This is a genomic window from Clostridium merdae, assembly GCF_900176635.1.
Taxonomy (GTDB): domain Bacteria; phylum Bacillota; class Clostridia; order Oscillospirales; family Acutalibacteraceae; genus Faecalispora; species Faecalispora merdae.
In genome coordinates this window covers 286,999-402,341 of the sequence record NZ_FXLN01000004.1, presented here as the reverse complement: position 1 = coordinate 402,341, position 115,343 = coordinate 286,999, and the positions used below count along the sequence as shown (strand labels likewise).

The window sequence follows — 115,343 nt, the reverse complement described above, 5'->3', positions numbered from 1 at the left end:
ACGAAATCACAGGCAAGTACTTTCCCTCTTACAACTGTGATTTGATTGACGAAAAAGCACTGGCTCAGGTTTTTCAGGAAGAGAAGATTGATGCGGTTATTCATTTTGCCGGCCTGAAAGCCGTTGGCGAAAGCGTGCAAAAGCCCACTTTATATTACCGGAATAATGTTACCGGTACTTTAAACCTATTAGAACAAATGGAGCAAAACGGTGTACGCAGGCTAGTCTTTAGCTCTTCAGCCACGGTTTACGGAGAGAATAATCCCATTCCTTATAAAGAGGACATGCCCACTGGGCAAACAACCAACCCCTACGGAACTACCAAAGCGATGATTGAACAGATTCTGAGAGACCTTTGCCAAAGCGATTCTCGCTGGAGCACCATGCTGCTGCGTTATTTTAATCCGATCGGGGCTCACCCAAGCGGCTTAATTGGCGAAGACCCAAATGGTATCCCCAATAATTTAATGCCTTATATTATGCGTGTAGCCCAAGGCACACTGCCTTATTTGAATATATTCGGTAATGACTACCCTACCAAAGATGGTACTGGTGTTCGTGATTACATTCATGTTTGCGATCTTGCAGTTGGTCATGTAAAAGCACTAAACGCATTATTCGCACAAGAAGGTGCGAGTGTTTATAATCTTGGCACGGGTCAGGGAAGTTCAGTATTAGAGGTTGTAAAAACATTTGAACAGGAATCTGGCGTGCCGGTTCCCTACCAGTTCGCCCCCCGCCGGGCTGGCGATTTACCGGAGTACTTTGCGGATGCAAGCAAGGCTATGCAAGAATTGGGCTGGCAGGCTCAGTTCACACTAGCTGATATGTGCCGCGATTCCTGGAATTTTATTAAAATGAAAAGCCCTTCAGAAAGAGAGCTGGTAGCGAAATGAATTTAATCATAGAAAAAGATTGTCAGAATATCGACTGGGAAGAGCTCGCAGAGGTTATTGAGGTCGCCGGCCTATCCCCTCACCCAGCTGAAAAGTTCCAAATTGCATTCAAAAACAGCTTTGCCGTTGTTTTTCTGCGGGATGGTCAACGCTTGATTGGCTGCGGACGTGCACTTTCTGACGCCGCTTTTCAGTCTGCCCTATACGACATTGCCCTGCTACCGGAATACCAAGGAAATGGCCTAGGCAAGCTTTTGCTGGAAGAGATTTCAAAGCAATTGCCAGAAAGCAATGTAATTTTATATGCCTCACCTGGAAAAGAAGCATTCTATGAGCGATTTGGCTTTGCTCGCCTAAAAACGGGTATGGGCAAATTTTTAAACCCAGAACGAATGCGTGAAAAAGCTATGTTAGAATAAAAAAGGCTCTGGTCTATAAACTACACCCCATTTGTTTTCAGTATCATACTGTCTAACAAATGGGGTGCAATTTTTATTTTAAACTTCTTCTTTATTTTTTTTAGCAATTCTTGTCTTATAAAACACAATTGCTCCAATTACAAATACGATAATTAATACGATAAGGGTTGCATGTGCGTATACATCTACATAATCTGCAATGCGCTCCCAAGACTCGCCAGCGAAAACTCCCAAATGTACCAAAACAGTATTCCAAAGAAATGTTCCTGCTGTAGTATACAGCAAAAAGACACCCATAGACATTTTGGTCATTCCAGCAGGGATGGAAATCAAACTACGAATGATAGGAACAAAACGGCATACAAAAACGGTTATTTTCCCCTTATTTGTAAACCACTGAGCAGCTCTCTCCACATCTTCCCGTTTAAAGTGCAAAATTTGCCCCAAACGACCGTCCAGCCAGCCTTCGATACGCTCTGGCGGAAAAAATCGGCCAACGCCATACAAAACCAAAGCGCCAATTACAGCGCCGATGGTGGCAGCAATGATAACTCCCCACACCTTCATTTCTGTATACGTGGTTAAAAACCCGCCGAAGGTGAGTATCACCTCTGATGGTATTGGAGGAAAAATGTTTTCTATTGCAATCAGCAGCATAATCCCAATATAGCCAAACTGATTCATCGTTTGAATAATCCACTCTTGCATTTACAAACTTGCCCCTTTCCCGTGCTCTTTATTTACACGCCTCCGATGATAGCAGAAATAAAAGAGGCAGACGTGACCAAACTGTAAATTTTTAGTCAATTTTGGTTTCTTCTGCGGATTCTTTGTCGGATTCCACCAGCTTGTCTGCTTTGGTTTCAGGCACTACGACAGGAGGCTTCCCCATAACCTCTTCCTCAGTAATTTCTCTTTCTTTTAGCTTTAGCTCGGTTTCTTGACGAAGCAGTGCGTAAAACACGGAGAATAACGGTACGCCAAGCAAAATGCCAATAATGCCAAACAGGTTACCGCAGAGTAAAATAGCAATCATTACCCAAAGGCCGGGTAACCCAATGGAATTGCCAACAACGCGTGGGTAAATAACGTTACCCTCAAATTGCTGGAGAAGCACTAAGAAAATGAGGAACCACAAGCTATAAATTGGGTTAATCATCAACAGGACAAAGGCGCCAATGGCACCGCCTAAATAAGCGCCTAAAATGGGAACCAGGCTTGTCATAGAAATGATTACACTAATCATAATGGCGTAGGGTAAACTCATTACCGTCATACCAAGGTAACATAAAGAACCAATTATAACCGCCTCTGTCATCTGCCCAGTAACAAAACCAGAAAAAGTACGGTTTGTAAGCACGCCTATCGCTACCAAGCGCTGTGCTTTCTCTTTGGGGAAAAACGCGTACAAAACTCTCCGAATATTTCGAATTAAGCGCTCTTTGCTAAATAAAATATAGATTGAGAAAATCACACTGAGTACAAACGAAATGATTCCAGATGCAATACTAATCGTAGCTGACACCAATGAGGTAGCTAAATCACTTACGGTTTGGGTTACCTTCTCCAGCGGTTTCGTCCAATCCACTTTTAAAAGGCTTTGGGTCTCTTTACTCCAATCGAATTCATTTGCCAATCCCGTCAACCATTGCGAAAACTGGTTGATATATGCGGGAAGATTCTCCGAAAAGAAGCTAAGAGAACTAATAAACTCTGGAACAATATAAATGATGAATAGCCAAACAACCAACGATAAAAAGGCAAACGCAAGTAAAATGCTTATGCCGCGGCGCATTTTAAGCCACTGCTTCCATCCCTTTTTATTGAGTGGTGCGAATAGTTTATTTTCTATAAAGCGAACCAGAACATTTACCACATAAGCAACGCCTATACCTACCAGTAATGGACCAAATAATGATAGAATGTAAGAAATGACGTTTGATACATTTTCAATATGGAATAGAACAAAAATCAGACCAACCGTAAATGAAATAAAAAAGATCAGCTTGCCGCGGATCATCTTCCACAGTTTATGGTCCGACAGGATTTCTTCCCAATTCATCCCTGCCGCACAACCTTTCCAAAATAAAGTAATTTTATTTCCATGCTAACGTAATTATAAGTAAAAGTCAACGAAAAGCATTTTATAAGATTCTTAATATTTAATCTGTTTTATAGCATAGCCCATTTCGTTCTAGTTATTTCTTCTTAATTACAGTAAAAGGTAAATTCGAGGGCACAAAAACAAGTAATACTCCGAAAACAGGAGTTTCAAAGGCATTTTTAAAGACCTCTATAAATTGGTTCAAAATAAATTAAGAGGTGCTTTTTAGATAAAAATCGCCCTGCCAAATTGGTAGGGCGATTTGCATATAGCCTTGAAAAGATTATTCCTGTCTAATTGCAGTAAGAGCGCTAATTTTCACCGCACGATTCGCTGGTGAAAAGCCTGAAATTAGACCAACCATTGTAGAGAACACAAGTGCCCCCAACGCCAGCCAAACCGGTATAATAGAAATTTGCGCTCCTGCGCCACCGATACCTAAAATCCCTTCGCCGTTTGACGCAAACGAATTGAGCAGAAAGGATAGTAGGTAGCTAATCCCTATTCCGGCAACGCCTCCAATAAATCCAATCATACCCGCTTCAATAAGGAACATGGTGCGAATGTTCCCAATCACGCAGCCAAGCACCTTCATTACTCCAATCTCGCGTGTACGCTCGTAGATAGACATGATCATGGTATTGGTGATACCCAACGCCGCAACTAAAAGTGAAATTGCACCCAAGCCACCCAAAATCATTTGAATGGTTCTGGTTTGCTTTTCAATGGATTCACGCATACTGTCCATACTATGCGGCTCAAACCCTAGCTCTTTAATGGCATTTTGTACTGTTTCAACCGATTTAATGTCCACAGCCTTTACCATTGCAGAGTTATACTGAAATTTTTTCGTTTTATCTACTTTAATATTATTAAGCTTATTGTACTGCTCCACCAAAGAGCGAGCAAACTTTACATCCATAAACACGTTATAGCTCGGGGAAGGGTCTTTGCTCCAATCCTGTGCCATTATGCCTATGCCTTTGAGCTTTATTGGCTTTACAGTCTTCTTGTTGTTTTCATCACTCTTCTGTAAAACCAGTTCGAGTTTATCCTCTAAGGGATTGACAAAAGGGTCTGGAATTTTACCATTGGAATCGGGTTCCGGGTAAATCATATTATTGCTTCTTTTTTTACTATTATAGAAATTATACAGAGCGTCTTTACCAAATAAAACGGTACCTTCCGCTACTGTGCCTTCCGGTAGTTTTCCTGCCTCCAATTCATAATTGTTCTCCGTAATATAATCCATATAAACACCAAGAACAGAACCACCGTAAATATATTTGCCGCTTTTAATTTGAAAGGCAGAGGAATCAACATCATAGATTGGTGTTAGTGTTTGCACTCCTGGTATTTTACGCATTTTATCCATCATTGCGTCATCCAAAGGCTCTCCATCGGGTTGTGGGTTATAATTTTCAACCTGAATTACCGTTAAATCTCCCATGCTCTGCATCATATCATCGGTTGTCTTTTTAATCCCTATACCAAAAGAAAGCATCACCACAATGGCGCAGGTGCCAATTACCACACCCGCAACGGTGAGCAGTGTCCGCACCTTACGCTTGAACAGGCTGCTCATGCTCATTGAAATCATATCTTTCCATTTCATGATGGATCCTCATTTTCGTTCTCATCCGAAAGCTCAGGGGTGTTCGGATGTACTTCGTCATAATCATCTTCCAAATCCAATAAAGACTGCTTCTTTGCAGCATTTTTGCGGCGAATGAGAATAAATGCCGCGGCTCCGCCGGCAAGCACTGCTGCAACAATCAGCCATCCCCAAATTGGCATGCCAGAGTGTTCTCCGTCCTCAGGCATACTGCTTTCTTCTTCCATTCCTCCGGGGCCAGCCGGTTTCCCCTGAATTACCTCGCAAGAAAACTCTTTTACAATTTCTCTGGTTTGCCCATTGGGGTCTTCATACGTTATTTTTGCCTTCCCCTCCAGCATGCCTTCTTCCAGTGGGGTTAACGCGGTATCATAATTATCAGAGGCGCCTGATTCCACATTTCCAATGTAAATATTTTTTTCCGGTGCCGTAAAGTTACCTTCCAAAACGACGGATAAATTATAAACCGTACTTTTTCCTTTATTTACATAGCTAATGGCAAGCTGCCCTTCTGCACCCAATTCAATCGGCCCTTGTATGTCCGTATTGGTAATTTCAAAGCGGTCCGGCTGGGTAAGCGGAATGGAAATGGTTTCCGTCGAAGTGATTTTTTCGTGCTTGGAGTCATTCGCAGACTCATATTCAAATTTCACATCGATACCATAGGATTTCGGCTTTGCATCCGCTTTGGGGTACAGTTCGATTGATTTATCAATGGCAGCGCCAGCACCTAGCTTTGAAATAAAAAACGTATTAGAGGAATTTGCCGGGGTAAAAATTCCCCCGGTATCTTCATCTGCGGTTGAAGTAACACTTATTTTTAAATTTTGAATCGCAGTGCTGGTGTTTGCATTTCGGAATCTCAGGGCAAGAGGAAAGGTCTTTCCTCCTGTAATGGAGGTACCGCCGAAACTGTAGTTTTCAATAATGATAATTGGCTTTCCACCATCTGAATCGCCGGTGCCGGTAACAGATACAAATACTTTTGTTGCTACAGCATCCTTTACTTCATCCGAGGTTAGGTTAACACCAACCGCATAGTTACCGGTTTCCATTTTAGAAGCAGCCTGCATTTGAAAAGACAAGGTTGCGCTTTCTCCGGGTGCCAAACTGGAAACGGATTTTCTGTCGAGCGAGCCAACTACTGTAAAGCTCTCTGTGGCAAGGCCGTCAAGAGCCGCATTAATGTTATGGTACGTTTGGCTACCGGTATTCTTAAGGACAAGGTCCATACGGAAGGAGCTGCCGGAGTACACCTTGGAGCGGTCTACCTTATAAGAATCGATTCGCACGCCGCCTTTGCCCTGTGCACTGTCTAACACCTGTATATAAGCAGTTACTTTATTGCCGTTAATATTAAGTGTAATGGGGTAAATACCTGCTGCAACAGACGAGTCTACCTTTAAAGGAAGATTCAGGTACTTTTTTTCACCTGATACAAAATTCATCGTGTAAACAGCACCGGCGGATGTAAGCATGATTTTTGCATCAGTCGGTACTGCTACCTCAATTTGTGCATCTTCCAGCGTATTACCGCTTATCAGCGGAATTCCAACGGTTGCGCCGCTTCCGGACACGATGGTCGGCGTAGAGCTATTTTCGTCTACACGCACGGTATTATCTGCAGAGCCTTCGCCTGCAATTAGTGTTTTACGAATACTGATTTTATTCTTGGTAGAAATTTCAGTTCCTTTAGAAGCATCGGTGCTTGTGTAATATGTAATCGAAAATTGAAGAACACCTGGACCCGGACCGGAATATGTTAGGTAGTTTTCGGGGATATAAAGTGAATAGTAACGTCCTTTATCATCTTCATCATCTTTGAAAGTAAAATCAGATATGACGTATTCATTTTTCTTTACACGAATGGCTCCGTTTGGGCTGGTTACCTTAATTTTTACGCTATTAATCGTTTTTGGAAAATCAGAATCATCTTGCCGAAAAACGACTTTAGTTTCAAAAGAATTCCCCTTTTGTACGGTAATCGGTAATATGCTAGCTGATGATATTTCAGGTTCCTTCACAGTAGGTTCTTCAGCAGATACCATGACAGGAAACATCTGTAACAGCAAAATCGCTGTAAGTACAAACGCCGCCAAAGAGCGCATTTTATGTAATCTCATTCCGTTTTTCCTCCTGTTACGGTTGTAAGCTCCTGTGTTTTATTGGAATCGTGGGCGGGAAAAACAGAGTCATTCATACAATCCGACAGCACATTTCCGTCCACAATTGTAATAATACGATCTGCATAGCGGGCAATATCTTGATCATGGGTTACTAAAATAAGAGTTTCTTCATATTCCCTTGCCATCCCCACCATTATCTCCATTACTTCCTTGGTTGTTTTGGTATCCAGGTTACCCGTTGGTTCATCCGCAAACACAATTTTAGGGTGAGCCACAAAGGCGCGTGCAATACCCACACGCTGCTGCTGGCCACCACTCATCTGTGTAGGCCGGTGCATGAGCCGGTTCCCTAAATGAACAGCATGCAGCATTTTTATTGCCTCTTTATTCCGCTGTATTTTTCCTTGGCCACGGAACATAAGCGGCATTGCCACATTTTCTATTGCGCTGAGTGTTGGCATCAAATTATAAGACTGAAAAACAAAACCGACATTTTTCTGCCGAAACAGTGCCAAATCTCTTTCATTTAGAGCTGTTACTTCTACGTCATCTATCACAACCCGGCCTTTGGATGGTTTTTCAAGCCCCGCCATAATGTTGAGCAAGGTAGATTTTCCAGAACCGGAGGTTCCCAGTATGCAGCATATTTCTCCAGATTCAACCGCTAAATTGATGCGGTTTAATGCAACAATTTTCTCTTGGTCAACCCGGTATACCTTGCGCAGGTCCTCCACACGAATCAGACCCATGTTAACCTCCTTTAACCGTATTCTTTAGAGATATTATACCAATATACTCCAAATATTATTTTCTATAAAAGAATTAAAACTTTACAGTTGAGATGACAAAATAAATACAATTTTGAAATAAATCCTAGAAAAAAGACACTATATTTTCCAAACCATCTTTAATTTTATCATAAAAACAAAAGCACCATTTCTATGCGCAATCGTTTAAGAATTTCTTAAATTGTTCTTTATAACCAAAAATTATCTTGTTTTTTTCAACAAGAAAATATATACTTGTAAAAATTAATCATTTCAGAACTTAAATAAAAAACAAGAAACAAAACACATAGTATCATAACAAAGGAGAGAAGAAAATGGCTTTAAGATTTGCTACACCAGAAGATGCTCCACGCATACTTGCGATTTATGCACCTTACATTTTAAATACCTGCATTACCTATGAATACACCGTTCCTACCTTAGAAGAATTTGAGGAGCGGATTCGTAACATCAGTAAAAAAATGCCGTACCTCGTTTACGAACAGGAGGACGGAACTATTTTAGGGTACGCATATGCCGCACCCCACATGACGCGAGCCGCCTACCAATGGGACGCTGAGCTTTCTATTTATATGAATGAGCAGAATCACCGCAGTGGAGTAGGTACCATTTTGTATAAAGCGTTAATTGCTCTGCTCAAGGAGCAAGGCTATATCAACCTTTATGCTCTCATATCTGTTCCAAACGAACCCAGTGTTGGCTTTCACCGTTCCCTTGGCTTTGAGCAAGTAGGCATCTACCCCCATACGGGATATAAATTGGGCAGGTGGAACGATATTGCGATACTGGAATACTGCACGCAGCCTGAGCTGGGCCATCCCGTTCCTACAAAATCCATTCACGACCTGCCCCAAAAACGGATTAATGAAATATTTACAGCTACGCAGCGAGTGCCGCAGACTGTACGGTAACGGGAACGGTTTGAATCCCGCCGTCACTCGTAGTTAGTAAAAGGGTTACATTACCCACCCCGTGATAGACCACGCGGTACTTTATACCGCGCGGGTCTTTTGCGTTAATTACCTGTACCGAAGCTACCGCTGGGTTTGAGCTAGTAAGCGTTACTTGTGTGCCAGACTGATATGGGCTAGCGATGAATTCTGAATAAGTGCCTGCCTTACCGGTTAAGGCAGAAACATCCATTTTAGCGCCCCTTGCAACAGCAATTTTAAGCGTACGATACTCTGACCAATCAGTCATGGAATCAAACTGGCTGTTTACAGCCACATATCCAGCAGAATCCCACGAGTGGTGCTGGTTCACCCCCCCAGAAATGGCTGTGTCGCTCTTGAGCAGCGCGTAGGTTTGCACAACTCCCGGCTGGTCAGGAACAGGGTCATCCCAGGTAGCATCAATATGGTACCATTCTCCCTCGTACCGCACCATGTTCCAAGCATGGTTCATGGCTGTGCTTTGAACTACAATTCCGGGGATTTGCAGCTTTTGCATAAGTAGCTGAAAAGCAGCGGAATACCCCTGGCAAACAGCCTTTTTACTTATCAACGCTCCGTATGCCGTAAAGGAATCATGCGGGGCGTTATTTGTTTCTACACGGGTGTCGTAAGAGCAGTTTAGCACCAGATAATCGTGTATTGCGACTATTTTCTGTAACTGTGTCATTTCAGGCGTGATGGTGGAAGAAATCACGGCCTGGGCAGCTTGTTCAATCTGAGCCGTTTTCGCCGCTACTTCTTTTTGAGTAACATTGTATTTGGGCCAAAGGCCATACACTATATCTTGCTCATCCACAGTGTATTCGTAAGAAATAACACTTGAGATTTGGGGGTAGTTTGTAAAAGTAGTGTAATTCAAAATTCTTAATAATTGGTCTTTGGTAATTCGGTACTTTCTCAAATCGAGCACACTTGTTCCATTCATAAGTGCATTCGAAATGACTGCCTCTGCCTCTTTCGCATTGGGCTCCATTGCTAAAAGCGACATGGTAGCAGTAGCTGGCTGATTTTGCTGCGCTGTAGTCTCTAAATATTGGGAAACCATCACTGTTTCGGTATGTAAAGCTGCAGCCTCCTGCGCCCCTGCAACAACAGCGGCCATACTTCCCATCATAGAAAGAGAAAGTAGCAGGCTAAAAACTCTCTTTTTCCAGTTTGCCTTAAAAAATGCATTCATTCGATAAAACACGCCCTTCCATGATTAATATCCATATTTTAACAGAGATTCAATTTATGTAAAGTCCTAATTTATGAATTTTCTGATATTCCATATACTTTCTTTCATATGGTTCTTTCATCAAATTAAAATGACTCTTTCTTGCAGAATTTACCTAATAGATGTTATAATGACTTCACCTCTTAAATAAAGAGCTATTTTCGTTATATATCTATTTGCAGAAAGGGTGCCTTACATGCTCGGTACTATTGTTAACACGGTCGCAATCCTAGTAGGTGGGGCCCTTGGTCTGTTGTTTCAAAAACGTCTCAATTCTAACTTGGAGGAAAGCCTTTACAAGGTATTGGGTGTTGCTATTTTTATTTTAGGGCTCAATGGCGTAATTCACTCAATGTTCACGGTGCAAAATGACCGTATTACAAGTGGCGGTGAGCTGCTTCTTGTCATCAGTTTGGTTGTGGGAACTGTGGTTGGTGAGCTACTGCGTATTGAAAACCGACTGGAAAAATTAAGCCAGAAGGTGGAGCAAAAAATGCAGCTTTCCGGTTTTTCCAGCGGATTTGTTGCCGCTTCCATCCTATATTGTGTTGGTGCAATGGCAATTGTTGGTGCTATTAATGACGGTCTGCGTGGTGACAGCAGCACCTTGCTGGTAAAAAGCATTCTAGATGGAGTCAGTGCCGTTGTCATGGCTTCCACCCTAGGGGTAGGCGTCATTTTTAGTGCAGTTCCCGTTTTGTTATATCAAGGTTCACTCTCCCTCTTATCTGGCTGGATAGGACCCGCTATGACCGACGAGCTTTTAAACCAAATATGTATGGTCGGCTACGCGATTGTAATGTGCATTGGCATAAACTTTTGGGGAATTACAAAAATCAAAACAGCGAACCTTCTTCCTTCCATTTTGGTTCCAGTTTTTTATTATGGCGTTACCCATTTTTCTTTCTAATTATCATTTAAGCTTTGCTTGCTCATAAATAAGCACCTTTGATTTTGATGTGCTTATTATTACAATCTACCTCGACCGCTCTTTTGTACATCATATAGAAAAACCGGCGCTACACAGCGCCGGTTTCTTTTCTTTTATTATACTCTAGACGGTACCGCTGATTCACCCTGCAATTGAGCCGTTACTGTTTGGTTCTTTCCTTTCCGCTTTGCTTCATAAAGTGCTGCATCCGCACGATTAAAAAGCGTACTGCTCTCTTCCCCAGGGTTGTACTGCGCTATGCCACCACTAAAGGTAACATGAATCATCCCTACGCAAGAAAGTCGGCTATCCGAAAAATGGCGCCGAAGCTGCTCGATTCGTTCAAAGGCTTGCTCACAAGTCATCCCTTTAAATATAATACCGAATTCCTCACCGCCATAGCGTGCTACAAACTCTGTTTTTGGGGAAAAGACCATTCCCATTAAATCGGAAAGGCCTTCTAGTACCTGATTACCAGCGGAATGGCCGTAGGTATCGTTAATGGCTTTAAAATTATCAATATCTAAAATAGCCATTGAGAACACTTCATTTTGGTGTACCGAAAACTCAACGCTTTCTTTGAGCTTATTAAAAAACGTATGCTGATTATATAAATTAGTAAGCGGGTCCATTTTTACTTTTCGGTTCAATACCAATTGCGCCTGATAGCTGGAGATAAGGTCCGCTTTTCTCTCTTCTATATAAGTAATAATAATGCTTGACAGCATACAGGCAACCAAAACCATAAAAAAAACTACTACAATATTCCGAATTATAAAAGAATTGCCCTTTAATAAGGAATAGGTATGCACCGCACAAACACCCATAATGGCAATACTAATTGCACAAATTACATACATTTTTTTTCTGTCTACAAATATTGCAGATAATACAATTGGCATAACAAAAACAGCCAATGCGCTAATTAACGTATAATGAACCCAAACGGTTACAGTACATAGTAGTATTGTTGTAGCAATCATGCAATCGTTTTTATATGTATCTGGCACTGTGCTTTTGGTCTGAAACAGAAAATTAAGTAGAAGGCAACTATAATTGATTAGGGATGGATAAAAAATGCGTGTGCGAACATAGGCACCACTCTCTTTAGAAGTTAAATCTCCCGAATTCATTAAATAAAAATAATAAGAAACTTCTAATAAAGTGACAGCGATGGCCATAAATAAAAGAACACAGTTGATTTGTTTTCTCCATTTTGCGAGGTTCATGTCCGGCATTTTAATCCGCAACGTCAATCACTTCTCAGTCAATTTTTCAAACATTATATCATATGAACTGCAATAAGAATAGGTATTTATGTCATTTTTTGTATTTACTTTAACATTTATTGTCTAACAAAAATTTCTAAATTAGACATTTTATGGTTTATATTTCTTTTAATTATTATTTTTTCGCTCTATAAACACGATTTGCTTACAGCTAATTCGACAAAACATTCTGCAAATTATTGACGTTTCATTAAAAGATTATAGTTAGAGTATAAATGTTGCTGCTTTTAACTAAAAATAGAATGAATTCTGCAAAATGGAATTGCGAGCAATAGAATCATTCAAAATTGCTGTAAAAATAGGACACCCGTCATTTTTGAATCATTATGGATTATTTAACCATCCCTTGCGGCAAACAGATCATTGTGCTATACTATTTGTGTTTTGAGGAAGGGAGGAAACGGTTATTTTATTAACGGTTGACATTGGCAATTCGCACATTACGCTTGGTGGTTTTGAGCAGGAATCTCTTGTTTTTGTAGCGAATTTATTAACCTCCCCTTACCGAACGGAAGACCAATATGCTGTTGAGCTGCTGCAAATTATGAATTTGTACCATGCAGAGCCAAAAGAAATCAACGGGATTATTATTTCCTCTGTTGTACCGGAGGTATCTGCCCCTATTCAGCGAGCCTTTCAGCATATTTGTGAGGTTCCACCTTTGGTATTGGGGCCGGGCGTTAAAACAGGGCTGAATATTTTAATTGAAAATCCGGCGCAGCTTGGTTCCGACATGGTGGCCAATGCAGTGGCGGCTGTTTCAAAGCACCCTCTGCCCTGTGTTATATTTGATATGGGCACTGCTATTACCGTTAGCTTTTTAGATAAGAAGGGGAACTTTTTAGGCGGTATGATTTGTGCGGGTGTGAATATTATGCTGCATGCACTTACAACCCAAACTGCACTTCTTCCTCATATCAGCTTAGAAAATCCGGAGCACTTTATTGGCAAAAACACAGTGCAGTCTATGCAATCCGGCATGCTTTATGGCACAGCCGCGATGCTCGACGGCCTTGCTTCCCGCTTTGCAACGGAGCTGCATGAGCCACCAACCTTAATTGCTACCGGCGGCATGGCGCAACTGGTTACTCAAAACTGTGTGCACCCTTTTATAGTGGACGAGCACCTTATGCTGGAAGGGCTTCGACTCATTTATGAAAAGAACCGTAAAACGCCCAAACCACCTCGGTCAAAACAGGGGTAACCCTGTACTTGATAAATCTTAGTGTTGCGCTGCATCCATGTATTGGAGCAGCAGCAAGGAGGAAAACATGAAAGCGAACAAACGAATTTTATTTTTAGCGCAATTCTCTATGCTTCTCGCAATCCAGATGATTGTATGCTTTACCCCTCTCGGTTCCATTCCTATCGGCCCTATGGTAGCCACTTTAGCAGGTGTACCGGTTATTATTACCGCCATCATGCTCGGCACTAAGGCTGGTGCGCTGATGGGCTTTTTCACTGGTCTGTTCAGCTTTTTAGTAATGACATTTACGCCGCCGTCCCCTGTTGCATTCGTATTTACACCCTTTTACAGCATTGGCGAAGCCAAAGGCAACCTATGGAGCCTTGTCATTTGCTTTGTACCTCGCATCTTAATTGGTGTAGTTGCCGGTGTTGTGTTCCAGTCTTTGAGCAAAGCGCTCAAAGGTAAGAAAAGCGCCAAGGTGATTCCCTATGCAATTAGCGGTATATTAGGAAGCATGACAGCTACTATTTTAGTGTTAGGCGGTATCTATGTTTTCTTTGGACAAGCGTATGCTGCGACTCTTGGGATGAGCTACGAGCTATTGCTGGGAGCACTCGGTATTACCATTGCCACGAACGGCCTTTTGGAAGCCGCCATTTGCGCCATAGCAGCTACCGCGGTATGCTACCCCTTGCGCAGATACAGCACAGCTGTACTGGCTGCTGAACCAACATAACTTAAAATAATAACAGCCCCGTTCGGTTAACCGAACGGGGCTTCTTGTATTTAGGACTGATGAAAAGTTAAACAGCTCGTTTCTCCCTTTTCTTCCGCACCGCTACCACTGATACAAACATTGCTTGCCGCACAGCTTCCGCCCGCATTATACGTACAATTCTCAGCGGAACAGTCGATTGGCAGGGTTTCATTCGGAATCGAGCTGCCAACTGCATTCGAGAACGCTGCCGTCTGCTGTGAAACATAGGAAGAACAGCAGGTTTGCTCGCTGTGAAAAGCCATCGCTCCCGATACCTGAATATTGGGAAGGCAGCAAAAGTTTGCTGAATAATTTGCACAGGAATTAACGTGACATTCCAATTTCGCCATAGCGCAACACCTCATTTAAATTGATGCTGCTAGTATTTGCTGGAATAAAGAGGTTATTCGCCACAGTAAAATAGAAAGCCATTTTGTATTATTAAGAAACCGAGTCTCTTCCTGTTAAAAATTGATTTTCAAGCACACTGAAAATGCCGGTGTCCGTCAGGCGAATCTCAGGTATCACACATAAGGATAAAAACGAAAGATTTTGAAATGGGTCAATATTCCCGGGAACGCCCATATTCCGGCAAAGCTGAACCATTTCTTCCTGCACCTGCGCCACATTTACTTCGGCCTGCTCCGTAAATAGACCTGCCACCGTAAGCGGCAGTGTTTGCAGCACGTTGCCGCCAGAGCAAACGGAATAACCACCTTGGCAATCACGAAGAGCGGCAATTGCGCAAAGAATATCTTCATCATTGTCGCCAATTACAATTAGATTATGTGAATCGTGAGCAATGGTGGATGCAATCGCCCCGTTTTTAAGGCCAAAGCCTTTTACAACTCCTAGTCCTAGCTGACCCGAGCCACTGTGGCGCTGAACCACTACTGCCTTAAGCAAATCCTCTTGCGGCTCAAATAATCCATTTTGGCCGGGTATATCAAGGTATTCAAGGCGCGTTAAAATCTCACCCGGTACGAGCGAAATCACCGGATAATGATTTTGAACCGGAATTGCAAGCTGTTCTTTTGCGATTACAGGAACATGCACACTGTGTGTAAGCTCCTGCTCTGCCATCGGCAGCGGGATTTCCGCAATCTTTTCAGCGGCGGGAACACCATCCTTATACACCTCAACAATTCGGAATTCCTCTAAATTGTCCAACACAATTAAATCTGCTCGGTATCCTGCACCAATTGCACCTATATCATGCAAGCCATAAAGGCGGGCAGGCTGTATGGTTGCGCAGCAGATTGCGGTAATAGAGTCGAGCCCCAGGCCGATTGACTTACGTATATTATTATCAATGTGTCCTTGTCGTTCCACATCATCTAAATGAAGGTCATCCGCGCAGAATAGAAAGCGGTCAAACGGAAGGCCATCCTTTAATGCGCCTCCCACAATTGCTTCTAGATTCCGCGCGGCGGAGCCTTCTCGTACCTGAACGAAAAAGCCTGCCTGCACCCGCTCCAATGCTTCTTCGTACGTTGCGCACTCATGGTCCGTTTGAACACCAGCCAACCGGTAAGCCTGAAGTCGTTTGCCGGAAACCAAAGGAGCATGTCCATCAATTACACCGTGCCGCATCAGCTTTATTTTCTCAAATAAGTCTTCTTTTCCATTTAGAACACCGGGGCAGTCCATGACTTCACCCAGCCCAAGCACACGAGGGTGACGGCTAAGGCGCTCCATTTGAGCGGCATCGTAAACAGCGCCGTTATGCTCTAGGCTGTTAATAGGAACGCAGGAGGGCAACATAAAGTAAATATTAATTGGTGCATTTTCACTGGCACGGAGCATATATTCCATGCCACGCTCACCCGCCACATTTACAATTTCGTGCGGGTCTGCAAAAACAGTGGTTGTGCCGTGCGGCAATACCTGCCGGGAGAACAACGCAGGAGAAGTCATGGAAGACTCGATATGTACATGTGAATCAATAAAACCTGGGCAAACATAGCGCCCTGTAAGATTTATTTCTCGCTTTCCTTGGTACTCCCCTACTCCTACAATGATACCATCCTGAATTGCAATATCGGCGGTTCGAATGCGCCTTGAAAACACATCCACCACATTTGCATTTTTGAGTACTAGCTCGGGCAATTCATCACCTAAAGCATAAAAAATCCACTCTTTCTTCCATTCCATACCAGCCTGCCTCCTCCATATACTCCTTGCTATGCCCGATTGGACTCTCGCATTTAAAATATTCCTTCCCCTGCATCAGCAAGGGAAGGAATTTATAATTTATAATAATATCACTTTTTAGATTATACTACCGCTTTAGCACATGATAGCATAGACAAACAGCTTTGACAAGCTGATTTTTCACACGAGGACTTTCCGTTATTCACTCATGAGCTCACAAATTTGGTTGGAGAACGCTACGGGGTCTTCTATGCCAATGCCTTCAATCAGCAATGCCTGTGTATACAGAAGCTGGGCATACTGGGTGAGCTTTTCTTGATTGCTGCGAAATAGCTTTTGCAACACAGTAAACACCGGGTGCGTTGCATTTAGTTCTAGCACACGCTGTGCCTGTACCTTTTCGGCATTTGGCATCGCGTTGAGAACCTTTTCCATTTCGAGTGAAATAGCGCCCTCGCTGGAGAGGCAAACCGGATGAGACTTCAGCCGCTGCGAAACAACAACCGACTTTACCTTGCCATCCAGTGCTTTTTGTAGAAATTCGAGCAAGTCTTTATATTCTTCTTTCTTTTGCTCGGCTTCCTTTTTTTCTTCTTCCGATTCAAGACCTAAATCATCAGAAGAAATATTTTTAAATTCATGGCCGTCATATCCATTTAAAATACGAAGCGCAAACTCATCCACTTGATCTGTCAAATACAGCATTTCAAGGCCTTTTTCACGCAGCAGTTCTGTTTGCGGGAGCTGTTCAATGCGAGCAACGCTTTCGCCACTGACGAAATAAATATCCTTTTGGTCTTCCTTCATCCGGCTAACATACTCTTTCAGCGTTACCAGCTTTTTCTCACTCGAGGAGTAGAAGAGTAATAAATCCTGCAATAGCTCTTTATGCTGACCATAATCGGAATAAACACCATACTTTAACTGCAAACCAAAGCTTGCGAAGAAAGCTTCATATTCCTCACGGCGATTATTAAGCATCAATTCCAGTTCAGATTTAATCTTCTTTTCAAGGCGAGACTCAATCAACTTAAGCTGGCGGTCATGCTGAAGCATTTCACGGGAAATGTTGAGTGATAAATCCTGTGAATCGACAAGGCCACGTACAAAACTGAAATAATCCGGCAGTAAGTCTGCGCACTTTTCCATAATCATAACGCCATTGGAATACAATTGAAGACCCTTTTCAAACTCTTTGGTGTAGTAATCGTAAGGAGCCTTGGCGGGAATATATAAAAGCGCATTGTACGTTGCGCTTCCCTCTGCGCTGGTGTGAATAATGTGAAGCGGAGCTTCATAATCGAAGAACTTATCACGGTAAAACTGCTCATATTCTTCTTTGGTAATCTCATTTTTATTCTTACGCCAAAGAGGAACCATGCTATTTAATGTTTCGTCCTCAAGGTAGGTCTCCGTCTCGTTTTCAGAGCCTTCCTTTGGGCGGTGCTTTTCAACTTGCATGTGAATGGGGTAGCGAATATAATCGGAGTATTTTTTTACAATAGCACGAATGCGGTACTGCTCCAAATACTCGTCAAAGCTTTCTTCCTCAGAAGATGGCTTTATATTTAAAACTATTTTCGTGCCATGCTCTTCTTTATCGCAAGGCTCTACGGTGTAACCCTCTACGCCCTTCGACTGCCAGCGCCAAGCCTCTTCACTGCCATAGGCACGGCTGTATACGGTTACGCAGTCACTTACCATAAACGCAGAATAAAAGCCCACACCGAACTGGCCAATAATCTCTACGTCATCCTTTTGCTCCATTGTTTGCTTAAAGTTAAGAGAGCCGCTTTTCGCAATGACGCCCAGGTTATTTTCCAGCTCTTCCTTTGTCATACCGCAGCCATTATCCTCAATGGTAAGGGTACGCGCAGCCTTATCTGGCGTAATCCGAATGCTAAAATCATCCCTGTTAAGCCCTGTATCACCATCCTGCAAAGTTCTGTAATACAGCTTGTCCATTGCATCACTGGAGTTTGACAAAAGCTCACGCAAAAAGATTTCGTGGTGGGTATAAATGGAATGAATCATCAATTCCAGCAATCGTTTCGATTCTGCTTTAAATTGCTTCATATCGATTATCCTTTCGTACGAAAATAAGTATTGTAAACTGAGTGAACACAATAACGGAAAGTCAGTTATTCCCCTCAAGAAAAGGGAAATAACTGCTATCATTCTGTTCATTCAATTAAATTAGCACTCTAACACTTAAAGTGCTAAAAATATAGTAATACATATTCCATTAAAATGCAAGTATAAAATACAAATTTTACTTATCTCGAATAGGCGGCAAATCGTTATGGTCTACGGTGATAATCGCCTCACACTGCGGTTCCTGCGAATTGATTTTTTCTGATAAAAATACTTTTAGCTTTTCATCACTCCATGAAAAACGGTAAGGCACAACAATGTCGAAAATCACGCGAGATTCCTCGGGCTTCCACACCGCTTGAAAATCGTGCATGGTTATTTCGTCTGAAATAGTTCTTAGCGTCTCTTCCACATATATTTTCAATCGGTTTGCTCTCTCATCTCCTGTTACTACGGGGTCAAGGTGTATTACTAAGTGAATATTGCCGTCGGTAAGAAAGTCACGTTCAATTTTATCAATAATCTCATGGCTTTCCACAATATTGTGCTCTGCATCCATTTCACAATGAACCGAGGCAAAGCAGCGATCCGGCCCGTAGTTATGAATGTTCAAATCGTGCAGGCCAATGATACCCGGGTAAGCTAAAATTCTGTGGTAAAATTCCTCCACCATCTCTTTACTGGGCGCAAGACCTAGAAGAGGATTCGCGGTTTCCATCACCAAGCGGAACCCGGCGATTAAAATAAACACCGCAACACCAAGACCCAGCCAGCCATCCAGCTGCCATCCAGTATAGTAAGCAATAAATAAGCCAATTAAAACCGCACTGGTAGAAAGCGCATCGTTTCGGCTGTCTTGCGAGCTTGCAAGCAATGCAGTGGACTCTATGGTTGCACTGATTTTACGGTAAAACAGGCATTGCCACAGCTTTAGCAGTACGGATGCAATCAACGCAATGAGCATTGCCACGCCAAATTCGGTAGGCTGCGGGTCTATAATCTTCCCAATTGACGTTTGTGCAAGCTGGAAGCCAACCATAACGACCAAAAAAGAAACAACCATACCCGCTATATATTCAATTCTGGCATGGCCATAGGGATGCTCTGCATCCGCCGGTTTGGCAGAAAGGTGAAACCCGAACAGTGTTACCAGTGAAGAAGCTGAATCCGATAAGTTATTAAATGCATCTGCCATGATGGCGATGCTGTGAAAAAACAATCCTGTAAAAAGCTTAATCAAAAACAGAATCAAATTGGTTGCCACACCAACCCAACCGGCCAGCTTGCCATATCGTTCCCGATCATGGGGGTGATTCTCATTTTCTGATGGACGAACAAACAAACGGATTAGCAATTGTGTCATCCAAATGCTCCTTTCCGATTCCCTTATTCCGAAAATAAGCTATTCCCTTGGGAATCAATCGCTACAACGAGCGGCAAATCACAAAGCTCAAGCCGCTTAACCGATTCACAGCCTAAGTCTTCAAATGCAATTACCTCCAATGAGCGAACACATTGTGCGGCAAGTGCCCCGGCTCCGCCTATCGCACACAAATACACTGCCCCATTACGGCGAATTGCATTCACAACCTCTTGCGAGCGGTTGCCTTTACCAACCATTGCGGCGAGGCCGTTGTCGAGCAGGCGTGGTGCAAAGGGATCCATTCTTCCCGAGGTAGTAGGCCCACACGATCCAATCGCCATCCCTTCTGGTGTCGGTGTGGGGCCAGCATAATAAATAACTGCACCCTCTAACTCAAAAGGCAATGCTTTTCCCTCATCCATCAGTGCGAAAATGCGCTTGTGAGCAGCGTCCCTAGCGGTATAAACCGTGCCGGAAAGCAGAACTTGGTCACCTGCATGTAATGTTTTTGCTTGCTCTTTTAGTTTACTTGTAGTAAGCTTTCTCTTCTCCAAAACAACTCTCTCCTTTGATTTACCTATAAGCTTTATGATACAAAAAGACTGTCTGTATCTGATTTGGCAGCTTCGTTTTTCAGCAACTTTGTTGATTTTGGTGGTTTGCTTCTAAATATGAAATACGTTATAATAATTCCAGTACGGTTCAAAGATGCACTTTTTAAAATTATAGCAATTGAGCCGTCATGCAATTAAGCCTGTGTATATGACATGTGCAACCGGGCTCTCTATTGCGGATTAATTTCCCGTGTGGCACGGGTAAACAGAAAGGACTGCAAGCATGGCAACACCAGAAAAGCTGATTGTTTTTGATTTAGATGGCACTCTGCATCGTACCGAAGTTTTTGCCGTAAAGATTCACCAATTGGTACAGGAAGAATTCGGATACCCCGTACAATCGTCAGAATTTATTCAGAGCACATTTGGAATGCCCTCCCAAGAATACCTGCCAGCCCTTTTGCCCGGCTCAAATGAAGAAATTCAAAGAAACTACGTGCAAAGAGTTGTTGAGCTGGAAAACGACTACTTATATTTGGCAGAGGCGTATTCCGGCAGTGCAGAAATGCTTGAGCGGCTTCGTGCAGATGGTTGGGTTACGGCAGTATGCTCCAATTCTTCCACAAGATATATCAGTTCTGTACTCAAAGCCATAGGGCTAGATGAGCTCATTGATGAAATACAGCCTTTGGAGGCCGATTTGCATTCCAAAGACGAAAGCCTTGCCCGCCTACTTGCCAGATTGCAGCCGAAGAAGGCACTGATGGTTGGCGATACAATTTTCGATTTGGATGCTGCTCGCAAAAACAACCTACCATTCATTGGCTGCCTGTATGGCTTTCGCCCAGCAGAAATGGCAACAGCAGACCGTAAAGTTGAAAACGCAGGCGAAATTTTCGCCGCAGCGCAGGAGCTTTTATTCTCTTAACTCACCACAAAACACAACATACGTCCTATATCAGACTATGCAAATGGGAGCCGTTTCCGGCTCCCTTGTTTTTTGCTTGTGCGGCAACTAAAGCATATTCTTTTTCCGCAGAAAATATGCTGCGGCTAGCATGCATACAGTTGCCATTCCAACCGGAAACCAGAACTCTGGTATCGGCAAACCGCTTACGTTCATACCGTACATACTGGAGATAACGGTAGGGATGGAAATAATCAGCGTAATAGAAGCCAGCACCTTCATCACAATGTTCAAATTATTTGAGATAATCGACGCAAACGCATCCATTGTGCCAGACAAAATATTCAGGTGAATGTTCGACATTTCAATCGCCTGCTTGACCTCGATGAGAACATCTTCCAACAAATCTTGGTCTTCCTCATATAAACGCACGGCACGACCACGCATAATTTTTTCAATAGTAATCTCATTGGCCTTTAACGAAGAGGAAAAGTAAACCAACGATTTTTGAATGCTCAGTAAATGAAACAGCTCTGAATTCTTCATCGATTTACGAAGCTCCGCTTCCACCTGCATGCTGATTTTATCAATTTGCTTTAGGTACTGCAAATATCGCGTCGCAACCCGCAGCATAATGTTCAAAATAAAGCGGGTTTTCAGATTTGTTTGTACTCCCTTAACGACACCTTCGGTAAATTCATTGAGAAGAGGGTTCTCTCGTGTCATCACAGTAATCACAGTTTTCTCTGTAAGGATAATACCAAGTGGCATCGTGGTGTACACTAGGCCATCTTCGTTTTTCTCCACACACGGAATATCGATGATAATTAAGGTGTTGCCATCCTCAGAATCAATATGAGAAGATTCCTCTTCATCCGTTGCAGCACGAAAGAAATCTGGCTCAATTGAAAAATCCTGAATCAACCCGTTAATCTCTTCCTCTTTTGGGGCTATACAATGAATCCAACAACCCGGCTCGTACTCCGGAATCAGCTGAATTTTGCCATCAATGGTTTTATAATAGGTTAGCATTAGCACTCAACTCCTTACTGCGCGCAAATGCTCCCCTGCATAAAAAAGCAAAGGCCGCACCGCACACCATTTTTTCGTATGGGATAATCGCCCAAAGGGTCCGCTTTCACGATGCCGCCTCCTTATAATTGAAATTTTAATTTGACCCACAAGTAATTATAGCACAAAAAACCGAGATTGCAAGAGAAATCGGGGCTTTTCGGAGCGTCTTGCTTCAAATTCCGTCTATTCGGCGTTTTTAGAGCTTTTTTGCCCGAATTTGATTAAATTTAAGTAAATTGCACCGAATTATAAATTGGTAGTAAAACTATACCCATGTCGTTCAAAATTTAGGGATTCATAAAAATGGTGTGCCCGTTCGCGCTTAACATTGCTGGAAAGAGCTACTTTATAGCACCCTGCTTTTTTGCCCTCCTCTAGTGCAAAACGAATCATTTGCTCACCTACACCTTGCCCGCGGCACTCCTCTAATACAACTACATCTTCAATTACACCAGCAAAATCCCCGCACAGCCCTTTTAAGATTGCCAACGAGAAAGTTCCTACAACGCGTTCATCATCCAAGGCTATAAAAACCTTGTAATAGGGGTAACGAGCCATCTCCTCCAGAATGCGTTCCGATTCCTCCAGAGAAACAGATTCTTCGGTATGAAAATCCGGCTGATGATATAGTTCCCGGATAACGGGCAAATCTTCATGATTTGCCTGCCGTACCACAACTTTTATCATAATTTTTCTCCTAAAATAATGTTAATAAGAGTTTTAATATAATTAACTTGATAAAAACAGGACAGAGAAGCACCCTGTCCTGTCCATTTTTCGTGATATTATTGTTAGACGAATGGTTATACACTCGAATAAACGATATGTAAACCCAAAGCTATACTATGTCAATTAGCGATTAAAAATTGACATAATGTCGGTAAAGGTATCGTCTTCATCGAGTCCGGTCGCTTTGTCTCCCTGACCCTGCTGTGGTTTTACCACACTGCCGGAAGAAGAAACCGGAGTGCTGTTATTTCGAACCGACGGGTTTACCTGCTGAGGGGAACCGTCATGCGTTGCAAAGCCGGTTGCGATTACTGTAACGCTCATTTCATCCTCCATGGATTCATCGAATGCAGTACCCCATATGATATTGGCTTCTTCATGAGCCTGCTCCTGAATCATGCTGGCAGCTGTTTCAATTTCGTCCAGCCCAATGTCAGGGGAAGATGTAATGTTGATGATAACACCCTTAGCGCCGCTGATGGAAGTTTCCAGAAGCGGGCTAGAAATAGCCATGCTGGCCGCAAGCTGTGCTTTCTCTTTGCCAGAAGCACGCCCAACGCCCATATGCGCATAACCTGCGTCCTTCATAACCGCACAGATGTCGGCAAAATCCAGATTAACAAGGCCGGGTAATTTAATCAAATCTGAAATACTCTGCACACCCTGGCGCAGAACATCATCCGCAATGGTAAACGCATTCAGTAAGGTGATACGCTGCTCGCTAACAAGCTTTAAGCGCTCATTGGGAATCACAACAAGAGAATCTACATGCTCGCGCAACGCAGATATACCGCTTTCTGCTTGCTCCATGCGGCGCCTTCCTTCAAAAGTAAAGGGTTTTGTAACAATACCAATTGTGAGAATACCCATATCGCGTGCAATTTCTGCAACAATAGGAGCTGCTCCCGTACCGGTTCCACCACCCATACCGGCGGTTATAAATACCATATCGCTTCCGCGCAGAACGGCAGCAATTGCCTCGCGGCTTTCTTCTCCGGCCTTCTGCCCTATTTCAGGCTTGGAGCCGGCGCCTTTTCCGTGGGTGATTTTATCGCCGATCTGAATCTTCTGCATCGCTTTCGAACGGAACAGCGCCTGCTTGTCCGTATTGACCGTGATAAATTCAACCCCCTGAACTCCCGAGACCACCATGCGATCTACTGCGTTGTTTCCACCGCCGCCAACACCAATTACTTTTATCTGCACGATGTTGTCTTCATTATCGATTTCAAAAGGCATCTGCTGCATCCTCCTGTCGTTTTATATAAAAAAAATTGTAATCATTTGAAAAGCAAAAAGCTAAATGAGATAAAGTGATAATCGCTTTCACATTTCTGTTCGTTTCTCCATTTGCTATCTTATTTAATTTAACACTTTTCTGGCAAAAATTCAATAACTTGTCCATGTATTCACAGAAAATTAAGGGGTTTTTCCCTTAAATGGGATATATTACTAAAAACTAAGCGGTAGATGACATAACAGTGGACGAGGATGAAGTGGCCGGTGCAGATTTTGCGGGAGAACTAGGCACTACACCGTTGGGGTCAAAATAAGCGCGGTCATCCTCTTTTGCACTGCTCAGGTTTAGAACCCCCTTTTCCTCTTTCCTTATATTATCCTCTCCCTGAGCATTTTTGCCGTCTAGAATTGTTTTTCCAAATCGAATTTTATAATCCAAATCTGCAGAAGAACCAAGGTTCATTGTAATTCGCCCATCGTACACCATGAGAATTCGGTAAGGGTCACTAATATCTATCTTAGTAACAGAGGTAAATGCATTGTTTTTAATCGATTGAGTAAGCTGCTCATACAATACTCTTGAGCTAGCATCTTTATAAACTGCAAGCTTACCCGGTACGGAGGAGGAAAGAGCTAGTCCCACAATTAAGGTGCATTTTTCTGGCAGCTTTTTTGTTTGCTCCAGCACCTTGCCGGAGGACGTAAGAAGTGTGTAGCTTCCACCGGCTTCTACTGCTCCTGCCACTTGAGCCGACTCCACCTGAATGGATATTTCAGCCGGAAGCTTACGAGAAACCTTTACGGTTCCTATGTAAGGCAGCTTTTGCTCTATTTGTTCCTGCGCATGCTTTGTTTTAGCTAAAAAAAGGTTTTCTCCCTTTTGAATTCCACATGCAGCAATAATTTGTTCCTGTGAGTAGCGGGAGGTTCCCGTAACCTGTATGGAATGAATCTGAAACAGCACGGTAAGCGAAAGAGTGACAGCCGCCCCCAGTACAACTAGGAACATAAGGGCATAAAATATCCGCAATCGTCTCTTTCTCTTTTTATGCCGTACCCGTGGGGCGCGACTGCTCTCTGCATGGCGCGCCCGTTCCGTTTCGGGCCGGGTACCCGGTTTTGTACGTCTATTTTGATCCATTGTTTTAAAACCTCCGGAAACCGGGGATTTTAGTTACCCCGCTTTATTCAATCCTTTGAATGGAGGCGCCTACCGCGGCAAGGCTTAGCTCCATTTGTTCGTAGCCTCTATCAATGTGGCGAAGACCTTCCACCTGCGTAATACCTTCTGCCGCGAGGCCTGCAATCACAAGCGCGGCACCACCCCGTAAATCCGGAGACTCAACAGAGGCACCCGAAAGCCTTGGAACACCTTGCACTACAGCCACACGACCCTCCACCTTTATGTTGGCACCCAAACGCAGTAATTCGCCAACATGCTTAAAACGACTTTCAAATATGTTTTCAACAAACACACTTGTTCCGTTTGCCAGTGCTGTCATTGCCATAACGGGCGCCTGCGCATCGGTTGGAAAACCCGGGTAAGGCATGGTACGAACACTTTTTACAGGTAAGAGCCGCTGAGGAGCCGTTATTTTGAGCTCATCGTCACAGAACATGAGGTTACAGCCACTTTCTTCAAACACCGGTATCATCGGCTCTAAGTGCCGAGAATCAATCCTGCGTATTAAAAGTGAGCTTCCCGTAGCAGCTGCCGCTGCCATATAAGTTGCTGCCGCAATACGGTCTGGAATTACACTGTGCTCACAGCCGTAAAGCTTTGGTACACCCTCAATTACAATCGTGCTTTCTCCTGCACCGCGTATTTTACCCCCGCAGGCATTGAGAAAATTGGCCAAATCACAAATCTCTGGTTCACGTGCTGCATTCGTGATTACGGTAGTACCTTTGGCGCATACGGCTGCAATCATTACGTTTTCCGTAGCACCTACACTGGGGAAGGAGAAACCAATTTTCGCTCCTTTTAACCCATCAGGAGCACTGCAATCCAGGCACCCATGGTCTTCCTCAATTTCCACTCCCATACGGCGAAGCGCAGCTAAATGCAAATCGATTGGTCGTGGCCCCAGCTCACAGCCGCCGGGGAAAGAAAGCTTGGCGCGCCCGGTTCGAGCTACAATAGCCCCTAAAAATACGATGGAGGACCGCATCTCTCTCATCAGATAATCTGGAATATCGCTGTGGCTGATTCCCGAAGAATCAATAGTTACGTCACCGCCGCTGCGGTTGACCCGGCAGCCTAAATACCGGAGAATCTTCGCACAGGTTTCCACATCTGACAAAACAGGGCAGTTATGTAACACTGTCTCTGTGTTACAGAGCATAGACGCCGCCAATATGGGCAGAGTGCTGTTTTTTGCTCCATGGACAAGGATTTCCCCCTGTAACGTTTTGTGTCCTTCTATCAAAAATTTTGCCACTTCAAACACCCTTTCTTGCCTATTGTGCTTTGCTATATTATGCAAAAGCAAGTCGGGTGTGTGACTGTGAACTATTCTGTCGTATGCAGCGTTTCGAGCATAATTTTATAAATTCTTTCGCTAGCGTCTAAAAAGGCCATTTTTTTTGCATTCTTACCTAATTCTGTTACACCGCCAGCGGATGAAAAAGCCGTTTCAACCTTACTGAGAAGTGCTTCGCCAGATAAGTCTTTTTCTTCTAAAAGCATAGCGGCCTTGCGGCGAACCAAAGCCATTGCATTGTGGTACTGGTGATTTTCTGCAACGTTTGGCGAGGGTATTAAAATGGACGCTTTCCCCTGTGCCTGCAGCTCACTGAGTGTGATGGCTCCTGCACGGCATATGACAAGATCTGCAGCTGCCATACAATCCGGCATATTGCGTATGTACTCTTTGAGCTGTATATTTTTTGCTTTCTTTTCATCCAAACCTTTTTCCCGCAATAGTGTAGGCAGCCAGCCGCCATTTTGACCATAGCCATGAATATGCTGGTATTTTTGAGTTTTGGAGCTTGAGAGCAAAGGCTCTACCATTGCTTCATTAATGCTTCTAGCTCCCAGACTGCCGCCAAAGGATAAAATAACCGGACGTTCGTCCAGCCCAAGAGCGCGGCGAGCACGTTCACGGTCAGCCCGCAAAATCTCTTGCCGTACCGGGTTACCGGTTACCGTACACCTTGCGCCGGAGGCCATATATTTTTTTGCATCCTCCACCGCAAGCATTACGTGGTTTACTTTACCGGAAAGCACCTTATTTGTTACACCTGGATAAGCATTTTGCTCATGGATTAAAGTGGGAATCCCCATTTTAACCGCCTCACGAATGACCGGGCCGCTTACATAGCCTCCCGTACCAATGCAAAGGTCTGGAGCAAACTCTCGTAATATTCGTTTCGATTCCACACTGGAGGTAACAATGCGCACCAGTGTTTTAACGTTTCTTGCCATAGCTTTTAGTGTTAACCTGCGCTGAAAGCCTGAGATGGTGATACTTTGGAACGAAAAGCCCGCTTCCGGTACCAAGCGTTCCTCCATCCCGCCTTTGGCACCCACATATAAAATCTGGGCGTCGAGCTGCTGCTCCCGCAGATACCCCGCAATTGCGAGAGCGGGATTAATATGCCCGGCGGTGCCACCGCCGGCAAATAAAACCTTCATTTTGGAAAAGCCCCCTACGTTTTTTCAATCGCGGATGTTCGTGAAATGGAAAGAACCACGCCCATCTGCGCCAAAAGCAGCACCAGCGACGTACCCCCATAACTAAAGAACGGCAAGCTAATGCCGGTATTGGGAATCGTGTTGGTGATAACCGCAATATTTAAGACCACCTGTAAACCAACCTGCAAGGTAAGCCCAATGCCGAGCAACATGCCGAATTTATCCTTTGCTTTGAGCGATATGGTGACTCCCCGCCAAACCAGAAGCGCAAAGAGAATCACAATAATCAACGCACCAATAAACCCCAGCTCCTCACAAACGATTGCAAAGATGAAATCGTTCTGCGGCTCAGGCAAATACAGGTATTTTTGACGTGACTGACCAAGACCAAGGCCTAAAAGCCCGCCAGAACCAATCGCATACAGAGACTGGCGTGTTTGCCATGTATCTGCAAGCAGGTTTTTCTCTGTGGTAAAGGGATCCAGCCACGCAACAACACGATCGTTCGCATAGCTGAACTCCGATGTAAACAAAACCAAATAGGCAAGACCTGCTAAAGCCATGCCGAAGGCAGCACCAAACCAGCGCAGCGGCACGCCTCCAATAAAGAGCATCATGCCCGCCAACGCAATGATAATAACCGCAGCGGAAACGTGAGGTTCACGAATCAGCAGTATGACCGTGATAGCCAATAAAATGACATATGGAAGAACACCGTAGCGAGCGGTATCCATACGCTTAAAATTGATCGAAATAAGATGCGCAAAGCACAAAGTCATCGCGAACTTTGCAATTTCAGACGGCTGAAAACCAAATAAGCCGAGGTTAATCCAGCGATGAACGCCTTTAACCGCTGGCAAAAACAGCACAATTACCAGCAGCGCATAGCTTACCAGAAGCAACGGCAGCGCGAACCGGTGTAGATGATGATAGTCAAAATAAGAAATGAACAGCATTAATATGATTCCCAGTACAGCGAACGATACCTGGCGAACAATGAAGTAATAGCTGTTCCCATAATTATAATACGCATAGGCATAGCTGGCAGAAAACAACATGACAAGGCCAATTACCACCAGCACCATAACCAAAAATAGAAATGGCATATCAAGACCCGAGCGCACGGAAAACACCCGGAACTTCTTTTTCACCCGTTTTGTTAAGGGCATCGTTCTTGTTGCCGCAGCCTGTTTCGGCTCCGATGAGTTCCGTTCCGCTATTGGCTTTCTCGCTCCGCGTGTCTGCGGCGGAATCGGCTTTCTTTTGCTTTCACCGGACATCGACACCCCTCCTTTTACACGAAATATATCTTAACACATTCTAACGCCGCAATCTGTCAAAGCTTGCCGACTCCGTGGTGCGGCAAGCACAGCGCTTATAAACCTTTTATAATACTGAACAATGCCAAGGCACCACCGGCAAGGGTCACCAGTGAAAACACCAGGCAGATTTTAATCTCACTCCAACCGCACATTTCAAAATGATGGTGAATCGGGCTCATTTTAAATAAGCGTTTTCCGTGGGTTGCTTTGAAATAGCTCACTTGCAGAACCACAGACAACATTTCACATAGATAAACAATGCCAATGGGAAGCAAAAGAATGGGTAGGTTCATCCCAAAAGCAAGTGCGCATACCATACCACCCAGAAATAGTGAACCGGTGTCCCCCATAAAAACCTTTGCGGGATTAAAGTTCCAAATTAGAAAGCCTAGGCAGGCACCTGCGAGTGCACCTGCAACAATTCCAATTCCGTTCATTGCCAGCACACCAGAGATTACTAGAAAAGACAGTGCGGCAAAAAAGGTAACTGACCCATTTAGGCCGTCAATTCCATCTGTAAAATTAACAGCATTTACTACACCCACAATAATAATCATTGCTAATACCCAGTACAGCATACCAAAGTTAACGCTGCCCACAAAAGGAATTAACGTTGAGGAGCCCATTCCAGAAAGATACAAGGTTGCAAGGTAGGCACCTGCCGCCAAGAACTGCAACACCAGCTTTTGGCGAGCGGTAAGGCCAAGGTTACGCTTCTTAACTACCTTAATATAATCGTCAAAAAAACCAATTGCTCCAAATGCCAAAGCCATGCCAAGGCCGCCAAAGATACGTGTTCTCATATTTAAGGGTTCTAATAGTGTATTACCAGAAGCACTGCCAAAGTAATAGACGGGAATAAAAATCACGATAGATGCTGTAATCCCCAAAATAAACATGATTCCTCCCATTGTGGGAGTACCTTGCTTTTTCTTATGCCATTTAGGGCCGTCTTCCAAAATCGTTTGCCCAAAATGCACCTTGCGTAAAAATGGAATTAACCATTTACCTGATATTCCGGTAATAAGAAATGCAGTAACTGCAGCTGCTCCTATTTCAAACCCTGTCATTTGCTGTTCCACCTTTTATGTTCTGTTATTTTCTCCTGTACTTCAGCCAAAATTCCGGCTTAAACGCGGAATTTCATTGAGCGCATCCGTAACCCGTGCAAACGGAATACCACAACGGGTTGCAGCGAGCGCCGCCACCAAAGCCGGGCGAATTTCCTGCTCCTCTGCCATTGCAACACGGCCTACAATTCCTCCGCACTCCAACTCAAACACAACCCCATAGCTATTGGGGCGTATATTGCGGGCAAAAACGTCTGCTTCCGGTCTATGCACGGAATAGCTCACCCGCTGCGCGCCTGGAAGAACCGGGAGAGCCGTTTCATATTCTACCGCGTGGTAGCGGAAAGGGCAAGAGATACTTTGCGAGAATATTTCTGAACTTTCCAGTAATGTATAGTCTAATCCTTCTAACCGAACCGGCGTGCTGTCTGGGGAAACCAGCAGGAAATCGGTTGCAGGCATTTGTGATAGATCGCAAGTTACCCGGTGACCGCTGCTCTCCAGTAAATAGTATAGTAGCCTTGCCGCTTCAGGATTTTCAATTGCCAATAGCTTTACTTGGGGCTTGGTTTGCTCCGAATACCACGGTTTCATATTCCATCCTCCGTAAAGTTCTGTGGTTTTATACACAGAAGCTTTCTAAAAGCGATTGTTTTCTCAACCCCGCCCTGTGACGGGGTTGAGAAAAGCGTTTGTTCCAACACATTATTGCACTTGGTCAAACTCAATAAAACCAACATTTACAACTGTACCGGGAGACACCTTTGTACCCGCAGTGATGCTCTGCGAATGTGACTGTGCCTTACCGCCGGTTAACGCTGCGCCAGACACCGTAATATTAATGCCTGCCTCTGCCGCCGCACTATTTGCCTGCGATAAGCTAAGGCCTACCAAATTAGGAACAGTAACCTGGCGGTTGCCGCTGTCTGCATCGGTCATCAGCACTACCGTACCATTTTGCGGTACGCTCTTACCGGGCTCCGGAATTTGTTTTACAACCGTATCGCCGTTTCCATACACCTTTTGCTTTAGGCTTACTTTTTGAATTGCAGCTTTTGCAACATCCAGCTTCTTACCTGTTACGTCCGGTGTGGCTACATCCAGTTTTTCCATTTCGGCATCCGTATATTTCCGTTCAACTCCCAAATACGGTAAAATTTCTTCCATCATCTTTGCAAACACCGGACCTGCGACCGCACCACCGTAGTAGCTGTCTCCCTGCGGTTCGTCAAAGAATACAAGCAAGGCAATCTGTGGGTCATCTGCGGGTGCAAAGCCGCAATAAGAGGCAATGTACTCCATCTTTTTCTTACCACCGGCAATATACTCTGCCACTTTTTCAGAGGTACCAGTTTTACCTGCCACGCGATAGCCGGGGATATAACCGTTCTTTGCGGTACCTGTAGTCGCATTCATCTGTAAAATCTTGCTCATTCGGCGCGAAACATCTTCTGAAATTACCTGACGTTTTACCTTTGCGTCAACAGACTGTACAATATTGCCGTCACTGTCAAGCACCTGGCTCACCACATGAGGCTGAACTAAATTGCCGCCGTTTGCCACTGCTGCGGCTGCGGTTATCATTTGAATGGGAGTAATACTAAAATTCTGGCCAAAAGACTCGGTTGCCAGCTCTACGGGGTTTAGCTGGCTGGCAGTATAATAAAGGCTCCCCGCTTCGCCGGGCAGGTCAACACCTGTTTTTTCGGTGAGACCAAAGGCGGCAAAGTATTTAAAGAAGCGTTCTGCACCCAGCATCTCACCTACTCGGATGAACACCGGGTTACAGGAGTTCATAAGTCCCTGCACAAAGGTTTCGCCGCCGTGTCCGCCGTGCTTCCAGCATCGAATCGTCGTGCCAGATACAACTGCAGCACCATTGCAGGAGAACTGTGTGTTTTCATTAACCACACCCTCCTCCATTCCCATGGAGCCGGTGACCATCTTAAATACAGAACCAGGGTAGTATGTATCACTAACTGCTTTGTTTCTCCACTGCGCCTGCTGGGCAACCATTTTAGCCTGTGATTTCGCTTGCTTAATTTTTTTGCCTTCTTCCGTGTTACTATCACCATCCGGCATATTTGCAACACGAGCTGCTTCAGTGGGGTCTGATATAATCAGGGGGAAGTTCGGGTCAAAATCTCCCTTTACTGCAAGGCCAAGAATCGCACCGGTCTTTACATCCATAGCAACGGCGGTTGCGCGGTTCTTCACCTTGTTGTTTACTACGCCTTCTTCCAAATACTTCTCCAGAAAATGCTGCACAATTTCATCAATGGTAAGCACCATGCTGTAACCATCCTGGGCTTCCACCTTTTGTTCATATTGGAAGGGCATATCGGTTCCAATTGCATTTTTGGCTGTAACAAGTCGCCCGGCGGTGCCGGTAAGCTGCTTGTCATAGTACGCTTCCAAACCGGAAAGGCCTTGGTTATCGGTTCCTGTAAACCCTAATATAGAAGCGGCAAAGCTGCCAAAGGGATAATAGCGTTTATAATCTTCAATTAAACGTATGCCGTTGCCAATCTTTTTTTCTTCTTTAAATTTTAAGATTTGGTCTTTTACTTCGGTATCTACCTTACGTTTCAGTACATCATAATAGCTTTTTTTCTTGGCGTGCTCCATTACTTCATTTTTATCCATCCCAAGAATACTGGACAAGCCCGTGGCGATATTCTCGCGCTGTTCATCGGTTGTAAGGTAGGCAGGCTCGAGCACCACCGTCCACACGGTTGCACTCTGTGCAAGCGGACGCATATTGCGGTCGTATATTGTTCCACGCATTGCTGGAATCGTTGTATCTTTCATTTGCTGCTCGACGGCGCGCTCCTGAAGACTTTGCCCCTCCACAATTTGCAGCTTAATTAAACTGAAAATGATGGCTCCAAACCCGATCACCATAAATACAGCCAACAGAAAGAGTGTTCTGCGCCACATTCTTATGGTTGTTCCTTTTGCCATAACACAATCCCCCGCACTTTCCGGCATACATGCTTTTGTATAATGAGTATTCAACTTCCAGCTCTTAATTGACTGGTATCGGTCAAAAACTTCATTATTCGAAGTTCTGGATTTATCTACGAAATTGGTAAAACATTGTTACAAAAACGAGAGTTAAGATTATCTCTCAACTCTCGGCTATCCATTCCCGGCTCACACAGCTCCGGTATTCATACTTATTTGTAAGCCGCCATAATTATGACAGCAGGTTTTGAAGCGAATTCCATGCGGAGGTCCACCAGTTACCTGCCGCATTGGGGTCAAGAACATGCCCTTTGTCGCCGGGAGATAATTTAATGCACTCTACTTGATTATATGTAATCTTACGCATGCCCAGTTGATCCTTTGCGTACACCTCGGCGGCCTGGAGGGTCATGCGGGAATCAGATTTCACTTTCAGCTGTGTATGTACGCTTTTTTGCTCATCCATTCTTTTGGTGGCAACATTTATCTGCTCAGTAAGCTCAGTAAGCTGAACCTGACCATACACCAAAGTACCCAGAATAGAAACCATAATAGCCATAAAAAAGAAGGTAGCGACCAGTCTGAATGATTTTCGCTTAGGGCGTCGATTTTCCTCTAACTGCCTGGAAGGCAGCTCAATGACATTACTCGGCTTTCTAGGAAGCTCTTTTTGCTGGGGCTCAAACAGAGAAAAATCGTATGCCGTATTTTGCTTGCTCATTGACTGGTGACACTCCTTCCTAATGTTCGTACTCTAAATTACAGCTTTGTGCAGACTCTCAACCGCGAGCTGCGACTGCGTGGATTTTCAACTAGTTCTTCTTCAGAAGGCGAAAGCCCTCTTTTATAAAGAAGCTCTGCCTGCGGGGTTTTTCCGCACACGCATACCGGGAAATCCGGCGGGCAAACACACCCTTGGCACCACTGCGCCATTCTTTTTTTCACAATGCGGTCTTCTAATGAATGAAAGGTGATTATCGCGAGACGCCCACCTGTATTTAATAATGAAAAAGCAGCGTTAAGCCCTTCAGAAAGACGGTCAAGCTCACCGTTCACTTGAATTCGAAGCGCCTGAAAGGTTTTGCGTGCCGGGTGCCCCGGTTCTCTGCGCACTGCCGCTGGAACAGACTGCCGAACAACCTCAGCTAGCTGTAAAGTGGTGGTAATGGGGCTTTCTAATCTGGCTGCAACTATCCCCTTGGCAATACGAACGGCGCTTTTCTCTTCACCGTATTGGCTTAGTATTCTGGCAAGCTCTTGCCAAGTAAGCGTATTTACAAGGTCTGCCGCGCTTGTCCCCTTTTGGCTCATGCGCATATCAAGAGGTGCATCCTGATGATACGAAAAACCGCGTTCTGCTGTGTCTAACTGGTGGGAGGAAACGCCAATATCCATCAATATACCGTCTACCCCATGAAAGCCACATTCCTCCGCAAGGGTTGCCATTTGAGAAAAGTTCCCCTGACGAACCAGCACATTGGGGAAATTCCCCAATCTTTTTTTTACCGCCTGAATCGCATCCGGGTCTTGGTCAATTGCCAAAAGGGTTCCCTCTGAGCCAAGGCGCTTAGCAATTGCCTCAGAGTGGCCACCGCCGCCTGCGGTTCCATCAATATAAATTCCATTCGGCTTTATATTTAAAGATTCAATTGTTTCTTGAAACAATACCGGTACATGCTCAAAGCTCACAGTCATTCACCCCGCTCTATAACGAAAATTAGATACCCGCTCACCAGCGAGAATTCCAATGGTTCATCCTCAAGCGGCGGTCATTCTCCCGCTTCGAGTTCTAAGGCCATTTTGCTTAAAAATCCTATTACAGCTCCAGAAGATCCATCGCTTCTGCAATGCTGTCTTCCGTTAGGCCAGAGTTAAACTCTGCCCAGCGTGCTGCATCCCAGATTTCAGCCCTGCTAGAAGCACCAATTACTGCTACATCTTTTTGAATTTGTGCGTAATCCCGTAGCTGCTGTGGAATTAATACACGACCCTGCTTGTCCGGCTCAACCTCAGCCGCACCGGAAAAGAAAAAGCGTTGAAGGCCTCTGGCTTTCGAGATTGGCATTTGCCGAATTTTCTCCTGCAAACGCTCCCACTCAATTCCAGAAAGCACAAAAAGGCACCCATCTAAGCCTTTTGTGATGTAAAACCGCTCACCCAAATCTTCGCGGAATCGGGCGGGAATAATCACTCGGCCTTTTGGATCAATATTATGTTGGTATTCACCAATCAACATAACAGTTTGTCCGGGCAGCAAATGCAAACCACTTTGCTCTACTTCCCTCCACCTTTCACCACTTTTGTATAAATTATAAAGGATTGAGGGGAAAAAAGCAATCTTTTTTTTCGCCCTGTATACGACACAAACCAAGTAAATTCGGGGGTTAAAAGCAGTATTCGTTCTGATTATTGGAAAGTATTTCCTCAAAAATTTTTACTTATTATTATTTATAATCTGGGTGACTTTCCCTTAACAAGCAAAATCTTATATCATTTCTGTTGTTTATCCTCCACTTAACCCTTAAAACAGCACTAAAACCAGATTATATATCCAAACCCAAACTAATTGGAAATGTCTCAGCCAAAGGTTTAAATCTCTCTAAAAGGAGTGAAAACAGGACAAGAATCTTAAAAACTTACTTTATGTTTTTCCTTTTCATTACTGTCCTGCAATTAAAACAGTTTTAAATCTGTTGCTTTTTGCATGAATACTGTTTGCTTTAAAGAGAAAACCAAAAATTGTGAAGACAAAATCGCCAATGACATCTCTCCTGCAACAGTTAACTAGATACTATGCCTTTTAAGTCCATAAAATTAGAAAGAGAAGCCGGTGTCTTTTAAACACCGGCTTCTCTTTGTTCAGGCTTCAATGGTAACAGTATCTTCTATTGTGATTCCTCTGCTTTTATCAAGATAGTAGTTACTTTGTCTGATTCCTCTTTGGCCGTTTCAGCATTTGATTTATTTGTTCTTCCGTCAACCCAAGCTCTTTGAGCTGACTTTTCTGCTCATCGGTAAACGCACCATTTGAGGCAGATCCCAATATCTCCATTGCCTTTTTCATGGTTTCAAAATCCATTCCATCGGGAGCGCCGCCTTCCATTCCACCTTTTTTCGAATCGCCTAGTACGGTCAAATTTACGGAAGAGGAATCAATTAATGAACTTGAATCCGCTTTTTGACCATCCGTAGTAGATGGAATGGTGCCGCTCAGCTGACCTTCGATGCTTTCTCCACGTAACGCACCTAATTTCTTTAGCTCACGAACTGCAGTCTCGTATTCTTCGAAGCTGAAAAATGCGGAGGGGTCCTCTTTCACATAGCTAGAAATTAACGTATTGATTTCATTCACTTTCTCTTCAAACTTTTCGTTTGTAAAATAATTGTCTGCAATTTGCTGTAAATATTCATGGTATTTGCTCAGGTATTCCGGTACCTCTAAAAGCTTCGAAATCATGGGGCGTTCTTCCATAGTGACTCCGGAAACAGGGGTATCAATTGGGAAATTGACAACCGAGCTTGCATCCCTTGATTGGAATCCCCCGAACGCCATATTGTAATCCCACGGCAGCATACTGATTTTCCCGTTGTTTTCATACAGATAATAGTTGTGCCCCATATTACTCGAATAGCTATCTAAATTCACTACTGCTGTATGTGCCGCCAGGTAGCGCAGTGTCGCATCTACATCCACATACTTTTCTAAATCGGTTCCACTATTTAAATTTTTAATTGCTTCAAGCACGCGCTTGTGATCCGATTCATCGGTTTTTGTTTCTGCATTATCAAATATGGAGGAATAACTAGATTCTTTCTCATCTGTATAAATCAGCGCCGTGGCATCATCAGCCTGCATTCCGCCACCACCGCCTTGCTTTTGATTTCCTCCAAAATTGGGTGGTGCCTGCATGTCTTTTTCACTCTTCTGCTCGTTTGCACTGGAAGAATTGCTGGATGCCTGTTTTTCAGAAGAGGAGGAGGATGTGCTGCTTTCTGCTTTTACAGGATCGCTGGGCCGTTCGCCCTGCACATTCCCCATTTTGGCTCCATCCATCTTTTCGCTATCCGGTTTATATAGTTCACCCTCGCCGTTCTTCGTGCGTTCTAGGTAACTAGCGTCCAGCACTTCAACCGCAAGGTAGAAGCCCCAGGATTTATCATTTACACTGATATTGGCATAAGAAACCAATGGCGCAGCAACCCCAATGTAATTCATAATATCGTAACTTAAATATTCCTTCATAGAAGTCGCATCTGAATAATTGTTATTCAGGGCCAGTTTATCTAAGCCCATCCACGTTTGCCCCTCCACATATTCGTCAAACTTTATTTTGAAGCTGTAACGATCACTGTCGTCATTTTCGGTAACCGCTTTTAGGCTGGAATTCCCCTTTGGTTTAATTCCAACATTCTTAATGATAGTTCCATTAATGGTAATATCCGCAGATATGTACTCTTTTTGTGATGCATTGTCTAGCATTGCCTGCCAGGCATCTGGATCGGCCGTAATTGCGACTGTCATCACAGTATTTTTATTCATTTGTGAAGCATAAGCCACATTTGATTTTAATGAAGATGTTTGCCCTGTACACGCTGATAATAATAAGACCATTATTAGTAGTAAAGATATAACCGGGATGAATTTTCTATTGCGTGTCATATAATATCTCCTCACAAAATATTCGTTATATTCAATATGATTATATCAACCAACTCTGAAAACAGTCTGAAATAAAAAATCAACGCCAGCAAAAGCTAACGTTGATTTATGGAATATTTAAATATAATAAAATATTTAATCTGTTAGAAGCTTAATCCAGCTAATTTCATCTCTCATTGTTTGAGATTGAGATGCCAATTCTTCGCTGGAAGCGGAGCTTTCTTCTGCTGTCGCCGCATTTGTCTGCACAACCGCAGAAACCTGTGCTAAGCCCGTATTAATTTGCTCAATTGCTTCTACCTGTTCGGTGGAGGCTTTCTCAATCTTACGCATAGATTCTTCCACAACAGCTGCCTTTTCTGCTACTTCAACCAGAACAGCAGCCGTTTCTACCGACATTTTTTCGCCATCCGCAACCACTTCGGTAGAATGCTCAATTAACGCGGTGGTCTGTTTGGCGGCATCTGCCACTTTACCCGCTAGTTCTCGTACTTCTTCGGCAACCACAGCAAAGCCTTTTCCGGCAGCTCCGGCACTCGCTGCTTCAATTGCGGCGTTAAGCGCAAGAATGTTGGTCTGGAAAGCAATGTCTTGTATCACCTTGGTGATATTTGAGATTCTCTCAGATGCATCTGCTATTTCGCCCATTGCCTCGCCCAGCTTCTGCATGTGCTGGTTGCCTCTATTCAGCCCTTCACTTGCAATTACCATATACTCTCCAGCAATACGAACTGTTTCGGCATTCTCCTCCGCTTGCTGAGCCACACCAGTAACGGAAGCATTCAGCTCTTCAATGCTCGCTGCCTGTTCCGTAGCACCGGAGGCCAATAGCTGAGCACCAGAAGATACCTGGTCGGCTCCTGCAGCTACCTGATTAATGGAGTCTCTAAAATTCCCAAAGATGGTATTCAAATTCGCAATTACTCCGTTAAGCGCTGTTTTCAGAGGGATAAAATCGCCTTTTAGTTCTAATTGGGCACTTACGGTACAGTCGCCTTTTTCCAGACTCCCTAGCACAGAAGAAGTTTCTTCAATAACAGCCTTAAGTGCCGCCACCATATAAGTGAGCGACTCGGACAGTGTACCGATTTCATCTTTGGTGCGGAACTGCGGTACCTCCGTATGTAGGTCACCCTCATCCGCAAGGAGTGTTAAGCGCCGTACCACACTGATAATTGGGTTTACAATGGGGTTTGCGATTCTTGCCGCCATAAAGAAGGATGCAAGAATAAACAAAACCAACAAGATAATCATGATACGAATGGAGGTATAAAGACTGCCCATCATCTCTGAGGTTTTTGCAGATACACCAATCGACCAACCGTCTGTATCCGCAATCTTGGTGTAGCCTACTGTTAACTCACTTCCTTGGAATTGCACCGTCTGCACATTGGTGTTCCCAGCAATCATATTGGTGATGATTGAAGCAACTTGTGTATAACTATCATCTTTTTTCGCCAGTTCTATATAATTGGTCTGCTCAGAAACCGTATCCTGATTTTTATGAGCGACAATGGTTCCAGCTTTGTCCACAATAAAACCATAACCGGACGTACCAATTGAGATATTATGAATCATTTGACTGAATAAGTCGCTAGAAAGTCTCGCATAAACCACTTCATTTCCACCATTGAGCTGCGTAGAAATAATTAAAACCATTTTACCCGTAGCCTTGCTTAATAAGGGAGAGGAAAGGTAGGTTTGCCCTGCAAGTGATTTTTGAAAATACTCGCGATCCTTTACATTAACACCATCCGAAGTATCGCCGTTTGAATCTGCAATAATTATGGACTCAAAGCCATATTTTTTCGCAGCTGCCGCCAGTGCCGCATTCCTCTGCTCTACACTCAATGTTGGGTCTGTAATGGTAGCATCCTGTGCAACCGATTCAATCTTTGTTTTATATATATTAATCGCATTCTCAACGGACTGGCTATACGCCTCCGCACCCTCTTCAATTCTTACGGTCATATTTTCTTTAGCATCCTGCATTAACAGAACAGAGCTTACTATGCTCAAAACAGAAGAAACCGCTACTACCAAGACCACAATGCTAACTTGTAATTTCTTTTTAATGGATCTCCCACCGAAAATTTGTTTTAAAGCTATTCCGCGCCTTGGTACACTCCCTTTTTCCCGCGCCATATACTCTCCTCCTAAAAACATATTTTGTAAGGATATAGTATACATATTATATTCTATTTATTATACTATTTCAAGATTCCCTGCGAAAAAGTGCGAAAAAAAGAAGAATCTGTCAAAGACTCTTCTTTTTTGTAGGGCTTTACTTATTCATTTATAATTGCTTTTATAATACGCTCCACCATTTGAAGCTGCTCTGGAGTAAGATTCTTGCATTTTTCGGCAATACCCGAAAGAATGGTAAGTTCATTCCACTCCACACTGTCCTGTACAAAATAATCCAGCGATCGATGCAGTACATTACTGAATTTGATTAACGTTGAAATGCTGGGTTGATATTTTCCAGATTCAATTTGCCTGACGTACACAGCACTGATATTACATTCTATGGCTAATCGCTCAGAAGTATAACCATTTTCCTTGCGCGCAACCGACAATCGTATCCCAAGAGCTTTTCGATCCAGTAAACCCACCTCCAACCGTAGATAATACGATACAAAAATCTTACTATTAGTTTACTTTCTTTCGCTTCATTTTAATAGCAGGATATAAAATACAACAATGTATTTTATATCCTGCTATTTAAATATTTATACAATTTTTTAGTTATTCTAACAATTTTTCTCGCAGTCCTCGTAAAATCACCTTTTCTCTGCGAGAAACCTGCACCTGAGTCATTCCCAAGGCTTCGGCTGTTTGCGCCTGCGTTTGGCTTTTAAAGTAACGGTAGACAATAATACTTCGATCCTTGGGCTCCAGTTCTCCAATTACCTGCTGCAAAGACAACAGCTCTGAGATACGTTCATCCGGCGCTTCTACCGGCACATCGATTTGCCCGCCGCCTTCATCGTCTCCCGCTGTAAGCGAAAGCGGTTGTTGACCAGCATTTACCGCCTGCGCTGCTTCAGTAATTTCCACCCCAAGCACCGCTGCCAATTCCCCAATGGTTGGGGTTCTACCATGAATACGATTAAACTCTGCCGTCGCTCTTGTTGCTTTTAGGGATAGCTCTTTGAGCGAGCGCCCTACCTTAATACTGCCGCCGTCTCGAAACAGACGGCGCATTTCGCCGAGAATAACCGGCACAGCATAGGTAGAAAAACGCAGCCCACGTTCTTCTTCAAAATGATCGACCGCCTTGACCAGCCCCATACATCCCGCCTGAAATAAATCTTCATACTCTACACCGCGCGCCTTAAAGCGTTTGGCACACGCGTGCACCAGCCCAATGTTTTCGCTGATCATGCGGTCACGGTCAATCATTCAAAGCCCGCCTGCGGGCCAGCTTCTTCTTTAACGTAACCGTAGTGCCCTTTTGCACGCGCGACGTAACGCCGACGGCATCCATAAAGCTCTCCATCACAGCAAAGCCCAGCCCGGCACGCTCTTCACCGCCCGTAGTAAACAGCGGCTCTCTCGCCTTAGTTACGTCTTCAATACCACAGCCCTTATCACGAATACGAATTTGCACTGCACCGTCTTCAAACAGCTTAGCAGATATGTAAATCATGCCCAGTGTATCTTTGTACGCATGTACAATGCAATTGGTTACTGCTTCCGAAACAGCCGTTTTAATGTCTGAAATCTCATCAATGGTTGGGTCCATTTGCGCCACAAAGGCAGAAACAACCGCCCGCGCAAAGCTTTCATTTGCAGAACAGCTTAAAAAGGACACGTTCATTTCATTCATCGGTTTCACGGTATACCACTCCTTTTTCAAATTTCACCAGCTTGTCCAACCCCGCCATAGATACCACCTTTTCCACTTTCTGCGGCAGGTTTGCAATGGTGACGGCCCCCCCTAGCACTTGCATAAGCCGGTAACGACCCATAATGAGCCCTACTCCTGAGCTGTCCATAAACTGGACTCTGGAGAAATCCAAAATTAGCTCCTTCGGTTTTGTTTTTCCAGCCGTTTCATCAATGGCTTCCCGAATACCCCGGGCATTATGATGGTCGATTTCACCACTGAGAAGGGCTGTGAGTGTGCCTTCCTTTAAAATCAGCCTGACATCATTCATGTTTCTTCCTCCCGGATTTACCCGCATTGTTTTCTTCTTTATTCTTTCCAGAATATTCTAAATATTCATGCTTTATAAAATAAATCTCGACAAATTTAGAGCTTATTCTGGATTATTACTGATAGGGAAACAGCATGTCCCATTCCCGGAAAACTACTGCGGGAAATAAAAAAACCTCTACCCATAAGGATAGAGGTTAACTGGTAAAATTTTACTCGAATTATGCGGATGGAGACTTCTCTTTTAAAATTTCAATTGCAATTGGCCGAATTTCTGCTGCAAGGTAAAGTGAACCGCACACAACAATCGCACCGTCATTGCCCGCATGCTCTAGAGCTAGCTCCACAGCACGCCTGGGGGATTCTGCTGCTTTGGCAGAAACACCCATGTCCTGCCAGAGTGAGGCAAACTCCTCCGCCTGCATTGCACGGGGATTGTCGGGAGTAAGCGTATACACCTGGTCAAGCAGGCCGTTTAAATAGCCAATTGAAGCGTGGCTGTCTTTGTCTGCCAGCATTCCCATAATCGCTGTAATTCTGTGGCCAGAGAGATACTGCCGCAAGGCAGCTGCCAGCGCCTGCACTCCATTGGGGTTATGAGCACCATCCAGTAAAAAGATAGGATTTTTCGAGAGCAGCTCCAAACGTGCGGGGAACGCAACCTGCGCAAATCCCTTTGCCACCATGGGCAAGGGTAGCTGAAATCCTTTTCGGCGCAATACACCTAAAACGGCCAAAACGGTTGCCGCGTTGAGCACTTGGTGCTCGCCAATGAGCGGCATTTGCATGGATTCACCACGGTAAACAAAACGCGTACCAAACAGGTCGCTTTCGATATTCTCCATTTCCTCCGGCTCTGCTACGCAGAAACCATTGTTATGCTGGCGAGCCACTTCACGGATAACCTCCATGGCACCGTACTCCTGCCGTGGAAAAACAACGGTATCGCCATCTTCTTTGATGATCCCAGCCTTTTGAAATGCAATTTTTTCGACCGTATCGCCAAGAACGCCGGTATGATCAAGCGAAATAGACATAATTACCGACACAAGAGGTGTTTTAATCAAATTAGTTGCGTCAAAAAGACCACCAAGGCCAACCTCCAGAACAACGATATCGCAATTACTGCGGGCAAACCATTCCATGGCCATTGCCGTAATAAACTCAAATTCCGTCAGGGAATCGCCCTCTTGCTCCATCTCATGAATCAGTGGGAGAAGCTCTTCCGTTAGCGAAGCAAGCTCTTCCTCCGGAATCATCTGCCCGCAAATCTGCATACGCTCGCGGAATTCAATAATATAGGGGGAAATATACAAACCTGTTTTATAGCCCGCCGCAGTCAACACAGAAGAAAGCAGCGCGCAGGTGGAGCCCTTGCCATTGGTGCCCGCTACATGCACAAACTTAAGGCGATCCTGCGGATTGCCCATTTTACCCAGCAACTTGACCATACGCTCAAGTCCCGGCTTAATGCCAAATTTAGCTTGTGAGGATATTTGTTCCAGCGCTTCTTGATATGTCATGATGCGTCCCCTTTTCGACCATTCGCCATTAAGGTGCAGCCACCCAAAATGGCGGCTGCACCCGAATGAATCGGTTCGTTTTTATTTGCTTAGATTTTGGATTGCCAAACGGATACCAGCGGCTTTCTCTGCCAGCTTTTCCGCATTTTTACGAACACCATCCACTACATTGTCTGGTGCCTTAGACATAAAAGTGTCATTTTTCAGCTTCGCTTCGGCGGAATCCAGCTGTTTTTGTACAGACTCCAATTCTTTTTCAAGCCTTGCAAGTTCTGCCTTTTTATCTACAAGCTCATCGGTGGGGATATAAAGAGTTGCGGCATCCGTAACAATGGTAACGGCATCCGGCAAATTCCAAGCATCTGCAATTTCAATCTGGCTCGCATATGCAAGGCGTGAAATCACATCAACATTCGCACGGAACGTATCTGCCGCAGTACCGGTTACCGCAACGGAGAGGTGCGCCTTGCGTGACGGCGGCACGTTCATTTCCGCACGGCGGTTACGAACAGCACGAATGGCATCCATAACGCGCTGCATCTCTATTCGATCCTGCTCAAAGCTCAGCTCCGGCTTATATTCCGGCCACTTAGAAACCATGATGGAGTCGCCCTCATGGGGCAGTGACTGCCAGATTTCTTCCGTAATAAACGGCATGAACGGGTGCATGAGCTTGAGTGTATTCGACATTACCCATACCAAAACCTGGCGAGCACTTTGAGCGGTTTGCTCGTCCTCACCCTGCATACGGATTTTAGCAATTTCAATATACCAGTCACAGAAATCATCCCATAAGAAATCGTAGAGCTTCTGCACAGCGATGCCAAGCTCAAATTTCTCAAGATTCTCGGTGATTTCTTTGGCAACCTCATGGAAGGTACCGATAATCCAGCGGTCTGCCTGTGTGAGGTGTTCCGGCAGGCGGTTTTCCACCTCATGATCTTCAATATTCATGCGGATAAAGCGAGCAGCATTCCAAATTTTATTGGCAAAGTTGCGGCTTGCGCCAACCTTATCATCTGAAAAACGCATGTCGTTGCCCGGGCTGTTGCCGGTTGCGAGCGTAAAGCGCAGGGCGTCTGCGCCAAAGTCTGCAATAACCTCCAGAGGGTCAATACCGTTACCAAGGGATTTCGACATTTTGCGTCCCTGTGCGTCACGCACCAAACCGTGAATAAGAACCGTATTAAACGGGACTTGATCGGTTTGCTCAATTGCAGAGAAAATCATGCGAGCTACCCAGAAGAAGATAATATCGTAACCCGTTACCAAGGTGTTGGTTGGGTAGAAATATTTCAAGTCTTCGGTGTTATTCGGCCAGCCAAGAGTAGAGAAAGGCCACAAAGCAGAAGAAAACCAGGTGTCGAGCGTATCGGGGTCTTGGTGCAGGTGGTGGCTGCCGCACTTAGAGCAAGTGCCAGGTGCTTCCTTGGCAACAATCATCTCTCCGCAACCGGCACAATACCAAGCCGGAATACGATGACCCCACCAAAGCTGGCGAGAAATACACCAATCACGGATGTTCTCCATCCAATGGTAGTAAATCTTTTCAAAACGCTCGGGAACGAATTTAACTTCTCCATCCCGTACACGGTCAATTGCCGGCTTTGCCATAGGCTGCATTTTCACAAACCACTGCTTTGAAACACGCGGCTCAACTACGGTAGAGCAGCGGTAGCAAGAACCAACATTATGCTTAATGGGCTCCACTTTCAGCAGGAAGCCCTGCTCGTCCAACTCTTTGACAATTTGCTTTCTGGCCTCCAGGCGGTCTAACCCTTGGTATTTTCCGCCGTTTTCATTGATGATACCCGCTTCATCCATCACGTTGATTACAGGCAGATTATGGCGCAGACCAACCTCAAAGTCGTTCGGGTCATGCGCGGGTGTAATTTTTACTACACCGGTTCCAAATTCGGGTTCAACATAAGTATCTGCAATAATCGGAATCTCTTTGCCAACCAGCGGAAGAATCACGGTCTTACCAATCATGTGCTGGTAACGCTCGTCATCCGGGTGAACGGCAATAGCAGTATCACCTAGCATTGTCTCTGGGCGTGTCGTGGCAAGATGAATGTCGCCGGAGCCATCACTAAGCGGGTAGCGAAGGTGCCAGAAGTTACCCTCATGCTCGCTGAACTCTACCTCTGCGTCAGAAATAGAAGTACGGCAATGTGGGCACCAGTTGATAATACGCTCGCCGCGGTAAATCAAGCCTTTTTCGTACAGGTGTAAAAAGACTTCACTTACTGCTTCGGAGCAGCCATCATCTAATGTAAAGCGCTCACGCTCCCAATCGCAGGAGCAACCCAATTTTTTAAGCTGACCTATAATGGTACCGCCGTACTTATCTTTCCATTCCCAAGCACGCTTTAAGAATTCTTCACGACCGATTTCTTCCTTCGTGATTCCTTCTTTGCGCATAGCCTCTACAATTTTTGCTTCCGTTGCAATGGAAGCATGGTCGGTACCCGGCAGCCAAAGTGCAGAGTAGCCCTGCATTCTACGCCAACGAATTAAAATATCCTGCAAGGTTTCATCCAGTGCATGCCCCATATGAAGCTGGCCGGTAATATTCGGCGGTGGAATGACAATGGTATACGGGTCTTTCTTCGGGTCCACCTCCGCGTGAAAATAGCCGCCAGAAAGCCAGAATTGATAAATTCTGTCCTCTACCTCCTGCGGCTCGTACGTTTTCGCAAGCTCCTTGCTCATTGTGTTTCCTCCTAAAATCGATCCAAATAAAGGCGGCACCATAAAACGCCAAACGGGCAAAATGCCCGGTATAATGGGTGCAAATTATGATACAATTACCGCTTGAAAAACACAAAGCGCGGGGATTCCCACGCCCTGTTTTCCACAAAATCCAATTTAAAATAAGACATTTCGCGGCTGTTCGCATCTTTCTCATATTATCCCATCGCACTGGGGCTTTGTCAATGCTTAATTGGCAGGCACTGCACACCCCGGACCGCACAAAGCGGCATTGTCGACAATAACGGCAAGGCACAGTGCAAGCGGTACATCCGCCTGTTGTTCCACCTGTATTCCGTAGCCGTCCCCGTTGGGGGTCCAGCATGGCGCATGGGTCATACGCACAACTCCTTTGCCGTCAACCGCATCAAAGCAGCGGGTCAATAAATCACCGCGAAGACTCCAATCGGTTTTACTCAGCTTTAAGCTGCTGCTCGATGACGCTAAATTATACGTAACACGGAGCTGCTCCTGCTCTCCAATTTGCACACTGTATTTACATAGGCCATGAATACCTACACAGCTTATTTTGGCAATTTCGGCTCCAAAGGTGTCTTTTAGAAACATTTTGCCCCCAAACGAACCCCATTCGCCTTCTACCGCATAAAGACAGGCACCGGCTGTGTCATATACATCAAACAGAATGGCACCTGCTTCGGTATGTCTGTTCAGATAATAATCCATCGGTTGTCCCCTTCGATCGTTCCTCGATTTCCGTTGGCTTGTAAATGGAATATAAAATATTCCAAACTGCCCCTATCCTTATTTTCTGGTAAATTGGTAAGAATATTCCGTTTCTTTCATAACTACTGAGCCACCCAGCATTTGCTCAGCCATGCGTTGCGTTACCGGCTGTGTTCCATTATTCACACCGTAGGGCGCCTTTACCACATATAAAAGTGCTGGGCGATTCTGCGGGTTCTTCTGGAAGAATACCTCTGTTCGTTTTGACGGCAGCTCCACGCGCCATAGCGATGGCGGTGCGGGTCGTTGCTGGCTGCACATATAACCAAAAGGCAATAGCTCATTAAACATAACGCGCCCATCGCCTGACGGCACGGCATTTTGAATATCTTCCACAAGGCCGGTATAGCGAGCCGCTGCCGCCGGAGTGGTGTATAGACCTTTTGCTGGGCCTGTGGTGAGCTGTGTACGCAGATACACAATGGGTTCATCTCGGTACACAGCCTGAGCACGCATTACCGTATTACACAGCACCAAAAGCACGAGCGAACTTGCAAATGCCGCCCAAAGGGTTTTCAGCATTCGGCGGCGTGCAGCGGGCGCTTCCCTCTCCGCTGTATAGAAATCGTAAGCAATTAGAATCAAAGCCAAAGAGGAAAGGTTTAAAATATACGATGCACCTGTCATACCATTATTGCTGGCAGTATAAACAGCCCAGCTAAGAACCAGTGACGGCAAATATAAAATCCAAATAACAATCCGACTGCGGCGCTGTGGACGGTACGCGGTAAGTATGAGCGGCCAAAGCCCTGCGCAGGCCTGAATGTAATTTACCTTTGAGGTAAAAACCAAATCCGTTTGTATGAGCACCATACCAACATTTACAATTAGGCTAAGGGGCATACAAATCCAAATCATTACTTCCAGCACCGGTGCCAAATCCAGCTCAGTTTTTAATTGGCGGGACAATAAAATAAGAATTAACAATGTAATTTCTAATAAAGAAAGGATGGTCAGCATCTGGTAATCCTGCAAAAACAGTGAGGTTTTCACAAACAGGTTCTGGTAAGTATGCTCCGGGTCTTCAAAAAGGAATTTAACATTATCATGTATTCCCCAAATACCGCCGCCTACTACCAAAAGATACGCACCTGCCACGAACAATAGAAAAGCGCCTCCACAAAGCATGCCAAACAGCGGAGCAAGTGATTCCGGCTCGAGTCCATTCTTTCGCACGCGAGGGCGAATTCGATAAAGTGCTAATAAAAAAATCGGCACCGCCATGATAAAAAACGGATAGGAAATGCAGGCAAGCGCCATTAGAATTCCAGAGAGAGAGCCAATCACAAAAGCCCCATGAATAGAAAATGAATCGCCATACAAAATAAATACCAACATGGCGGCGGAAACTGTAAACAGATATCCCATGCTGTTATAAGAAAAATTATTAATTCCAAATGGGGTAAATGAAAAAAACAAACCGGCGCAAAGCAATGCCGGCATTCTGCGGCGAAACAAGCGGAATACAGCGCGGTATACTAATAGAGCAACAAGGGCATCCACACAAATATAGAATATCCGCATGAATAAAATGACCCCGGTCATATCCCCTACCACCAGACGATACAACCATAAAATGGGTGCAATCAGCAAAGCCCCGGTTTGGTGAATATCCCAAGAATCCAAAAACGGACGGTCACCCAATGCAAAACGATAAGGCAGCGCCAAATAGTAGGTTTCGTCGGACCAATCGAATCCAAAAACGGAACGGACCAAAAATAAAACCGTCATCCCTACGATGACGACATAAGGCAAACTGTGAAGTAATTTTGTACGAGACTGCGTAAAAGATTTTAACATGGCCTGCTCCCGTAATGATGTTTATAGCGTTACCTCTAATACTTAGTCTAGAAACATGCAGCTATTTCTCTTCCTTTTGGAGGCGAACGCAACGCTATTTTTTTTTATTTTTCACTACCAAACTCAGTAACAATATTTTGATTAATTTACGAATTTTATTGTATCACAATTAACCAGCTTTTGCCAAGCGTATAGTAAGCAGATTCACCGAGAAAAGAGAACTTACTTTTTTAGTAAAATATTAATCTAAACGGAAAATAGACTATTTTCTTTTACTTGCAACAATCTGTAATGTATAATAGAAATGCCGCTATCCATTTTTAGATATTTACACTTTTTATAATTAGTCAAGCACTGCATTAGTGGGATTGATAGGCAACGATCAAAGGAGAAGAAACGAATTGAAAAAGTTCATATCATACAAACGAAGCTGGTTTTTCCTAATGCTACCAATTTCTCTGGTAGCATTATATCTCTTTTCATTACACCCAGACTGGTCTGAATGGTACAGTGTGACTCTCTACCCACTATTCTCACTAACAATTAACCGAATCAGCTCCATCTTCCCGTTTTCACTTATGGAATGCATTTTGGCAATTTTAATTGTATTTCTTCCTGTCTTATTGATACGCCTAATTGTACAGTTGATTCGCAATAAGCAGGAGCGCAAGGAGCGGCTGCGGCGCGCAATGGCAACTCTATTTTGTGCGTTGGGTATTGTCTCTCTTTGTTTCACCTTAAATTGCGGATTAAACTACTCCCGATATCCATTTGCGCAAGTTACAGGACTGGCGGTACGCCCATCCTCTACGGATGAATTAAAAGCGCTTTGTACAGAGCTAGCTCAACGAGCAAATCAAGAACGGGTAGGCATAGAAACCGATAATCAAGGCGTAACCATTCTTTCCGATCGAAATAAAGCGGCAGAAACTGCCCGCATCACTATGAATTCTATGGAGAAAACATACCCTACTTTAAAAAGCGGCTATGGTAAACCAAAACTCGTAATGGCATCGCGTGTGATGTCATACCTAAATATTACAGGCATCTATTTTCCTTTTACAGTGGAATCCAATGTGAATATAGATGCACCCGCATACAACATTCCCGTTACCATGCTGCATGAGCTAAGCCATGTGCGAGGCTATATGCGTGAGGATGAAGCCAATTTTATTGCTTACCTAGCATGCCAAAACAGTAATAGCCAAGTATTCGCTTATTCCGGTACTATGCTTGCATTTCTATACGCAAACAATTCTCTTTATTCTGTAGATGAATCTGCTGGGAAAGAGACTTATGCACTTTTAAATGATGGAGCCCGAAAAGACCTGGCTGCCAACCAAGCATACTGGAAGCGCTTTGAAGGCCCCGTAGCGGAGGTAGCAAGCAAAGCCAATGACACATATTTAAAAGCAAATCGCCAGGAAGATGGAGTAAAAAGCTATGGTCGTATGGTAGACCTTCTTCTGGCAGATTACCGATTGCGCCACGGATTACAATAAAAAACATTTTCCAATAGACATCATGAATCCACTTTACGGATTACAAGTTTATTGATAATAGAAGTACAAACGAAAGAATTTTAGAAAGAAGAGGATAGAGCAAATCGCTCTATCCTCTTCTTTCTAGCAATAATAGCCTATTGAGTAAACGAAATAATTTAAATTATGAAGGAAGCCGGAAGATAACAGGCTTTACTGTGGGGTCAAGCTTTTCAAAACGGTAGCCGTTCTTCTTCAGTGTTTCAATAATCTTGGGCAGCTCTTTTACCGTATTCTGCTTCGTAGAAGCATCGTGGAAGAGCACTATCGCTTTTTCATACCCAAGCGCTCCATTAATGGTATTCTGGTAAATGGATTGTGCCGTTGCTCCCTTTTCCGCGTCGCCGGCGCTTACATTCCAATCGTAGTAAGTGTAGCCTCTGCGCGTCAGTTCATCCGCAACGGGGCGTGCAATGGTTTTGTTGTAGCTGTTTACGCTGCCGCCTGCAAAACGCATCACCTGCGGTTTTACGCCAGTTGCATCAACAATCAAATCACTGAGCCTCGACATATCGGTAAAAAACGCGGTGGGAGAAGCATAAATCTGCTTGTAGTTGTGTGAGTAGGTATGCATACCAATGGTGTGACCTTGATCCACAATATCCTTCATCCATTGTTTCGACTGTGCATCGGTACGACCAATCACAAAGAAGGTTGCTTTGGCGTTGTTATCTGCCAAAATCTTTAATACCTCTGGAGTTAAATTGGAGGGACCATCGTCAAAGGTAAGGTAAGCAACCTTATCCCCTTTCTGGTGAGGGATGATTCCAGGATGCTCCACATAAAAATTGGGGAACAACGTCTGAATTGTTTGCATCTCTTTCGAAATAGCCCCTGAATTCACAGGCGCCTGAGATGCAGATGAGGAGGACGGTACTTTAGAAGGTGTGGAAGAAACCGGCTTAGAGGACGGTGCTTGTGAGCTTTGAACCACAGATGATTCCGGTTGCTCTGAAATTGGTATGGATGTTACCAGCTGTGCAGGCACATCTTCACTTGATACAACGACAGAGGACGAATTTGGCTTTGATGATTTTGTAATATAACCAGCAACGGAACCAATAATAACCCCCACGCTAATAGCTGCCACAAGCATTGAGGCAGCTATAATAACTTTTTTGTTCCCGAAAGACACCTTCAGCACTTCCCTTTTCTTAGGATTAATAGTATTTATGTATCATGCTTTACCAGTTATTTTAAAGTACATATTGCAACAAATAAAGAATGATATTTAGTAATTTTCATGGAGGCATTTGCACACTCTCATCATTTACTAATGTGTTGCTTATTATAGCACAAGCCGTTCAAAAAAGAATGCAATTTAACAGGATTGTAACCTTTATTTTGTTTCCATTATACACCATCTCCACAACATCATGAACACAACTACTATTTTTAAGGATTGCATCTAGAATAACAAAGTTCTAGTTATAGTTTTATAACTCTACATTTATACACTTTATTCTCACGATAGAAAGGCGGGGTAATTGTTTGATTTACTCCGCAAACACAGAGACATAAAAACTCGAACTCTTCACCGTTTCATAATACGGTAATAGAGTTCGAGTCTTTAAATCTTCTTAATATGAAATCTTCTCAATTCTCGGGGTAATGCCGTAATGATTATTCCGTAAATAGCGGAGTGGAAAGATAACGCTCACCAGTGTCAGGCATAAGAACGACAATCACTTTACCTGCATTTTCGGGTCGTTTTGCCAATTGCTCCCCTGCCCAAAGGGCAGCGCCGGAAGAAATGCCCACCAGCAGCCCATCGGTTTTTGCAACCTCTTTGCTCTTTAAAAAAGCATCTTCATTTTCCACCAAAATGATTTCATCATAAATAGTGGTATCCAACACCTCCGGTACAAAGCCTGCACCTAATCCCTGAATCTGGTTTGGCCCTGGAGTTCCTTTTGATAACACCGGCGAATTTGACGGTTCTACCGCGATAATCTTCACATTCGGATTCTGGCTCTTTAAATAATCACCCACACCAGTAATAGTTCCTCCGGTACCAACTCCAGCTACAAAAAAATCCACTTTACCCTCTGTATCCTGCCAAATTTCCGGTCCAGTTGTTTCTTTATGCACCTCGGGATTCGCGGGGTTCTCAAATTGCCCCGGGATAAAGGAGTTCGGTATTTCTTTTGCAAGCTCTTCGGCTTTTTGAATAGAACCTCTCATCCCTTTGGAGCCCTCTGTGAGCACCACCTGTGCCCCATAGGCTTTTAAAAGATTTCTTCTTTCTACACTCATCGTATCTGGCATAGTTAAAATAATTTGGTATCCCTTTGCCGCAGCAACTGCTGCAAGGCCAATACCGGTGTTGCCACTGGTAGGTTCGATAATTACAGAACCCTCTTTTAAGACTCCACTTTGCTCAGCGGCTTCAATCATTGCAATTGCAACACGGTCTTTTACACTTCCAGCGGGATTAAAATATTCTAACTTGGCAAGTATGGTTGCATTTAACTCCTGCTTTTTCTCATAATTCGTAAGTCGCAGCAAAGGCGTTTTTCCAATTAATTCAGTTATACTATTCGCATAATGTGCCATCTTCGCAAACTTCCTCTCCATATTAAATTTAAGCCCAGAGTACAGTCGAGTCAAAACCGCTGTTCACCCAAGTATACATATCTATTTATTATGTTTTATTATAACACCCAAATACAAGCTCTATATTTCTTTTAAATAAATTAGGTGGTCTCAAAAATCGTGAAGCTACAAAGGTATTCGGCATGCACTTTTTTACGCGCATATTTTTAAACCAGCACCGGAATTCCAGTGCTGGTTTTTACTATTGATAATGTACTGTTAAGTTTCTTTTTTAATAAACATGATCGCAAAACCAATGAACAACAATATGGAGCTAACTATAATTGCTTTTTCATACCACAAATTAATGCAAAGACTCCCTATAATTGCTCCCATTACAAATATTCCAATTATAGCGAAATATAAGAGACCGGTTTTCTTTTCTTCTTCATTTTTGGTAAAGCCATAATTGCAAATATTCTGTACAGCTACCCTCAGATTACCAATACACATTGTAGTGGCAATTCCATTTCCGTTCACTTTCCGAAAACTCTCCACCTGCGCACCACAGGCAAAAGAAATCAGGCTATTTGCAAACAGATTCATACTTTGGGGGATAAATGCAACCATAAACAAAATAACAACTTCAGCCATAAGTACAGCCTGACGCCAATGAAATCGCCGCGCGTTCTTAAAATACATTCTAATAATTTCCGCAACAGCTATCCCAAAAGCAAAAGATAAAACCGGTAACGCATATTGCCAAGCCAAATGAAAATTACCCTTTGAAAGATTTACCCCGAACAATAAAAGATTTCCGGTTTGGGCATTTGCAAAAACCTCATCTCGACATATATAGGAATACGCATCCATAAACCCACCGGATAGCGTTAATAAAATTACAAGAGGCAGGGACTCAGACATTTGTTGAGATTTCTTCACAGTCTTCTCCTTTATTTACTCTCTAAATCAAATAGAGTTTGGTTACTCATTATGTTAAGCACAATTATATAACACATTTCTCACACTTACAACCGCACCAGGTCAAATTTGAGTTTGTGCTTCCTTCCCCCACAGTTCACTTTTCCATAGAGATAAACCGCTCCTGCTTTCATTCCATTTCATGCAAAAAGGAGCTCGCCATTGAGACGAACTCCTTTTATTAGCACTTGGGAACTGCCTGTACGACCCTATCATAAAACTCGCCATAGGAGCTGCACCCTTGCATTAGGCGAAGCTGGTCTAATTCCGGTAGAGCATCAAAGAACTCTTTTAGCTTGCGGTCTTCCGATAGAGCCTGAGGAAACGAGAAGTCGGAATAATCCATACAAAATCACCTCATAGATAGTCTATGGAAAATCCCTTCATTCATACAGTGCAATGCAAAATCATGTTGCGGAAAATGACTTAACGCCACCAACAATTGTTGTTATTTCTGCAATTGCACCAAGGAATACAACGACCGTTATAACAGAACCACCATCTGCAATTATTCCAAACCCACACATTGAACCCTCCTTTTTTATAGGTTACCCTATTATATGTAATGATTACAAAGTTGGACAATCATCTAACATAGAATCCTTTACGGGGTTTTCTCAGCAGAAAGAGAACAAGCTAGCTAATTACAGCATGCCTGTTCTCTCTCATTTTGCTTTATCATAATGGTCTAAGCCAATTTTGCTCCCCGTTTTTAAAGCTTATAGCTTTACAGAATGTTATTGGGATAAGGCATTTCCGTATCCTTTAACGTATGGATTTGGTTCATAGCGCGGCTGCATTCCGCTCTAGCTTCATCCTCTGTGCCGGTTTCTAGAAAAGATTTTGTTGTTGAAAGCGATTGGCTTACGGTTTCTAATCGCTCATGCGGAATAAAAAAAGACATTATATGATGGTACCCATGCCAAGTTTCTACCGCATTCTTAATTATTTCTTTTGAACGCTCTTTCTCACCACTGTCAATGCTATCCTGGACTTGTACCAGCATTTCAGAAACCTCGCCTGTCATTCTATCTACCTCATAGGCTGCCCAAATACTAGTACTGAAAAGAATCACCAGAATCGCAAGCGCTGCCCAAATACGATTCATTGTGTCTTCCCATCCTTTTTAATAATTTGAAAATCTCCCGCTGTATTGGCGGTCATCAAAAACACCTGGTCCAAAGTAAGATTTTTCGATTTTACTACACCTTCAACCCACGCAACCGATTTTTTACATAGCTGAGCGGAAACCTCCGAAACCACACCATCACTTACAACTACAGCTTCTATTCCTGTATCCGGAACAATCAGCTGGAGCATATCTGGTGTTACAGAGTCTTTTCCGGGCTTTTTAATCACACTCAATTTGCCATTTGTTTCTACAATGGCATAAGCTACATCCGCAAGTGAAACAATACTGTTTTGGCGCAAATCTTCGAATAAATCTTCAATAGACATACGTAGCCGTCGAAGCTCATTTTGTTGAATTTTCCCATCACTAATTACTACGATAGGGCTGCCACAAATGATTTTACGAAAGCCACCACTTTTTAGCATTAAAATTGACAAAATAATCTCGATTGCAACAAGCGTAAAAATAGGAACCAGCCCACTGACCAAGGGCTGGCCTGTATTTTGCATCGGAATGGATGCTATGTCTGAAATGAGGAGGGTAACGACCAGCTCAGAGGTTTGCAATTCGCTAATCTGGCGTTTCCCCATTAATCTTACTGCTAAAATAATGACGAAATAAAGCAGAAATGTTCGTATTAAAGAAACAATCATATTTTATCACCTGACTCTATTCTGGCCTTGAAAGCAGGTTTTATACGGCAAAACGGCTTCCCCATATTACGGAAAAGCCGTTCCTTTTTTATTCCGATTGTTTCTTATATTATCCTGCTTTTCATCCTAAATTATGAAGAAGAGGATCGGCGCTTTTCTCTAAATAATGAATCGAATAACCTTCGCCTAAATTCAGAAGAATAAGATTCGTTTGGCATAGCGTTACCTGTATTAAACGCATGACCGGAAAATTTTTATACTTTTCAAATTGAGCAAATACTCAATACCATCCTACGCACTTCTCCAATTTAAAAACGCACAAAAACCTCCTGCCGTCAATCATACAGCAGGAGGTCTTTATTGCTTAATACAGCCAATGTTTCTCGTCAATTAAAGCTGTAACGTAATATCGTACCGCTTGAGCCAGAAGTTGATTTGCAGTAAATAAGCCATTAGCTGCGGACCAGCCATCAATTGGCCAAACCAAGGCTTACCGTAATCTGATTTTTCGTGGAGCAGCTCTTTGGCTACACTTTCATTAATTAAGCGATGAATAGGCTCTACAGGGTCTTCCAAAATCCTTGTTAAGCGGTGGCGAACCAACGCTTCGTAGGACGGATTATGCGTTTTGGGGTAGGGGCTTTTCTTACGCATGAGAATATCTTCCGGCAGCCAGTCTTTTGCGGCATCGCGCAGAAGCGCCTTTGTAATGCCCCCGTGGTTCTTGTATTCCCATGGCGTATTAAACACATATTGAACCAACCGATGGTCTGCATACGGCACACGAACTTCGAGACCGCACGCCATACTGCAACGATCCTTACGGTCTAACAGAGTAGACATAAACCAGTGAATATTGAGGTAGCTTATCTCTCTGCGACGCCGTTCTTCGTCACTCTCCCCCGCCAAACGTGGGGTTGCCTCTATCGACTCCGTGTAACGGCGATCCACATACTCATCCATGCCCAATTCATTGAGAATTTCGGGTTTTAGCAGTACCTTACGAATGCTTAAATCGGGTGACCATGGGAACGTATTTCCCTCAAATGCTTCTTTTTTATGAAACCAAGGGTACCCGCCAAAAATCTCATCGGAGCATTCACCCGATAAAGCAACCACGTGCCCCGTTTTTACCTGTGAACAGAAATGCAGCAAAGAGGAATCAACGTCTGCCATTCCAGGTAAATCCTTTGCGATAACCGCATCGTAAAGTCGATCTGCCAAGGTTTCCGTATCGCACTCTAAAAAGCGGTGGTTGGTTCCAAATTCCTGAATCATCCGGTCAACCCAAGGCCTATCCTCATCTGGCTGAAAAGCGGTTGGTTTAAAGTATTTCTCATTATTTTTATAATCAAAGGAATAGGTGTCGAGTATTCGGCCTTCCTTTTTATACTGAGCGGCCGCCAGTGCTGTAATAATGCTGGAATCTAGCCCGCCAGAAAGAAAGGTACTCAAAGGAACATCCGAAACAAGCTGGCGGCTAACGGTGTCTGACAACAGCTCTCTTACACGCAAAACGGTGTCTTCGTAGCTGTCAGGGTGCTCGTAGCTTTCCAGCTCAAAATACGGGTATGCACGCAAACCTTCACGGTTATACACCGCAGAATATCCCGGCTTTAGCTCGCGAATTCCCTGAAACACCCCGCACCCCGCTGTTCTTGCCGGCCCTAGGCCGAACAGCTCGCACAAGCTCGTTTTGTCGAGCACTGGATTAACCCCCGGGTACTCGAACAGTGCCTTCATTTCAGACCCAAACACCAGACGGTCGTTTACCGCAGTGTAAAACAGTGGCTTTACCCCAAAACGATCTCGACATAAAAAGGTACAGTTTCTCCGCTCATCATCGATGGCAAATGCGTAAATTCCATTCAGCTTTTCTGCACAGAATGGCCCAAAATGAATATAGCAATACAGCAGCACCTCAGTGTCGCTGTGCGACTGGAACTGGCAGCCCAAAAGGCGCAGCTCCTGCCGAAGCTCTTCCGTATTATACAGCTCACCATTATAAGTGATGGTGTAGCGGTAGCCATCCTGCAGGCGGGTCATAGGCTGCTTTCCGCCCTCAATATCCACTACTGCAAGCCGGGCATGCGCAAAAGCGGCATGACTTGAAACATGTACTCCAGCGTCATCCGGACCCCGGTGGCGAAGCCGGTTACCCATCCGTTTGGCCAGCGCACCCCATAGCGGGGCTTCTTCTGATAGCGTATCGTGATAATCGCAAAATCCCGCAATTCCACACATAGTATTCCCTCATTTCTTTCACTGCATCGATTTTCGTCTTTTGCTATAATATGAAGGAACATAATTCTGGTTAAAAAAATAGAGGACGCCAAAGCGCCCTCTAAAAATTTTTTCTATGCTTTGGTTATGCGAAAACACTTACTGTTATTGGCTAGCCAAAACTTGATTCAGTTCCGCAAGGGCAAGCAGCGCATTTTTAATATCTTCCGAATAAAATTGTATTATTTTATCCTTCTCTAAATACACATCATCACTCTTGCTAATACCTGCCTTTTCGTAATTACGAGGCATATGGAACATTGCCTTTCCATTCACCTGAAGGATAATTAAATCCAATTTTGAGAAAGACTGTGTAAAAGTAAGCTTTTCTTTCCAACTAAACGTATGTAGTTCCTTTTTAAACAGCTTCTTTTCCAGTATTCTAATACGTTTATTTGTGATAAGTGTTTTTGCAGTTGCCAAAAATGGAATTTCATCATCTTCAAGCTCCAGCTTAGTTTTGTTGCAAAAGTGATCGAGTTCTCCGTAGCTTAGCGAATTTGTATCTGCCATAGGCACTGCATACTCTAATTCACAAAACTTCATATCGAATAAATATGCTACCCCATATTTTTGGAACACAGGTAATACAGTGGAATGCAAGAAAGCATACCTTGGTTCCGACTCCCCTACGGCGGTTTCTTTCGAATCTAAATTCACCTTATAGGTGCTAGAAATTTTCGAGCAGAACTCCGTCATATCGCTGCCTTGCCATAACCCAGCAACCTCGTAAAGCTTCGCAGGGTGTGCAGCAAACTTATAACAACTCTGAATATAATCTGCTGAATCAATAATAAACGTTCCGCTTGCTGCCGACATAAGCTGTTTGCCGAATATGGCACTGAATAAAAAAGCTTCCCAATTGGGGAACAATGACTCCGTAATGGAACCATAAAAATTAAGCAAAGAGGCAGTCTCTTCATCTGTAATATAACCGCTGACATTGGAATCTGAAATGATAGAAATAATGCGAGAAAGATGAAAGCCTGTCATCGATAGCCCCTTGGTTTTGGACAACCAAGACTGATTCTGTTCAAAAAGAGCAGCAATGGATTTTACGTTGGAAGAATTCTCATCTTGAAAGAAACCGATAATCAGTTCTTTCATTTCATCATCAATATTCGAATTGTAACCCTCTATAATGTGGTACTTTTCCCACAGGGGGGTGTACGGGGCACTTATTACTTTCATTTTATCGTCTGAAAAATAGTCTTCTGCTAGTTCCTTCGTTACTGACGAGAACTCTTTGGGATTCGCATAAAATAAATCTAACAAAGCATGATAGAAAATTCCATCTTCCAAAACAGAATACAACAGGCCTGAAACAACCTGCTCCATCTCCTGCTTATTGGATACACCGAAGTTATCTGACAGTGCCTTTTTTACAATCAGCTTACTGCCAGGTATCATTGTATGGGGATTTGTAGTAGTTAATGTGTTCTCAATTTGCTGAATAGAAGGTTGATCCTCCATAAAAAGCAGGCCATAACGGTACATGGCTGTAAGAATATTATACTTATTATTCACTTATAATATTTCCTTTCAATAAGCTAAAGCTATGTTACCAGAATTTGCAAATCCTGTCTATCCTACATCATGCAACTTCTTAATATATAACAAATGATAAGAAACATTAAAATAATCTTTGTATTGTTTCTTCATAAATTTAATTTCCATTATCGTTATTTAGAAAAGGACAACCTACGTTTCAGCAGGTTGTCCTTTCAATTTGTCATTATTTCTCTAAAATTTGATTGCTCATGGTTCGAAACACTTGGCAGTAATTTTGAAAACCTTTCTTCCCGATAATATAAATATTCGGCATATAACTCATGCGCTTTATTGAGTATGCAATGCGTTCCAACCCATTGTCTACCGCAGTGTGGTTGCTCAACGCAACGTCAACATTATGGAACTGTGCAACACTCATAAAATATTCCAATGAAGCCAAGTACTGGTTTACTGCCGGTATTGTTCTGGGAGGAGTAGTGCCACCCCATAATGCCGCCATGTGGGGTGTTCCCTCTTCCATGACTGGGAATATAAAGCTGAGCCCACCCGGTGTATGACCGGGAGTGCTATACACATAAATAGTTTTATCGCCAAGTGTAATGGTATCTCCGTGATTGAGATACACATCTATCTCATAATCTTTCCACGTATTGGGTCTGTCCGGCTTTACCGGGTGGTCGCGCCAATACATATCATCAATTTGCGACAGGTAGGTAGTTACCCCGTATTTTTCAACAAACCATTTTCCACAGCCGGTGTGATCCACATGCCCATGGGTTAGAATCAGCTTTTGAACGCTTTCCGGCTCCCAGCCTACCTCTTTTATTGCATGTATAATTGCATCAAACGCTTTTTGATCCGGCCAAATTGCATCGATTACAATCAGTCCATCCGAAGATTTTAAAACAAAGCAATTGGTTTCTTTCTGAGCTACAATTAGTAAATCATCAAAGATGAGGGCATACGTAAAAGAAGACATGTCCTCCATTGATGCAATCGTTTCTTTTGTAATAAGGGGTTGATTCATTCGGTTCATTTTTTTCGTTACTCCTCTGCACAAAAATTATTGTTTAACGTGCAGAGGAAGCTCGATTCTTAGGGTGTTTCATGTCAAGAATTTTCACCATACCACCTTCTTAAAAATTATAGAAAAATATTAATTTCTTTGGAAGCAATCAGATTTTACAATAGCAAAAATTCCAGCTCCACCACCAATGAGTAATACTTCAATTGCCCCAGCCCAATGCAGACTGGTATTTGCATTGGTAGTTTGCGTAAGCGCATAAATCAGGTGGTGCCCGCCTAATAGAATGCAAAGAGATAGTGAAATTATCGTTAATACTTTTGCGTATTCAACGTTACGTTTTACAAGGGTAAGTAGTATTCCTATGTCTAACCCAACATTCCATAATGCAATTTCAGTCTGCCAGCCCTTGCTGATACCCCATACTGACATGCTTTCTGCAATGCCAGGTAAAAACATTTGCCATACAAACGCACCCACTGTCATCAACAAAAACAACCATAAATAATAGAATAAAAACCGTTCTTTTCTCACTTGCTTTCGCCGCCTATCATTTAAAAACAAATAAATTAATTAAATTGTGTGCGCTATTTGTTACGCGATATAATAAGTAACAAAGGTATAAATTGAAAGCAAAATTGCTGCAACCAATGCAAATAAATCGCGCACAACACAAGACGCTCTTGTTCTTTTATTGCGGTAGCTTCCGCTTTGAACACTGTCAGCAACAAGCACTACAGTGGAACCCCAGAAGCAAAGACTCATAAGTGTAAAAGCGGCTGTCATCACCGTTGGGTTATTCCAGCCGCTCGCGAGCCACGAAAAAAGGGCAAGAACAATTACAATAAAGTTTAGTACGGTTGAAATACGATTTAAGGAACTAAGTTCTTTCATGATTGTTTTTCCTCCGATTCGGTCTTTGAGTGGGAAAGCTCACTTAAAATGCGTTCTGCAACAATTCGCCGTGCGGATGCTTCCACTGCCAAAGCACACGCCAGCCAAAGAAGCTCTTCTTCCCCCTGCTCCACCGCAGTATTCACACGTTCACAAACGCTTGCTAGTTCCTCCTGTTGTGCCACACGAAAGGTTTCATAAATCTCTTTTTGGAACACTTCACCGTTACCCGAATTGAGTACGGAAGAAATATCTTGTATCGACAAAACCTGCTTTAACAGGCTGATGATTGTAAGCATTGCCAAATGCTCACGTCCATATTTTTTCTTGTCTGGCCGTGGTAGTACACGGTCCTTAACGTAATTATTAATCATACTGGGGGTAAGCAGCACGCTTTGTTCGTCACGCCCAAACAAATTGAGCTGTCGCTCCATATATGTGATGACCTGATCCATATAAAGATAGATTTCGGGCATAGAATCCCACCCGGCTGTTTGGTGTTCCTGTACCTGCTTTACCCAGTTCTGTATTTTATCACTTGCATTTTCCATGTTATTTCTCCTTTTCCGCTTTTTGTGCGGACTCCGCAAATTTACTCGGAGGCATTCCCTTTAACTTGCGGAACACCCTTGAAAAGTAAAGCTGGTCTGAAAAACCGGTTGAATAAGCCGCCTCTCCAACAGAAAGATTCTCATTTTTTAATAAATCCGCCGCTTTATTAATACGGTATTTCGTCAGGTATTCATTCGGCGTCATATCCGTATGCTGTAAAAACAAGCGGTATAAGTGACTGCGGCTCACTCCTGCATTCGCAGCAATTTGCGTAATATTTAAATCTTCTCGAGAATAATTAAAATCAATAAATTGAATGGAGCGCTGCACATACGCGTAGCCCGTATCCTTGCGGCAATTTTGATCGCCGTTCAGCACCATCATTGCAGCAAGAAAGCGCAGAAGTGCTGCTGTCATTTGAGCTTCATTGCTGGGGCTTGGCCCCGTTGCGGTATAAATATCGTTGAGCATATTCTCAATTAAACTGTCTTTATCGTAGTGAAACAACGGCTGCTCTTCCGAAAGACCTGTCTCATTTACAAGACGGCGAGCATCAGCACCGTTAAACCCTACCCAACAGTATTCCCAGGGCTCGTTGTAATCCGCCTGATAAGAAGAAATAACACCAGGCACGACAAGAAAACCATCCCCAGCAGTAAGAGTATACCTCTTTTTCCCGCTGTCAAACCGGCCTTTACCGGAAAGAATATAATGAATTAAATAATGGTCGCGGATGCCCGGCCCCCAAGAGTGGTCTGGCGCACAGCGCTGCAAGCCGGAGCGGTAAACCGCTAAACCTAAGCTATTTTGAAAGGGAGTTCGGAAAGAGCGTTTGAATTTATCGTTTTCCACAAATTTCCCTCCTCAACAAATCACGCAAAATAATACATTTATTATAAGGCCTGCCGCCACAGTATGCAACGATAAACTTCACGAAAGCTTTGCTTGCTTTCTGGCGAAAAAGAATTGAAATCATGGAAAGAATCGGGTATAATAACTTTAATTGGGATTTTGCATTACGCTTAGGGAGGACAATCCCTTAGCATTTACCATTTATGTGGGCGCATCGCTCTCAAAAACGGTTGTCTTCCCGAACAGAATACTTATAAGAAATGGGGATGTTTTTTGATGGACGCTACACAGCTTCAGATCATTATTTCAGCAATTGCGGCTATTGCAGCATTGGCCGTGCTGGTTGTTTTGCGTGGTACCCTGCAAAAGCTGAATGTATTGAACGAGAAACGTGAACAAGCACTGCGTGAGGCACAGGCCGTAAATCAAGCGCCTGCTCCGGCACCTGTTTTTAGCCAGCAAACTGTCGCTCCAGTAGCAGTACCCGCTGTTGCTGCTACTGCACCTCAGGCGGCTTCCGCTGTACAAGGAACAATTTCCGGTGAAATTTTGGCTGTTATTGCAGCTGCGGCATACACGTTGTATGATATTCCAGCTTCCGCAATTCAGGCGGTCACACTGGCAGAACCTGCACCGCTTGCTGTAGCCACTGCTGCTCCGGCACCCCGTACCCGTTCCACTTGGGCAACTGCCGGTTTGCTGGAAAACACCCGCCCGTTCTAAATTTCGTTCTTTAATCAAAGCGCCCGGGTCTTTTGCCCGGGTGCTTTTTTATTGGGAACAGTCATTTGCCAAGCACTGCAAAATAGAGTATAATTATTTTATAAGTGTCTAGAGTGCTAAAATTACAGCAGCCCAAGGTGAAATTTTCCGCGGGCCGCCGAAAATCATGGCGAAACCGGCCCGACCTTATGGGCCGGCGCCCTTTTTTCTGTACCCTTCGTTTTGTGAGATACTTTTAGTCAATAAAAATATGCTAAAAATGCCTTGCGTAACGGCCCGCCGGTACAGGGAAGAAATAGGAGGATTGCGTTAAATATGTCCGTACTGAATGAAACGCTGCTATCGCAGAATTTTTCCAAGATGAATCCAAGACAACAGGATGCCATCCGGCACAAAGAAGGGCCTCTTTTGATTTTGGCGGGAGCCGGAAGCGGAAAAACCACCGTACTGGTGAATCGTGTTGCCAACTTAATTCGCGAAGGGTGCGACCCTTACCGGATTATGGCAATCACCTTTACAAATAAAGCCGCAGGTGAGCTCAAAGAGCGCCTCGTTACCATGCTTGGTGACAAGGGCAGTGAGGTTTGGGCTTCTACCTTTCATTCCACCTGCGCGCGTATGCTTCGGCGAGACGCGGACAGACTGGGTTACACCCCTCACTTCACCATTTATGATTCTGACGATTCCCGCAGGGTGATGAAGGACTGCCTAAAGGCTCTTCAAATTGATGAAAAAGAGCTTCCCGTGAAGTCTGTTTTAGGTGAAATCAGCCGCGCAAAGGATTCTTTGGTAAATGCTAAGGAGTTCTCTGATCGCGCCGGAGATGATTTTCGGCTAAAGAAAATTGCAGAAGCATACCTAATGTACCAAGGCCGCCTGAAGGCCTCCGATGCAATGGATTTTGACGACCTGATTTTTAACACAGTAGTCCTCTTCCAAGTTTGCCCGGATGTTCTGGATTATTACCAGAATCGCTTCCAATACTTTATGGTAGATGAGTACCAGGACACAAACCACGCGCAGTACATGTTTGTATCTCTTTTAGCGAAACGAAATAAAAACTTATGTGTTGTTGGTGATGATGACCAGAGTATCTATAAGTTCCGGGGAGCTACAATTGAAAATATTTTAAGCTTCGAAAAAACTTTCCCAGGAGCCTTAGTCATCCGCTTAGAGCAAAATTACCGCTCTACTAAAAATATATTGGATGCAGCAAATGCTGTGATTGAAAATAACACTCAGCGCAAAGGAAAATCTTTGTGGACGGAAAACCCACAAGGCTGCCCCTTATACATGCACACATCCTTTAGCGAGCAGGATGAAGCAGATTATATTGCTACGCATATTCTGGATGGTGTGGCAAAAGGGCGTAAATATTCGGACTTTGCGGTACTGTACCGAATGAACTCTCAATCGAACTCGTTGGAAAAAATGATGGTAAAGTCGGGTATTCCTTACCGAATTGTAGGCGGAGTTCGTTTCTATGACCGTAAAGAAATTCGCGATATGCTTGCCTATTTGAGTGTGATTAACAACCCTGCGGATGAAGTTCGTCTGCGCCGTATCATCAACCAGCCTAAACGCTCTATTGGTGAAAAGACCATTACGCAAGCAGTAGAACTGGCTCGTGAAGCAGAGATGTCTTTATTTGATGTAATTACCAACGCGGAGGATTTTGAGCCTTTGCGTCGTTCTGCGGCAAAGCTGCAAGCATTTGCCCGCCTTATCCTCGATTTAATTGAGGCTTCCACCAACCCCGATATCTCTTTAAACGACTTATACCAGCTTATTTTGGAGAAAACCGAATACATTGCTTCCCTGCGAGCGGAAGAAGACGACGCGCAAGATCGAGTCGATAATATTAACGAGCTTTCTTCCAGCTTAATCAAGTATCAGGAAGACAACCCCGATTCCTCTCTCTCTGGTTTCTTGGAAGAGGTTTCCCTCTTTACAGACATTGACCAGCTCGATACCAACAAAGACCAAGTCATTCTAATGACTATGCACTCTGCAAAGGGCCTTGAGTTCCCTGTGGTTTTCCTCCCTGGGATGGAAGACGGCCTCTTCCCCGGAATGCAGGCCATTTATAACCCGAACGAAATTGAGGAAGAGCGCCGATTAGCTTATGTGGCAATCACTCGTGCCCGTGAAGAGCTACACCTAACCAATGCGGAAAGCCGCATGATATTTGGTTCAACCTCTCGCAACAAAGCATCGCGCTTCTTAATTGAAATTCCGGAAGAGCTTGTAGAACGCAGCCGTTCTCGGTCTTGGAAAAAGCCGGAGCCCGGAACCGATTTGCCAACCTCCGCTTACGAGGCGCGCACAATCTCCATACAGGCTGCCCGCCAGTTTGGCCCAGTGGATATTCCTCCGCGTAAATCCACTCAAAGCTACCAAACCGGAGATCGCGTGGAGCACAAAACCTTTGGTGAGGGAAAAATACTTTCGGTTACTCCTATGGGTAATGATAATCTACTTGAAATAGAATTCCAAACAGCCGGAACAAAAAAATTAATGTCTAATTTCGCGCGATTGACCAAGCTTTAATCTCTGTAAAATAGACGTTTTTCACCTTTTGAACAGGCTAGGTTGCCTACACTATGTGTCGCAGCCGAAAAAAGTACGGGTATTCATTGTACATGCCGCTTTTCTTTATAATAATTACCCTGTAACAAAATTGAATCTGAGCCATAAAATGTTATAGAGAACATGGGAATTTAACCTGTTAGGAGGAACAATTTATGGCTCAAGATTTTAATATTGCGTCCGATGAGCGCGGAACAGGATGCTTTAAAGAAGCTGTTTGCATTGACGCCATGCGTATCTATGATTCGTGCAGCGAATAAGAGTGTTCATATGGTAGAAACAGCCCGCTCCCCTATTGGTAAGGGGAGCGGGCTGTTTCTATATGTGCAGTTATTTTTTAGAGGGATTCTCTGTCGCCATAGCATCTGACTTTGTTCTATGAATGGTTCCATGCGGGTGATGAGGCGGAGCGTAAATTGTATAAAGCTTTAACGGAACATCCCCGGTATTTATCAGGTTATGCCATGTTCCCGCTGGTACAAAAATGGCGCAACCGGGAGAAATATTTTGTTGTAAGACTACTTTATCTTTACCGTTCCCCATCTTTACCATTCCACAGCCTTGTTCAATCCGTAAAAACTGGTCGGTATCCGGGTGCACCTCGAACCCAATATCTCCGCCTACCGGAATACACATTAGGGTTGCCTGAAGGTGGGTTCCTGTCCATATTGCTGTTCTATAATTGCAGTTTTGCTTTGCTGCTGCCACAATATTAAGAACATATGGCTGCGGGCCCATATCCATTCCTCTGCACCCTTGGCTAGCATTAGAATTTGACGCACTATTCGCTTTATTATTCATAATACGAATCCTCCTTTTCTTCAGTATATGCTACGCAAAAGAAAAGTTTATGTTTTAAGAAATATCGGCACTAGAGCTGTCAGGCTTTTTGTCTAAATAGAATTATGATAAATAATACAGATAGAAAATTTTTATTTTTCATCCTTTTGTTTCTAGTAAAGAGTCATTCGTGGACGAGTTAGAAATCACAGCATATACTATATTAATCTTTAAAAGGGAGGCAACAACATGGGAAAATCTTCTGCCGATTTTTGGAATGAGAGAGTTTCCGGCAGCAGCGATAGAGACAACCGTGGTGGCAACAATTCTGACTGTGACCGCGAGAGCTCGAAAGCTTTGAAAAGCATTCTTTCTGAACTGGATGATCTCAACAATTCTGATTTGCGTTTATTAAGAGACGTTATTGACAGATTACTTTGTACCCGCAGGTGCTAATCGCAAGTTAATGTTATATTAACAAATGAAAAATCAGTGCTTATCCTTTTGGATTAGTACTGATTTTTTATATACAGCCATGTCGCCACCCTCAAACTTATCATAAAACAATGAAAAGCGAGTTACGTTCTCCCGAAGCGGCTTTTCCTCTATGGAATCCCTTAATTTGTATCATCGAGAATTCTCTTACGGTATTCAAAAACATTGCTAAAGAATACTATGGAGAGAGGTGATGACATGCTGAGAGAATTTACCCCCGAAGAAATCGCATATTTATCGACTACTTTTGCTCTGGCAATGGCAAAAGATCAGGATATTCATTCGCTTCGGGTACTTTGCAGCTTTTTTACGAATGTCGTTGCCACTATTAATGTAGTAATTAACCAGCAAGCTTTGCTTGACAACCAGCAGAACTATTACTAGCTATTTCTAAATTTTTTTGTATTAATTTCGTAAGCGCAATCATTTCCCCTCTTTTTCATCGAGATTTGTTATTTGACGAATGCGTGAAAACGCCTCATGTACATTAAAAAGCTGCCGCGCCTCATAAATATGTGTTAAATGGTTAATTTCACTCAAACGCCTGCGCAATTCTTCATTCGTTATTATGAGTGGGTCTGGATGATACGCCTTGATGACCAGACCATTCTCTTGCCCTATAATCTCGATTGGATCACCGACTTCCCAACCCAGAGTACGACGCAGCTCTTTGGGTATTACTATGCGGCCCGCCAAATCAATGTTTCGAACAACACCTGTAACATGTTTCATTCTCCAATCCCTCATTTCACATTTTTTGCGGCAGGCCGTATTTTATTTTTGATTACCTTTTTACTGCTATTTTGTATCCTTCCCTCTTCCTTTGCTGCCTGCATTCGACACTGGATACCCAAGAGGGAAACAGAAAATTCGGCTGCCAGCTGAAAAGATTATTTTACCATAAGCAGCACCTAAACCAGAATTGTACTCCTAATTTCTTTCCATCCCTATATTGATATCTCACCCTTAAGTCTGCAAAGGGCTTGTCCAACTATTCTTTTTCATTTATTAAGAATTATCTTTATAGAATTATTTTCTTGCGGAACTTTCTATAGTTTTCTGCATTCCCTGCCCAATCGAGTTCAACCGCTGTTTTAAAGCCATTCATACGGGACAAGCCCATTTCAATTGCTGCCTGGAACGACGCTCTATTGTTTACGACCTCTTCCTCTGTTGCAGACAAAATGTGTGTAGCAACTGTTGGTGTTCCCGTATCTTTCTTTTTCAAGCGATTCACCTCCCGTTCCTCAAAATATGATTTTAATCGATTGTCCTATGCCTCAACTCTTTATTGTAATATGTAATAAAGAGAAACAGTGTCTCATACATAACAAACAGAGTAGACTTTTAGAGAAGGGAGGGCATCCATGAAAAATATAGCAATCTATTTAAGAAAATCTCGTGCCGACGATGCCGATGAACCGGTAGAACAAACGTTGGAGCGCCACCACAAGACCCTCCTGGAATATGCAGAGAAAAACACTCTTATAATACCCCCAGAGAACGTGTATAAGGAGGTTGTATCTGGTGATGCACTGTATGCCAGGCCAGAAATGCTGCGCCTTCTGAAAGACGTTGAGGAAGAAAAATACGATGCCGTACTTTGTATCGACATCGACCGACTTGGGCGTGGCTCTATGGCAGAGCAAGGTGTAATTTTAGAAGCCTTCAAAACCAGTGGAACCAAAATAATGACACCGGCAAAAATAGTAGACCTTGACAATGATGCCGATGAAGACTATACCGAGTTTAAAACTTTTCTCTCCCGGCAGGAGCTGAAAATGATTAAACGCCGACTCAAAGCAGGAACGCAGAGAACACTGCGTGACGGTGGGTATATTGCCAATGCACCTTACGGGTATGAAAAAACCACAATCAACAAAAAACCAACCCTAAAAATTATTGAAGAAGAAGCAAAAATTGTCCGCCTGATGTTCCAAATGTATGTAGAGGAAGGCATTGGCTGCCAAATCATAGCGGAAACAGTAAATGCCATGGGAGCAAAACCCCGCAGATCCGACCATTTTGGAAGAACCAGTGTGATGAAAATTTTAAAAAACAATGTGTACATTGGGAAAATCATCTGGAATCAAAAATCACGCATTCGAAAAAGCAATGGAAAAGAAGTTACAGTTACCAACCCAAAGGAGAAATGGATGATTACTGAGGGAATTCATCCTCCCATCATAGAAGAGGATTTATTCTATAAAGCACAGGAGATATTTGAAAAAAGGTACCATCCCCCTTCATACACCGGCCGGGTAGAAAACCCCTTAGCCGGCCTCATCTACTGTAAAAATTGCGGTAGCCTGATGCAGAGGCAGGTAATGAACCGCAGCACACAAAGCTATCTTCTTTGCCCGAAAAAGGGCTGCGTTGTATCTAGTCAACTATCGCTAGTTGAGCAAGCAATCGTAAAGGAACTAAAGGAGCAATGTAAGGCTTTGCTGTTACGGCAAATGCCTTCGCAGCAAGCACATTACCCTTATGAAGAAGCCCTAAGCTCCATCCAGCAAGAAATTACTGCTGCCAATAAGCAATTGGATGCTGCCTGTGAACTTTTGGAACGTGGTACATACACCACCGAACTATTTTTAAAGCGTGAGACCTCAATTAAAGAAAAATTAGAACAGCTATATCACTCGCAAGAGGAATTTAAGCAGCGTTTTCCTGCACCAAAGCTGAACACGACAGAGATGGGTATTCGTATTCACCATGCCATGTCACTTTACGACGCTATGGATGCACAAAGCAAAAACCAAGTTTTAAAGTCCCTGATTGATCGAGCGGTGTATTATAAAAAAAGAGGCTCGAAGCCTGCTCAGTTTGAAATTGAGCTTTTTTTAAAGCCAATTTACCTGTAAGGTGCATACTCTTGCGACAAAGACTGCTTAGAAGATTTGCGTGTATACTTTACGCCAGATAGACAGCAGTTGATTAACGAAGCGGCAACCGTTAAAGTAAGAAATGTAGAAGTGATTACGGTTTACCTTGATTTGGAACCGGTACCATTCAACAAGGGATTCTATTCCGTAGATATGACCTTCTTCTTTGATGTTGCTCTGGATGTTTACTGCTCGCCTACCTCTGGCCCCGTTCAGGTAAACGGTATTTCTGTATTTAACAAAAAGGTCATTTTGTACGGCAGTGAGGGCAATGTAAAGATGTTCAGCTCTGACTGTGGGCTGGATGATTTGGAAGTTCAATCATGGGCTTGCCGCGCATTGCCAAAAGCAACTGTGCAAGTAGCAGAACCCGTTGGTCTTTCTTCCAGAGTATGCGACTGCCCTGCAAACCCCTGCGACATTTGCTGCCGCATTCCCGATTGCATATGCAGAAGATTTGGCAGTGAATTTGTAATGGACTCTGTACGCCGCACGGTTTATGTAACCATCGGTATCTTTACCATCGTACAAATCGTACGCAATGTACAAATGCTGATTCCCGCTTACGATTTCTGTATTCCAGAAAAAGAGTGTGAGGCTACATCGGATGATCCGTGCGAACTGTTCCGCCGGATTGATTTCCCCACCGATGAGTTTTTCCCGCCTAAGGCCGGAGACTGTGGCTGCGAAGACAGAGGCTGCCGCCAAAGGTAGTAAGCCAAAACAACCCATGCACCCTCCAAACTCGAAAGAACACATGCTAAGTATCAGGGTGAATTCCTCTTCTATGTGGAATCACCCTGATTTTTATTTGTAAAAAGCGCTTTCCCGCTTATTTTACGGAAAAGCGCTTTTACTTTTTATTACAAAGTATTATAAAATTAAGGTTTTATAATTGGGTGCGCCTTTTGTTTTGTGTGTTTTGCTTTCCCTTGCAGCTCCGGAACAGGTGGAACATCATTTTTGGGAATGTGCGTTTTATGGTTACCTTCTGTTCCATGCGGCTCTTTGGGGTCTGGTCTACGCATTCCTGCTTTTGCCATATAAATTCTCCTTTCCATTGATTCTGATAGTATTCCCATACACCTCAAACACAATTCTTTTTATTAAAAAGGAACTGTAACTTCTTACAAGTTTTCTTTTACATATTTTTATAATAATACTTAATTTAATTCCGCTCTCTATCTCTTGTTAAATAAAGTTAAGAGTACAAAAAAGCCGGGTGCTTTTTCGCACCCGGCTTTTTTCATTATCGGCTTTTTACCAATTTATTAAGTTCATCCATAAATGTATTTATGTCTTTAAACTGCCTATAAACAGAAGCAAAACGAACATATGCCACTTCATCAATGTTCTTTAGCTTTTCCATCGCGTACGTTCCAATTAGGCTGGAGGGTACTTCGCGATCCAGTGAATTTTGCAGCATGGTTTCAATCTCATCTACAACTCGTTCCAGTGTATCAATAGAAACCGGGCGTTTTTCGCAAGCCCGCAAAAGGCCGTTCAGCAGCTTGTTGCGGTCAAACGTTTGGCGAGATTTGTCCTTTTTAATTACCACAATCGGCACCGTTTCAATAACCTCATACGTGGTAAAGCGTTTGGCGCATTTCAGGCACTCCCTGCGGCGCCGAATTCTCTCGCCCTCGTCCGTTGGGCGGGAATCAATTACCTTGCTTTCCTCAAAACCGCAATACGGGCATTTCACAGATCATGACCCTCCTCTGTTCTATTCCAATCCAATAACTTCTAAAATTATAGCATTATTGTGCGGTTATTTGCAACATTTTGAAGGATTTATTTCACGAATTGTTCTACAAAATGCCTACTTTCTACCAAATGCTCCATTTTAGGGATGCTGGTGCGATACACTTCTATAATAAAATCGCCGCTGTACCCATATTCGGTAAGCTGATTCATTAGTCTGGCATAATCCATACTGCCTTCACCAGGCAGCAGGCAATCTGATTTCTCATTATTGTCGTTTAAATGGATATGAACCAATCGATCTCCCATGGCATGGCACATCTCATACGGGTCTTTTCCCGCACGAACGGCTTGCTTAATATCCAGTACAAAACAGCAACTGTCTCCCAAATAATCTCGCATACGCCTGATAAAACCAGGGTCTTCACTGCGAAAACGATTTACATTTTCTTGCGCCACCTGAATTCCACAATGGCGACCTGCCTCATAAAGCAGTGCGTACCGTTCAAAGTACTCCTGTTCACTAAGCTTGCTTAGCATGTAATCACGCTGGCCATGCAGTACCAGAATTTTAGCTCCAATATGGTTGGCGGCTTCAAAATACCTGCGGTAAAAATCCAGTGAGTCTGTAAAGCGGTTGTCGTAATCCGAAAAGAACATCATGCTCTCAAAACCGGAGGTAAACGGGTGAATCGATTTTACGGACGAGCCCGAAGAATCCAATATTAACTTTAGATTTTTCAAATAATCTTGCCGAAGCTCACTGTAGGTATTAAAAAAGATTTCGAATAGTTGAAATCCCATGTTGGTCAGCTTGGCCAATGATTGAGTGGTCTCCTGCGGATACAGGCACGCCGTTGAAATACCGTATCGAATGAACACTCGCCTCCTTTCAATGGAATACTTGTACATAAAACCATTATATCAGAAATCACTAGAATTGCTACGAAAAATGATCCGTTAAATCATACTGTGCATTCTCAAAGCACCAAAGCTTTACTTTGCTATCTTGTATATAATGCTCTTTCGATGACCTTTTATATCCCTTTATTTTACAGTCTATTTTAGCAAAGGAATGTAGTTATTATAGCATTTTCAGTGCAAAAAAGTCTACAAATCCCCTTATTTTCAATTGAACGTATGCTTGTTAAGCGTTTTTCTTGATTTCATTTGTAAATTCCACTATAATAGATAAAAGAAACGGTAGCCGATTACCGGCTTCAAGGCGGTGAATGACCGCCTTTTCTATTGTACAGCCGTTTTATAAAGGAGCTTTTAGTAACATGGCTTTGCTTAGTACAAGTAATTTAAAAAAGGCATTCGGAGCTGAGGATTTGTTCAGCGGCGTATCCTTTGAAATACAGTCAAATGACCGAATTGGCCTTGTAGGCGTTAACGGTTCGGGAAAAACAACCCTTTTCAAGCTGCTCACGGGTGAGCTCTCAAACGATGGTGGTGAAATTCACCTTTCACGAGATGCCGTAATCGGCTATATGGAGCAGCACGTATGCAGTAACTTAGAGCAAACTGCCTATGCCGAAGTGCTCAGCGTTTTCGCCCCTTTGCTTAAAATGGAGCATGAGCTGGAAGAAATCAATTTGGCTTTGCAGGGCAAGCCGAATAATCAAACCGAGCTAATTGAACGCCAAATGCACTTAAACGACCGTTTTATGCAGGATGGCGGTCTCACCTGCCGTTCAAGAGCTCGCTCTGCATTGCTTGGATTAGGCTTCGACGACGAACAAGCCGCCATGCCAGTTGGTGTGTTGAGTGGTGGGCAAAAGGCAAAGCTGCAGCTTGCAAAGCTTTTGCTTTCCGGCGCTAACCTATTATTGCTCGATGAACCGACCAACCACTTGGATATAGACTCCGTAGAATGGCTGGAGGATTTTCTTAAGGGGTATTCCGGTGCTTTTCTCGTCATCTCGCATGATCGTTACTTTTTAGACCGTGTAACTGGCAGCACCTTTGAGCTTTCGAATCGGCGCATGACCTGCTATAAGGGCAACTATACCACCTACCTTGCGCAAAAGCAGGAGAACGACCTAACTGCGCAAAGAAAATATGAGAACACCAAAAAAGAAATCTCTCGCTTAGAGGGAATGGTTGTGCAGCAACGGCAATGGAACCGTGAGCGCAACATTCGCATGGCAGAAAGCAAAATGAAGGTGATTGACCGGCTGGAAAGCACCCTCGTAAAGCCGGATGAAGCGGAAGAAAGCATCCGGTTCCGTTTTGAGCCATCTCAGCGCGGTGGAAACGATGTTTTAGCCGCCACAGATTTATCTCTTTGTTTTGATGATTCTCCTCTCTTTCGCAATGTAAATATGGAAATTCGCCGGGGCGAGCGCATTTTTGTGATTGGGCCAAACGGCTGTGGTAAAACCTCTTTATTGAAAACATTGCTGTCTCGCTACCTGCCAAACAGTGGCGAAGTGCGCTTTGGCGCAGGTATTGACGTAGGCTATTATGACCAGATTCAAGAGGATTTGCACCCTGAAAAAACAGTAATGGATGAAATATGGGATTCATACCCCTCCATGACACAGACCGAGGTTCGCAATGCGCTTGCGATCTTCCTCTTTCAAAACGACGATGTATTCAAACCAATCTCCGCACTCAGCGGCGGAGAGCGAGCCCGTGTTTTACTACTGCGGCTAATGCTCTCGCGTGCCAATTTCTTACTGCTGGATGAACCGACCAACCATTTGGATATTGGTTCTTGTGAAGCATTGGAAAATGCGCTTCAAAATTATGAGGGAACACTGCTGATTGTATCGCATGACCGTTACCTTATAAATAAGCTGGCCGATCGAATCTATTTTTTAGACAAAAATGGCACCACCGAATACATTGGCAATTATGATGCATATTTAGAGCGGGCAAAGCAAGCTGTAAAGGAACAGGTGAAAGAACAGCCGGAACCGGAACAAAAAAACCTTTACAAGCAGCGAAAAGAGCAGGAAGCAAAACTTCGCAAAGCGCGTGCCGCCATTAAGCGTGCTGAGCAGGAGATGGAACGGCTTGAGCAGGAAATGGAAGAACTGCAAAACCGCTTGCATGCTCCTGAAATTGCCGCAGATTACGAAAAGGTATTGGAGCTGACAGAGCAGCTTGCTAAGCGTAAGGAAGAATCCGAATCGGTATTTATCACTTGGAGTGAGCTGTCGGAAGAACTAGAGCAGGCCGGCGAAACCACGTAAAAAAGCCCGGAAAAATCCGGGCTTTTTAGGTAACCATACCGCTTCTTTAGTTATTATTATGTTATGCGTTCTGCGGTGTAAATTCAGTAAGTTGCGAAATAAAGTGCTCTGCCTGCGGACCTTCGAGTTCAACCGTAACCGGTTTGGACAGGTCTAAACTAAATACTCCCATAATAGACTTCGCATCAATTGAATACTTGTCTGTTCTAAGATTAATTGGGAAGTCGTATCGGTTTGCCAAAGAGACAAACTTTTTCACTGCTTCTATGCTGGACAACAGAATATCGGTTGTATACATAGTCGACATCTCCTATTCTTGATTCTATGAATTGCTTTGAATAATGAACTATCTAGTTCCTATCATAGCGTACAGTTGACGGTTGGTCAATATCAAAAAAACAGTTATTTCTGTTCTATTAGACTTTTTTAGAGCTTTTTTCACAATTCTTCAGTTATCTTCAATATATTGTAAAATAATGTCATTTTTACACGTTTATTTTTTAAAGTTATTTGGTAATAAGAAAGGAATCCCCATGAAAGTACATGTGATTACACTTGGCTGTAAGGTGAACCAGTATGAATCGCAGGCAATGCTGCAACAGCTTCAGCACGCCGGGTTTTCCCCTTCCATCGGGGATTCGGCAGATGTAGTGCTGATTAACTCCTGCACCGTCACCGCAACCAGTGACCATAAAGTTCGACAAACTCTGCACCGTGCACGTCGACAGAATCCGGACGCTGTGATTGTGCTAACCGGCTGTATGCCACAGGCATTCCCGGAGGAAGCTACCGCTTTAGCAGAAGCAGACATTGTTCTTGGTAATTCAAACCGCAGCTCACTGCTGCCCAACATTTTAACATATCTCTCAACGCGTCAAAGGATTATCGACATTGTTCCCCATGAGCGCAAGGGAGAATTTGAGCCCATGCAAATTGAAGATTTTCAGGAGCGCACCCGCGCTTTTATTAAAATTCAGGATGGATGCAACCGCTTCTGCTCCTATTGCATTATCCCATATGCAAGAGGGCGTGTACGCTCCAAACCATTGGAAGATTTGGAGCAAGAGCTTCGCCTATTGGCTGAAAAAGGGTTTCGTGAGGTTGTACTGACTGGAATCAACCTTTCTGCTTACGGGCAGGAGCTTGACCTGCACCTTTGCGACGCAGTGGAGGCTGCCTGCCGTACACCGGGTATTGAACGAGTACGCCTTGGCTCACTTGAGCCGGAACAGCTTAGCCAACCGGTAATACAGCGGTTGGCCGCTCAAAACAAGTTCTGCCCGCAGTTTCACCTTTCACTGCAAAGCGGCTGCGACGCTACTCTGCGCCGAATGAACCGACACTATAATACGGCGGAGTACCGTGAGATTGTTCATAACCTGCGCCTTGCTTTTGAAAACCCCGCCATCACAACAGACATTATGGTGGGATTTGCGGGTGAAACCGAGCAGGAGTTCGCCGAATCCCTTGCGTTTGCGCAGGAAATCGGCTTTGCAAAGGTACATGTATTTGCTTACTCCCGACGCCCGGGCACCGTTGCCTATTCTGCGCCAGATCAACTCACAAAAGAGACCAAAGACCGCCGCAGCAAGGCAATGATTGAGGTTACACAGAAAACTATGCTGGAGTTTTTTGAACGTCAAATTGGGCTAACCGCCAATGTTTTATTCGAGCGTGAATGTGCCTCTGGAGTATATGAGGGTTATACGGAAAATTATACCCCTGTAACTGTAAATTCGGAGCAGCCGCTGCAAGGCAGTATTTTGCCTGTTCGCATTGAGACTGCCAGCAAAGACGGCTGCACCGCGGAGCTCTTGTAATTTAAAATTTATTTATTAAGATTATTTTGTTTAGTTCAGCAGCTTGATTACGTTTTTCACCTCTTCACGGCTATGCTCTGCATCCAGCTGGTCATACGCGTAGAACATAAAGCCTCCAGAACCAATCTGCCTGCCAAGCTCTATTTGCTTTTGCAAAATGTCGCTGGATTTTTTCCACGTTCCCTCATCCACATCCGTGCCGGCTTTGTACACTGCAAGACCAAAATAGAGCTGAACTCCTTTGGCAGTAACCATTTGCTTCCACTGCTTTGCCCCTTGGTCAAACGGAAGAATGGGATTTTCAAAATTAACATAGAGCTGCGGGCATATGTAATCCACGTATCCGGCAGTGGAAGCCCACGAGACTACGTCTGCCCCCATTCGTAAATCGTTTTGAACATTTCCTTGGGGAGAAATACCAAATAACACGTTGGGTTTAATACTTTTAATCTCACGGTATACCATCGATACCATCTTATTAATATTCGCACGCCGCCACTCTAAGAGCTCCATGGCAGAGCCATTTTTCTTTGCCTCAGCTAAGTATGCACCATATGAGCCAGTATCGAACACACTGCTCTCCGTGGGGTAAAAGTAGTCGTCGAACTGAATGCCGTCTACATCGTATTTCTTCACAATTTCGCCTACTCCATCGGTGATTAGCTTTAGTACCTCAGGGTATGCGGGATTATAATAAGAACCATTGTCGAGCGTAACTGTTCGCCCCGAAAGCTTTTGTAAATTCCATTTGTTGTAGGGATTGCTCTGCGCAAGCACCGTTGGTGTATTGTTTGTACGAATACGCAGTGGATTCACCCATGCGTGGATTTTCATACCCGATTTGTGTGTAGCCTGTACCATATAGGCAAGTGGGTCGTAACCCGGGTTTACACCTTGTGTTCCAGTTAAAATATGCGACCATGGGAAGTAATCAGACGGATACAATGCGTCCCCAAATGGGCGCACATGTACAATTAGCGTATTCATTCCTTTGCTTTTTGCATTTGCGACAATGGCGTCAAATTTCTTTTGAAAAGCTGCCTGACTTTGGTCGGCTTGCGAACTCATAGCAAGGCTCATATAAGGTACCCACACCGCCCGCATTTCATCTTTAGGGGCTGTGTTAACGGGAGCAGCAGTAGAACTGGCACCTGCTTGCGAGCCCTCCGTAGAGGAGGCCTGTGATGACGCAGCGGGTTTAGATTCTAAGCCAACATGCTGCTGTGCCGGAGGCCCTCCCTGCACCGCCATAGTAAGAAGAACAGAGACAATCAACAAAGCTACTGCAAAAACGCTTGGCACATAGCTTTGCCAAATTCGCTCGTTTTTCATTTTACAATCCTCCTTTTTGAAAGTCAGTTCACTGAAAGTGAATTTTGATATACGAGTATAATAAAAATAGAAAAGATAGAACCTGTCCTCGTGCTGTTCTTTCTATTTATAATGCGGTTGTTATGTAAAAAAGACCTGTCCGCTTTCATTTCAGCAAAATTTGGACAAGAAAGAGAGCTTCGTTTATGTTTCAAATCATCTTTTCAAACATAGTGGGAATCGTGCTATACCTTGGTGTGATGAACCTAATCGCCGCCGTTGTTACTGTGTATGATAAAAAACAGGCCCGCACGCATGGGCGGCGGGTGCCAGAAAAAAATTTATTTACCTTAGCAATTCTTGGCGGTACACCGTCAATGCTGGTTACCATGCATATTATTCGGCATAAAACTCAGCATAAGCGCTTCATGCTCGGGCTGCCGCTTTTGCTGCTTGCACAACTGATTATCGTAACTCTGCTCTACCAGGTATACCACTAAGGGTATTTACCACAAAAGGAATATGCAGTATAATAGTGCGGTATTCAAAAACGCAAAGGCTCCTGTTATGCTACCACACTCCCCTGCTGAGTCTCAAAGGTAAATTGTGGGCATCTGCTCAAAGGGCAGGATTCTCGGCTGCAAAACGGGAAGCTTTTATACAGAAGATAGAAACCAGCCGCATTGACAGCGGTAAACAGGAAAGGGAATCAGGAATGCTCAACGAATTTTCAAGAACACAGCTCTTATTGGGTAAAGATGCCATGCAGAGCCTGCAAAACGCAAAGGTTGCTATATTTGGAGTAGGAGGAGTCGGCGGCTTTACCGTGGAAGCCTTGGCACGCTCTGGTGTTGGCAGCTTTGCTCTGTTTGATGATGACCGTATTTGCCTAACGAATATTAACCGCCAAATCATTGCAACTCGCAAAACGGTAGGCAAAAAAAAGGTTGAGGCTATGGCAGAGCGGATACTCGATATTAACCCCAAAGCACAGGTTGAGCTTCATGAAGTATTTTATGGTGCGGAAAATGCCGACCAGTTTGATTTTACCGGCTACGATTATCTTGTAGATGCCATCGACACCATCTCCTCCAAACTGATTTTAATAGAGCGTGCCAAAGCAGCAAATGTACCGATTATCAGTTGCATGGGTGCCGGCAATAAGCTTGACCCCACTCGCTTTGAGGTTTCGGATATATATAAAACCTCTGTTTGCCCTCTGGCACGAGTGATGCGCAACGAGCTGAGAAAACGCGGTATTGATTCCTTAAAAGTGGTTTATTCCAAGGAGCCAGCCCTTACCCCTATTGACGACGATGCGAATAGCTGCAAGCATAACTGCATTTGCCCGCCAGATACCAAGCGCAAGTGCACCATTCGCCGCCAAGTACCAGGCAGTATCTCCTTTGTTCCATCTGTTGCCGGTCTCATTTTGGCTGGTGAAGTGGTAAAGGATTTAATTCAATTAAAATAAGAAGAAGCCATTTCGATACTTTTCGAAATGGCTTCTTCTTATTTCGAGCAATCACCACTGGTAATCTTATTTTTCAGAAGAATCTGTACCATAAATAAATTCACGAAGCACCTTACAGTTCGCTTCTAAGTCGGGGTTTAGTACATCCCCAACACCAGAGATACGCTCATCCTCATACAATCCCGCATCTGGCATATGAAGTGTTTCTATTGGGTAGTTCATAATACTCATTGCATTTGCTGCGAGGCTCAGCATTTCACCATCAGACAAGTTGGTGGTAACGTAACCCATATAATCGTGCAGTAAAGAGGAGAGTTCAATGGGATTCTTTGTTTTGAGCTTGTCCACCATACAGCTAATCACCTGCCGCTGGCGGCCAGTGCGCCCAAAATCGCTATCGATTCTTCGAATTCGGGCATAATACAAAGCCAAGGTTCCACGCATATGGTTGCGACCGGCGGTCATCTGGGCATCCATTACCCGATTCATTTCTTTGGCCTCTGCCTTACTGACATTGACCTCTATTCCACCCATTTTATCAATAATCTCAGCAAAGCTATCTACATCAATCGTAACGAATTTATCAATATCAATACGAAAATTATTCTCAATTGTTTGCATAGTTAGTGCAGCGCCGCCGTTACTAAAGGAAGCATTCAGCTTTGTTTTGCCAACGGTCGGAATTTCTACGTACAAATCACGTAAAAATGAGGTTAGCTTTACTTTTTTGGTTTTATTATCTAGAGAAACGAGCATCATTGTGTCAGACCGCTGCAAACCATCTTCCACTCGGTCGGTACCAATCAGCAAAATGTTGGTGACCCCTTTGTCAGAGATTACTCCCCACTGTGGCGCGGCCGAGGGCTGCTGTACATAACTTTGTGTGTCTGTATGATCCCTTTTAATTTGAGACAATAAAGACGAAGCATACGCAAAAATGGTTGCACAAAACAATATGACCACTGCCAAAAGAATGCCAACAATCTTCTTCCCTTTTTTCTTTCTCGGTGAACGACGCTTGGAGGATGTTTTCCTTGCCGTGCCGGAAGAACTGGAAGCATTACGCCCGCTATTACTGTAAATGTCGCGTTCAACGTAATTATAACGGTCTATTTCTCCGCTTGGTCTTCGGTTTTCGCTGCGACCACGGCGGTCATCTTCTCTTCTTGCCATATTTTTCTCCTTATTCTGCACGTTCCATGTGACAAAAACCATTCTATTGCAAATGGATACGCTTGTCAAGGTTGGCAGAAATGCTGCTCCATCCCGCATCTTCTTATCATTTGTTTACAGCTAGGTAACATATCTTCCTGTATTTTTAGGTATAATAGAACAGGTTTCAGAATGGAGGAAGAACGTATGCCGCAAATAAAACAAAAAAAGACGAACGCAAGCAACCATGCTCTTTGGGTGCGAATTGTTGCACTCGTTTGTGCTCTGCTAATTGGTGGTTCTGTTCTTTCCATTGTATTTTACCTGTAAACCAGAATAAAATACGTTGGGCGTCAGTTGCCTTGTTTCTGCCTGCCGGAGGCTCTCCAGCAGGTATATTTTGTTGTGTTATTTTATAATTTGGGAGGTTCAACTATGTTTGAGTATGACGTAATTATTGTAGGGGCTGGCCCTGCAGGAATTTTTGCTGCTTTAGAGCTGGAGAAAACCGCTCCGCAGGCAAAAGTTTTAATGATTGACAGCGGCAGCACCATTGCTCGCCGAACCTGTCCCGCCAGAACAAAAGGAATCTGCGCACACTGTAATCCATGCCATATTATGAATGGCTGGGCCGGTGCCGGCGCTTTTTCAGACGGCAAGCTTTCCCTTTCTTATGAAGTAGGCGGAAATGTGACCGATTACCTACCGCGTGAGGAAGTAACCAACTTAATTCACTACGCCGACGATATTTACTTAGGCTTTGGCGCACCTGAAACAGTTTACGGCCTCAGTGATAAATTTGCAGATAAAATTGCTTACGATGCTAAAAAACACAACATTCAGCTTGTACCCTGTCCCGTGCGCCATATGGGAACCGAATATTCTTTCGATGTTCTCCGTGGCATGTACGACCACTTAAATGCAAAAGAAAACTTTACTTTTTTAGAATATACTACCGCAGAATCCATTCAAAATGAGGATGGCAAAGCCACCGGTGTGTGGGCAGTAAATAAGCAAGGGGAACGCAAATGTCTAACGGCACCTTACATTGTACTTGCCCCTGGCCGCGGCGGTGCCGACTGGCTCAACCGTATTGCAGCTGAAAATGGCATTTCCACCACCAACAATGCCGTAGACATTGGCGTTCGCGTTGAGGTGCCAAACGCGGTAATGGACCCCCTCACCAAGCACCTGTATGAAGCAAAGCTTGTATATTACTCTGATACTTTTGAGAGCAAGGTTCGAACTTTCTGCATGAATCCTGGTGGAATCGTAAGTGAAGAGCATTACGAGGGTGGTGTTGGCGGCAAAGGCATTGCCGTAGTGAATGGACACAGCTATGCGGATGAAGGCCGCCATACTGACAACACAAACTTTGCCTTACTTGTATCCACCAATTTTACCGAGCCATTTAACCAGCCAATTGAATACGGTCGCTACATTGCCCAGCTTGGTAACATGTTAACTGGCGGTGGTATTATGGTGCAGCGTTTGGGCGACCTTTTGATGGGACGCCGAACAGACCTTTCACGCTTGAAGCGCTCCACTACTGTTCCAACTCTAAAAAATGCAGTGCCGGGAGATTTATCGTTTGTTCTTCCCCACCGCCACCTGACCAGTGTAGTGGAAGGTCTTCGTGCGTTCGACAAAATAGCACCAGGTCTCTACTCCAAGAACACGTTGCTTTATGGTGTAGAGGTGAAATTTTACTCCTCCAAAGTAAAGGTGAAAAACACATTTGAAACTTCAGTGGATAACCTTTATGCCATTGGTGACGGAGCAGGTATTACTCGCGGGCTGATGCAAGCCTCCGTAACTGGTGTGGTCGTAGCAAGAAATATTGCCAAAAACATGAAAGAATCAAAATAATGATATTGTCTCTCCCCTTTTACTGTAACAAAGTGTAGAAGGGGAGTTTTATTTTATTTCAGCGTTGCCCTACGAACCAGCATCGGGTATAATAATTCTACAAAGCGATTTAAAAAATACGCTGTGCGGAGGATATAGGCATGACATTACAGCAGCTGAAATATATTATTGAAATAGTGAATTGCGGTTCGATTAATGAAGCTGCAAAAAAGCTGTATATTACCCAGCCCAGCCTCTCTAACGCAGTAAAAGAGCTGGAATCTGAAATGGGGATTGAGCTTTTTCTGCGAACCCCAAAGGGCATTACGCTAACCTCTGACGGTGCGGAGTTCCTTGGCTATGCGCGCCAAGTGACCGAACAGGCAAGCCTGTTGGAGCAACGCTATGTAAATAAAAAGCCCTCACGCCAATTATGCTCTATTTCTACACAGCATTATGCATTTGCAGTCAACGCATTTGTAAATATGATTGAAAAAAGTGGTGCAGATGAATACGAATTCACTTTGCGAGAAACTAGAACCTACGAGATTATTGAAGATGTGAAAACACTACGAAGTGAGATTGGTATTTTATACCGCAATCCATTCAATCAAAAAGTAATTGATAAATTATTAAAAGAGAATCACTTGGAATTTCACCCGCTTTTTACAGCCAAACCACATATTTTTATTAGTTCCAGTAATCCTTTGGCAAAGAGAAAATCCGTTACCTTAGAGGATTTAGAAGAATACCCCTATTTGTCTTACGAACAGGGAGATTTTAATTCCTTTTATTTTTCAGAGGAAATATTAAGCACCGTCTTCCATAAAAAAAGCATTCATGTGAGTGACCGTGCAACCATCTTTAACCTGATGATAGGTCTTGATGGGTACACGATTTCCACCGGAATTGTAAGTGCTGATTTAAATGGAGATAACATCACTTCCGTACCACTAATTGTTGATGATCAAATTCAAGTTGGCTGGATTTCAAACCGACAAATTCAGCTAAGTAAACAGGCTCTCTCTTATGTAGAAGAGCTTCGTGCGGTAATAGACAGCTATGGGCTGACACTCGAATAGTAATACAAAAAATTTTAATTATACTCCCCCCAAAAAAGCCAGCGCCTAAATGACGCTGGCTTTTACTTTGTTCAGTTATATATTTAAGTACTGTTTATTTACTTTTCTGCCCATAAGGAAGTAAATGTTTCATCCTTTTTGTCAGGTACAAGCCCACTGAGCTAGCACATGAGAGAAGTCTCGATTTTTCAAATCTTTTGTGCGAATTAGGAAATTCAATATTCCACCATTTAGATTGATATCCATGTCTCCGATATCGCCCGCCGGAAAAGTAAAAGTGTCGTCATCTAGTTGGAAGAGCAGGGTATCCCACTCCTCCAGTGGTTTACCGCTCTCCACACTATATAGCCGGGGATCGTCTTGAGCGAAGCGAGGATATCCTCCGAGCTTGCAGCCACCAATCTCAATCTGTTTTCGAATTTTATTGAGGGTCTCCCGCTCCTCGGAGGTTTTATCTTGCAGTGCATAGGGCATGTAATCTTCCGGATTCACATTGGGCAGTTGGGAAGTCAGCGCAGCTGCAAAGAGGTGGTCAAAGCGAATGTCATTGTGGTTGATTCCCTCCTGTTCCGTAGGCAAAAATGTTATTTTAAGAGGCCTATCTGGAGTGCGCCACAACTCTGTGTCATCTTCCCATGAAGTGGGCATCTTCGCCCGGCATTCATCTTCTGTGACGGTTTCATCTACGAACGGATGGTAGGTCGTTTGCCACTGACCTTGAACCGTACCGTCTTCCTTGCTGTAAAGACCAAACCCACCATCATAGTCAAAATCGGATAAGAAAACCTGCAAAATTCCCTCATTCGGAAAGTTTTCCATGGGTGGCATCTGAGCAAAATTGATTTGAGCACATAGCCACAGAATTTGACCGTCATCGCCAATGGGATACTTCTCATTATGCGGAAGATAAGGAACGCCACCCAAATAACTGTCTTTTATAGAAAAAGATTCTTGACTTAATTGCAATCGGCAAACAGGTCGTTTGCTCTCTTTCTGAATTTCATCTACAATCTTTTGACAAAAACATATTCTTTCCATATTTCCCTTTTCATTACCTAAACTCATTATTGTTCCTCCTCCGTTCTTTGTTTTTGTCTGAGTCAACCCTACTAGTACTTACCTTGATTATGACCCCATAGAGAGACTCTTTTTTGTTTGCTCTGGCAGATTAAACATACATTATTTTACCAGAAAGTAAGATGTTTTGCTATTCGTAAAGCTTTGGGAAGCATTGTTATATTAAAATAAAGGGATGCCAGCAGTTTTACCTGCATAACATCCCTTTGCACTTTACAGACGAAAAAGAAATCACATTTTAAAGTAGTTTTTCTATATCCGCTTCCAAATTTTCCGGTTTTTCAGTAGGCGCATAGCGGGCAACAACATTTCCGTTTTTGTCTACTAAAAACTTTGTAAAGTTCCATTTAATGTTTGAGCCCAACATACCCTTTTGCTGGCTCTTTAAATAGGTGTAGAGAGGAGCTTCGTTAGGACCATTTACCTCAATTTTTGCAAACTGTGGGAAAGTTACATCATATTTTAGCTGACAGAAGCTGTGAATTTCCTCTTCACTACCCGGTGCTTGATTCCCAAACTGATTGCATGGGAAATCGAGAACTTCAAACCCACGGTCACGGTATTTTTTGTAGAGATTTTCAAGACCTTCGTATTGCGGGGTAAAACCACAGCCGGTTGCAGTGTTAACAATAAGCAAAACTTTGCCCTTATACTGAGAAAGTGATACCGGTTGCTTATTCATATCGAGAATATTATAATCGTAGATTTTCATTTTAAAATCTCCTTTTATTTAAATTGTTCTTAATTTAATTTTATACAATTTAACAAAAATGTCAAGTGCTTTTTCTTGACCAAAGCAAATTAATTTGATACTATTTAATTGTACAATAAGTATTGAGGTGAAACCGATGAAAAATATAGATGAACTTTTAAAACTAGAAAACCAGCTCTGCTTTGCGCTTTATGTTAGCTCAAAAGAGATTATTCGTAAATACAAACCCTTTTTGGAACCCATGCACCTAACTTACACCGGTTATATTACCATGTTGGCACTATGGGAGAAAGACAATATCTCTGTAAAGGAGCTTGGCAGCCGACTAACGCTTGATTCCGGTACGTTAACACCTCTGCTAAAAAAACTGGAGTCTCTTTCTTATATTGAACGAATCCGCAGTAATGATGATGAACGCAGCGTGCGTATTCGCCTTACAGAAACCGGCCACGCTTTAAAAAAACAAGCGGCCAAGATACCGGAGAATATGGTCTGCTCCACCGGCCTCTCCCCAGAAAAACTGGCACCCTTACTACAGTCACTGCATTCCTTTATGAATGACCTTGCGAATGAGTCTTAAACATTCTCATTCTTATAAAAGTTTTGGACTAGGTTGAATTTCAGATAAAATCATGTTATTCTATTTCGTAGTAAAAGACGGGATTATGCGGTACCAACTACATTTTGATTTTATTGTATTTGTTCAATCTTGCTTTTCGTCACACCATAACTAATTAGGGAATGAAGTTCTCCCTCGGTAATACCGAAACTGCTATTCAGCTGATGACTTCTGCTATTTGCAGAGTTATCAGCTTTTTTGTTTGATTACATTCCGCTAGCACCGATTTAACTACTTTTCAATCACAAATCAAAGCATTTTATTTGGAGGATTGCAAAATGAAAAAAATCCTTTTCTTAACCTGTGGCAGTGCCCTCGGTGCTGTTGTAAGGTACCAATTAGAAAATATTACACTTGGGGGATACCATGGATTGTTCCCGCTCAACACCCTTGTTATTAATCTTTCTGGCGCATTTCTCATTTCTTTTATTTTCACCGTTTGGTCTGAAGTTCGAGCATTTGATACGGATCTTCGGCTTGGCCTTACCACCGGACTTATGGGTGCTTACACCACATTCTCTACCTTGTGTAAGGAAGCATCCACTCTGCTATTTGCCGCAAAATACTTTACTGCATTTTGTTACCTTTCGGCCAGCCTATTATTGGGCTTAGGGGCTGTGTACTTGGGTATGAAGTCCGCCCGCGCATTGGGTCTTTTGCTCCAGAAAAATCCGAACATGGTAACAGAAAAAGAACAGGAGAGTGATTGCAAATGAGCTTGACACTTGTTGCCATCGGTGGAATATGCGGCGGGCTATGCCGGTACCGATTGGGGCTGTTTCTTTTAAAGAAGAGTGCAGCAATTTTTCCACTAAATACATTTATTATTAATCTTTCCGGTGCTTTCTTGCTCGGTATTCTTACGGCATTACAGCCAGCCCACTCTACCTATGTTCTACTTGGAGATGGATTTTTGGGTGCTTACACTACCTTTTCCACTTTTGCATACGAAGGGTACCAACAATTAGAAGCAAAAAATTCTTTTGCCGCCTTTTACCTCATTGGTTCATTGGTTTTAGGTGTTGCAGCTTATCTCCTCGGCTTTGCTGTTGCAAAAGTATGATTGCCAGGGTTTCATTCTTAGTAATACGTCCATTCTATTATACGAATTCGTACATTCTTAAGCAAAAACAAAGCCCCCTCAACGGTATCCGTTGAGGGGGCTTTGTAATGGGGTTAGAAGTACATAATGAGATATTTTACTCTTATTATTCAGAAAAAAGCGGAGTGGAGAGATAACGCTCACCGGTATCTGGCAGAACGGCTACAATTACCTTGCCAGCGTTTTCTGGGCGTTTCGCAAGCTCAGTAGCCGCCCAAATGGCAGCACCGGAGGAAATACCTACTAAAAGACCCTCTGTTTTTGAAAGCTCTTTGCCTACCGCAAACGCATCCTCATTCTTAACGCGGATGATTTCATCATAAACCGAGGTGTTCAGCACCTTTGGCACAAAACCGGCACCAATTCCCTGAATTTTATGGGAACCGGATTTACCCTCCGACAATACGGGGGAGCCATCAGGCTCTACGGCAACAATTGATACATTGGGGTTCTGTGATTTTAGGTACTCGCCCACACCGGTAAGCGTACCACCCGTACCAACACCCGCTACAAAAATGTCTACCTTGCCTTCGGTATCTTCCCAAATTTCAGGACCCGTGGTGACTCTGTGAACCTGCGGGTTCGCAGGATTTACAAACTGCCCGGGAATAAAGGAATTCGAAATTTCTGCTGCAAGCTCTTCGGCTTTGGCAATGGCACCGCTCATTCCCTTTGCGCCTTCTGTAAGCACCAGCTCTGCACCGTACGCCTTCAATAGATTACGGCGTTCTACGCTCATCGTCTCCGGCATGGTAAGGATAATACGATAGCCATGCGCAGCCGCAACAGATGCAAGACCAATACCGGTATTACCGCTGGTAGGCTCAATAATAACGGAGCCGGGCTTTAGAAGCCCTTTTGCCTCTGCATCCTCAATCATTGCCTTGGCAATACGGTCTTTTACACTTCCTGCCGGGTTAAAATATTCCAGCTTACCAATCACAGTTGCCTTTAACTCATGCTTCTTTTCATAATTCGAAAGCTCTAAAAGAGGGGTTTTCCCAATCAAATCAGTCAGATTCTTATAAACCTTTGCCATAAGACGACCTCCTAATGTTATTTAATCATATATGCTATATATGTTTTACTGCTGCTACTATAATACTGCGGTTTTTCAAAAATGTCAATCCATAATTACATATATTTTTTATTTTTTTACCTTGATTAAAAAATAGTATAATATCTTTTCTATTATTCTAAAATTGACATTAGAATGCTTCTCTTAACTTAGCAGAATAAAAGAGAGACCAAGCATTCTTTGCTCGAACTCTCTCTTTTCCTGTCATCGGTTTGTTTCTCTTTTGTTGGTGCGCCCTAGAATATAATCCACACTCACACCATAAAAATTTGCCAACGCGCATAGAACGTGCGGCGGTACCATTCGCTGACCGCTTTCATAGTAGGCATAGCTGCGCTGGGGTACATGAATCGATTTGCCGATTTTCTCCTGCGTTAAATCTGCATCTTCGCGGAGTTCACGAATTCGTTGGTATTTCGCCATCTTTATCGCCAGCAATAGTATAGTTAAAAACAATCTGTTCTATTGATTTTAAACAAATTGTTCTTAAGTATACTTTAGGTGAGTGAAAATGATTGATTACAAAGATATGTATTTTAAGATGCTACTAGCCTCAGAAAAGGGCATACAAATTCTCATTAAGAGCAACAAGAGTGTGAAGAAATTTACACTTATCCTCTCAGTTAGAGCGGAACTTAATTTCTATTATACCAGACACAAAAGAAAGCATGGAGCAGGAATGATACCTGTTTCATGCCTTCTTTTTTCACTATTTTAGCAATACTTCTTTTTTAGTTCTTCCAGTAAGTTAAGATATGTGTCTTGAATTTGAGCCTGCTGCGCCTCTTTTTCAAACGCGATAACACGTTCATCCACCGATTTTAAAATTTCTTCTGTCAAATTCTTCTCGGCATAAGTGTACACAATCTGATTCTCTTTATCAATATGGCGCTGAAGAAGATTGGCGTAGCCAATGGCTTCCGCAATAATATTAACCTTACCCATGGCATTGGGATTCTCTTTATAATGATTCAGAGCGTTTTCCAACTCTGACATATGCAGCCTGCCAAGGTCGTGCTCCACCAGCATTCCATGCTGAATGAGGTTCACGCCAATTTGACCCAAATGCTGTGTCATCTCCTGAAACAGAATCTGTTCTTCCTTGCCGTGATGGTGTTTATCGGCATAATTACGAGCAAACGAAATCATACTGCGAAAATCACCGTCATTTACCTCCTGCCCCTCCAGAACACCACAGCAGGCTTTCCGTATGACTGTGAGCAGCTCTAAAATATGGTCGTGCTCCTCTACCATTAATTCAACGCTGTACATATCGTCAGTCCTTTCTAATTTCAAAACGTCCGTTTTCACCGGCAAATATCAATCCACTTTCCCCCAACAGCCCTTGTATCATGCGCATACGAAGCGCATAGTATACGGCTACGTCTCCCCCTGCCTGCTCCCAGAACTCACGGTGCAGACACTGTGTTTGCTGCCAAACGACAATATCCTTATCGTTCTCCAATAATTGATTTACATGGTCGCAGGGCATACCATCGAGCAGGGTATTATTTAATAATTGGAACGCTTCAGAAGCATCGAGTTTTTCTTCCGGTGCATTGCTCTTACCAAAACGGAACGAAATCTCTGTGAGCTCATCAATACGTGAGGCATCTGCCTTTAGCAGCTCGGTAACAAGCACAGCAAGCCTTGCTTCTTCTACATGGATTTTTTGCTGAAGCCAACCATGAATATTCCCTTGGTCAATGCTGTCTTCGAGCGGTCGCAAATCAGCGGCGCCACAGGCTGAATCCAGCTTTTCCTCGAAATCTCCCCAACCATTTTCTTTTGCAGAGCTTAAAATGCTCTGAATCCATTTCTCTTGAAATTGAATCTTACCATATAGCCAATGATGAATCGGGCCTAAAAAAGCACTCATATGCAAATATCCTTTCCGAAAAAGAGGGCCGCGAACGAAACGCACTTGCGATCTTTCACAGCCCCCCGTTATTGATATTCTTTTATCTGGCAATCTTCTGATTGAGCTGGCCAAGAACCATTTTGGGGTCCATACCATGCACCATGCAAGCATCTGCAAGAGACTCCATCTGGGAAGACGGGCAGCCCAAGCAGTGCATACCGCACTCCATAAGAACAGGAGCTGCATCGGGATACTGGCGGAGAATGTCGCCGATGAGCATATCTTCTGTAACAGCCGGGCTAATCGCCGCACCCTCACCGAAGAACAGTTCTAGGTCATCTTCTACGCTGCCAATACCGGCAATGCCAAAGTTTTCAACCAAAACCTTCGCCACATTCGGGGAAAGGAAAGCTGGAAGCGTGGGCCCAAGGTGAATATCCTTAACGCCAAGGTGCAGCAGAGCCAGCAGAACGATAACTGCCTTCTGCTCGTACCAAGCAATGTTGTATACAATCGGCAGGTCGTTAATGTCATCCAAACCAAATACTTCTTTCAGCTTGAGTGCGATAACGGCCAACGAATAGGAGTCATTGCACTGGCCAGCATCAAGTACGCGAGGAATACCGCCAATATCGCCAAGGGCTAGTTTATTGTACTTGTATTTTGCACAGCCAGCGGTCAGAATAACCGCATCCTTCGGCAGTGCTCTTGCAAAATCAGTGTAGTAGTTTCTGGATTTTGCACGGCCGTCACAGCCTGCCATAACCACAAACTTTTTAATGGCACCTGATTTAACTGCGTCTACTACGGCGTCTGCCAAAGCAAGCACCTGGTTGTGTGCAAAGCCGCCAATGATTTCGCCGCGCTCAATCTCAGCAGGGGAAGCACAGTTTTTAGCGTGCTCAATAATGGCGGAGAAATCCTTCTCCTCGCCAATCTCGCCGCCAATGTGCTTGCAGCCGGGGAAGCCGGCAGCGCCAGTGGTGTAGAGTCGATCTTTGTAGCTATCCTTCGGGGGAACAATGCAGTTGGTGGTCATGAGAATCGGGCCGTTAAAGCTCTCGAACTCTTCCTTCTGCTTCCACCATGCGTTGCCGTAGTTACCAACAAAGTGAGAGTATTTCTTAAATGCAGGGTAATAGTGAGCCGGCAGCATCTCAGAGTGAGTGTAAACATCCACACCGGTGCCCTCGGTCTGCTTGAGAAGCATCTCCAAATCGCGCAGGTCATGGCCAGAAACCAAGATGCCCGGGCGCAATCCAACGCCGATGTTAACCTTGGTAATCTCAGGGTTGCCATAAGCAGAGGTGTTGGCTTCATCGAGAAGAGCCATGCCCTTTACGCCGTATTCGCCGGTCTCCAGAGTCAAGGCAATCAAATCGTTTACGGACAAAGAGTCGTCCAGTGTTTTTGCCAAAGCTTTTTGCAGGAATCCGTCAACCTCGCCGTCGTCCTTAAGTAGAACGTTTGCGTGCTTGCTGTAAGCAGAAAGGCCCTTTAGGCCGTAGGTAATCAGCTCGCGCAGGCTGCGAACGTCTTCATCCTTGGTAGACAAAACGCCAACCTCGGCAGCTTTTGCAGCAAACTCATCCCGGTTTGAAGAACTCCAGCTGGCTGCTGCCGGAAGAGCTTCCGGGTTTGCAACCTGACCCAACAGATCCTGTTTTTTTGCCAATGTATTAAAAATGCGTTCAACAATCGCATCTTCGTCAAAGTTCGCATTGGTAATGGTTGCGAACAGATTGAGTGTAATTAAGTGGTTCACATCAGAAGAAACTTCTTTGCCCTCGGCACGAAGCTGTGTGGTAACGGCAGATATGCCCTTTGTTACATAAACCAAAAGATCCTGCATGCCAGAAACTTCTGCGTTCTTGCCGCATACACCTACCTGTGTACACCCGGTGCAGCCAGCGGTCTCCTGACACTGATAGCAAAACATTTTATTATCCATGAAAGTAATCCTCCTTCATTCTCGCTCATAGCCTCTCGGCCTTTCGATGTATTCATCATACCAATCCAGATAAAAAAAATCCGTAACCTCGGTTACGAATTTTAAAAATTATAAATTATTTTGCAATTTTTCAAAATTTATGATTTTGATTTTTCTTTTTTCTATTATTAATAGACCTTCATCCTGCATCTTCATTAGTTCTCTCGATAAAGACGGTCGTGCCGTATTCATAAAATCGGCAAGTTCTTCACGATTCATAGGTAAAGACACCCAGCCATCCGGCGATGCATTTTGCAGCAATACTCGCGCTATTTTTTGCCGTAGAGTCGCGCAGGAAACAATTTGCAGCTTGCGATTTAAAAAATAAGCTTTTTGAGCAAGAATGGAAAGCATATTCGAAATCATTTTTGTGTGGTAATCGCAGTCTTTACCGCAGCTATGGTACATAAATTCCTTTGGTATATGAAGAACCTTTGCCGGAACCACTGCCTGAGCATAGTGGTCATATTCGTGCTTGTTTAAAAACAAAAACACCTCGCCAAACAAATCGCCGGGTTGGTCAAGCGTTGCAACAATGCTGCGCTTTCCAGAGCTGGAATCATTGCCTACCACCACGGTACCCTCTACAAGCACCAATAGCTTTCGGGGTACATCGTGCTGGCGGAAAATCAGCTCGTCCTTTTCATACTGTATTATTTCAGACCCGCTGCATTTCAGGCAGCTTTCAATATCGCTTTCCGTCATCTCAAAAAACAACGGGCTATTTTTTAGTTTTGCTATCATATATTATCTTCTCCTGCTTCATGAGATGAATTTTATCTTATCGTTTTTAAAGATGGTATATGGCATTACAATTTAGTATAACAGAAACAGCTTTCCTGTAAATCAATTTTACAATAATGATGTATAATAACAGTACAAATTTGCTATTCTGCAAAGCATGTCCCCTTCCCCTTTGTGGTCGTTCTTGGTAGAAAGCACGAGTACATTGCAGATTCCTGTAAAATCAGATATGATGAAAAGGGGTGAAGAAATGGAAAAATTAGTAGAAAAAATTAAAGGATATTCTTTATTTGAAGGAATGATTCCCGAAGAAATCGTATCGGTTTTACACTGTATTGGCCATAGTATTAAAACATATGATAAGGGGGAATTTATTTCTCTTACTAGTGAGCAAGTAAAGTGGGTTGGGATTCCTCTGAATGGTTCTGTTCAAATGCTCAAAGAGGATTTATGGGGAGACCGGGTGATTCTGGCGTTCATTACACCGGGGCAGATTTTCGGTGAAACCTTTGCCTGCAATAAAGATACTGTTTCTACCGTATCATTTTTGGCAGCGGAAGCTACACAAATTTTATTCCTGCCATTTCACCAGGTATTGACCTCCTGCGGCCGTTCCTGCGCTTATCATCACAGGCTCATTGAAAATATGGTAACGCTCATTGCAGAAAAGAACTTTCAACTCATGGAGAAAATCGAAATTATTTCAAAAAAAAGTCTGCGAGCCAAAATACTCACCTACCTTGGGCAAGAAGCACGTAGCCACGGTAGCCTGCAATTTCAAACAGCCTTTGGGCGGGTTGCCATGGCGGAATACCTTGGAGCCGACCGCAGTGCATTAACCCGTGAGCTACACAACATGAAGCGGGACGGGCTTATTGACTTTTATAAAAACTCTTTTCAAATTCTTGAGCCAAAAGCGTTTCACTAAAAAGAGTTCAATCAATCGTCTAAAGCTTTATTTTCTCCTGGTAAAGCCTTAGGATATTGGATACGCTATATTTTAATATGAGGCCATGCCCGGGTGCAATTATTTGAACAGGCAGCTTTCCTACTTTATTTATCACGCTTTTTTCGTGGTTCGAAGCTGCGGAGAATACTTTCTTGTAGTAATCCTCTGCGGCATCCAGTAGTCTCTCTAACGGATAGTCGCGATCAATGGGCGGTTCTGCCGCTGCATACTGACCAAACAAATCGTTTGAAAATAGTATTTTTTCGTTTTCCCAAAACGTGACCATGTTATCATCCCAATGCAGACCGGGGGTTTCCACAAAGGTAAAACGCTGTTCCCCAATTTCAATGGCATCTCCGGTTTTCAAAATATGGTAGTCGGCATCCGGTAAAATGGAAAGCAGCCGTTTTTGGCAGTTTTCAGTACAGTAGATAGGCGTTTGCGGGTACGCTTTTAGCACCGCCGGCAATGCTCCGCTGTGATCCTCTTCGGAATGATTCATAATAATTGCATCCAGTCGTTTTTTACTGATTGCGTACTCTATTTCCTCCAAAAGCATAGGGGCAAAGCGTTCAGGCAAAGTATCAATTAATATATTCGCACTGCCTGTAATGAGGTAAGATAAAAAAGAAAATTCTTTATCTGGCTTTATTATTGTTTTTGCAATGGCGCGGCATTGATTTGTGATTAAGTATTTCATAGATTGTTCCCTCCTTCTCTTGTCATTTCATTGAACCAGAAAATGTTTTTATGAGATGTTGCGTGTGCAACATCTACCAAAAAATAACTTTCGTATAATAAAGCTACACCAAAAAAATAATAACACGCAACATGTGCGGTAGACTATTGAAAAGAAAGAACGGAGGAACCTTTATGGGAAAGCAATTAACAGAAAAAGTAAGCTGGGTCGGTAAGGTGGACTGGGAGTTAACTAAATTTCATGGTGATGAGTATTCCACACACAGAGGGTCATCCTATAACTCCTATTTGGTGCGTGACCAAAAAACAGTGTTGATAGATACCGTTTGGCAGCCCTTTGATAAAGAATTTGTTTCTCGCTTAAAACAGGAAATTGACTTAAAAAGCATAGATTACATTGTCATGAACCATAATGAAGTTGACCACAGCGGTGCGCTGCCAGAGCTAATGCGTGAAATACCCAATACACCTATTTACTGTACAGTAAATGGGGCAAAAATTATAAAAGGCCATTACCACCAAGAGTGGAATTTCGTGACCGTAAAAACAGGTGATACACTCGACCTTGGGGATAGCAAGCTGGTCTTTGTAGAAGCCCCCATGCTCCATTGGCCAGACACCATGTTCACCTATATGACCGGTGAAAACATTCTGTTTAGCAACGATGCATTTGGCCAGCACTACGCAACCGAATCTTTGTATAACGACACAGTTGATCAGGCGGAGCTTTTTACGGAGGCGCTAAAGTATTATGCCAATATTCTTACTCCGTTCAGCAAGTTTGTAACGAAAAAGATTCATGAGGTATTGGATTTAAAACTCCCGGTGAATTTAATCTGCCCAAGCCATGGAGTGATTTGGAAGAAGAACCCAACCGCTATTGTGAAGCAATACCTGAAATGGGCAGACAATTACCAAGAAAATCAGGTTACACTTGTCTACGACACCATGTGGAATTCTACCCGCAAAATGGCGGAGGCCATAGCGTTAGGTATTTGGGATACCGACTCAAGCATTACCGTAAAGCTCATGAACTCTGCAAAAGAAGATAAAAACGATATACTTTCGGAGGTATTCCGTTCCAAAGCAATTTTAATTGGATCCTCTACCATTAATAATGGTTATTTATACTCCATTGGCGGCATACTGGAAATGATAAAAGGCCTAAAATTTAAAAACAAACGTGCCGCCGCTTTTGGCAGCTATGGGTGGAGCGGCGAAGCCGTTAAGCAGCTTACCGAAGAGCTTGAGAAATCCGGCTTTCAAATTGTGAATCCCGGTCACAGAGCATTATGGGTTCCCAGTGAGGACGAGCTGTTAAATTGCCGTGAATACGGCAGGCAGTTTGCGGCTTCCCTTTCGTAATTGCAGAGTACTACATTTAAATTCACTGAAGGAGGATATTTATGAGTGCTGAAATTAACAACAGAGAATACCGCCAGCAAGTGTTAAAAGAACTGATTACTCAGCTGCACGATGGCAAAAGTGTTGATGAGGTAAAAGATCAATTTGCCGCAGTGTTCGGTAATGTTTCTGCGGAAGAAATTGCACAAGCAGAGCAAGCTTTGATATTAAACGGATTGCCTGTCAGTGAAATTCAACGTCTTTGTGATGTTCACTCCGCTGTTTTTAAAGGCTCTATTGAAGAGATTCACCAACCCTCCGACCCCGCCAAAATACCGGGGCACCCAGTGAATTTATTATGGCGTGAAAACCGGGCACTTGAAGCGCTGGTAAAAGAAATTCGAACCAGACTTTCGTTTGGAAACAGTCCCAGCGACCTAAAAGACCCGCTTGCAAAGCTAATGGAAATTGACCGGCATTACAGCAAAAAGGAAAATCTGCTGTTCCCATATCTAGAGCAATACGGAATTACTGCACCGCCAAAGGTTATGTGGGGTGTGGACGATGAGATACGGGATGAACTGAAGGATATTCGAAAGCAGCTTGATTCTGCCACTGCGGAGCAGTTAAAGCCTCGCTTAGAAGCCCTTTTCAACCGAATAGAAGAGATGATTTTTAAAGAGGAGAACATCCTCTTCCCCATGCTGACAGAAAACCTGACGCAGGATGAGTGGAAAGTGATTGCGAGTGAAGTACCTGAAATTGGCTTATGCCTAATTGATAACGTACCCGTTTGGAAGCCAGCCGCTGAAAACAAACCACAAGAGGAACTAAAAAAGGAAGCAGGGCCTGGTGTTATTACCCTCCCTACCGGTGTTTTAAAAACCGAAGAGCTTGTGCGTATGCTTGACACGCTGCCAATTGATATTACCTTTGTGGATAAAGACGATACTGTAAAATACTTTTCGCAGGGCGCGGAACGTGTTTTTCCACGTACCAAATCCATTATTGGCCGAAAGGTTTCAAATTGCCACCCACCTGCCAGCGTTCACATTGTAGAGCAATTAGTAAAGGATTTTCGTGATGGTCGTAAGGACCAAGAAGATTTTTGGATTAAGATGGGCGAAAAGTATATCCTCATTCGTTACTTTGCGGTTCGCAGTGAAGCTGGTGAATTTATGGGAGTTCTTGAAGTGACACAGAACATTCGCCCCATACAAGAAATCACCGGGGAGAAGCGGCTGGTGGACGACACCGCTAACCATGAATAGAAAGGCGGCTTATTATGAGCGCATATTTAAAGAACATCGAATTTGAAAAAGCACTGGAGCTCTCTTCTTTGGTGCAATACCAAGAGGGTCAGGTCGTTAGCAGAACACTCGCACAAAATCCCGCCGTTAGCATTACACTCTTCTCCTTTGATAAAGGAGAAGAAATCAGCACGCATTCTTCCGACGGAGATGCTATTGTTACCGTACTGGAGGGTGACGCACAAATCACCATTGGGGGGAAGCTACATTCTCTTTCGCAGGGGCAAACCATTGTAATGCCTGCGGGAATTCCTCATGCAGTTGCCGCGGAGAATCCATTTAAAATGATGCTTACTGTTGTGTTTCCTTACCCAAGAGGTTAACATTTTATTGAGGCATAAGTAGAAGGGGTGGTCAATAGACCACCCCTTTTTGCATTATCTACATTAGCGTTTAAAGACTAATGTTTTCTTCATACGCGTTGCAAAAACAACCGACATATCTGCAACGACTCGTTAGAATAATACCATAGTTTCCCAAATAATATGGAAGGAGAAAATGAAAATGAACAATTTGGATTTGCTGAAAAAGCAGCATGAAGAAGTTTTCATTCTGATTCATACGATTCATCAACTTACGGAAAGAGGCCCTGAAGAAAACGCAAAAGAGATTGCATTGCAAATCAATGCTTTGTCTGGCAAACTGAAAATGCACCTTATGTCTGAGGACAAGTTTTTATATCCATCCCTTGTGCAGAACACGAATCCAAACATCCGTAACATTGCAAATGCCTTTCAGCAGGAAATGGGGAGCCTAGCGGAAGCATTTCTTATCTTTTCTCGGAAATACAACATCCCCTCTAAAATAGTCGAGAATAAAATAGTGTTTCTTACCGAGAGCAAGAAGATGTTTCGCCAGATTGAAGAGAGAATGAAAAAAGAAGATGTGAAGCTTTACCCCCTTTTACAATAAGAGCAGACTTTTAAGGGCAAGCTTTTATTACATATTCTAAAGCACTGTTAAAGAAAAAGCATCTCCCAGAACTGCATTAGTTCTGGGAGATGCTTTTTCTTTTTGCTTGTATATTCTTTATTATATTCTTTTGTATTATGCTGTGCTTTCTCTAAGCACGCAGCAGCTTTTTCATTCCCTCTTCCATTCCGTCAACCGTTAGTGGGAACATAGGGAAAATACTTTCAATTACGTCGTAGCTGTGGCTCCAGTACTCGCCCCACTCCGGCCGATCACTGGGGTTCAGCCAAATAGAGTAACGAAAACGCTCACGAAGCAGTTTCAGCCACTCCACACCGCTGGAGGGTTTTCCGTTGCCTCCCATGTAATAGTTCCCCACCAATTCATGAGGTGCCATTTGAGCATCCCCAATGTAAATCACTTTGTAATCGCTAGATAGGTTTGTTAAAACCCAATCCGTCGGTACCGAATGTTTGGGGTCAATTATCGGGGTAGTATATAGCCTTGAATAAATACAATTGTGAAAATAGTACACCTTTAAATCGTGAAAATTGGTCTTGCTTACAGACTGAAACAAGGCAGACGTTAACTGCGAATAGTAATCCATGGAACCACCGGAATCAATAAACAGCAAAACCTTTACCGCATTTTTTCGTGGCTTTCGGTAGCGTACCGTAAGCATACCGGCATGCTGTGCGGTGTCTTCAATGGTATTGTCTACATCAAATTCTGTTTCGGCAGAGTTTAGAATACCGGTATACTGCCGCAGGCGCCGAAGTGCAACTTGAAATTGACGTAAATCCAAAGTGGTGTCCTCACGAAAATCACGAAAACGCCGCTCCCCCGCTACTCGAATTGCGGTTCGGTATTTACTGCTGCCGCCTACCCGAATTCCTCTTGGAGACAAGCCGTTGTTGCCAAAAACAGACATTCCGCGTGTACCAATCCAATATCGCCCCCGATTGTGAGGACTTGTTTGCTCATTAAGGCGTTCGCGAAACATTTTTTCAATTTCTTCATCCGACAAAGACTGGTTGAGCAGCTCCTGCTCCTCATCAAACAATCCTTCGGGAATATCTCGGCTGCTTAGCCAATCGAGCAGTTCCTGCGAGACCTCTTCTTCAAAAGGAACGTCTTTAAAATACAGCAGAAAGAGCTGGTCAAAGCGGTCAAAATCCGCTTCTGTTTTCACCAGCAATGCTCTGCAAAGGTGATAAAAGCCTGTAAATTCTGAACCGTGCAGTCCCTGATTCAGCGCTTCCATCAATGTCATCCATTCTGTAAGAGATACCTTTAAGCCGTTGCTTCGCAGTAGGTATAAAAAATGTGAAAACATGCAATCACCGCCAGTTCATACGCAGAGTATCCATGTCCTCATTCTTTTTCAGCAGAACACCCAAATACGGCAATTCTTTTACCAAGCGGTCCGGGTTCATGCCGCCATGAATCAGTGCACGAATCCAATCGATAACCTCACTGGTAGAGGGCTTCTTTTTAATTTGAGGTAGGGAGCGTATCCGGTAAAACGCTTTTAAAACCTGTGTGAGCAAGTGGTCATCTAGCTTGGGAAAATGAACCCGAACGATTTCAGCCAACAGCTCTTGGTCTGGGAATTCAATGTAATGGAATACACAACGACGCAAGAATGCATCCGGCAGCTCTTTTTCAGCATTAGAAGTGATAATCACCACAGGGCGGTGCTTTGCCCGAATCGTTTCTCCTGTCTCTGGAATATAAAATTCCATACGGTCAAGCTCCCACAATAAATCGTTCGGGAACTCTAGGTCTGCTTTATCAATTTCATCAATCAGCAGTACTACCTGCTTCTCTGAGGAGAAGGCCTCCCCCATTTTCCCGAGCTTTACATATTTTTGAATATTATCGACACCCTCATTGCCGAACTGGCTGTCATACAGGCGCTGAACCACATCGTAAACGTATAAGCCATCCTGCGCCTTGGTTGTAGATTTGATGTTCCAAATAATCATTTCTTGATTCAGTGCGTCAGATACGGCCTTTGCCAGCATAGTTTTACCGGTTCCCGGCTCACCTTTAATCAGCAGGGGCTTTTCCAGCGCGACGGCAATATTCACTGCCTGCATCAACTCTTCTGATGCAACATAGTTCATACTTCCTTTAAACTCTCTCATTTTGTACCTCTCTCGTGGATTATAGTAGTTGCACTTAAATAATCAATTCGCTTTCATAGAATCTATTATTTGCGGTAAAAGTGCTTTTTGCTCTTTTCCTTGTGCGGTTTCGCTCTATCATACCATTTTTCGAAACAAAAAACATTACGGATAAAGAAAAAGAGAAAATGCCACCATGAAGGTTTTATCCCTTCTATGGTGGCATTCCCCCTATGAGCTTCTTTCAAAAGGACTTTGCCAAGCAGCGATACTGGCACTAAGAAAATAACACTTATCTTCCGGATGAGTGATATAAGTAGGATGAAGAAAAATCGTGCGGTAAGTCTTTGTTAGAAGGATTATTCTTCGTCCATTCCTTCTTTAAAGAACTCGCCAAACAGCTCTTTGTTGGTGGGCATATCCTCAGCGAGAGGACGCGCAACCCAAGTAGTATTCATGTAATGCTTGAGAGCAATGTTTTCTGAAACAATGTTGCCACCCCAAGTACCGCAGCCCATGGAAGACGTTGGCGGCATGCCGTTCGTGGAGGAGCCGGAATTACCCTTGTTGTTCGGCTGGCGAACCATAATGCGGGAAACCGGTGCAGCCATACCCAAACGGTGAATGTGCTCGTCGTCGAAAGAATAAATGCCGCAGGAGTGACCTTTGCCGCCAACCTCGAAGATTGCACGCATCATATCCAAAGCATTTTCAAACTCGCCCTCATATTTGAATAACGTAAGGAGAGTGGTAAGCTTTTCACTGGAGAAGAAATGCTCTTTGCCAATGTTTTCTTTGCCACCACCAATTACTGCAATTAGCTTGCGATCATCGGGAATCTCAAATCCGGCCGCCTGTGCCAGCTTCTGAGGGCTGATGGCAACAGTATTCGGTAGGCGGTGCCCTACTTCATCCCACATTACATTCTTTAGCTTCTCGGCCTCTTCTTCATTGGCAATGTATGCGCCCTCTTCCACAAGTGCTTTCACAAAGCCATCATAAACAGACTCGTGAATCACTAAGTTTCCGTCACAGGAGCAACCTGAGCCAAAGTCAGAGGTCTTTGAAATGCGGGAGTTCATTGCCGCTTCTCTTTGGCGTTCTGGAGTATTTGCGGTATCATCAATAATTACCGTTGCGTTACCGGCACCCGAGCCGAACGCGGGAACACCGGAGGAATAAGCGGATTTTACCATCGGCCGGCCGCCAGTAGCAATAACCAAATCACAGCGCTTCATCAGCTCTTGTGTTAAGGCAATGCTGGGCTCCTGAATGCCCTGAATAATATCTGCGGGAGCGCCCTCACGAACCAAGGCCTCACGAATAATATCGATGCACTTATTGGTAACCTTCTTTGCACGGGGGTGGGGGGAGCAAATCAATACGTCTCTCGCTTTAATTGCATAAACAATCTGACCAGCGGGAGTGAGGCATGGGTTTGTTGTAGGAACCAGTGTAGCAATAACACCCACCGGCTTTGCATACTTTACTAAGCCTTTTTCCGGCAGTTCTTCAATAATCCCAACGCTCTTATTACGCAGGCAGTCACGAAGAATCAGTTTTATTTTATTGCGCTTATTTCTCTTACTTACCTTGTCGCCAAGTCCGGTTTCATCAACTGCCTCATCACAGATAGGGCCCCAAACCTTCATGTCGCATACAGCAGCGGCTACTGCCTGGCAAAGGCGGTCAACCCGTTCTTGGTCATAAGTGGCAATCACTTCTGCAGCGGCTCTGGCACGAGCTACTATTTCCTCTAATACCTGAATTTGTTCTGTAGATACTTCTTTTGCCATAATTACAATCTCCTCACTCAACAGTTTTTATTGTGGGAAAAGCTGTTTCTGTTTCTATTGTAGAACCCTTTCCCATTGAAGTCCAATACCAGGTTTCTTTATAGTTTATAGAAAGCATCTATTAAATCTGCAAATAAGTCTAATAAATTACAAATTACGCACAAATAGAGCGAATTTTCATTCGCTTTTTCTCAATGAATCATGGTATAATAAATAAAATTAAAACATCCGACTAAGGCAAGAATCATTTGTTTACATAGAACCTACTTCTTAAAGAAATCCTATTTTCTTTGGATAAGAAAGGATTGTTTCTAATGACACTGTTGCAGTTACAGTATTTTAAGGCTTTGGCGCAGATACTCCATTATACAAAAGCAGCCAAAGAGCTACATATTGCCCAACCCAGTTTAAGCTATTCCATTAACGAGCTGGAAAAAGAGCTTAATGTTAAGCTTTTTGATAAAGAAAATCGTAAAATACGTTTAACACCCTACGGAGAGCAATTTCTTACTTACGTAGACCGCGTTCTCATGCTGTTAGATGAAGGAGTTCAGGTTCTGCAGCAAATGGCTGGCTCCGCCTTACAGGTAGTTCATCTGGGGTATTTTCATTCCATCTCCACTTCCTTGATTCCATCCATTATGTCTGGGATTTACAGTCAGGAAGAAAACCGAGGAGTGCGTTTTCAGTTTTTGGAGGCTACCTCCTTTGATATTTTAAGTAAACTGAAAAAAGGGGAACTTGACCTAGCCTTCTGCATGCACCTTGATGAAACTGTGGAGGCTGTTCCTATTCTGAAGCAACCCCTCTATTTAACGGTTCCAAGCAATCACCCGCTAGCGGAACGAAGCTTTGTAACATTTGAAGATTTTGCACAGGAGCCAATTGTAATGCTGGAAAAATCCAGCAGTCTAAGAGCGCAAATGGATCAAGCTTACAGCCAGCACAACCTTGTACCAAACATCGTTTTTGAGGTTCGTGAGTGCAATGCCGCTTTGCAATATGTTGCGTTACGCTTTGGCATTTCCGTTCTTCCCCATGTGCCCGCTATGGAAAACGAAAAGGTTTCTGTTATACCGATTGCAGATGAAAAACAAGCCTTTGCGAGGACGGTTTATCTCTCTTGGGCAAAAAGCCGCCCACTCTCCCCCGCTGCTCAAAGGTCTAAAAACTATATCTTAGAGCATTACGCTCAATTGCAATCTTAGAAGCTTCAATATAATTTGGATTAGGGAACCGCTGAAACAGGCTGGTTCCCTAATCTTTTTATAGTACTAGTTCCTAATGAAGGCTTATTTCGCTTTATGTGATTTGGAATGGCTAGGCGCCACATACTGCCCATTTTCCTTGCGAATTAGCTTACCCTCACGAACCAACTCATTCGGTGTGTAAATATCATTAATATTCCAGCAACCAGGAGTGGGTACTACGATATTCTCCATGGGAGCCTCTACAAGAAATGGTTTCTGCGCGGCGATTGCCTTTTCCAAGGCCGGCCTGAATTCCTCAGCCGATTTCACGCAAATGGATTCCACTCCATAAGCTTTTGCAACCTCTGCCCAGGAGGGACTGTACGATTCTCCTTGCGGAGTATAAAATACGGTTCCAAAGTTTGTTTGATAATTTGCTTTCTCAAGGCCTGCGATTGTACCAAAGGCAGAGTTATTCATAACAACCCATACGCAATTAATCCCTTTTTCTACCGCAGTAGCTAGGCAGGAGGGATTCACCCCAAACCCGCCGTCACCGGTAAGGGTCAGGCAAACTTTATCGGGCGCAGCCAGTTTTCCGCCAAGTACAGCGGAAGCGCCAAAGCCCATGTTGGCAAGCCCTGAGGTATGGTGAATGGTACCGGGCACGGTAATATCGAACTGCTGCGCCACACCATTCTTATTCCAGCCAACATCGGTAAAGATAAGAGCATCTTCCGGCAGAGCTTCCTTCACATCTTTTAAAATACGCTGTGGGGTCATTGGGAAGCGACTGTCATTCGAGATTGCTTCGTTTTGCTGCTTAAACTCTGCTTTAGAGGCTGCAATTCTTTCATGAAGCTCCGGGTGCTTTTTGCCCTCGGGGCAAATTTTTATGACCTCTTCTAATATTTGGGTAAGACCCAATTTCAAATCGCCAACGGCGCCGATTTCAACCGGATAATTGCGACCAATCTCGCTTGGGTCAATATCAATTTGCAGGAACTCTGTCTTATCTGGGTCAAAGGTAACACCCTGGTACCAGCTAGAGCAATCCGCTTCTGCGAAACGAGTGCCTAACCCCAAAACAACATCGGCATTAGCGGTAAGTGAGTGCGTAACCTCCATGCCCCAGAAACCGGTTTGCCCAACCATTAATGGGTGACGGTCTGACAAACAACCGTGCCCCATCAGCGTGCGAGATACAGGAATATCTAGATGCTCTGCTAAGGCCGCCAGTTCATCTGATGCCTGAGCTAGCAAAATACCGCCGCCTGCATGGAGTATTGGGCGTTCTGCTTTCACAAGCTTTTCTGCAATTGCTTTGGCCGCATTGGGGTCGAGTGCCGGGTTCATGGTGTAATGGTTGTCCTTATAGGTTCTTACCCATAGCTCTTCTTCCATCTCTCTAGAGAACATATCCATAGGAACATCTATGAGAACCGGGCCAGGACGACCTGTTTCGGCAAGGCGAAACGCTTTATCGAGTATGTAAGGGAGAGCCTCAACATCATCTACGCGCCAAGCCCGCTTCACAACTGGCTCCATAATACGATACTGTGTTGCGTCGCCGTGCATATTCACTTCCTGATGTGGGTGTCTTCCAAAGTAATAGCTGGGAACATCTCCCGCGATGACTACCATTGGGATAGAATCAAACGCTGCGTTAGCAACACCTGTGAGCACATTGGTAAGGCCAGGCCCCAAGTGGCACATAACAACAGATGCCTTATGGGTTATACGAGCATAACCGTCTGCCGCTGTGGATGCAATTGCCTCATGCCGGCTAGAGATAAACTGTATTTTTTTACTGCGAGAGAGTGCATCCAGCATTCCAATAACGGTATGACCGCATAGACCAAATACATATTCCACGTCTCTGCGTTCCAAATAATTCACAATCAGGTCAGATACCAGCTTTTTACTCATAAAATATGCCTCCTTAAAGAATCGTTATTCAAACTTTTATCAGCTCATTCCGTACGGAAGCACAAGCTCGTATCAGCAAAACTATCAAATGATACTTGGCCCATTCTGTGCTAAAAATTGGTCAAACATTTTCCCACTGCGCACTAAAAAATCGCGAAAATATTCTGCGGCCGGGGGAATGTACCTATTTTTATTCCACATTAAGTAAATATCTCTTTGATACAGTTTATTCGCAATTGGAACAATACTCGTATTGTTTGGCGTGCCGCCCAATGGGTACGGTACAATTGCTACTCCTCGGTTTGCCGCTACTAAGCCGTATACAATAACGTCCTGCGGTGTTTCCATAACGATATTCGGGTGAATATTGAGCTCATGAAAAACTTGTTTGTTATGATGGTGTAGTTGAGATAGCTCATCAAAATCAATAAAATTTTCTTGATCCAACTCTTTTAAATCCACGCTTTTCTGCCGTGCCAAACGGTGACCCGACGGTACTAGCAAAACAAGCTGGTGCGTGCCCAAGTGAACATGTTCCACTTGTGGATGATCAATTTTCGTTGCTAAAAGCAAATCCACTTTTCCTGACAAAAGTTGTTCTTGAAGATTAAAAAAGCTTTCTTGCCCAAGTTGAAAGCGAACATTCAAACGGTTTGTATCTGATAAATAACGTACAATTAAATTGGGAACAAATTGAGCCAAAGATGGAAAACTGGCAATTGTAACGGTCCCTGAATTCGGATTAATGTAATCCTTTAGGGTAGAAATCCCATTTTCTAACGTTTCAATTGTTTTTTGAACATAAGGAAGAAACAATTCTCCATATTTTGTTAGCTTTATACTGCGACCTTTGCGAACAAAAAGCTTTACATTGAGTTCTTCCTCTAATTCCTGAATTGCATGACTTAAATTGGATTGACTAACGTATAGCTTTTCTGCCGCCCGTGTATAGTGTTCTAATTCTGCAATCGTTCTGAAATAATATAGCTGCCTAAGGTTCATGATGCACCTCCTCCACAAATTTAATGAACCGCAGCGTCGATTTAGAAACTATTATCGGGTATGGCATTAAAAATGTCCACTTATTTCTGAAACGATAGTCTCCGCTAGCAGAAACTCTCATCTCTTATTGCAGATGTGAAGAGGTAGTAAAATCAAAGTCCGGGCGGATACAGGCAGATATGAATCCGCCCGGAAACTCATACGCTATAAATTCTTCTACGACCTAGAAATTAGATAATTCCAAATAATTGTAAGAATGCAACAACCCCAAGAGCGACCATTACTACACTGCTAATAAGTGTGAGTACAAACCAAAGAGGCTTTAAGCGATACTCTTTCGGTAGGCTTTTTTTCTCTGTCCACAGCATTAACAGGCCAACAATACCAATACCAAACACGCTGCCAATGACCGTTGCAATTTGGAGCAGGAAGGTATACGTAATGTTGCTCCATGCCAGAATAATACCGCCAAGCACGCAGAATGTAGCTACGCCAATTCGGGTTTTGAACTTATTCTCTTCCTTCTGAATCGCCGGGAAAGTGGACGAGAAGCAAGCTCGGAACGTTGCAGGGTAAACCTGTGTGCTCAGTGCAATAATTCCGCCGAAGAATGCGCAGAAAATGGCCAACTTATAAAGGTATACCAAAGCGGGAGAAATAACAGCAAAGAAATTCGCCTGATTTTGAATAATCTGGTCGTTCGAAGGAACAATCTGCATTCCGTTTGTTCCCAGCACCACACTGCCAAGAACCATGAAGATGGTTCCGACCAGCCAAACTGCTGTGAAAGAGGAAATATTATCGATTTTAACTGCCTTCAGCCAGCCCTTAGCATCCGAAACCGTAGCTTCGTCGTTGGGTAGCGGAACTTCTTCTTTACCAGACAGATTTTTCAGGGATGTCTGAATTTCTGTAATATTCTTATTACCATACATGCCCCATTTTTTCTCACTGACGGTACCCATATAACCAAGGTAATCTTGGCAGCCGCCGCCGAGGATTCCAACTGCACCAACAATTTCAAGCAAAATTGGGCTAGAAAGCACCTGCGGTGCTTTTTCCTGCACCCAATCTGGGTACTTAGACGGAATAGATGGAATGAGGCCCTGTGCCATTGCAATCCAGTCTGGTCTGGAGCCGAAAACTGCAAGCAATGCGAATATAACCAAAACTAAAATAATGATAGTAGATACCTTCTCGATTTTTTCGTAATCAAAAAAAACGAAAAGGAACGCAACAATGGACCAAAGCGTGCCACACAGCACGGTGTATGTAGGATCAATTCCAAACGTCCAGCAGGACCACTGGCCAAGAACCTTAATAAAACCGCTGATGGAGGACGGAATCGCAATAGCGGCAACAATACCAAGAAAGATTGCCGTCCAGTTTTTAGGGCCTGGAATGATTTGCCCCCAGCGTACCGTAGGGTGAACTCCGGTTAAGGTTGCATATTTGGAACCCGTATAAACTACGCACCCTTTCATAAATGCACATACCACAAAGGTCCACAAAAGGGAAAAACCAAACAGTGCGCCTTCTCGGCTTGCAAAAAAGATTTCTCCATTACCAATGGATGCAGAGGCAACCACAATACCAGGGCCAAGGTAACGAATTAAATCCTTAAACTTACCAGCCTTTAGTTTCGGGTCGGCTTCTGGCATTTCCATTGCAACAGATTTGACTTTAGAATCTGTCATTCTAACACTCCTTTTCATGTAATCGTTATACTTAATAAACAGAAAAGCTACGCTGGTAAACATAAAGTAAATTTAAGGGCTATGCTTACCAGCCGTTACTTTTAACACAAATGAATTAAGTGCTACTGGAAGAGTGATTCAATAAAAGCTATATTATAAGCACGCCCGTTACCCAAGCGACGAACACTACCACAAGATTCGACACCACCATTATGGGAATTCCCATTTTGATGAACCCATCCACATCATCGATTTGCAACAGGTTGCAACCCACATAAGTGGCCGAGTTAAATGGCGTAACACTTGTTGCAAGCGCAAGGTTACAGAGAAATGGGGCAATAACATACAGCGCCGGAATACCAAAACTGGCGCCGATGCTAATAAAGAGAGGATACATTGCATTGAACACCTGAAATGGTACGAAGCGAATGATAATGACACACAGCAATAAGAAAATAATATGTACATACTTTAATAAGAACGAAGGCACAACACCGACCATTATTTTAGCCAAATCATTAATCATGCTGATACCGCCCTCTGGAGCAGCATTGAAAACAGCGATATATACTGAAATGGCGGAAAGCATGATGATTACGTTCAAAAACATGAGTGCCGTTTTGTTCCAAATCTCACCAAAATTGTTAGGGTAATTAGTCATCGCCATTACAATGGAAGCCATGATGAAAACCAGATACCCCGGATACTGTAAAACGGTAAGAGCAAGCATAGCAGCCAAAAATATTACCAGATTTAACCAAAACAATTTTGGTCTTGCATGGGGCTTCTCATCATTGTGCTGCGCAACTGCTTCACCAGATTCACTTACAGTAAGGCCAAGCGAGCCATACTCTTTTTTGTGCATGTAAGCAAAATAGAACCACTGCAAAACAATCACGGGAATAAAGCAGAGCCCCCACGGAATAGCTGCTTTACTTAACTCCATTGGGTCAAGATTGGAAGCCGCCGCTGTGTAAATAACACCGATTCCCCACGGTAAAAATCCAACTGCACCACACGCGGTTTGGCATATGATAAATGCTGCACCTTTGTTAAACTTAAATTTACGATACAACGGAAGCATTAAGGGGAAACAAAGAAGATAAACCGTACTGAAATTGGCTGTTAAGTAACCAATCATACCAATGATTGTTGTCATTATCATAATAATGGCAACGTTCATTTTTTTACCAAAGAGCGAAATCAGCTTGTTGATGATAATATCAAACATACCGCTTTCGTTAACCATGAAAAAATAAATGTTACCAAACAACAGCAAAAATCCGGCTGATTGCATAATGGAGCCAAGCTGTTTTAGAATAATCCCCCCCAAGTCTATTACAGAGAAGCCTAATAGTAAGCCACACACTACCGGGATAACAAACAGTGCAAAATTCATAGGAACCTTTTTTGTTAGAATTGCTGCTAGAACCAAGACAATCATAATGAGTGCCAGTATCCCTGGAGACATTGCTCTTTCCTCCTTCAACATTGTGGACTCGCTTTGTTTTATTAATACAAATAGAACACTGAAAGCAGCAAGACAGAATCACTTATTCTATTTTGGGGTTACATCACACCATTACCGGTTCTAGCAACTCCGCAGCTAAATAATCCACTGCTGTTTGCAGCCTCTTTTCATTTGCCGGCAATGAGGTAAAGCTATGATTTCCCTCTTCAATCATGACCAGCTCAGCCTTATCACCATACAAATTGAGGTATTTCTTCGAGTTTTCAACAGGGCATATCTCATCCTTGTCTCCATGAATGAGCAAAACCTTCTTGTCAAATCCTTCGGCAAGCTTGTAAAAATCGAGGTTAACGGCATCTTCATAAAATCCTCTGCCAAGCTTCATACCGCCAATATCGGCATACCCTTTTACAAAAATATCCGAAATATCAATGCCCTTTACGCGCAAATTTCTTGCATCATCAAGGGAATTGGTTGCAGGGCAGCAAAGGCATAAGGTTTTGAGAATGTCTTTTTTTCTGGCAGCCACTGCACTTGCAACTGCACCGCCAAGGCTAATACCAAATAGACCAATACGGCTCGAATCTACTTCGTTTAAACCAGCTACAAAATCGACTATGGCACAGCCATCTTCTATATGATTGGAAATCGTAACATCTACAAATTCCCCATCACTCTCGCCACAACCAAAAAAGTCGAATCGAACACTTGCTATATTATTTTTTGCCAGCATTCTAGATAGCTTCGTTAAAGAGAAATTCATTGCATTTCTATCACCGCCAAACCCGTGTAAAATAACCACAACGGGAGGCTTTTCGTCTGTGCCGTCCGGCAAGTGAAGCATTCCTCGCAGTGTATACCCATCTTTTAAAAACTCAACATACTTTTCCATTGTTCTTCCTCCTTTTATAATAAATAAATTACAACTCTTAGCAGATGGTACCCTACCACTTCCGACATTTTTCGCTTATTAACTAATACTTTATCCCACTACTCAGGCTAGCTAAAATTATAAGTAATTTTAACTGACATTATTTTTTACTTGCTTACAGCCGCAACCACAGGCATATTTTTTTGAGCCGTGATGCGAAGAAGTTCTTGTCGCATCGCTTCAACAGGTGCTTTTACTCCACTCCAAAGCTCAATTTGAGCAACTCCTTGATACAAAGACATACCCAGGCCATTGAGTATACGGCAACCCTTTTCTTCTGCATCCAAAAGAAACTGCGTTTTGTCGGGGTTATAGCACGCATCAAAATAGAATTGACTGGGCTGTATGTATTCGGTTGGCATGGGGCTTTGGCCCATACTTTCTCCCATTCCCACTCCACTGGCATTCATCACAACATCGCAAGCAGAGAGCTTGGAGAAATCTTCGTGGTGAACAAATTCTGCTACAGGCGCGAAATTCGTGTTGATGTCTGCCACTAACGCTTTTGCGCAAGGCTCGAAGGAATCGGTAATATAAATCTTTCTGGCACCATGGTAGGCTAATACAGAGCACATTGCACGGCCGGCTCCGCCTCCACCAAAACAAAAGAATACACATTGGTCTACCTGTATTCCTCCCTCCTGCGTTAAAGAGGTATAAAAGCCAATGCCGTCTGTGTTATAACCAATAAGCTTACCCTCCGGTGTTTTTACAACGGTGTTGCTTGCTCCCATTTTCTGGCACAGCGGGTCTAATTCATCCAAATAGCGCAACACACGAACCTTATTCGGTTTTGTGACTGCAAACCCTGCAGCGTTCATATAGCGTAAACCGTTTACAATATCTCCCAAATGTTCTTTATCTGCTTCGGTGTAAAAATAAACCATATTCAGACCTGCGGCCTGATACCCTACATTTTGCATTTGAGCTGCAAAGGATTGGGATAAAGGAGTACCAATCAACGTCACAATTTTTGTGTTTATATTAATGTTCACTTTTCAGCCTCTTTTCTTGTATATATCTCCACCGTTATTCATCTACAAATAGTGCTTTTGCTGTTTGAAGGCAGCGGTTTGCGTGGCCTTGCACGCCAAGCTCTAAAATACGCTTGGTATTAGGCAGTTCAATGGAACAAGGGTTATTCGGTAAGGCTTTCAGCAATTCTTTTAAATTAGCCTCTCCCTCACCGCAATACGCACGACCCTCCCGAACAACTTCTACAATTTGAGTTTTATCTGGATTTTTGGGGCAGTCGCAAAGGTGAATCAGGCCAAATCGATTGGGATCAATTTTTTTAATCTCTTCTGGGGTTACTCCCGCCCAGTGAACATAAATCATATCCATCAAGATTTTCAAATTGGAAGCATTCACTTTATCCTGAATCATTATGGTATCTTGTAAGGTAGTCAGGCACGATACGATTGGAAATTCCAAGTTGACCGTCATCCCATATTGTGCAGCCTGCTCACAAATCTTCCCGTAACTATCTATCGCGTAGGAGTAATCATTCGTCCAAACACTGGACAAAATTTGAGTTGCCCCGAGTTCGGCTCCCTTTTCAAACGCACAACGGTAGTCAGTTGGTAAATCTTCTCTAATTCGAACCAATTCAATATCCAAAAGACTTATTTCGTACTCTTTTAGAGCTTGTTGAATTGCTTTATGTAGCACGGCATCCTTCTCTAAGCAAACTTGAGGTTCGCTACTAAGTCCCATTGGTATTGTTCTTAGACTTACGAAATCATACCCGGCTTTCTTAGCAACTTTTATCTGCTCAATAGGCTCAATGCCCGGTATCGTAAGATAAGCTAGTGAAAACTGTACAGCCATTTATGAACCCCCTTCATCAATTGGATGGAAATATATCTAAGTTTTCTCTTACCTGATATAAATTTTATATGCAAATCACTTATAAAGTCTAATGCTTAATATCTATTGAATTAGAAATATATTTCATAGTTCATAACACTTGTTTTATTTAAACTTTGCCAATATTAGCTAACTGATTATGAAAAAATTGTAAAATATAAATATATATTTGATATAATTTGCTATTATCTTTTTGTATTCCAATATTTTACACTTACTTGTTTTTCATAATTGAAACTGAACCATTAATCTCTTCTATGATTTCATATAAATTATGTATTGGATTCTTACTGCTAAATTCGTTTAAGATAGTGTAAGAGATGTTGACTCGACATTAAAACCACATTTTTATAATACATTTGGAGGTAGTGGACATGATGAATTTACCATCCTCTATTACTTTGTGTGAGGTTGGGCTACGTGATGGTCTACAAAATGAAAAAACAATACTTACAACCGAGCAAAAGCTGGAGCTGCTCCGTGGGCTTATTGATGCCGGATTTACCGTTATTGAGATAGGTTCATTCATGCACCCAAAGGCAGTACCACAAATGGCGGATACCGATGAATTATACAAGCAGATAGGTTCCGTTCCGGGTGTGGAGCTACGGGCATTAATTCCCAATATAAAGGGGGTTCAGCGTGCTGTATCCTGCGGATGTAAAAAAGTGAAGCTGAACGTTTCTGCAAGCCGACAGCACAATCTGAAAAATTTGAATATGTTACCGCAAGAGAGTGTGGCAGGATTCGCCCCTTGTGTACAAGCAGCACAAGAGAATGGAATCGAAATTTCTGGTTCTATTTCTATGCCGTTTGCATCCCCCTGGGAGGGCCGTATTCCTCTGGAAGATGTAGATGCTATTATTCAGGCATATCTCGAGGTCGGAATAACAGAGATTTCTTTGTCAGACACTTCCGGCATGGCTGTACCGAATCAGGTGTATCGAATATGTTCTTCTGTAAGAGAAAAGTATCCGCAAGTTAACTGGTGGCTTCACTTCCATAATACTCGTGGCTTGGCAATGGCAAATATACTTGCTGCCATGGAAAGTGGTATGACTCAATTTGACAGTTCGTTTGGCGGGCTGGGAGGTTGTCCTTTTGTACCGGGGGCAGCTGGTAATATTTCTACCGAAGATGTGATTCATATGTGCGATGAATCGGGAATATCCACCGGGGTAGATATTGTGAAGGTGATGGAACTATCCCGTACAATACAACAGCTTTTAAACCACGATACGGACAGCTACATTCTACGTGCCGGGCGTTCCAGCGACCTTTTAGCGTCTCATTAAAAGGAACCATACCTAATACTTACTTACAACAAATCCTTATAAGATTTGCTTCAATCACAACAATAGTACAATCCTCCCTTACTATGTGAGGGGGGATTGTACTTTTTCTATCTATTTAAAATTGTTTGTATGCTTGACATACAACATAAAGTTATGTATAGTTAGTTTATGCTAACTATACATAACTTTACAATAGAAAAGTAGAGCAGAAACGGAGAGATAATTATGAATCAGAAATCCACACCGGGCTACCTGCGTTACTACACCATGCTGGAGCAATACCAACAAGCACAAATTCTATTTACAGCGATTCACCTAAATGTATTTACCTACCTTAACGAATGGACGAGTGTGCAGCAAGCCGCACATAAGACAGGCTATCAAGAGTTCGCTCTCGGGCATTTTCTATTGTCGCTCAGTGCATTAGGCTTTTTAGAACGGGATGGCGAACGGTATCGTAACACCCCTGATTCCAGTGCTTTTTTGAGCAAGGACTCTCCCCTTTACATTGGTGAGACCCTATTATTCCGTGAAAAAATGACCTCACTACAACAATTAGGTCAACAAATTTCCGGGGAAATAGAACGCGCACCAACCTATGATTTCGCCATGCTGGCTCGGGTTACCGTACCAGAAATGTATGCGACCGGCCGGGTTAGTTCATTTTTAGAGGCAATGAAGGAATTATTCCCCCAAAATAACGCTCCCGTAAAAATGCTGGATTTAGGTGGCGGCTCGGGTATTTTGGCGATGGAATTTGCAAAGCAATACCCCAATAGCTCCGCCGTTGTATTTGAGCACCCAAGCGTTGCTGCTACCAGTAGAATGATTCTACACGAGCAGGGCGCACCAAAAAACGTGTCTGTTATAGAAGGGGATTTTAACAAAGACCCCTTTGGCGGGCCTTATGATTTACTAGTTGCTTCTGGTATATTGGATTTTGCAGCGGAACATCTTTCGGACTTCCTTCAAAAAATTGCAAATACACTTTCTCCGAAAGCCTATTTACTGTTAATTGGGCAGCTCTCGAACAACCAAGAGCAGCCACCACACCGCTTAGTTAGCTGGCTGACTGGCCGCTTAAATGGTTTGCCACTGGCGCCTTCTGGTTATGATGTAGAAAACGCACTGAAAGGAGCTGGTGTATTCAGATTGCGGGAAGTGAATGCGGGTAGATTCTGCGGTCTTTTATACCAAAAGGAGAATAACGACAATGAATGAGCTGTCAAAGGAAGTGGTGGATTCTTTCATTAGATTAACGGAAAAAATAGCAAATATCAAAACCAACATTTTAAATTTTGGCAGTGAGGATATGACGTTCTTTCGTGGCGAGATTCACATAATACAAATGATTGGCGACCACCCCGGTACATTCAGCTCTGAAATCGCAAGGCAATTTGGTATCACAAGAGCGGTTGTGCATAAAACACTTTTAAATCTAGAGAAACGTATGCTGATTGTAAAAACAAAGGATGGTTTAGATAAAAAGCGAGTCAGGCTGTTTCTCACCGAAAAGGGAATGCGCGCCTATCATCTTCACCGCGAATACCACAATACCCATGATAAAGCATTATTT

109 protein-coding genes and 1 riboswitch (2 of these 110 only partly in view) are annotated in these 115,343 nt (G+C 43.5%); of the genes, 33 read left to right on the top strand and 76 right to left on the bottom strand.

Features of this window, described 5'->3' with window-relative positions; all coding sequences use genetic code 11:
• Together galE and CAN90_RS07290 are read left to right on the top strand one after the other, a co-directional pair.
• A protein-coding gene (galE, locus tag CAN90_RS07295; RefSeq protein ID WP_085833183.1) for a UDP-glucose 4-epimerase GalE crosses the window boundary here: on the top strand, window positions 1-896 show its 3' portion. The gene continues 136 nt to the left of window position 1, outside the view; only the last 896 of its 1,032 coding nucleotides appear in the window; its start codon lies off the left edge, out of view; the stop codon is at window positions 894-896.
• Complete coding sequence (locus CAN90_RS07290) at window positions 893-1,315, top strand: GNAT family N-acetyltransferase (protein WP_085833182.1); 423 nt, start codon at window positions 893-895, stop codon at window positions 1,313-1,315. Before galE ends, CAN90_RS07290 begins: the two co-directional genes overlap by 4 nt.
• Window positions 1,316-1,393: 78 nt before the next feature.
• On the opposite strand, the gene CAN90_RS07285 is transcribed toward CAN90_RS07290, so the two are convergent.
• The 5 genes from CAN90_RS07285 to CAN90_RS07265 all read right to left on the bottom strand — a co-directional run bounded on the left by CAN90_RS07285 (window position 1,394) and on the right by CAN90_RS07265 (window position 7,909).
• Window positions 1,394-2,023 carry a DedA family protein gene (locus tag CAN90_RS07285; protein ID WP_085833181.1) on the bottom strand — a complete coding sequence of 210 codons (630 nt, stop codon included), beginning with the start codon at window positions 2,021-2,023 and terminating at the stop codon, window positions 1,394-1,396.
• A gap of 91 nt (window positions 2,024-2,114) precedes the next feature.
• Window positions 2,115-3,377, bottom strand: a complete 1,263-nt coding sequence (locus tag CAN90_RS07280) for an AI-2E family transporter (protein ID WP_085833180.1) — start codon at window positions 3,375-3,377, stop codon at window positions 2,115-2,117.
• Window positions 3,378-3,702: 325 nt separating this feature from the next.
• Window positions 3,703-5,034, bottom strand: a complete 1,332-nt coding sequence (locus CAN90_RS07275; protein WP_085833179.1) for an ABC transporter permease — start codon at window positions 5,032-5,034, stop codon at window positions 3,703-3,705.
• The gene (locus CAN90_RS07270) at window positions 5,031-7,157 is read right to left on the bottom strand and encodes a COG1361 S-layer family protein (protein ID WP_085833178.1); all 2,127 of its coding nucleotides are present in this window, start codon (window positions 7,155-7,157) and stop codon (window positions 5,031-5,033) included. The genes CAN90_RS07275 and CAN90_RS07270 overlap by 4 nt, the downstream gene beginning before the upstream one ends.
• The gene (locus tag CAN90_RS07265; protein ID WP_085833177.1) at window positions 7,154-7,909 is read right to left on the bottom strand and encodes an ABC transporter ATP-binding protein; all 756 of its coding nucleotides are present in this window, start codon (window positions 7,907-7,909) and stop codon (window positions 7,154-7,156) included. Before CAN90_RS07265 ends, CAN90_RS07270 begins: the two co-directional genes overlap by 4 nt.
• Window positions 7,910-8,262: 353 nt before the next feature.
• Between CAN90_RS07265 and CAN90_RS07260 the strand changes: the two genes are divergently transcribed.
• The gene (locus tag CAN90_RS07260) at window positions 8,263-8,859 is read left to right on the top strand and encodes a GNAT family N-acetyltransferase (protein ID WP_085833176.1); all 597 of its coding nucleotides are present in this window, start codon (window positions 8,263-8,265) and stop codon (window positions 8,857-8,859) included.
• Here CAN90_RS07260 and CAN90_RS07255 read toward each other — a convergent pair.
• A complete protein-coding gene (locus CAN90_RS07255) occupies window positions 8,828-10,078 on the bottom strand; it encodes a transglutaminase domain-containing protein (protein WP_085833175.1) in 1,251 nt (416 codons plus the stop codon). The two genes, CAN90_RS07260 and CAN90_RS07255, sit on opposite strands and share 32 nt — an antisense overlap.
• A 235-nt stretch (window positions 10,079-10,313) precedes the next feature.
• Here CAN90_RS07255 and CAN90_RS07250 point away from each other — a divergent pair, with 235 nt between their 5' ends.
• On the top strand, window positions 10,314-11,027 hold the full coding sequence (locus CAN90_RS07250) for a DUF554 domain-containing protein (protein ID WP_085833174.1): 714 nt from the start codon (window positions 10,314-10,316) through the stop codon (window positions 11,025-11,027).
• Between the two features lie 137 nt (window positions 11,028-11,164).
• Here the strand turns inward: CAN90_RS07250 and CAN90_RS07245 are convergent, their stop codons facing one another.
• Window positions 11,165-12,298, bottom strand: coding sequence for a GGDEF domain-containing protein (locus tag CAN90_RS07245; RefSeq protein ID WP_085833173.1), 1,134 nt, complete (start codon window positions 12,296-12,298; stop codon window positions 11,165-11,167).
• A gap of 445 nt (window positions 12,299-12,743) precedes the next feature.
• On the opposite strand from CAN90_RS07245, the gene CAN90_RS07240 reads away from it, so the two are divergent.
• The gene (locus tag CAN90_RS07240) at window positions 12,744-13,541 is read left to right on the top strand and encodes a type III pantothenate kinase (RefSeq protein WP_278335052.1); all 798 of its coding nucleotides are present in this window, start codon (window positions 12,744-12,746) and stop codon (window positions 13,539-13,541) included.
• A gap of 67 nt (window positions 13,542-13,608) precedes the next feature.
• Window positions 13,609-14,262 (top strand): ECF transporter S component, encoded by a 654-nt coding sequence (locus CAN90_RS07235; protein ID WP_085833171.1) that lies wholly within the window; start codon window positions 13,609-13,611, stop codon window positions 14,260-14,262.
• Between the two features lie 50 nt (window positions 14,263-14,312).
• On the opposite strand, the gene CAN90_RS07230 is transcribed toward CAN90_RS07235, so the two are convergent.
• From CAN90_RS07230 to CAN90_RS07210, 5 genes are all read right to left on the bottom strand, one after another.
• Window positions 14,313-14,633, bottom strand: coding sequence for a DUF1540 domain-containing protein (locus CAN90_RS07230; protein ID WP_085833170.1), 321 nt, complete (start codon window positions 14,631-14,633; stop codon window positions 14,313-14,315).
• Between the two features lie 91 nt (window positions 14,634-14,724).
• The gene (gene ade, locus CAN90_RS07225; RefSeq protein WP_085833169.1) at window positions 14,725-16,437 is read right to left on the bottom strand and encodes an adenine deaminase; all 1,713 of its coding nucleotides are present in this window, start codon (window positions 16,435-16,437) and stop codon (window positions 14,725-14,727) included.
• A gap of 198 nt (window positions 16,438-16,635) precedes the next feature.
• On the bottom strand, window positions 16,636-18,519 hold the full coding sequence (htpG, locus tag CAN90_RS07220; RefSeq protein WP_143750842.1) for a molecular chaperone HtpG: 1,884 nt from the start codon (window positions 18,517-18,519) through the stop codon (window positions 16,636-16,638).
• A 190-nt stretch (window positions 18,520-18,709) separates the two neighbouring features.
• Window positions 18,710-19,894, bottom strand: a complete 1,185-nt coding sequence (locus tag CAN90_RS07215) for a cation diffusion facilitator family transporter (protein WP_085833167.1) — start codon at window positions 19,892-19,894, stop codon at window positions 18,710-18,712.
• A 23-nt stretch (window positions 19,895-19,917) separates the two neighbouring features.
• Window positions 19,918-20,448: a Fe-S-containing hydro-lyase gene (locus tag CAN90_RS07210; protein WP_085833166.1), complete on the bottom strand. Its 531-nt coding sequence runs from the start codon at window positions 20,446-20,448 to the stop codon at window positions 19,918-19,920.
• Between the two features lie 283 nt (window positions 20,449-20,731).
• On the opposite strand from CAN90_RS07210, the gene CAN90_RS07205 reads away from it, so the two are divergent.
• Window positions 20,732-21,376 (top strand): HAD family hydrolase, encoded by a 645-nt coding sequence (locus tag CAN90_RS07205; protein ID WP_085833165.1) that lies wholly within the window; start codon window positions 20,732-20,734, stop codon window positions 21,374-21,376.
• Between the two features lie 87 nt (window positions 21,377-21,463).
• On the opposite strand, the gene CAN90_RS07200 is transcribed toward CAN90_RS07205, so the two are convergent.
• The 23 genes from CAN90_RS07200 to CAN90_RS07090 form a co-directional block, all read right to left on the bottom strand.
• Window positions 21,464-22,387 carry a magnesium transporter CorA family protein gene (locus CAN90_RS07200; protein WP_085833164.1) on the bottom strand — a complete coding sequence of 308 codons (924 nt, stop codon included), beginning with the start codon at window positions 22,385-22,387 and terminating at the stop codon, window positions 21,464-21,466.
• A 288-nt stretch (window positions 22,388-22,675) separates the two neighbouring features.
• Window positions 22,676-23,116, bottom strand: coding sequence for a GNAT family N-acetyltransferase (locus tag CAN90_RS07195; protein WP_085833163.1), 441 nt, complete (start codon window positions 23,114-23,116; stop codon window positions 22,676-22,678).
• 165 nt (window positions 23,117-23,281) lie between these two features.
• On the bottom strand, window positions 23,282-24,397 hold the full coding sequence (ftsZ, locus tag CAN90_RS07190) for a cell division protein FtsZ (RefSeq protein WP_085833162.1): 1,116 nt from the start codon (window positions 24,395-24,397) through the stop codon (window positions 23,282-23,284).
• A gap of 220 nt (window positions 24,398-24,617) precedes the next feature.
• On the bottom strand, window positions 24,618-25,538 hold the full coding sequence (locus CAN90_RS07185; protein WP_085833161.1) for a cell division protein FtsQ/DivIB: 921 nt from the start codon (window positions 25,536-25,538) through the stop codon (window positions 24,618-24,620).
• A 43-nt stretch (window positions 25,539-25,581) separates the two neighbouring features.
• Window positions 25,582-26,847 carry a UDP-N-acetylglucosamine 1-carboxyvinyltransferase gene (gene murA, locus CAN90_RS07180; RefSeq protein ID WP_085833160.1) on the bottom strand — a complete coding sequence of 422 codons (1,266 nt, stop codon included), beginning with the start codon at window positions 26,845-26,847 and terminating at the stop codon, window positions 25,582-25,584.
• A 62-nt stretch (window positions 26,848-26,909) separates the two neighbouring features.
• Complete coding sequence (murG, locus tag CAN90_RS07175; RefSeq protein ID WP_085833159.1) at window positions 26,910-28,034, bottom strand: undecaprenyldiphospho-muramoylpentapeptide beta-N-acetylglucosaminyltransferase; 1,125 nt, start codon at window positions 28,032-28,034, stop codon at window positions 26,910-26,912.
• A 14-nt stretch (window positions 28,035-28,048) separates the two neighbouring features.
• Window positions 28,049-29,314, bottom strand: a complete 1,266-nt coding sequence (gene ftsW, locus CAN90_RS07170; RefSeq protein ID WP_085833158.1) for a putative lipid II flippase FtsW — start codon at window positions 29,312-29,314, stop codon at window positions 28,049-28,051.
• A gap of 95 nt (window positions 29,315-29,409) precedes the next feature.
• A complete protein-coding gene (gene mraY / locus CAN90_RS07165) occupies window positions 29,410-30,426 on the bottom strand; it encodes a phospho-N-acetylmuramoyl-pentapeptide-transferase (protein ID WP_085833157.1) in 1,017 nt (338 codons plus the stop codon).
• 42 nt (window positions 30,427-30,468) lie between these two features.
• Window positions 30,469-31,020, bottom strand: a complete 552-nt coding sequence (locus CAN90_RS07160) for a hypothetical protein (RefSeq protein ID WP_085833156.1) — start codon at window positions 31,018-31,020, stop codon at window positions 30,469-30,471.
• 111 nt (window positions 31,021-31,131) lie between these two features.
• The gene (locus CAN90_RS07155; protein WP_085833155.1) at window positions 31,132-33,390 is read right to left on the bottom strand and encodes a penicillin-binding transpeptidase domain-containing protein; all 2,259 of its coding nucleotides are present in this window, start codon (window positions 33,388-33,390) and stop codon (window positions 31,132-31,134) included.
• 235 nt (window positions 33,391-33,625) lie between these two features.
• Window positions 33,626-34,114, bottom strand: a complete 489-nt coding sequence (locus CAN90_RS07150) for a hypothetical protein (protein ID WP_085833154.1) — start codon at window positions 34,112-34,114, stop codon at window positions 33,626-33,628.
• 38 nt (window positions 34,115-34,152) lie between these two features.
• Complete coding sequence (gene rsmH / locus CAN90_RS07145; protein WP_085834314.1) at window positions 34,153-35,082, bottom strand: 16S rRNA (cytosine(1402)-N(4))-methyltransferase RsmH; 930 nt, start codon at window positions 35,080-35,082, stop codon at window positions 34,153-34,155.
• A gap of 127 nt (window positions 35,083-35,209) precedes the next feature.
• Complete coding sequence (gene mraZ, locus CAN90_RS07140; RefSeq protein ID WP_085834313.1) at window positions 35,210-35,629, bottom strand: division/cell wall cluster transcriptional repressor MraZ; 420 nt, start codon at window positions 35,627-35,629, stop codon at window positions 35,210-35,212.
• 684 nt (window positions 35,630-36,313) lie between these two features.
• Window positions 36,314-37,933 (bottom strand): CotH kinase family protein, encoded by a 1,620-nt coding sequence (locus tag CAN90_RS07135; protein ID WP_242953598.1) that lies wholly within the window; start codon window positions 37,931-37,933, stop codon window positions 36,314-36,316.
• 255 nt (window positions 37,934-38,188) lie between these two features.
• Window positions 38,189-40,198 carry a methyl-accepting chemotaxis protein gene (locus CAN90_RS07130; RefSeq protein WP_159450364.1) on the bottom strand — a complete coding sequence of 670 codons (2,010 nt, stop codon included), beginning with the start codon at window positions 40,196-40,198 and terminating at the stop codon, window positions 38,189-38,191.
• A 143-nt stretch (window positions 40,199-40,341) separates the two neighbouring features.
• Entirely contained in the window at window positions 40,342-40,668 is a 327-nt protein-coding gene (locus CAN90_RS07125) for a helix-turn-helix domain-containing protein (protein WP_242953597.1), read from the bottom strand.
• 133 nt (window positions 40,669-40,801) lie between these two features.
• Window positions 40,802-41,458: a sigma-70 family RNA polymerase sigma factor gene (locus CAN90_RS07120; RefSeq protein ID WP_085833152.1), complete on the bottom strand. Its 657-nt coding sequence runs from the start codon at window positions 41,456-41,458 to the stop codon at window positions 40,802-40,804.
• Entirely contained in the window at window positions 41,451-41,894 is a 444-nt protein-coding gene (gene spoIIAB, locus CAN90_RS07115; protein ID WP_085833151.1) for an anti-sigma F factor, read from the bottom strand. Before spoIIAB ends, CAN90_RS07120 begins: the two co-directional genes overlap by 8 nt.
• Window positions 41,878-42,216: an STAS domain-containing protein gene (locus CAN90_RS07110; RefSeq protein WP_085833150.1), complete on the bottom strand. Its 339-nt coding sequence runs from the start codon at window positions 42,214-42,216 to the stop codon at window positions 41,878-41,880. The genes spoIIAB and CAN90_RS07110 overlap by 17 nt, the downstream gene beginning before the upstream one ends.
• A 220-nt stretch (window positions 42,217-42,436) precedes the next feature.
• Window positions 42,437-43,738 (bottom strand): bifunctional folylpolyglutamate synthase/dihydrofolate synthase, encoded by a 1,302-nt coding sequence (locus CAN90_RS07105; RefSeq protein ID WP_085833149.1) that lies wholly within the window; start codon window positions 43,736-43,738, stop codon window positions 42,437-42,439.
• 81 nt (window positions 43,739-43,819) lie between these two features.
• Entirely contained in the window at window positions 43,820-46,453 is a 2,634-nt protein-coding gene (locus CAN90_RS07100; protein ID WP_085833148.1) for a valine--tRNA ligase, read from the bottom strand.
• Between the two features lie 228 nt (window positions 46,454-46,681).
• Window positions 46,682-47,176 carry an LURP-one-related family protein gene (locus tag CAN90_RS07095; protein WP_085833147.1) on the bottom strand — a complete coding sequence of 165 codons (495 nt, stop codon included), beginning with the start codon at window positions 47,174-47,176 and terminating at the stop codon, window positions 46,682-46,684.
• 78 nt (window positions 47,177-47,254) lie between these two features.
• Window positions 47,255-49,036 (bottom strand): hypothetical protein, encoded by a 1,782-nt coding sequence (locus tag CAN90_RS07090; protein ID WP_085833146.1) that lies wholly within the window; start codon window positions 49,034-49,036, stop codon window positions 47,255-47,257.
• Window positions 49,037-49,479: 443 nt separating this feature from the next.
• On the opposite strand from CAN90_RS07090, the gene CAN90_RS07085 reads away from it, so the two are divergent.
• On the top strand, window positions 49,480-50,538 hold the full coding sequence (locus CAN90_RS07085) for a DUF3810 domain-containing protein (protein WP_242953596.1): 1,059 nt from the start codon (window positions 49,480-49,482) through the stop codon (window positions 50,536-50,538).
• A 163-nt stretch (window positions 50,539-50,701) separates the two neighbouring features.
• Here the strand turns inward: CAN90_RS07085 and CAN90_RS07080 are convergent, their stop codons facing one another.
• From CAN90_RS07080 to CAN90_RS07025, 13 genes are all read right to left on the bottom strand, one after another.
• Window positions 50,702-51,712, bottom strand: coding sequence for a polysaccharide deacetylase family protein (locus CAN90_RS07080; RefSeq protein WP_242953595.1), 1,011 nt, complete (start codon window positions 51,710-51,712; stop codon window positions 50,702-50,704).
• A gap of 488 nt (window positions 51,713-52,200) precedes the next feature.
• On the bottom strand, window positions 52,201-53,133 hold the full coding sequence (gene cysK, locus CAN90_RS07075; protein ID WP_085833144.1) for a cysteine synthase A: 933 nt from the start codon (window positions 53,131-53,133) through the stop codon (window positions 52,201-52,203).
• 258 nt (window positions 53,134-53,391) lie between these two features.
• The gene (locus CAN90_RS07070; RefSeq protein ID WP_085833143.1) at window positions 53,392-54,054 is read right to left on the bottom strand and encodes a YoaK family protein; all 663 of its coding nucleotides are present in this window, start codon (window positions 54,052-54,054) and stop codon (window positions 53,392-53,394) included.
• A 220-nt stretch (window positions 54,055-54,274) separates the two neighbouring features.
• Entirely contained in the window at window positions 54,275-54,439 is a 165-nt protein-coding gene (locus CAN90_RS13710; RefSeq protein ID WP_187138315.1) for a hypothetical protein, read from the bottom strand.
• 381 nt (window positions 54,440-54,820) lie between these two features.
• On the bottom strand, window positions 54,821-55,201 hold the full coding sequence (locus tag CAN90_RS07065) for a DUF4363 family protein (RefSeq protein WP_085833142.1): 381 nt from the start codon (window positions 55,199-55,201) through the stop codon (window positions 54,821-54,823).
• On the bottom strand, window positions 55,198-55,878 hold the full coding sequence (locus tag CAN90_RS07060) for a DUF421 domain-containing protein (protein ID WP_085833141.1): 681 nt from the start codon (window positions 55,876-55,878) through the stop codon (window positions 55,198-55,200). The genes CAN90_RS07065 and CAN90_RS07060 overlap by 4 nt, the downstream gene beginning before the upstream one ends.
• 390 nt (window positions 55,879-56,268) lie before the next feature.
• The gene (gene asnB, locus CAN90_RS07055; RefSeq protein ID WP_085833140.1) at window positions 56,269-58,122 is read right to left on the bottom strand and encodes an asparagine synthase (glutamine-hydrolyzing); all 1,854 of its coding nucleotides are present in this window, start codon (window positions 58,120-58,122) and stop codon (window positions 56,269-56,271) included.
• 144 nt (window positions 58,123-58,266) lie between these two features.
• A complete protein-coding gene (locus CAN90_RS07050; protein WP_085833139.1) occupies window positions 58,267-59,688 on the bottom strand; it encodes a DUF1266 domain-containing protein in 1,422 nt (473 codons plus the stop codon).
• A 208-nt stretch (window positions 59,689-59,896) separates the two neighbouring features.
• Window positions 59,897-60,709 (bottom strand): MBL fold metallo-hydrolase, encoded by an 813-nt coding sequence (locus CAN90_RS07045; protein WP_085833138.1) that lies wholly within the window; start codon window positions 60,707-60,709, stop codon window positions 59,897-59,899.
• Window positions 60,710-60,829: 120 nt separating this feature from the next.
• Window positions 60,830-61,231, bottom strand: a complete 402-nt coding sequence (locus CAN90_RS07040) for a hypothetical protein (RefSeq protein ID WP_085833137.1) — start codon at window positions 61,229-61,231, stop codon at window positions 60,830-60,832.
• A 60-nt stretch (window positions 61,232-61,291) separates the two neighbouring features.
• The gene (locus CAN90_RS07035; protein WP_085833136.1) at window positions 61,292-61,591 is read right to left on the bottom strand and encodes a TMEM199/VMA12 family protein; all 300 of its coding nucleotides are present in this window, start codon (window positions 61,589-61,591) and stop codon (window positions 61,292-61,294) included.
• Window positions 61,588-62,142 (bottom strand): DUF1836 domain-containing protein, encoded by a 555-nt coding sequence (locus CAN90_RS07030; protein WP_085833135.1) that lies wholly within the window; start codon window positions 62,140-62,142, stop codon window positions 61,588-61,590. The genes CAN90_RS07035 and CAN90_RS07030 overlap by 4 nt, the downstream gene beginning before the upstream one ends.
• Window position 62,143: 1 nt before the next feature.
• Complete coding sequence (locus CAN90_RS07025; RefSeq protein WP_085833134.1) at window positions 62,144-62,995, bottom strand: AraC family transcriptional regulator; 852 nt, start codon at window positions 62,993-62,995, stop codon at window positions 62,144-62,146.
• A gap of 276 nt (window positions 62,996-63,271) precedes the next feature.
• Here CAN90_RS07025 and CAN90_RS07020 point away from each other — a divergent pair, with 276 nt between their 5' ends.
• Together CAN90_RS07020 and CAN90_RS07015 are read left to right on the top strand one after the other, a co-directional pair.
• Window positions 63,272-63,718: a hypothetical protein gene (locus CAN90_RS07020; protein ID WP_085833133.1), complete on the top strand. Its 447-nt coding sequence runs from the start codon at window positions 63,272-63,274 to the stop codon at window positions 63,716-63,718.
• A gap of 315 nt (window positions 63,719-64,033) precedes the next feature.
• A complete protein-coding gene (locus CAN90_RS07015) occupies window positions 64,034-66,268 on the top strand; it encodes an ATP-dependent helicase (protein ID WP_242953594.1) in 2,235 nt (744 codons plus the stop codon).
• A 369-nt stretch (window positions 66,269-66,637) separates the two neighbouring features.
• On the opposite strand, the gene CAN90_RS07010 is transcribed toward CAN90_RS07015, so the two are convergent.
• Window positions 66,638-67,108: a cupin domain-containing protein gene (locus CAN90_RS07010; RefSeq protein ID WP_085833132.1), complete on the bottom strand. Its 471-nt coding sequence runs from the start codon at window positions 67,106-67,108 to the stop codon at window positions 66,638-66,640.
• Between the two features lie 228 nt (window positions 67,109-67,336).
• Here CAN90_RS07010 and CAN90_RS07005 point away from each other — a divergent pair, with 228 nt between their 5' ends.
• Both CAN90_RS07005 and CAN90_RS07000 read left to right on the top strand, forming a co-directional pair.
• Window positions 67,337-67,543, top strand: a complete 207-nt coding sequence (locus CAN90_RS07005; RefSeq protein WP_085833131.1) for a hypothetical protein — start codon at window positions 67,337-67,339, stop codon at window positions 67,541-67,543.
• Between the two features lie 237 nt (window positions 67,544-67,780).
• Complete coding sequence (locus CAN90_RS07000; RefSeq protein ID WP_085833130.1) at window positions 67,781-67,966, top strand: hypothetical protein; 186 nt, start codon at window positions 67,781-67,783, stop codon at window positions 67,964-67,966.
• 39 nt (window positions 67,967-68,005) lie between these two features.
• Here the strand turns inward: CAN90_RS07000 and CAN90_RS06995 are convergent, their stop codons facing one another.
• Together CAN90_RS06995 and CAN90_RS06990 are read right to left on the bottom strand one after the other, a co-directional pair.
• Window positions 68,006-68,314, bottom strand: a complete 309-nt coding sequence (locus CAN90_RS06995; protein WP_085833129.1) for an AbrB/MazE/SpoVT family DNA-binding domain-containing protein — start codon at window positions 68,312-68,314, stop codon at window positions 68,006-68,008.
• A 289-nt stretch (window positions 68,315-68,603) separates the two neighbouring features.
• Window positions 68,604-68,810 (bottom strand): hypothetical protein, encoded by a 207-nt coding sequence (locus CAN90_RS06990; RefSeq protein ID WP_085833128.1) that lies wholly within the window; start codon window positions 68,808-68,810, stop codon window positions 68,604-68,606.
• A 139-nt stretch (window positions 68,811-68,949) separates the two neighbouring features.
• On the opposite strand from CAN90_RS06990, the gene CAN90_RS06985 reads away from it, so the two are divergent.
• Window positions 68,950-70,446: a recombinase family protein gene (locus CAN90_RS06985; RefSeq protein WP_085833127.1), complete on the top strand. Its 1,497-nt coding sequence runs from the start codon at window positions 68,950-68,952 to the stop codon at window positions 70,444-70,446.
• A gap of 36 nt (window positions 70,447-70,482) precedes the next feature.
• Window positions 70,483-71,181 carry a hypothetical protein gene (locus CAN90_RS06980; protein ID WP_242953593.1) on the top strand — a complete coding sequence of 233 codons (699 nt, stop codon included), beginning with the start codon at window positions 70,483-70,485 and terminating at the stop codon, window positions 71,179-71,181.
• Between the two features lie 167 nt (window positions 71,182-71,348).
• On the opposite strand, the gene CAN90_RS13705 is transcribed toward CAN90_RS06980, so the two are convergent.
• From CAN90_RS13705 to CAN90_RS06970, 3 genes are all read right to left on the bottom strand, one after another.
• Entirely contained in the window at window positions 71,349-71,510 is a 162-nt protein-coding gene (locus CAN90_RS13705) for a hypothetical protein (RefSeq protein ID WP_187138314.1), read from the bottom strand.
• Between the two features lie 206 nt (window positions 71,511-71,716).
• Window positions 71,717-72,172: a transcriptional regulator NrdR gene (gene nrdR / locus CAN90_RS06975; RefSeq protein WP_085833125.1), complete on the bottom strand. Its 456-nt coding sequence runs from the start codon at window positions 72,170-72,172 to the stop codon at window positions 71,717-71,719.
• Window positions 72,173-72,261: 89 nt separating this feature from the next.
• Window positions 72,262-73,053, bottom strand: a complete 792-nt coding sequence (locus tag CAN90_RS06970) for a sugar phosphate isomerase/epimerase family protein (RefSeq protein ID WP_242953592.1) — start codon at window positions 73,051-73,053, stop codon at window positions 72,262-72,264.
• Window positions 73,054-73,454: 401 nt separating this feature from the next.
• On the opposite strand from CAN90_RS06970, the gene abc-f reads away from it, so the two are divergent.
• Window positions 73,455-75,374: a ribosomal protection-like ABC-F family protein gene (gene abc-f, locus CAN90_RS06965; RefSeq protein WP_085833123.1), complete on the top strand. Its 1,920-nt coding sequence runs from the start codon at window positions 73,455-73,457 to the stop codon at window positions 75,372-75,374.
• Between the two features lie 61 nt (window positions 75,375-75,435).
• On the opposite strand, the gene CAN90_RS06960 is transcribed toward abc-f, so the two are convergent.
• Window positions 75,436-75,672, bottom strand: a complete 237-nt coding sequence (locus tag CAN90_RS06960) for an HPr family phosphocarrier protein (protein ID WP_085833122.1) — start codon at window positions 75,670-75,672, stop codon at window positions 75,436-75,438.
• A gap of 235 nt (window positions 75,673-75,907) precedes the next feature.
• Between CAN90_RS06960 and mtaB the strand changes: the two genes are divergently transcribed.
• Window positions 75,908-77,194: a tRNA (N(6)-L-threonylcarbamoyladenosine(37)-C(2))-methylthiotransferase MtaB gene (gene mtaB / locus CAN90_RS06955; RefSeq protein WP_085833121.1), complete on the top strand. Its 1,287-nt coding sequence runs from the start codon at window positions 75,908-75,910 to the stop codon at window positions 77,192-77,194.
• 30 nt (window positions 77,195-77,224) lie between these two features.
• Here the strand turns inward: mtaB and CAN90_RS06950 are convergent, their stop codons facing one another.
• A complete protein-coding gene (locus CAN90_RS06950) occupies window positions 77,225-78,526 on the bottom strand; it encodes a glycoside hydrolase family 10-like protein (protein ID WP_085833120.1) in 1,302 nt (433 codons plus the stop codon).
• A gap of 185 nt (window positions 78,527-78,711) precedes the next feature.
• Between CAN90_RS06950 and CAN90_RS06945 the strand changes: the two genes are divergently transcribed.
• Both CAN90_RS06945 and CAN90_RS06940 read left to right on the top strand, forming a co-directional pair.
• Complete coding sequence (locus CAN90_RS06945; protein ID WP_085833119.1) at window positions 78,712-79,005, top strand: DUF1294 domain-containing protein; 294 nt, start codon at window positions 78,712-78,714, stop codon at window positions 79,003-79,005.
• A gap of 215 nt (window positions 79,006-79,220) precedes the next feature.
• On the top strand, window positions 79,221-79,979 hold the full coding sequence (locus CAN90_RS06940) for a tRNA threonylcarbamoyladenosine dehydratase (RefSeq protein ID WP_085833118.1): 759 nt from the start codon (window positions 79,221-79,223) through the stop codon (window positions 79,977-79,979).
• 66 nt (window positions 79,980-80,045) lie between these two features.
• Here CAN90_RS06940 and CAN90_RS06935 read toward each other — a convergent pair whose 3' ends face one another.
• Window positions 80,046-81,152 (bottom strand): LCP family protein, encoded by a 1,107-nt coding sequence (locus CAN90_RS06935; protein WP_143750807.1) that lies wholly within the window; start codon window positions 81,150-81,152, stop codon window positions 80,046-80,048.
• Window positions 81,153-81,338: 186 nt separating this feature from the next.
• On the opposite strand from CAN90_RS06935, the gene CAN90_RS13875 reads away from it, so the two are divergent.
• From CAN90_RS13875 to CAN90_RS06925, 3 genes are all read left to right on the top strand, one after another.
• On the top strand, window positions 81,339-81,461 hold the full coding sequence (locus tag CAN90_RS13875) for a hypothetical protein (protein ID WP_278335040.1): 123 nt from the start codon (window positions 81,339-81,341) through the stop codon (window positions 81,459-81,461).
• A 105-nt stretch (window positions 81,462-81,566) separates the two neighbouring features.
• Window positions 81,567-83,000, top strand: a complete 1,434-nt coding sequence (locus CAN90_RS06930; protein WP_085833117.1) for an NAD(P)/FAD-dependent oxidoreductase — start codon at window positions 81,567-81,569, stop codon at window positions 82,998-83,000.
• A 140-nt stretch (window positions 83,001-83,140) separates the two neighbouring features.
• Window positions 83,141-84,061, top strand: a complete 921-nt coding sequence (locus CAN90_RS06925; RefSeq protein WP_085833116.1) for a LysR family transcriptional regulator — start codon at window positions 83,141-83,143, stop codon at window positions 84,059-84,061.
• 141 nt (window positions 84,062-84,202) lie between these two features.
• Here the strand turns inward: CAN90_RS06925 and CAN90_RS06920 are convergent, their stop codons facing one another.
• Together CAN90_RS06920 and CAN90_RS06915 are read right to left on the bottom strand one after the other, a co-directional pair.
• Window positions 84,203-85,126 (bottom strand): YwqG family protein, encoded by a 924-nt coding sequence (locus tag CAN90_RS06920; RefSeq protein ID WP_085833115.1) that lies wholly within the window; start codon window positions 85,124-85,126, stop codon window positions 84,203-84,205.
• Window positions 85,127-85,376: 250 nt separating this feature from the next.
• Window positions 85,377-85,850 (bottom strand): glutathione peroxidase, encoded by a 474-nt coding sequence (locus tag CAN90_RS06915; protein WP_085833114.1) that lies wholly within the window; start codon window positions 85,848-85,850, stop codon window positions 85,377-85,379.
• A 136-nt stretch (window positions 85,851-85,986) separates the two neighbouring features.
• Here CAN90_RS06915 and CAN90_RS06910 point away from each other — a divergent pair, with 136 nt between their 5' ends.
• From CAN90_RS06910 to crcB, 3 genes are all read left to right on the top strand, one after another.
• Entirely contained in the window at window positions 85,987-86,430 is a 444-nt protein-coding gene (locus CAN90_RS06910; protein ID WP_085833113.1) for a MarR family winged helix-turn-helix transcriptional regulator, read from the top strand.
• A gap of 148 nt (window positions 86,431-86,578) precedes the next feature.
• Window positions 86,579-86,650, top strand: a riboswitch (Fluoride riboswitch).
• Window positions 86,651-86,747: 97 nt separating this feature from the next.
• Entirely contained in the window at window positions 86,748-87,185 is a 438-nt protein-coding gene (locus CAN90_RS06905) for a fluoride efflux transporter FluC (protein WP_085833112.1), read from the top strand.
• Complete coding sequence (gene crcB, locus CAN90_RS06900) at window positions 87,182-87,532, top strand: fluoride efflux transporter CrcB (RefSeq protein WP_085833111.1); 351 nt, start codon at window positions 87,182-87,184, stop codon at window positions 87,530-87,532. The genes CAN90_RS06905 and crcB overlap by 4 nt, the downstream gene beginning before the upstream one ends.
• A 145-nt stretch (window positions 87,533-87,677) precedes the next feature.
• Here the strand turns inward: crcB and cysK (CAN90_RS06895) are convergent, their stop codons facing one another.
• The 6 genes from cysK (CAN90_RS06895) to CAN90_RS06865 all read right to left on the bottom strand — a co-directional run bounded on the left by cysK (CAN90_RS06895) (window position 87,678) and on the right by CAN90_RS06865 (window position 93,244).
• A complete protein-coding gene (gene cysK, locus CAN90_RS06895; RefSeq protein ID WP_085833110.1) occupies window positions 87,678-88,610 on the bottom strand; it encodes a cysteine synthase A in 933 nt (310 codons plus the stop codon).
• A gap of 243 nt (window positions 88,611-88,853) precedes the next feature.
• On the bottom strand, window positions 88,854-89,072 hold the full coding sequence (locus CAN90_RS06890; protein WP_085833109.1) for a helix-turn-helix domain-containing protein: 219 nt from the start codon (window positions 89,070-89,072) through the stop codon (window positions 88,854-88,856).
• A gap of 291 nt (window positions 89,073-89,363) precedes the next feature.
• Complete coding sequence (locus tag CAN90_RS06880) at window positions 89,364-89,921, bottom strand: hemerythrin domain-containing protein (protein ID WP_085833107.1); 558 nt, start codon at window positions 89,919-89,921, stop codon at window positions 89,364-89,366.
• Between the two features lie 4 nt (window positions 89,922-89,925).
• A complete protein-coding gene (locus CAN90_RS06875; protein WP_085833106.1) occupies window positions 89,926-90,528 on the bottom strand; it encodes a hypothetical protein in 603 nt (200 codons plus the stop codon).
• A gap of 82 nt (window positions 90,529-90,610) precedes the next feature.
• Window positions 90,611-92,461: a hydroxylamine reductase gene (gene hcp, locus CAN90_RS06870; RefSeq protein ID WP_085833105.1), complete on the bottom strand. Its 1,851-nt coding sequence runs from the start codon at window positions 92,459-92,461 to the stop codon at window positions 90,611-90,613.
• 108 nt (window positions 92,462-92,569) lie between these two features.
• On the bottom strand, window positions 92,570-93,244 hold the full coding sequence (locus CAN90_RS06865; RefSeq protein WP_085833104.1) for a Crp/Fnr family transcriptional regulator: 675 nt from the start codon (window positions 93,242-93,244) through the stop codon (window positions 92,570-92,572).
• Between the two features lie 250 nt (window positions 93,245-93,494).
• Here CAN90_RS06865 and CAN90_RS06860 point away from each other — a divergent pair, with 250 nt between their 5' ends.
• Complete coding sequence (locus tag CAN90_RS06860) at window positions 93,495-94,172, top strand: Crp/Fnr family transcriptional regulator (RefSeq protein WP_085833103.1); 678 nt, start codon at window positions 93,495-93,497, stop codon at window positions 94,170-94,172.
• Between the two features lie 19 nt (window positions 94,173-94,191).
• Here CAN90_RS06860 and CAN90_RS06855 read toward each other — a convergent pair whose 3' ends face one another.
• Window positions 94,192-94,893 carry an FprA family A-type flavoprotein gene (locus tag CAN90_RS06855; RefSeq protein ID WP_085833102.1) on the bottom strand — a complete coding sequence of 234 codons (702 nt, stop codon included), beginning with the start codon at window positions 94,891-94,893 and terminating at the stop codon, window positions 94,192-94,194.
• 173 nt (window positions 94,894-95,066) lie between these two features.
• Here CAN90_RS06855 and CAN90_RS06850 point away from each other — a divergent pair, with 173 nt between their 5' ends.
• The 4 genes from CAN90_RS06850 (at window position 95,067) to CAN90_RS06835 (ending at window position 98,458) form a co-directional block, all read left to right on the top strand.
• The gene (locus CAN90_RS06850) at window positions 95,067-96,257 is read left to right on the top strand and encodes an anaerobic nitric oxide reductase flavorubredoxin (RefSeq protein ID WP_085833101.1); all 1,191 of its coding nucleotides are present in this window, start codon (window positions 95,067-95,069) and stop codon (window positions 96,255-96,257) included.
• 41 nt (window positions 96,258-96,298) lie between these two features.
• Window positions 96,299-97,507 carry a DUF438 domain-containing protein gene (locus tag CAN90_RS06845; RefSeq protein WP_085833100.1) on the top strand — a complete coding sequence of 403 codons (1,209 nt, stop codon included), beginning with the start codon at window positions 96,299-96,301 and terminating at the stop codon, window positions 97,505-97,507.
• A 14-nt stretch (window positions 97,508-97,521) separates the two neighbouring features.
• Window positions 97,522-97,869, top strand: coding sequence for a cupin domain-containing protein (locus tag CAN90_RS06840; RefSeq protein ID WP_085833099.1), 348 nt, complete (start codon window positions 97,522-97,524; stop codon window positions 97,867-97,869).
• A 181-nt stretch (window positions 97,870-98,050) separates the two neighbouring features.
• Window positions 98,051-98,458, top strand: a complete 408-nt coding sequence (locus tag CAN90_RS06835) for a hemerythrin domain-containing protein (RefSeq protein WP_085833098.1) — start codon at window positions 98,051-98,053, stop codon at window positions 98,456-98,458.
• A 151-nt stretch (window positions 98,459-98,609) separates the two neighbouring features.
• On the opposite strand, the gene CAN90_RS06830 is transcribed toward CAN90_RS06835, so the two are convergent.
• The 3 genes from CAN90_RS06830 to CAN90_RS06820 form a co-directional block, all read right to left on the bottom strand.
• The gene (locus CAN90_RS06830; RefSeq protein WP_085833097.1) at window positions 98,610-99,794 is read right to left on the bottom strand and encodes a vWA domain-containing protein; all 1,185 of its coding nucleotides are present in this window, start codon (window positions 99,792-99,794) and stop codon (window positions 98,610-98,612) included.
• Between the two features lie 4 nt (window positions 99,795-99,798).
• Window positions 99,799-100,608, bottom strand: a complete 810-nt coding sequence (locus CAN90_RS06825) for an AAA family ATPase (protein WP_085833096.1) — start codon at window positions 100,606-100,608, stop codon at window positions 99,799-99,801.
• Window positions 100,609-100,946: 338 nt separating this feature from the next.
• Window positions 100,947-102,383: an aldehyde dehydrogenase family protein gene (locus tag CAN90_RS06820; RefSeq protein ID WP_085833095.1), complete on the bottom strand. Its 1,437-nt coding sequence runs from the start codon at window positions 102,381-102,383 to the stop codon at window positions 100,947-100,949.
• A gap of 314 nt (window positions 102,384-102,697) precedes the next feature.
• Here CAN90_RS06820 and CAN90_RS06815 point away from each other — a divergent pair, with 314 nt between their 5' ends.
• Window positions 102,698-103,591 carry a LysR family transcriptional regulator gene (locus tag CAN90_RS06815; protein WP_085833094.1) on the top strand — a complete coding sequence of 298 codons (894 nt, stop codon included), beginning with the start codon at window positions 102,698-102,700 and terminating at the stop codon, window positions 103,589-103,591.
• 84 nt (window positions 103,592-103,675) lie between these two features.
• Here CAN90_RS06815 and CAN90_RS06810 read toward each other — a convergent pair whose 3' ends face one another.
• The 7 genes from CAN90_RS06810 to CAN90_RS06780 all read right to left on the bottom strand — a co-directional run bounded on the left by CAN90_RS06810 (window position 103,676) and on the right by CAN90_RS06780 (window position 112,433).
• On the bottom strand, window positions 103,676-105,502 hold the full coding sequence (locus CAN90_RS06810) for a thiamine pyrophosphate-binding protein (protein ID WP_085833093.1): 1,827 nt from the start codon (window positions 105,500-105,502) through the stop codon (window positions 103,676-103,678).
• A gap of 84 nt (window positions 105,503-105,586) precedes the next feature.
• A complete protein-coding gene (locus CAN90_RS06805) occupies window positions 105,587-106,504 on the bottom strand; it encodes a LysR family transcriptional regulator (protein WP_085833092.1) in 918 nt (305 codons plus the stop codon).
• Between the two features lie 230 nt (window positions 106,505-106,734).
• Complete coding sequence (locus CAN90_RS06800) at window positions 106,735-108,201, bottom strand: Nramp family divalent metal transporter (RefSeq protein ID WP_159450363.1); 1,467 nt, start codon at window positions 108,199-108,201, stop codon at window positions 106,735-106,737.
• Between the two features lie 148 nt (window positions 108,202-108,349).
• Window positions 108,350-109,672, bottom strand: a complete 1,323-nt coding sequence (locus CAN90_RS06795; protein WP_085833090.1) for an SLC13 family permease — start codon at window positions 109,670-109,672, stop codon at window positions 108,350-108,352.
• Between the two features lie 103 nt (window positions 109,673-109,775).
• Window positions 109,776-110,564, bottom strand: coding sequence for an alpha/beta hydrolase (locus CAN90_RS06790; protein WP_085833089.1), 789 nt, complete (start codon window positions 110,562-110,564; stop codon window positions 109,776-109,778).
• A 146-nt stretch (window positions 110,565-110,710) separates the two neighbouring features.
• On the bottom strand, window positions 110,711-111,598 hold the full coding sequence (locus CAN90_RS06785; protein WP_085833088.1) for a shikimate dehydrogenase family protein: 888 nt from the start codon (window positions 111,596-111,598) through the stop codon (window positions 110,711-110,713).
• 34 nt (window positions 111,599-111,632) lie between these two features.
• Window positions 111,633-112,433 (bottom strand): sugar phosphate isomerase/epimerase family protein, encoded by an 801-nt coding sequence (locus CAN90_RS06780; protein WP_085833087.1) that lies wholly within the window; start codon window positions 112,431-112,433, stop codon window positions 111,633-111,635.
• Between the two features lie 413 nt (window positions 112,434-112,846).
• Here CAN90_RS06780 and CAN90_RS06775 point away from each other — a divergent pair, with 413 nt between their 5' ends.
• The 3 genes from CAN90_RS06775 to CAN90_RS06765 form a co-directional block, all read left to right on the top strand.
• A complete protein-coding gene (locus CAN90_RS06775) occupies window positions 112,847-113,767 on the top strand; it encodes a hydroxymethylglutaryl-CoA lyase (protein WP_341456298.1) in 921 nt (306 codons plus the stop codon).
• A 225-nt stretch (window positions 113,768-113,992) separates the two neighbouring features.
• Complete coding sequence (locus tag CAN90_RS06770) at window positions 113,993-114,988, top strand: methyltransferase (protein WP_085833086.1); 996 nt, start codon at window positions 113,993-113,995, stop codon at window positions 114,986-114,988.
• Window positions 114,981-115,343, top strand: the 5' portion of a protein-coding gene (locus tag CAN90_RS06765; RefSeq protein WP_085833085.1) for a MarR family winged helix-turn-helix transcriptional regulator. Its footprint extends 90 nt past the window's final position; only the first 363 of its 453 coding nucleotides appear in the window; its start codon is at window positions 114,981-114,983; its stop codon lies off the right edge, out of view. The genes CAN90_RS06770 and CAN90_RS06765 overlap by 8 nt, the downstream gene beginning before the upstream one ends.

Bases quoted from the DNA above. Each gene is read 5' to 3' on its own strand.
- CAN90_RS07290 (WP_085833182.1), top strand. From the start codon at position 893: ATGAATTTAATCATAGAAAAAGATTGTCAGAATATCGACTGGGAAGAG.
- CAN90_RS07285 (WP_085833181.1), bottom strand. From the start codon at position 2,023: ATGCAAGAGTGGATTATTCAAACGATGAATCAGTTTGGCTATATTGGG.
- CAN90_RS07280 (WP_085833180.1), bottom strand. From the start codon at position 3,377: ATGAATTGGGAAGAAATCCTGTCGGACCATAAACTGTGGAAGATGATC.
- CAN90_RS07275 (WP_085833179.1), bottom strand. From the start codon at position 5,034: ATGAAATGGAAAGATATGATTTCAATGAGCATGAGCAGCCTGTTCAAG.
- CAN90_RS07270 (WP_085833178.1), bottom strand. From the start codon at position 7,157: ATGAGATTACATAAAATGCGCTCTTTGGCGGCGTTTGTACTTACAGCG.
- CAN90_RS07265 (WP_085833177.1), bottom strand. From the start codon at position 7,909: ATGGGTCTGATTCGTGTGGAGGACCTGCGCAAGGTATACCGGGTTGAC.
- CAN90_RS07260 (WP_085833176.1), top strand. From the start codon at position 8,263: ATGGCTTTAAGATTTGCTACACCAGAAGATGCTCCACGCATACTTGCG.
- CAN90_RS07255 (WP_085833175.1), bottom strand. From the start codon at position 10,078: ATGAATGCATTTTTTAAGGCAAACTGGAAAAAGAGAGTTTTTAGCCTG.
- CAN90_RS07250 (WP_085833174.1), top strand. From the start codon at position 10,314: ATGCTCGGTACTATTGTTAACACGGTCGCAATCCTAGTAGGTGGGGCC.
- CAN90_RS07235 (WP_085833171.1), top strand. From the start codon at position 13,609: ATGAAAGCGAACAAACGAATTTTATTTTTAGCGCAATTCTCTATGCTT.
- CAN90_RS07230 (WP_085833170.1), bottom strand. From the start codon at position 14,633: ATGGCGAAATTGGAATGTCACGTTAATTCCTGTGCAAATTATTCAGCA.
- ade (WP_085833169.1), bottom strand. From the start codon at position 16,437: ATGGAATGGAAGAAAGAGTGGATTTTTTATGCTTTAGGTGATGAATTG.
- CAN90_RS07215 (WP_085833167.1), bottom strand. From the start codon at position 19,894: ATGACACAATTGCTAATCCGTTTGTTTGTTCGTCCATCAGAAAATGAG.
- CAN90_RS07205 (WP_085833165.1), top strand. From the start codon at position 20,732: ATGGCAACACCAGAAAAGCTGATTGTTTTTGATTTAGATGGCACTCTG.
- CAN90_RS07200 (WP_085833164.1), bottom strand. From the start codon at position 22,387: ATGCTAACCTATTATAAAACCATTGATGGCAAAATTCAGCTGATTCCG.
- CAN90_RS07195 (WP_085833163.1), bottom strand. From the start codon at position 23,116: ATGATAAAAGTTGTGGTACGGCAGGCAAATCATGAAGATTTGCCCGTT.
- ftsZ (WP_085833162.1), bottom strand. From the start codon at position 24,397: ATGCCTTTTGAAATCGATAATGAAGACAACATCGTGCAGATAAAAGTA.
- CAN90_RS07185 (WP_085833161.1), bottom strand. From the start codon at position 25,538: ATGGATCAAAATAGACGTACAAAACCGGGTACCCGGCCCGAAACGGAA.
- murG (WP_085833159.1), bottom strand. From the start codon at position 28,034: ATGAAGGTTTTATTTGCCGGCGGTGGCACCGCCGGGCATATTAATCCC.
- ftsW (WP_085833158.1), bottom strand. From the start codon at position 29,314: ATGTCCGGTGAAAGCAAAAGAAAGCCGATTCCGCCGCAGACACGCGGA.
- mraY (WP_085833157.1), bottom strand. From the start codon at position 30,426: ATGACAGGGTTTGAAATAGGAGCAGCTGCAGTTACTGCATTTCTTATT.
- CAN90_RS07160 (WP_085833156.1), bottom strand. From the start codon at position 31,020: ATGAAACCGTGGTATTCGGAGCAAACCAAGCCCCAAGTAAAGCTATTG.
- CAN90_RS07155 (WP_085833155.1), bottom strand. From the start codon at position 33,390: ATGGCAAAAGGAACAACCATAAGAATGTGGCGCAGAACACTCTTTCTG.
- CAN90_RS07150 (WP_085833154.1), bottom strand. From the start codon at position 34,114: ATGAGCAAGCAAAATACGGCATACGATTTTTCTCTGTTTGAGCCCCAG.
- mraZ (WP_085834313.1), bottom strand. From the start codon at position 35,629: ATGTTGATTGGTGAATACCAACATAATATTGATCCAAAAGGCCGAGTG.
- CAN90_RS07135 (WP_242953598.1), bottom strand. From the start codon at position 37,933: ATGAATAAAAATACTGTGATGACAGTCGCAATTACGGCCGATCCAGAT.
- CAN90_RS07130 (WP_159450364.1), bottom strand. From the start codon at position 40,198: ATGGCGCGGGAAAAAGGGAGTGTACCAAGGCGCGGAATAGCTTTAAAA.
- CAN90_RS07120 (WP_085833152.1), bottom strand. From the start codon at position 41,458: ATGATTGACCGTGACCGCATGATCAGCGAAAACATTGGGCTGGTGCAC.
- CAN90_RS07110 (WP_085833150.1), bottom strand. From the start codon at position 42,216: ATGAATGATGTCAGGCTGATTTTAAAGGAAGGCACACTCACAGCCCTT.
- CAN90_RS07105 (WP_085833149.1), bottom strand. From the start codon at position 43,738: ATGACATATCAAGAAGCGCTGGAACAAATATCCTCACAAGCTAAATTT.
- CAN90_RS07100 (WP_085833148.1), bottom strand. From the start codon at position 46,453: ATGAGCAAGGAGCTTGCGAAAACGTACGAGCCGCAGGAGGTAGAGGAC.
- CAN90_RS07095 (WP_085833147.1), bottom strand. From the start codon at position 47,176: ATGGATTATTATCTGAACAGACATACCGAAGCAGGTGCCATTCTGTTT.
- CAN90_RS07090 (WP_085833146.1), bottom strand. From the start codon at position 49,036: ATGTTAAAATCTTTTACGCAGTCTCGTACAAAATTACTTCACAGTTTG.
- CAN90_RS07085 (WP_242953596.1), top strand. From the start codon at position 49,480: ATGCTACCAATTTCTCTGGTAGCATTATATCTCTTTTCATTACACCCA.
- cysK (WP_085833144.1), bottom strand. From the start codon at position 53,133: ATGGCACATTATGCGAATAGTATAACTGAATTAATTGGAAAAACGCCT.
- CAN90_RS13710 (WP_187138315.1), bottom strand. From the start codon at position 54,439: ATGGATTATTCCGACTTCTCGTTTCCTCAGGCTCTATCGGAAGACCGC.
- CAN90_RS07065 (WP_085833142.1), bottom strand. From the start codon at position 55,201: ATGAATCGTATTTGGGCAGCGCTTGCGATTCTGGTGATTCTTTTCAGT.
- CAN90_RS07060 (WP_085833141.1), bottom strand. From the start codon at position 55,878: ATGATTGTTTCTTTAATACGAACATTTCTGCTTTATTTCGTCATTATT.
- asnB (WP_085833140.1), bottom strand. From the start codon at position 58,122: ATGTGTGGAATTGCGGGATTTTGCGATTATCACGATACGCTATCAGAA.
- CAN90_RS07045 (WP_085833138.1), bottom strand. From the start codon at position 60,709: ATGAACCGAATGAATCAACCCCTTATTACAAAAGAAACGATTGCATCA.
- CAN90_RS07035 (WP_085833136.1), bottom strand. From the start codon at position 61,591: ATGAAAGAACTTAGTTCCTTAAATCGTATTTCAACCGTACTAAACTTT.
- CAN90_RS07030 (WP_085833135.1), bottom strand. From the start codon at position 62,142: ATGGAAAATGCAAGTGATAAAATACAGAACTGGGTAAAGCAGGTACAG.
- CAN90_RS07020 (WP_085833133.1), top strand. From the start codon at position 63,272: ATGGACGCTACACAGCTTCAGATCATTATTTCAGCAATTGCGGCTATT.
- CAN90_RS07015 (WP_242953594.1), top strand. From the start codon at position 64,034: ATGTCCGTACTGAATGAAACGCTGCTATCGCAGAATTTTTCCAAGATG.
- CAN90_RS07010 (WP_085833132.1), bottom strand. From the start codon at position 67,108: ATGAATAATAAAGCGAATAGTGCGTCAAATTCTAATGCTAGCCAAGGG.
- CAN90_RS07005 (WP_085833131.1), top strand. From the start codon at position 67,337: ATGGGAAAATCTTCTGCCGATTTTTGGAATGAGAGAGTTTCCGGCAGC.
- CAN90_RS07000 (WP_085833130.1), top strand. From the start codon at position 67,781: ATGCTGAGAGAATTTACCCCCGAAGAAATCGCATATTTATCGACTACT.
- CAN90_RS06995 (WP_085833129.1), bottom strand. From the start codon at position 68,314: ATGAAACATGTTACAGGTGTTGTTCGAAACATTGATTTGGCGGGCCGC.
- CAN90_RS06985 (WP_085833127.1), top strand. From the start codon at position 68,950: ATGAAAAATATAGCAATCTATTTAAGAAAATCTCGTGCCGACGATGCC.
- CAN90_RS13705 (WP_187138314.1), bottom strand. From the start codon at position 71,510: ATGGCAAAAGCAGGAATGCGTAGACCAGACCCCAAAGAGCCGCATGGA.
- abc-f (WP_085833123.1), top strand. From the start codon at position 73,455: ATGGCTTTGCTTAGTACAAGTAATTTAAAAAAGGCATTCGGAGCTGAG.
- CAN90_RS06960 (WP_085833122.1), bottom strand. From the start codon at position 75,672: ATGTATACAACCGATATTCTGTTGTCCAGCATAGAAGCAGTGAAAAAG.
- mtaB (WP_085833121.1), top strand. From the start codon at position 75,908: ATGAAAGTACATGTGATTACACTTGGCTGTAAGGTGAACCAGTATGAA.
- CAN90_RS06950 (WP_085833120.1), bottom strand. From the start codon at position 78,526: ATGAAAAACGAGCGAATTTGGCAAAGCTATGTGCCAAGCGTTTTTGCA.
- CAN90_RS06945 (WP_085833119.1), top strand. From the start codon at position 78,712: ATGTTTCAAATCATCTTTTCAAACATAGTGGGAATCGTGCTATACCTT.
- CAN90_RS06940 (WP_085833118.1), top strand. From the start codon at position 79,221: ATGCTCAACGAATTTTCAAGAACACAGCTCTTATTGGGTAAAGATGCC.
- CAN90_RS06935 (WP_143750807.1), bottom strand. From the start codon at position 81,152: ATGGCAAGAAGAGAAGATGACCGCCGTGGTCGCAGCGAAAACCGAAGA.
- CAN90_RS13875 (WP_278335040.1), top strand. From the start codon at position 81,339: ATGCCGCAAATAAAACAAAAAAAGACGAACGCAAGCAACCATGCTCTT.
- CAN90_RS06930 (WP_085833117.1), top strand. From the start codon at position 81,567: ATGTTTGAGTATGACGTAATTATTGTAGGGGCTGGCCCTGCAGGAATT.
- CAN90_RS06925 (WP_085833116.1), top strand. From the start codon at position 83,141: ATGACATTACAGCAGCTGAAATATATTATTGAAATAGTGAATTGCGGT.
- CAN90_RS06920 (WP_085833115.1), bottom strand. From the start codon at position 85,126: ATGAGTTTAGGTAATGAAAAGGGAAATATGGAAAGAATATGTTTTTGT.
- CAN90_RS06915 (WP_085833114.1), bottom strand. From the start codon at position 85,850: ATGAAAATCTACGATTATAATATTCTCGATATGAATAAGCAACCGGTA.
- CAN90_RS06910 (WP_085833113.1), top strand. From the start codon at position 85,987: ATGAAAAATATAGATGAACTTTTAAAACTAGAAAACCAGCTCTGCTTT.
- CAN90_RS06905 (WP_085833112.1), top strand. From the start codon at position 86,748: ATGAAAAAAATCCTTTTCTTAACCTGTGGCAGTGCCCTCGGTGCTGTT.
- crcB (WP_085833111.1), top strand. From the start codon at position 87,182: ATGAGCTTGACACTTGTTGCCATCGGTGGAATATGCGGCGGGCTATGC.
- cysK (WP_085833110.1), bottom strand. From the start codon at position 88,610: ATGGCAAAGGTTTATAAGAATCTGACTGATTTGATTGGGAAAACCCCT.
- CAN90_RS06890 (WP_085833109.1), bottom strand. From the start codon at position 89,072: ATGGCGAAATACCAACGAATTCGTGAACTCCGCGAAGATGCAGATTTA.
- CAN90_RS06880 (WP_085833107.1), bottom strand. From the start codon at position 89,921: ATGTACAGCGTTGAATTAATGGTAGAGGAGCACGACCATATTTTAGAG.
- CAN90_RS06875 (WP_085833106.1), bottom strand. From the start codon at position 90,528: ATGAGTGCTTTTTTAGGCCCGATTCATCATTGGCTATATGGTAAGATT.
- hcp (WP_085833105.1), bottom strand. From the start codon at position 92,461: ATGGATAATAAAATGTTTTGCTATCAGTGTCAGGAGACCGCTGGCTGC.
- CAN90_RS06865 (WP_085833104.1), bottom strand. From the start codon at position 93,244: ATGATAGCAAAACTAAAAAATAGCCCGTTGTTTTTTGAGATGACGGAA.
- CAN90_RS06860 (WP_085833103.1), top strand. From the start codon at position 93,495: ATGGAAAAATTAGTAGAAAAAATTAAAGGATATTCTTTATTTGAAGGA.
- CAN90_RS06855 (WP_085833102.1), bottom strand. From the start codon at position 94,893: ATGAAATACTTAATCACAAATCAATGCCGCGCCATTGCAAAAACAATA.
- CAN90_RS06850 (WP_085833101.1), top strand. From the start codon at position 95,067: ATGGGAAAGCAATTAACAGAAAAAGTAAGCTGGGTCGGTAAGGTGGAC.
- CAN90_RS06845 (WP_085833100.1), top strand. From the start codon at position 96,299: ATGAGTGCTGAAATTAACAACAGAGAATACCGCCAGCAAGTGTTAAAA.
- CAN90_RS06840 (WP_085833099.1), top strand. From the start codon at position 97,522: ATGAGCGCATATTTAAAGAACATCGAATTTGAAAAAGCACTGGAGCTC.
- CAN90_RS06835 (WP_085833098.1), top strand. From the start codon at position 98,051: ATGAACAATTTGGATTTGCTGAAAAAGCAGCATGAAGAAGTTTTCATT.
- CAN90_RS06830 (WP_085833097.1), bottom strand. From the start codon at position 99,794: ATGTTTTCACATTTTTTATACCTACTGCGAAGCAACGGCTTAAAGGTA.
- CAN90_RS06825 (WP_085833096.1), bottom strand. From the start codon at position 100,608: ATGAGAGAGTTTAAAGGAAGTATGAACTATGTTGCATCAGAAGAGTTG.
- CAN90_RS06820 (WP_085833095.1), bottom strand. From the start codon at position 102,383: ATGGCAAAAGAAGTATCTACAGAACAAATTCAGGTATTAGAGGAAATA.
- CAN90_RS06815 (WP_085833094.1), top strand. From the start codon at position 102,698: ATGACACTGTTGCAGTTACAGTATTTTAAGGCTTTGGCGCAGATACTC.
- CAN90_RS06810 (WP_085833093.1), bottom strand. From the start codon at position 105,502: ATGAGTAAAAAGCTGGTATCTGACCTGATTGTGAATTATTTGGAACGC.
- CAN90_RS06805 (WP_085833092.1), bottom strand. From the start codon at position 106,504: ATGAACCTTAGGCAGCTATATTATTTCAGAACGATTGCAGAATTAGAA.
- CAN90_RS06800 (WP_159450363.1), bottom strand. From the start codon at position 108,201: ATGACAGATTCTAAAGTCAAATCTGTTGCAATGGAAATGCCAGAAGCC.
- CAN90_RS06795 (WP_085833090.1), bottom strand. From the start codon at position 109,672: ATGTCTCCAGGGATACTGGCACTCATTATGATTGTCTTGGTTCTAGCA.
- CAN90_RS06790 (WP_085833089.1), bottom strand. From the start codon at position 110,564: ATGGAAAAGTATGTTGAGTTTTTAAAAGATGGGTATACACTGCGAGGA.
- CAN90_RS06780 (WP_085833087.1), bottom strand. From the start codon at position 112,433: ATGGCTGTACAGTTTTCACTAGCTTATCTTACGATACCGGGCATTGAG.
- CAN90_RS06775 (WP_341456298.1), top strand. From the start codon at position 112,847: ATGATGAATTTACCATCCTCTATTACTTTGTGTGAGGTTGGGCTACGT.
- CAN90_RS06770 (WP_085833086.1), top strand. From the start codon at position 113,993: ATGAATCAGAAATCCACACCGGGCTACCTGCGTTACTACACCATGCTG.